The 105,458-nt window shown below is 69.0% G+C and carries 98 protein-coding genes and 1 pseudogene (1 of these 99 cut by a window edge); 52 read left to right on the top strand and 47 right to left on the bottom strand.

Annotation, left to right across the window (positions count from 1 at the left end):
• The coding region (locus C9E82_RS25260) for a phosphate acyltransferase (RefSeq protein ID WP_276312144.1) at positions 1–151 on the top strand (151 nt) is incomplete at its 5' end.
• A gap of 28 nt (positions 152–179) precedes the next feature.
• Here C9E82_RS25260 and C9E82_RS11535 read toward each other — a convergent pair.
• From C9E82_RS11535 to C9E82_RS11515, 5 genes are all read right to left on the bottom strand, one after another.
• Complete coding sequence (locus C9E82_RS11535) at positions 180–815, bottom strand: ferredoxin reductase domain-containing protein (protein ID WP_119901125.1); 636 nt, start codon at positions 813–815, stop codon at positions 180–182.
• Entirely contained in the window at positions 728–1,222 is a 495-nt protein-coding gene (locus tag C9E82_RS11530; protein ID WP_119901124.1) for a PepSY-associated TM helix domain-containing protein, read from the bottom strand. Before C9E82_RS11530 ends, C9E82_RS11535 begins: the two co-directional genes overlap by 88 nt.
• A gap of 6 nt (positions 1,223–1,228) precedes the next feature.
• Positions 1,229–1,762: a DUF2271 domain-containing protein gene (locus C9E82_RS11525; protein WP_119901123.1), complete on the bottom strand. Its 534-nt coding sequence runs from the start codon at positions 1,760–1,762 to the stop codon at positions 1,229–1,231.
• Between the two features lie 73 nt (positions 1,763–1,835).
• On the bottom strand, positions 1,836–2,402 hold the full coding sequence (locus C9E82_RS11520; RefSeq protein WP_119901122.1) for an EF-hand domain-containing protein: 567 nt from the start codon (positions 2,400–2,402) through the stop codon (positions 1,836–1,838).
• Between the two features lie 76 nt (positions 2,403–2,478).
• Positions 2,479–4,410, bottom strand: coding sequence for a TonB-dependent receptor domain-containing protein (locus C9E82_RS11515; protein ID WP_240643714.1), 1,932 nt, complete (start codon positions 4,408–4,410; stop codon positions 2,479–2,481).
• Positions 4,411–4,846: 436 nt separating this feature from the next.
• Here C9E82_RS11515 and C9E82_RS11510 point away from each other — a divergent pair, with 436 nt between their 5' ends.
• The gene (locus C9E82_RS11510) at positions 4,847–6,292 is read left to right on the top strand and encodes a YncE family protein (RefSeq protein WP_122449276.1); all 1,446 of its coding nucleotides are present in this window, start codon (positions 4,847–4,849) and stop codon (positions 6,290–6,292) included.
• A gap of 65 nt (positions 6,293–6,357) precedes the next feature.
• Here the strand turns inward: C9E82_RS11510 and C9E82_RS11505 are convergent, their stop codons facing one another.
• Positions 6,358–7,836 carry an NCS1 family nucleobase:cation symporter-1 gene (locus tag C9E82_RS11505; RefSeq protein ID WP_119899625.1) on the bottom strand — a complete coding sequence of 493 codons (1,479 nt, stop codon included), beginning with the start codon at positions 7,834–7,836 and terminating at the stop codon, positions 6,358–6,360.
• A gap of 149 nt (positions 7,837–7,985) precedes the next feature.
• Between C9E82_RS11505 and C9E82_RS11500 the strand changes: the two genes are divergently transcribed.
• A complete protein-coding gene (locus C9E82_RS11500; protein ID WP_119899623.1) occupies positions 7,986–8,651 on the top strand; it encodes a GntR family transcriptional regulator in 666 nt (221 codons plus the stop codon).
• Between the two features lie 57 nt (positions 8,652–8,708).
• Positions 8,709–10,337 carry an acyl-CoA dehydrogenase family protein gene (locus C9E82_RS11495; RefSeq protein ID WP_119899620.1) on the top strand — a complete coding sequence of 543 codons (1,629 nt, stop codon included), beginning with the start codon at positions 8,709–8,711 and terminating at the stop codon, positions 10,335–10,337.
• A gap of 20 nt (positions 10,338–10,357) precedes the next feature.
• Here the strand turns inward: C9E82_RS11495 and C9E82_RS11490 are convergent, their stop codons facing one another.
• Positions 10,358–11,176, bottom strand: coding sequence for a helix-turn-helix transcriptional regulator (locus C9E82_RS11490; RefSeq protein WP_240643616.1), 819 nt, complete (start codon positions 11,174–11,176; stop codon positions 10,358–10,360).
• Positions 11,177–11,309: 133 nt separating this feature from the next.
• Between C9E82_RS11490 and C9E82_RS11485 the strand changes: the two genes are divergently transcribed.
• Genes C9E82_RS11485 through eutH form a run of 3 tightly spaced genes read left to right on the top strand, consistent with a single transcriptional unit; the run spans position 11,310 to position 14,653 of the window.
• Entirely contained in the window at positions 11,310–12,077 is a 768-nt protein-coding gene (locus C9E82_RS11485; protein WP_119899618.1) for an SDR family NAD(P)-dependent oxidoreductase, read from the top strand.
• A gap of 27 nt (positions 12,078–12,104) precedes the next feature.
• Complete coding sequence (locus C9E82_RS11480; protein ID WP_119899616.1) at positions 12,105–13,376, top strand: D-arabinono-1,4-lactone oxidase; 1,272 nt, start codon at positions 12,105–12,107, stop codon at positions 13,374–13,376.
• Positions 13,377–13,435: 59 nt separating this feature from the next.
• Positions 13,436–14,653, top strand: coding sequence for an ethanolamine utilization protein EutH (eutH, locus tag C9E82_RS11475; protein ID WP_119899614.1), 1,218 nt, complete (start codon positions 13,436–13,438; stop codon positions 14,651–14,653).
• Positions 14,654–14,660: 7 nt separating this feature from the next.
• Here the strand turns inward: eutH and C9E82_RS11470 are convergent, their stop codons facing one another.
• Complete coding sequence (locus C9E82_RS11470; RefSeq protein WP_119899612.1) at positions 14,661–15,557, bottom strand: LysR family transcriptional regulator; 897 nt, start codon at positions 15,555–15,557, stop codon at positions 14,661–14,663.
• Between the two features lie 178 nt (positions 15,558–15,735).
• Between C9E82_RS11470 and C9E82_RS11465 the strand changes: the two genes are divergently transcribed.
• Positions 15,736–16,458, top strand: coding sequence for an isochorismatase family protein (locus C9E82_RS11465; RefSeq protein WP_119899610.1), 723 nt, complete (start codon positions 15,736–15,738; stop codon positions 16,456–16,458).
• 53 nt (positions 16,459–16,511) lie between these two features.
• On the opposite strand, the gene C9E82_RS11460 is transcribed toward C9E82_RS11465, so the two are convergent.
• Entirely contained in the window at positions 16,512–17,408 is an 897-nt protein-coding gene (locus C9E82_RS11460; RefSeq protein WP_240643615.1) for a LysR family transcriptional regulator, read from the bottom strand.
• 153 nt (positions 17,409–17,561) lie between these two features.
• Here C9E82_RS11460 and C9E82_RS11455 point away from each other — a divergent pair, with 153 nt between their 5' ends.
• From C9E82_RS11455 to C9E82_RS11435, 5 genes are read left to right on the top strand one after another with little or no spacing between them, the layout of a single operon-like run.
• Positions 17,562–18,626 carry an ABC transporter substrate-binding protein gene (locus C9E82_RS11455; RefSeq protein WP_119899627.1) on the top strand — a complete coding sequence of 355 codons (1,065 nt, stop codon included), beginning with the start codon at positions 17,562–17,564 and terminating at the stop codon, positions 18,624–18,626.
• 36 nt (positions 18,627–18,662) lie between these two features.
• Positions 18,663–19,574: an ABC transporter permease gene (locus tag C9E82_RS11450; protein WP_119899605.1), complete on the top strand. Its 912-nt coding sequence runs from the start codon at positions 18,663–18,665 to the stop codon at positions 19,572–19,574.
• Positions 19,574–20,389 carry an ABC transporter permease gene (locus C9E82_RS11445; RefSeq protein ID WP_119899603.1) on the top strand — a complete coding sequence of 272 codons (816 nt, stop codon included), beginning with the start codon at positions 19,574–19,576 and terminating at the stop codon, positions 20,387–20,389. Before C9E82_RS11450 ends, C9E82_RS11445 begins: the two co-directional genes overlap by 1 nt.
• Before the next feature lie 11 nt (positions 20,390–20,400).
• A complete protein-coding gene (locus C9E82_RS11440) occupies positions 20,401–21,471 on the top strand; it encodes an ABC transporter ATP-binding protein (RefSeq protein WP_119899601.1) in 1,071 nt (356 codons plus the stop codon).
• Between the two features lie 18 nt (positions 21,472–21,489).
• Positions 21,490–22,491, top strand: coding sequence for a dipeptidase (locus tag C9E82_RS11435; protein WP_119899598.1), 1,002 nt, complete (start codon positions 21,490–21,492; stop codon positions 22,489–22,491).
• Positions 22,492–22,558: 67 nt separating this feature from the next.
• Here the strand turns inward: C9E82_RS11435 and C9E82_RS11430 are convergent, their stop codons facing one another.
• From C9E82_RS11430 to C9E82_RS11415, 4 genes are all read right to left on the bottom strand, one after another.
• Positions 22,559–23,566, bottom strand: coding sequence for an ABC transporter substrate-binding protein (locus C9E82_RS11430; RefSeq protein ID WP_119899596.1), 1,008 nt, complete (start codon positions 23,564–23,566; stop codon positions 22,559–22,561).
• 24 nt (positions 23,567–23,590) lie between these two features.
• Positions 23,591–24,376 carry an ABC transporter permease gene (locus C9E82_RS11425; protein WP_119899594.1) on the bottom strand — a complete coding sequence of 262 codons (786 nt, stop codon included), beginning with the start codon at positions 24,374–24,376 and terminating at the stop codon, positions 23,591–23,593.
• A complete protein-coding gene (locus C9E82_RS11420; RefSeq protein ID WP_119899592.1) occupies positions 24,376–25,182 on the bottom strand; it encodes an ABC transporter ATP-binding protein in 807 nt (268 codons plus the stop codon). The genes C9E82_RS11425 and C9E82_RS11420 overlap by 1 nt, the downstream gene beginning before the upstream one ends.
• A gap of 148 nt (positions 25,183–25,330) precedes the next feature.
• Positions 25,331–26,017: an arylesterase gene (locus tag C9E82_RS11415; protein ID WP_119899589.1), complete on the bottom strand. Its 687-nt coding sequence runs from the start codon at positions 26,015–26,017 to the stop codon at positions 25,331–25,333.
• 13 nt (positions 26,018–26,030) lie between these two features.
• On the opposite strand from C9E82_RS11415, the gene C9E82_RS11410 reads away from it, so the two are divergent.
• Both C9E82_RS11410 and C9E82_RS11405 read left to right on the top strand, forming a co-directional pair.
• The gene (locus C9E82_RS11410; protein WP_119899587.1) at positions 26,031–26,729 is read left to right on the top strand and encodes an ABC transporter ATP-binding protein; all 699 of its coding nucleotides are present in this window, start codon (positions 26,031–26,033) and stop codon (positions 26,727–26,729) included.
• The gene (locus tag C9E82_RS11405; protein ID WP_122449275.1) at positions 26,726–29,260 is read left to right on the top strand and encodes an ABC transporter permease; all 2,535 of its coding nucleotides are present in this window, start codon (positions 26,726–26,728) and stop codon (positions 29,258–29,260) included. The genes C9E82_RS11410 and C9E82_RS11405 overlap by 4 nt, the downstream gene beginning before the upstream one ends.
• 19 nt (positions 29,261–29,279) lie before the next feature.
• Here the strand turns inward: C9E82_RS11405 and C9E82_RS11400 are convergent, their stop codons facing one another.
• Complete coding sequence (locus C9E82_RS11400; protein ID WP_119901199.1) at positions 29,280–30,863, bottom strand: ABC-F family ATP-binding cassette domain-containing protein; 1,584 nt, start codon at positions 30,861–30,863, stop codon at positions 29,280–29,282.
• 193 nt (positions 30,864–31,056) lie between these two features.
• On the opposite strand from C9E82_RS11400, the pseudogene C9E82_RS11395 reads away from it, so the two are divergent.
• Positions 31,057–32,253 (top strand): annotated as a pseudogene (locus C9E82_RS11395) (winged helix-turn-helix domain-containing protein).
• A gap of 98 nt (positions 32,254–32,351) precedes the next feature.
• Here the strand turns inward: C9E82_RS11395 and phnE (C9E82_RS11390) are convergent.
• From phnE (C9E82_RS11390) to phnF, 12 genes are all read right to left on the bottom strand, one after another.
• Complete coding sequence (gene phnE, locus C9E82_RS11390; protein WP_119901050.1) at positions 32,352–33,158, bottom strand: phosphonate ABC transporter, permease protein PhnE; 807 nt, start codon at positions 33,156–33,158, stop codon at positions 32,352–32,354.
• Positions 33,158–34,063: a phosphonate ABC transporter, permease protein PhnE gene (gene phnE, locus C9E82_RS11385; protein ID WP_119901051.1), complete on the bottom strand. Its 906-nt coding sequence runs from the start codon at positions 34,061–34,063 to the stop codon at positions 33,158–33,160. The genes phnE (C9E82_RS11390) and phnE (C9E82_RS11385) overlap by 1 nt, the downstream gene beginning before the upstream one ends.
• Positions 34,064–34,150: 87 nt before the next feature.
• Positions 34,151–35,053: a phosphate/phosphite/phosphonate ABC transporter substrate-binding protein gene (phnD, locus tag C9E82_RS11380; protein WP_119901052.1), complete on the bottom strand. Its 903-nt coding sequence runs from the start codon at positions 35,051–35,053 to the stop codon at positions 34,151–34,153.
• A gap of 16 nt (positions 35,054–35,069) precedes the next feature.
• Positions 35,070–35,864, bottom strand: coding sequence for a phosphonate ABC transporter ATP-binding protein (gene phnC / locus C9E82_RS11375; protein WP_240643707.1), 795 nt, complete (start codon positions 35,862–35,864; stop codon positions 35,070–35,072).
• An 80-nt stretch (positions 35,865–35,944) separates the two neighbouring features.
• Positions 35,945–37,144, bottom strand: a complete 1,200-nt coding sequence (locus C9E82_RS11370; RefSeq protein ID WP_119901054.1) for an alpha-D-ribose 1-methylphosphonate 5-triphosphate diphosphatase — start codon at positions 37,142–37,144, stop codon at positions 35,945–35,947.
• On the bottom strand, positions 37,131–37,913 hold the full coding sequence (locus C9E82_RS11365; RefSeq protein ID WP_244936018.1) for an ATP-binding cassette domain-containing protein: 783 nt from the start codon (positions 37,911–37,913) through the stop codon (positions 37,131–37,133). Before C9E82_RS11365 ends, C9E82_RS11370 begins: the two co-directional genes overlap by 14 nt.
• A 9-nt stretch (positions 37,914–37,922) precedes the next feature.
• Positions 37,923–38,750 carry an ATP-binding cassette domain-containing protein gene (locus C9E82_RS11360; protein WP_122449274.1) on the bottom strand — a complete coding sequence of 276 codons (828 nt, stop codon included), beginning with the start codon at positions 38,748–38,750 and terminating at the stop codon, positions 37,923–37,925.
• Positions 38,747–39,661 (bottom strand): alpha-D-ribose 1-methylphosphonate 5-phosphate C-P-lyase PhnJ, encoded by a 915-nt coding sequence (locus tag C9E82_RS11355; RefSeq protein WP_119901240.1) that lies wholly within the window; start codon positions 39,659–39,661, stop codon positions 38,747–38,749. Before C9E82_RS11355 ends, C9E82_RS11360 begins: the two co-directional genes overlap by 4 nt.
• A complete protein-coding gene (locus C9E82_RS11350; RefSeq protein WP_122449273.1) occupies positions 39,658–40,809 on the bottom strand; it encodes a carbon-phosphorus lyase complex subunit PhnI in 1,152 nt (383 codons plus the stop codon). The genes C9E82_RS11355 and C9E82_RS11350 overlap by 4 nt, the downstream gene beginning before the upstream one ends.
• Positions 40,809–41,339 (bottom strand): phosphonate C-P lyase system protein PhnH, encoded by a 531-nt coding sequence (phnH, locus tag C9E82_RS11345; protein ID WP_122449272.1) that lies wholly within the window; start codon positions 41,337–41,339, stop codon positions 40,809–40,811. The genes C9E82_RS11350 and phnH overlap by 1 nt, the downstream gene beginning before the upstream one ends.
• Positions 41,339–41,791, bottom strand: coding sequence for a phosphonate C-P lyase system protein PhnG (gene phnG / locus C9E82_RS11340; protein ID WP_119898757.1), 453 nt, complete (start codon positions 41,789–41,791; stop codon positions 41,339–41,341). Before phnG ends, phnH begins: the two co-directional genes overlap by 1 nt.
• 43 nt (positions 41,792–41,834) lie before the next feature.
• Positions 41,835–42,593 (bottom strand): phosphonate metabolism transcriptional regulator PhnF, encoded by a 759-nt coding sequence (gene phnF, locus C9E82_RS11335; RefSeq protein WP_244936017.1) that lies wholly within the window; start codon positions 42,591–42,593, stop codon positions 41,835–41,837.
• A gap of 273 nt (positions 42,594–42,866) precedes the next feature.
• Between phnF and C9E82_RS11330 the strand changes: the two genes are divergently transcribed.
• The 14 genes from C9E82_RS11330 (at position 42,867) to C9E82_RS11270 (ending at position 57,005) form a co-directional block, all read left to right on the top strand.
• Entirely contained in the window at positions 42,867–43,454 is a 588-nt protein-coding gene (locus tag C9E82_RS11330) for a thioredoxin family protein (protein ID WP_119898755.1), read from the top strand.
• Between the two features lie 46 nt (positions 43,455–43,500).
• Complete coding sequence (locus C9E82_RS11325) at positions 43,501–45,117, top strand: FAD-binding protein (protein ID WP_119898754.1); 1,617 nt, start codon at positions 43,501–43,503, stop codon at positions 45,115–45,117.
• Positions 45,114–45,443, top strand: coding sequence for a 4Fe-4S dicluster domain-containing protein (locus C9E82_RS11320; RefSeq protein WP_119898753.1), 330 nt, complete (start codon positions 45,114–45,116; stop codon positions 45,441–45,443). The genes C9E82_RS11325 and C9E82_RS11320 overlap by 4 nt, the downstream gene beginning before the upstream one ends.
• A gap of 17 nt (positions 45,444–45,460) precedes the next feature.
• A complete protein-coding gene (locus C9E82_RS11315) occupies positions 45,461–46,297 on the top strand; it encodes an ABC transporter ATP-binding protein (RefSeq protein WP_119898752.1) in 837 nt (278 codons plus the stop codon).
• Between the two features lie 12 nt (positions 46,298–46,309).
• Complete coding sequence (locus C9E82_RS11310; protein ID WP_119898751.1) at positions 46,310–47,167, top strand: ABC transporter permease; 858 nt, start codon at positions 46,310–46,312, stop codon at positions 47,165–47,167.
• 72 nt (positions 47,168–47,239) lie between these two features.
• Positions 47,240–48,268: an aliphatic sulfonate ABC transporter substrate-binding protein gene (locus tag C9E82_RS11305; protein ID WP_119898750.1), complete on the top strand. Its 1,029-nt coding sequence runs from the start codon at positions 47,240–47,242 to the stop codon at positions 48,266–48,268.
• A gap of 79 nt (positions 48,269–48,347) precedes the next feature.
• On the top strand, positions 48,348–49,808 hold the full coding sequence (locus C9E82_RS11300) for an MFS transporter (RefSeq protein WP_119898749.1): 1,461 nt from the start codon (positions 48,348–48,350) through the stop codon (positions 49,806–49,808).
• Between the two features lie 207 nt (positions 49,809–50,015).
• Positions 50,016–51,524, top strand: a complete 1,509-nt coding sequence (locus C9E82_RS11295) for an ABC transporter substrate-binding protein (protein ID WP_119898748.1) — start codon at positions 50,016–50,018, stop codon at positions 51,522–51,524.
• 66 nt (positions 51,525–51,590) lie between these two features.
• The gene (locus C9E82_RS11290) at positions 51,591–52,532 is read left to right on the top strand and encodes an ABC transporter permease (RefSeq protein WP_119898747.1); all 942 of its coding nucleotides are present in this window, start codon (positions 51,591–51,593) and stop codon (positions 52,530–52,532) included.
• A complete protein-coding gene (locus C9E82_RS24495) occupies positions 52,532–53,395 on the top strand; it encodes an ABC transporter permease (RefSeq protein ID WP_183154067.1) in 864 nt (287 codons plus the stop codon). Before C9E82_RS11290 ends, C9E82_RS24495 begins: the two co-directional genes overlap by 1 nt.
• Complete coding sequence (locus tag C9E82_RS24490; protein ID WP_183154066.1) at positions 53,396–54,520, top strand: amidohydrolase family protein; 1,125 nt, start codon at positions 53,396–53,398, stop codon at positions 54,518–54,520.
• Between the two features lie 4 nt (positions 54,521–54,524).
• Positions 54,525–55,550 (top strand): ABC transporter ATP-binding protein, encoded by a 1,026-nt coding sequence (locus C9E82_RS11280; RefSeq protein WP_205962186.1) that lies wholly within the window; start codon positions 54,525–54,527, stop codon positions 55,548–55,550.
• Entirely contained in the window at positions 55,547–56,509 is a 963-nt protein-coding gene (locus C9E82_RS11275; protein WP_119898746.1) for an ABC transporter ATP-binding protein, read from the top strand. The genes C9E82_RS11280 and C9E82_RS11275 overlap by 4 nt, the downstream gene beginning before the upstream one ends.
• Positions 56,499–57,005 (top strand): RidA family protein, encoded by a 507-nt coding sequence (locus tag C9E82_RS11270; protein ID WP_119898745.1) that lies wholly within the window; start codon positions 56,499–56,501, stop codon positions 57,003–57,005. Before C9E82_RS11275 ends, C9E82_RS11270 begins: the two co-directional genes overlap by 11 nt.
• Here the strand turns inward: C9E82_RS11270 and C9E82_RS11265 are convergent.
• On the bottom strand, positions 56,993–57,820 hold the full coding sequence (locus C9E82_RS11265; protein WP_119898744.1) for an IclR family transcriptional regulator: 828 nt from the start codon (positions 57,818–57,820) through the stop codon (positions 56,993–56,995). The genes C9E82_RS11270 and C9E82_RS11265 overlap by 13 nt on opposite strands.
• A 70-nt stretch (positions 57,821–57,890) precedes the next feature.
• Between C9E82_RS11265 and C9E82_RS11260 the strand changes: the two genes are divergently transcribed.
• The 4 genes from C9E82_RS11260 (at position 57,891) to proX (ending at position 62,628) form a co-directional block, all read left to right on the top strand.
• Positions 57,891–59,117 carry an aminotransferase class V-fold PLP-dependent enzyme gene (locus C9E82_RS11260; RefSeq protein ID WP_119898743.1) on the top strand — a complete coding sequence of 409 codons (1,227 nt, stop codon included), beginning with the start codon at positions 57,891–57,893 and terminating at the stop codon, positions 59,115–59,117.
• A 237-nt stretch (positions 59,118–59,354) separates the two neighbouring features.
• Complete coding sequence (locus tag C9E82_RS11255) at positions 59,355–60,602, top strand: quaternary amine ABC transporter ATP-binding protein (RefSeq protein WP_119898742.1); 1,248 nt, start codon at positions 59,355–59,357, stop codon at positions 60,600–60,602.
• A complete protein-coding gene (locus tag C9E82_RS11250; RefSeq protein ID WP_119898741.1) occupies positions 60,586–61,518 on the top strand; it encodes an ABC transporter permease in 933 nt (310 codons plus the stop codon). Before C9E82_RS11255 ends, C9E82_RS11250 begins: the two co-directional genes overlap by 17 nt.
• Before the next feature lie 69 nt (positions 61,519–61,587).
• On the top strand, positions 61,588–62,628 hold the full coding sequence (gene proX, locus C9E82_RS11245) for a glycine betaine/L-proline ABC transporter substrate-binding protein ProX (RefSeq protein ID WP_205962185.1): 1,041 nt from the start codon (positions 61,588–61,590) through the stop codon (positions 62,626–62,628).
• 68 nt (positions 62,629–62,696) lie between these two features.
• On the opposite strand, the gene C9E82_RS11240 is transcribed toward proX, so the two are convergent.
• Complete coding sequence (locus tag C9E82_RS11240) at positions 62,697–62,921, bottom strand: hypothetical protein (RefSeq protein ID WP_119898761.1); 225 nt, start codon at positions 62,919–62,921, stop codon at positions 62,697–62,699.
• A 134-nt stretch (positions 62,922–63,055) separates the two neighbouring features.
• Here C9E82_RS11240 and C9E82_RS11235 point away from each other — a divergent pair, with 134 nt between their 5' ends.
• The 4 genes from C9E82_RS11235 to C9E82_RS11220 are packed head-to-tail and all read left to right on the top strand — an operon-like array spanning position 63,056 to position 67,610.
• Entirely contained in the window at positions 63,056–63,508 is a 453-nt protein-coding gene (locus C9E82_RS11235) for a c-type cytochrome (protein WP_119898740.1), read from the top strand.
• Between the two features lie 10 nt (positions 63,509–63,518).
• Complete coding sequence (locus C9E82_RS11230; RefSeq protein WP_119898739.1) at positions 63,519–64,889, top strand: cbb3-type cytochrome c oxidase subunit I; 1,371 nt, start codon at positions 63,519–63,521, stop codon at positions 64,887–64,889.
• 5 nt (positions 64,890–64,894) lie between these two features.
• Complete coding sequence (locus C9E82_RS11225; protein WP_119898738.1) at positions 64,895–65,692, top strand: CbbQ/NirQ/NorQ/GpvN family protein; 798 nt, start codon at positions 64,895–64,897, stop codon at positions 65,690–65,692.
• Between the two features lie 4 nt (positions 65,693–65,696).
• Positions 65,697–67,610: a nitric oxide reductase activation protein NorD gene (locus C9E82_RS11220; protein WP_119898737.1), complete on the top strand. Its 1,914-nt coding sequence runs from the start codon at positions 65,697–65,699 to the stop codon at positions 67,608–67,610.
• Positions 67,611–67,624: 14 nt separating this feature from the next.
• On the opposite strand, the gene C9E82_RS11215 is transcribed toward C9E82_RS11220, so the two are convergent.
• From C9E82_RS11215 to C9E82_RS11190, 6 genes are all read right to left on the bottom strand, one after another.
• Positions 67,625–68,341, bottom strand: a complete 717-nt coding sequence (locus C9E82_RS11215) for a Crp/Fnr family transcriptional regulator (RefSeq protein WP_119898736.1) — start codon at positions 68,339–68,341, stop codon at positions 67,625–67,627.
• A gap of 67 nt (positions 68,342–68,408) precedes the next feature.
• On the bottom strand, positions 68,409–68,855 hold the full coding sequence (locus C9E82_RS11210) for a pseudoazurin (RefSeq protein ID WP_119898760.1): 447 nt from the start codon (positions 68,853–68,855) through the stop codon (positions 68,409–68,411).
• A gap of 101 nt (positions 68,856–68,956) precedes the next feature.
• Positions 68,957–69,649, bottom strand: coding sequence for a Crp/Fnr family transcriptional regulator (locus tag C9E82_RS11205; protein WP_119898735.1), 693 nt, complete (start codon positions 69,647–69,649; stop codon positions 68,957–68,959).
• A gap of 99 nt (positions 69,650–69,748) precedes the next feature.
• Entirely contained in the window at positions 69,749–70,048 is a 300-nt protein-coding gene (locus tag C9E82_RS11200; RefSeq protein ID WP_119898734.1) for a metal-sulfur cluster assembly factor, read from the bottom strand.
• Positions 70,045–70,575, bottom strand: coding sequence for a DUF2249 domain-containing protein (locus C9E82_RS11195; protein WP_244936016.1), 531 nt, complete (start codon positions 70,573–70,575; stop codon positions 70,045–70,047). Before C9E82_RS11195 ends, C9E82_RS11200 begins: the two co-directional genes overlap by 4 nt.
• Positions 70,572–71,897, bottom strand: coding sequence for a hypothetical protein (locus C9E82_RS11190; RefSeq protein ID WP_119900902.1), 1,326 nt, complete (start codon positions 71,895–71,897; stop codon positions 70,572–70,574). The genes C9E82_RS11195 and C9E82_RS11190 overlap by 4 nt, the downstream gene beginning before the upstream one ends.
• 210 nt (positions 71,898–72,107) lie before the next feature.
• On the opposite strand from C9E82_RS11190, the gene C9E82_RS11185 reads away from it, so the two are divergent.
• The 7 genes from C9E82_RS11185 to C9E82_RS11155 are packed head-to-tail and all read left to right on the top strand — an operon-like array spanning position 72,108 to position 80,806.
• The gene (locus tag C9E82_RS11185) at positions 72,108–74,306 is read left to right on the top strand and encodes a NosR/NirI family protein (protein WP_119900903.1); all 2,199 of its coding nucleotides are present in this window, start codon (positions 72,108–72,110) and stop codon (positions 74,304–74,306) included.
• A gap of 17 nt (positions 74,307–74,323) precedes the next feature.
• A complete protein-coding gene (gene nosZ / locus C9E82_RS11180) occupies positions 74,324–76,282 on the top strand; it encodes a TAT-dependent nitrous-oxide reductase (RefSeq protein WP_119900904.1) in 1,959 nt (652 codons plus the stop codon).
• 2 nt (positions 76,283–76,284) lie between these two features.
• Entirely contained in the window at positions 76,285–77,613 is a 1,329-nt protein-coding gene (locus C9E82_RS11175) for a nitrous oxide reductase family maturation protein NosD (protein WP_119900905.1), read from the top strand.
• Positions 77,579–78,478, top strand: coding sequence for an ABC transporter ATP-binding protein (locus tag C9E82_RS11170; RefSeq protein WP_119900906.1), 900 nt, complete (start codon positions 77,579–77,581; stop codon positions 78,476–78,478). The genes C9E82_RS11175 and C9E82_RS11170 overlap by 35 nt, the downstream gene beginning before the upstream one ends.
• Positions 78,475–79,299 carry an ABC transporter permease gene (locus C9E82_RS11165; RefSeq protein ID WP_122449271.1) on the top strand — a complete coding sequence of 275 codons (825 nt, stop codon included), beginning with the start codon at positions 78,475–78,477 and terminating at the stop codon, positions 79,297–79,299. Before C9E82_RS11170 ends, C9E82_RS11165 begins: the two co-directional genes overlap by 4 nt.
• The gene (locus tag C9E82_RS11160) at positions 79,299–79,898 is read left to right on the top strand and encodes a nitrous oxide reductase accessory protein NosL (RefSeq protein WP_119900045.1); all 600 of its coding nucleotides are present in this window, start codon (positions 79,299–79,301) and stop codon (positions 79,896–79,898) included. The genes C9E82_RS11165 and C9E82_RS11160 overlap by 1 nt, the downstream gene beginning before the upstream one ends.
• Positions 79,895–80,806: an FAD:protein FMN transferase gene (locus C9E82_RS11155; RefSeq protein WP_183154065.1), complete on the top strand. Its 912-nt coding sequence runs from the start codon at positions 79,895–79,897 to the stop codon at positions 80,804–80,806. Before C9E82_RS11160 ends, C9E82_RS11155 begins: the two co-directional genes overlap by 4 nt.
• A gap of 8 nt (positions 80,807–80,814) precedes the next feature.
• On the opposite strand, the gene glpK is transcribed toward C9E82_RS11155, so the two are convergent.
• The 8 genes from glpK to glpD form a co-directional block, all read right to left on the bottom strand.
• Positions 80,815–82,293: a glycerol kinase GlpK gene (gene glpK / locus C9E82_RS11150; protein ID WP_119900016.1), complete on the bottom strand. Its 1,479-nt coding sequence runs from the start codon at positions 82,291–82,293 to the stop codon at positions 80,815–80,817.
• Between the two features lie 109 nt (positions 82,294–82,402).
• On the bottom strand, positions 82,403–84,112 hold the full coding sequence (locus tag C9E82_RS11145; protein WP_119900018.1) for an ABC transporter substrate-binding protein: 1,710 nt from the start codon (positions 84,110–84,112) through the stop codon (positions 82,403–82,405).
• 39 nt (positions 84,113–84,151) lie between these two features.
• Positions 84,152–84,424 (bottom strand): DUF2160 domain-containing protein, encoded by a 273-nt coding sequence (locus tag C9E82_RS11140; protein WP_119900049.1) that lies wholly within the window; start codon positions 84,422–84,424, stop codon positions 84,152–84,154.
• Positions 84,425–84,443: 19 nt separating this feature from the next.
• Complete coding sequence (locus C9E82_RS11135) at positions 84,444–85,220, bottom strand: carbohydrate ABC transporter permease (RefSeq protein ID WP_221035981.1); 777 nt, start codon at positions 85,218–85,220, stop codon at positions 84,444–84,446.
• Between the two features lie 80 nt (positions 85,221–85,300).
• Positions 85,301–86,173: a carbohydrate ABC transporter permease gene (locus C9E82_RS11130; protein ID WP_119900022.1), complete on the bottom strand. Its 873-nt coding sequence runs from the start codon at positions 86,171–86,173 to the stop codon at positions 85,301–85,303.
• Positions 86,173–87,264, bottom strand: a complete 1,092-nt coding sequence (locus C9E82_RS11125; RefSeq protein ID WP_119900024.1) for an ABC transporter ATP-binding protein — start codon at positions 87,262–87,264, stop codon at positions 86,173–86,175. Before C9E82_RS11125 ends, C9E82_RS11130 begins: the two co-directional genes overlap by 1 nt.
• 12 nt (positions 87,265–87,276) lie before the next feature.
• On the bottom strand, positions 87,277–88,365 hold the full coding sequence (locus tag C9E82_RS11120; RefSeq protein WP_119900026.1) for an ABC transporter ATP-binding protein: 1,089 nt from the start codon (positions 88,363–88,365) through the stop codon (positions 87,277–87,279).
• A 12-nt stretch (positions 88,366–88,377) separates the two neighbouring features.
• A complete protein-coding gene (gene glpD, locus C9E82_RS11115) occupies positions 88,378–89,961 on the bottom strand; it encodes a glycerol-3-phosphate dehydrogenase (protein WP_119900028.1) in 1,584 nt (527 codons plus the stop codon).
• 330 nt (positions 89,962–90,291) lie between these two features.
• On the opposite strand from glpD, the gene C9E82_RS11110 reads away from it, so the two are divergent.
• Positions 90,292–91,053 (top strand): DeoR/GlpR family DNA-binding transcription regulator, encoded by a 762-nt coding sequence (locus C9E82_RS11110; protein ID WP_119900030.1) that lies wholly within the window; start codon positions 90,292–90,294, stop codon positions 91,051–91,053.
• Between the two features lie 26 nt (positions 91,054–91,079).
• Here the strand turns inward: C9E82_RS11110 and C9E82_RS11105 are convergent, their stop codons facing one another.
• On the bottom strand, positions 91,080–92,093 hold the full coding sequence (locus tag C9E82_RS11105) for a bile acid:sodium symporter family protein (RefSeq protein WP_119900032.1): 1,014 nt from the start codon (positions 92,091–92,093) through the stop codon (positions 91,080–91,082).
• Between the two features lie 183 nt (positions 92,094–92,276).
• Between C9E82_RS11105 and C9E82_RS11100 the strand changes: the two genes are divergently transcribed.
• Complete coding sequence (locus C9E82_RS11100; RefSeq protein ID WP_119900034.1) at positions 92,277–93,536, top strand: NAD(P)/FAD-dependent oxidoreductase; 1,260 nt, start codon at positions 92,277–92,279, stop codon at positions 93,534–93,536.
• Between the two features lie 15 nt (positions 93,537–93,551).
• On the opposite strand, the gene chrA is transcribed toward C9E82_RS11100, so the two are convergent.
• Positions 93,552–94,751 carry a chromate efflux transporter gene (gene chrA, locus C9E82_RS11095; RefSeq protein WP_119900036.1) on the bottom strand — a complete coding sequence of 400 codons (1,200 nt, stop codon included), beginning with the start codon at positions 94,749–94,751 and terminating at the stop codon, positions 93,552–93,554.
• A gap of 124 nt (positions 94,752–94,875) precedes the next feature.
• On the opposite strand from chrA, the gene C9E82_RS11090 reads away from it, so the two are divergent.
• Positions 94,876–96,189: a ferredoxin reductase family protein gene (locus C9E82_RS11090; protein WP_119900039.1), complete on the top strand. Its 1,314-nt coding sequence runs from the start codon at positions 94,876–94,878 to the stop codon at positions 96,187–96,189.
• A gap of 117 nt (positions 96,190–96,306) precedes the next feature.
• Here C9E82_RS11090 and C9E82_RS11085 read toward each other — a convergent pair whose 3' ends face one another.
• The 3 genes from C9E82_RS11085 to C9E82_RS11075 all read right to left on the bottom strand — a co-directional run bounded on the left by C9E82_RS11085 (position 96,307) and on the right by C9E82_RS11075 (position 101,108).
• Positions 96,307–98,106, bottom strand: a complete 1,800-nt coding sequence (locus C9E82_RS11085; protein ID WP_119900041.1) for an NAD(P)-binding domain-containing protein — start codon at positions 98,104–98,106, stop codon at positions 96,307–96,309.
• Between the two features lie 148 nt (positions 98,107–98,254).
• Positions 98,255–99,997: a sigma-54-dependent Fis family transcriptional regulator gene (locus C9E82_RS11080; protein ID WP_119900043.1), complete on the bottom strand. Its 1,743-nt coding sequence runs from the start codon at positions 99,995–99,997 to the stop codon at positions 98,255–98,257.
• A gap of 82 nt (positions 99,998–100,079) precedes the next feature.
• Complete coding sequence (locus C9E82_RS11075) at positions 100,080–101,108, bottom strand: LacI family DNA-binding transcriptional regulator (RefSeq protein WP_122449269.1); 1,029 nt, start codon at positions 101,106–101,108, stop codon at positions 100,080–100,082.
• Between the two features lie 95 nt (positions 101,109–101,203).
• On the opposite strand from C9E82_RS11075, the gene C9E82_RS11070 reads away from it, so the two are divergent.
• The 4 genes in view from C9E82_RS11070 to C9E82_RS11055 are tightly spaced (each overlapping or abutting the next) and all read left to right on the top strand, a layout consistent with a single transcriptional unit that may run on beyond the window.
• The gene (locus C9E82_RS11070; protein WP_119900710.1) at positions 101,204–102,256 is read left to right on the top strand and encodes a sugar phosphate isomerase/epimerase family protein; all 1,053 of its coding nucleotides are present in this window, start codon (positions 101,204–101,206) and stop codon (positions 102,254–102,256) included.
• The gene (locus C9E82_RS11065; protein ID WP_119900711.1) at positions 102,253–103,347 is read left to right on the top strand and encodes a Gfo/Idh/MocA family protein; all 1,095 of its coding nucleotides are present in this window, start codon (positions 102,253–102,255) and stop codon (positions 103,345–103,347) included. Before C9E82_RS11070 ends, C9E82_RS11065 begins: the two co-directional genes overlap by 4 nt.
• Positions 103,344–104,831, top strand: coding sequence for a sugar ABC transporter ATP-binding protein (locus C9E82_RS11060; RefSeq protein ID WP_119900712.1), 1,488 nt, complete (start codon positions 103,344–103,346; stop codon positions 104,829–104,831). The genes C9E82_RS11065 and C9E82_RS11060 overlap by 4 nt, the downstream gene beginning before the upstream one ends.
• On the top strand, positions 104,828–105,458 hold the 5' portion of the coding sequence (locus C9E82_RS11055) for an ABC transporter permease (protein ID WP_119900713.1). It continues 338 nt past the right edge of the window; only the first 631 of its 969 coding nucleotides appear in the window; it begins with the start codon at positions 104,828–104,830; its stop codon lies beyond the right edge, outside the window. Before C9E82_RS11060 ends, C9E82_RS11055 begins: the two co-directional genes overlap by 4 nt.

The raw sequence follows: 105,458 nt of genomic DNA, 5'->3' as shown, positions 1-105,458 counted from the left end.
GATCCTGCAGGGCCTGGCCCGGCCCGCCAACGACCTGTCCCGCGGCTGCTCGACCGAGGACATCGTCGCCGCGGCAGCCATCACCGCGCTCCAGGCAAGAACAGCAGAGGAAAACGAGACGGTTGCGGCGGCGATCGGGAAAGGCGCCTAGCAGACGAACCCACCCGCAAAAACGCCGCCTAATAGAGGTCCCGCAGCCAGCGACCCGACAACGCCAGAGCCTGAAACCAGACATCGCCCAGGATGTCGGCAAGCGCGCGCTCTGCGTCCCGGCCCATCCCCTCGCGCCGGCCGCAGATGTAAAACCCGGCGCCCTGGGCGTCCCAGTCCGCAAGCGTCGCGGCGTTCAGGCGCAGCAGCTCATGCACGTATCGCGGCCCGTCCCCATCCCTGGAAAAGGCGCGATCCAGCCGCCGCAGGACGCCGCTGCGCAGCCAGTCCTGCAATTCGGCGTCAAGGATCGCGTCATGGCCCCGGCTGCGTTCGCCGAACAGCAGCCAGACCGGGCCGGGCGCCTTGGCCGAGGCGCGCTGGCGGATATGGGCGACCAGCCCCGAGAGGCCCGAGCCCGCGCCGATCAGCACCATCGGGCGGCGGTCGTCGCTGCTGTGGAAGCCGGGGTTTTCGCGGATCCGCATCCGCAGCAGGCCGCCCGTTTGCAGCTGCCGGGTCAGCCAGTCCGATCCCGGACCCGGCTGGCCCGCGCCGTCGGTCGTCCGCCGCACGATCAGCTCGGCCTGTCCGTCCGCCGGCAGCGAGGCCAGCGAATATTCGCGCCGCAGACGGGTGCCGTCGGGCAGCGGGATCTCGACCACCGCGATGTCGCCTGCGCGCCAATGCGGCAGATGTTGCAGCGGCGGGGCAGGGGGATATGAATCTCCTCGGAGTCGGTCTCGGTCGCGCGCCCGGCGATGTTCAGCGCCAGTTCCTGCCGCGTCCAGCGCGATATTTCGTCGGGCAGGGGGTCTTCGGTCTGGTCGGGCCAGTCCTGCAGCAGCCTTTGCAGGTCCTGCGGCAGCTGGGCGCCGACCTCGGTGGTGACAGGGGTCGAGGGGATCAGCGCCGGATGGTTCAGCGTGATGCCGGTGGCCGCGCACATCAGCAGGCCCGTCAGGCTGAGCGCGGCCGAAACCCAGTGCCACAAGCGGAACTGGCGCATCAGGAAGGCGCGCGTTCCGCCCGGAAGATGCCGCATCGGGCTGTCTGCGGTGGCGCGTGACATGGCCTCTCAGCGCGTGACGGCGACGGCAAGCCGCTCGATTTCCTTGCTGCCCTGGATCTCGGCGTCGTTTTCACCCGCGCCCCAGGAGAACCCGGCGCGCAGCAATTCGCGCTCGCCATTCTCGCGCGAGACCTCGACGGCCAGGACATAGTCGCCCGGCGCCAGCCCGGCCAGGATGCCCGAATCGCCGGGGATGACGACGTCATGCGTGCCGGGACCGCGGGTCGGCCCGCTGACGCCATCGGCGGGAAAGCTCATGTTCTCGCCCGCCTCGCGCCACCAGCGGCGCAGGTCGCGCAGGAAACCGACGCCCAGGTTGTCGCGCAGCCGCGTGTCATACCAGACCGCGACCGTCCCCTGCATCTCGCGGGTGGCGGCGTCCTCGATCCAGGCGGCCAGATAGGGGCGGTAATAGGAGGCGACCTGTACTTCCGGCAAGGTGATCTGCATGTGCAGATCGGCCGCCCCGGCAGGCACGGCTGCGGCCAGCGTCGCGGCGCCGACCAGGCGGGCAGAGGTCTTGGCGATCGTCTTCGGCATCGGGTCTTCCTGTCAAATCCGGCGGAACGGGCGGCGGGGCCGGCCCGTGCGAGAGCCATCCGGGGCGCGGCGCTCAGTCCGCGCTGCGCTCGGCGTCGTCGCTGCCGTCATTGTCGCGGCGGCGGCGTTCGCGCGGCGGATCCTCGGCCGAGACGACGCCGTCGCCATTCGTGTCCATCCCGGCGAAGGTGCGCTCGGCGCTGGCCAGGTCCTCCTCGGGGGACAGCAAGCCGTTGCGGTCGCGGTCCAGCAGCGCGAAACGGACGCCGGCCTGCGTCAGCCCGCGTTCGAAGAACTTGTCGGGTTCGCGGTCCTGCTCGGCATATTGCTGGCGCAGGCGGCCCTCGAACTCGGCGACATATTCGGCCTCGTTGAGGGCGCCGTCGCCATCCTTGTCGGCGCCTTCGAAGCGTTCGGTGCGCACGGCAAGGAATTCCTCTTGCGTGACCTGGCCGTCGCCGTCGCGGTCATAGCTGGCGATGAAGGCCGCCTGGCTGTGGCCGCCGGCGACGCCGGGCGCCGGGGGCGGGGTGTCGCCCTCCCCGGCCGTTTGCGCCAGGGCGGCGCCCGCCATGCCGGTCAGCATGGCAAGGGGCAGGGCGAATGGGATCTTGCGAAACATCTGGGTGGTTCGTGGCATGGTCTTTTCCCGATCTGGTTCTGCGCGGCGGATGCCGAAGGAGGTGGCGGGCACCCGGCCGGGTGCCCGGCCCGGTTCAGAAGGTCTTCGCCAGGGCGAACTTGATGTTCCGGCCCGGCGCGTTACGCGTCGCCAGCCGCCGCTTGTATTCCTTGTCGAACAGGTTCTCGACGGCGAACCGCAACTCGGTTCCTTCCAGGATGCCCGTCGCCGGACGATAGGTCGCGCGCAGGTTATGCACGGTGGTGCCGGGGATCGCCGCGTCGACATCGCCTCTGTCATAGCGTTTGCTTGCGACCATTTCCCAGCTCAGATCAAGCTCTCGGTCCCAGCGCTTGCCAAGCACCAGCCGCGCGCTGTCCGCCGGGGTCTGGGCGTAATAGTCGCGCCATACGCCGTCGACGGTGGCCGATGTGTAATCCACGATATTGGCGCTGATTTCCCCGTAGAAGCCCGTCGCATGGCTATAGGCGCCTTCGAGTTCAAGCCCTTTCATGTCCGCCGTGCTGACGTCCGGCTCGGACGTGATGTCCCAGACATGGGTTTTGTAGAGATTGGCCTTGAGGCTGATCGCGTCATCGGCGGCGAAGACATCCGCCTGGCGATGCGACGCGCCGATTTCCCATGTGCGGGCCTTTTCGGTCGTGGTCATGTAGTTGATGATATTGCCGCCGGATTCGTAGTCCTGTCGGTCGAAATCGTCCATGATGGGCAGCGATTCGGTATAGGCGCCGCTTGCAAAGACAGCGAAACCGTTCTGCCATTCGTAGCGGGCCGAGATCCCACCCATCAGGGCGTCGTTGTCGTATTCCCCCTCGAATCTCGGATTTGTCCCCTTGTAGGTTATGTTCTGCGTCTCGTAGCGAAGCGCGGGGGTCAGGGTGAAGCCGTTGCCGAAATCCATCTCGTCGATGGCGAACAGCGCGATGCGGTTGTCCTTGCCGCCGGGGGCGGCATAGGCGTCCAGACGGTCCTTGAAGATAAGCTCGGCACCGGCACGCAACTCGTTGCCGACGCTGCCGATGCTGAAATGCGCGGTGTTCTTCACCGTCAGCTTGGTGGTCTCATAGCGATGGTCGGCATCGATCAGCGGGAAGCCGGGGCCGATGGCGGCGTTGTAGATCTTCTGATCGGCGTAGCTGAGATTGACCGAAAGATCGACCAGGTCGTTGCCCGCCGGGTTCCAGCCATAGGCCAGCACCAGGGTGCGCGACCGGATGTCGCGGTCCACGTTGCCGAAGGGCAGGCCGGCGACGGCGTCGTAGGGCACGTCCCGTTCCGCGATCGTGCTGTCGGTATAGGACAGGCTGACATATTGGTCACGATCCTGGCCGAAGCTGTATTTGGCCTTCAGACCGTAAGAGGGCTCCTTGAAGCCCACGTCCCCGGTGTTGTTGCCCGCGCCGTCGTCCTGTTCGCCTTGGCGCCGCCAGACATAGTTGGCCATCACCTCGAAATCCTCGCTCGGCTGCCAGGCAAGAATGGTCGAGGAGGTGATGGAATCGCCATTGGTGCCGAAAGACAGGCCCTGGCGCAGCCTATAGCCGATCTCGCCGCCGGTGAAGTCCGAGGCGTCCTTGGTTTCCAGCCGCAAGATGCCGCCGACCACGCCCGAGCCGTATTCGAAGCTGCCGACCGTGCCGCGCAGGACCGAGACGGACTTGAAGAGTTCGGGATCGGTGAAAAGCTGCGTACCAAGGCGGTAAAGCTCTTCCGAGCCCTGGGTTGCGCCGTCGACCTGGATCAGCACCTTCTGGTTGCTGCCATAGGTGTTGCCCGCGCCGAAGCCGCGGATGTTGATGCCGCTGCCCGAGGGGGTCGAGCCGTTGATCAGCGTCACCCCCGGCACGGAATCGATCAGTTCCGCGATGGTGCCGGCCTGGCGGTCGTCGATTTCTTCCTGGTCGATCTCGGTCACGGCCGTCGCGGTGTCGGTCCGGACGTCGCGCTTGCTTTCGATGGTGATGGTGTCCAGCAGCAGCGGATTGCCGTCCTGCGCCAGAGCCATGTGGGGGAACATAAAGGCGCAACTGCCCAACAGGACAGCGCGCAAGGGATTGCGTCCGGTCATAACCGCCTCGCTAGCATTGAACGGTGGATAATGCCGCTGGCTGCGAAGGCTGGCGTCTGATGCGCGTTGGACAGGGCGGGAGGGCCGGGAAGGCCGGGCCAGCCCTGATCTGCGCGATCCAGTTAAACCCCTGACAGAAATTGTCAAGTTAAACGGCGGGCCGGTCCCGATTATCCATACGAAGCTGTTCAGGTGGGGATTTCCTGCCACAATCGCGCGATGGTTGCGGACGCGGCAGGCCGCGACACCCAGGCGCGCGACGCGGATTCCGGTTGACAAATTCCGCCGGACCATCGCTTTTCCCGACAGGCCGAGCCCGCCCCGCCCCTTGCCAGGTCGGCACCGGATCATCCATCCATGAGGAGATATTGCGATGACGTGGAGTTCTGGCTCTGCCGCGCCCCGGCGCGGTCATGTGGCATTGGGCGCGGCCCTGGCGCTGGCCATGCTGTCCCTGCCGATGGGCGCCCTGGCCGAGGCGCGTTTCGACGCCCCGGCGGAATTCACCGGCCGATTCCGCGTTGGCCCGGAGATGCCGGGCAAACCGGTCCATTCCGGCGACGGGGTCCGCGTGCAGGGCATGGGCCTGGTGCCGGGGCAGAGCGTGACGCTGCAGAAGGGGCTGGCGGTCCTGAACCCCGGCGGCCCGGCCACGGTCGATGACGAGGGCAACCTGTCGCTGGGATTCACCCTGCCCGAGGATGCCGAGACCGGCCTGCACAAGCTGGTCGTGATCGCCGAGAACCCCTCGACCGCCACGGTGATCGACGTGAAGGTCTCGCCCCGGATCCCGCTGTCGGGTGAGGATCTGTTCAGCCGGCACGGCGTCAAGGGTGCCGCGGGTCTCTATCAGTCGGCCTACAGCGCCGCCAGCGACGCGCTGTTCGTCGCCGCCTCGTCCTTCCGCCCGCGCGGCTCGACCCTGCAGAAGCTGGATCCCGAGACGCTGGAGGTGCTGGCCGAGATCACCCCGCCCGAGCTGCCCGAGGATCTGCGCCAGTCCCCGCCCCCCGGCGCGCCGCAACCCGAAGGCCCCGAGCCGGTCGCGGTCTTCGGCATCGCCGTCGACGACAGGCAGGGCACGGTCTGGGCGACGAACACCTTCCACAATACCGTCGCGGTCTATCGCCAGGGCGACCTGTCGCTGGTCCGGCAGTTCCCCCCCGGCGAGGTCTATCATTCCCGCGACGTGGTGGTGGATGGCGAACGCGGGCGCGCCTATGTCTCGGCCTCGGCGACGAACGGGATCCATGTCTTCGACACCGCCGCGCTGGAAAAACGCGCGGTGATCGAGATCGACTCGGCGCAGCGCGGCGGGGATTTCTCGGTCATGAGCCTTGCGCTGGATCCCGAGGGCGGGCGGCTGTTCGTGGTCAGCCGGACCAGCAACGAGCTGGCGGTGATCGACCTGGACAGCAACGAGGTGGCGCGGGTGCTGCCGGTCCCCGGCGCGAAGAATGCCAGCGGCGTGGCCTACGACGCGGAAACCGGGCGGGCCTTCGTCGCCTCGCAGGACAGCGACAACCTGGTCATCCTGGACCTGGACAGCGGCGAGGTGCTGCATGACGTGGCCGTCGGCGCGGGCGCGCTGAACGTCGCCTTCGAGCCGGTCGAGCGCCTGGCCTATGTCTCGAACCGCGGGGCGGGGACGGTCACGGTCGTGTCGCCGGAGGGCGAGATCGTCGCCAACCTGGCGAATGGCAGCTATCCCAACCATGTCCATGCCGATGGCCGCGGCAATCTCTATGCCGTGAACAAGTCGCTGGCAGAGGACGATGCGGCGGGCGATCACGTCACGCTGATCCGCAAGGCCCCCTGATCCGGCTGCAAAAAAGGCGGCCCCCGAGGGAGCGGGGGCCGCCGGCCGGATCGATGCCGGGGCGTCTAGTGGAAGTCCGACACGCCGTTCGACCCGGTTTCGACTTCCTCGAAGCGGCGCATCAGCGCAACATGCAGGACGCCGCCCAGCAACGCGCCGATCATCCAGCCGAAGCCCGACATGGCTTCCAGCGCCGGGATCCAGACCGTGCTGACGGAAAACAACGCCGCGATGCCGAAGGCCATGATCGCCGTCTTGTTCCAGCCCTTGACATAGTGATAGTTGCCGCCCGCCTGGGACGAGAACAGGTCCTGCAGGTTGATCCGCCGCTTGCGCAGGATGTAATAGTCGGCCACCAGGATGCCATAGAGCGGCGCCAGCGCGGCCCCCAGCGTGTCCACGAAGGAGGCGATGCCGATCTTCGAGATGACCGACACCCACAGCGCCCCGATGAAGAAGGCGATGGTCGCCGTCAGGTAGCCGCCGGTCCGGGCGCTGATCCGCGAGGGATAGAGATTGGCCAGGTCATAGGCCGCCGGGATGAAGTTCGCCACCAGGTTGATGCTGATCGTCGCCGCGAAGAAGGTGAAGGCGGCGATCACCGTCAGCCAGATATTGTCCACCCGCTCGACGATGTCGGCCGGGTTCACCAGCCTTTCGCCGAACAGCACCACCGTGCCCGCCGTGATCATCAGCGCGATGAACGAGAAGATGGCGATCGACACCGGCAGGCCCCAGAAGTTGCCGATCATCATCTGGCGTTCCGATTTCACGAAGCGCGAGAAGTCGCCGAAATTGATCACCACCGCGGCGAAATAGGCGATCATCGTGCCGGTGATGGCGAAGAAGGCGGCGACCGGCCCGCGGGTGCTGGCCTCGTCATTGCCCTGGAAGATGTTGCCAAGCTCGGTCAGCAACCCGCTTCCGGCCTTCCACCAGATGGCGATCATCAGCACGATCATCACCAGATAGACGAAGGGACCGGCCCAGTTCAGGAACCGGCCGACCCATTCGATGCCCATCGAGAAGACGACAAGCTGCAGCGCGCAGACGATGAAATAGGACAGCCACTCGACCCCGGACATGCCCAGGAACCCGGTCCCGCCCGCATCCAGCCCGAAGACCGCCCGCAGCAGCAGCGCCACCGCCGTCGAGGCGAAATAGGTCTGCACCCCGTACCAGAAGATCGCGACCACGCCGCGCACCAGGGCGGGGAACTTGGCCCCCTGCACCCCCATCGACACCCGCGCCATCACCGCATAGGGGATGCCGTAGCGGACCGAGGGCTTGCCGGTCAGGTTCACCAGGATCATCACGATGAACCCCGCCAGGACGATGGCGGTGAAGGTCCACCAGCCGTTCAGCCCGTGGCTGATGAACAGCGACGCCGCCAGCGTATAGCCGAACAGGCTCTGGATGTCGTTGTTCCAGACGTTGAAGATCTCGAATGCGCCCCATTTCCGTTCCCTGTGCGGGATCGGCGCAAGGTCGGCATTGTAGAGCCGGTGGTCCTTCGACCGGATTTCCAGATGGTCATGAGTCATTTTTCTACCCCCTGCGACCGGCATGGCGGTATCTGCCATCTGCACGGCACATCTAAAATTTTAGAAACTATTTTTACAAACATACAATAATGAATCTATTGAAACAGCTTTCGAAAAATGGCGATAATCGCCGGCAGGGAGGGTCCAGGATGCGGGCGGAAGACGGAAATGGCGCGGATCTGCTGGCCGATCAGGCCTATGGGCGGCTGGTCGCCCTGCTGCGCGACGGCACCCTGCGGGCAGGGGAATTCGTGACCATGCCGGGCCTGACCGGGGCGACCGGCCTGTCCATCGCGGCCATGCGCGAGGCCGTGAAACGCGCCGATTCGCGCGGCTTGCTGCGGATCCTGCCCAAGCGCGGCGTGCTGGTGATGGACGCTGGCCCCGAGACGACGCGCGATTGCCTGGACATGCGCATGGCCCTGGATTGCGAGGGCGCGCGGCGGCTGATCGCGCGCGGCGTGCCGGATCTGGCAGAGCTGCGCGACGCGCATGAGGCGACGCTGGCCGCCGCCCGCGGGGCGCGCGCGCCCGACCTGACCCGGCGCGCGCAGCGGGTCGACCTGTCGCTGCATGATGCGCTGGCGGCGGGGCTGGCGGACAACCGGATGCTGGCCGAAGCCTATGCCACGAACCGCGACCGGATCGCCATCATCCAGAACACGCGCCCCTTCCTTGCCGACAGGATCGTCTCGGCCATGGAGGAGCATCTGGTCATCCTGGGCGCGCTGGAACGGGGCGATGCGCAGGCGGCCGTGGCCGCGATCCGGGAACATTATCGCCAGACCTTGCGCTGGTGGGGGGTCGAGGTCTAGCGGGCGCGGCGGCGGATCGGCTAGACTGCGGCGCAGGGCAGCGAGGAGGGCGCCGGCATGGCGCGGCTTGAAGCGACGGCCGGACTGGAAACGCACCAGGTCCTGAACCAGCCCGAGATGCCGGGCGACCGCGACCTGTGGCGCGACGACCCGGTGCTGCGCGGCGCGCTGGCGGAAAGCGGCGCGGCGCTGGAGGAACTGGCCCGCTATGGCGAGACCCTGGGCCGGGCCGAACTGCGCGCGGCGGCGCGGGCGGCGAACCGCAACCCGCCCGAATTGCGGCTGTTCGACAGCGGCGGGCGGCGGCTGGACGAGGTCGGCTTCCATCCCGACTATCACCGCTTCATGCGCCTTTCCGCCGCAGCGGGCTATCACGCCATCGCCTGGGAAGGCGGCGCGGCGGGCCATCTGGGCCATGCCGCGATGGTCTATCTGGCCAGTCAGGTCGAGCCGGGCCATTGCTGCCCGCTGACCATGACCCATGCGGCCGTGCCGGTGATCGCCGCGGCGGATCTGCCCGGCGACTGGCGGGGGCGGATGCTGTCGCGGCGCTACGATCCCTCGGTCCGGCCGATGGAGGCCAAGACCGGCGTGACGCTGGGGATGGCGATGACCGAGAAGCAGGGCGGCTCGGACGTGCGCGCCAATAGCACGCGGGCGGAACGCGACGGCGTGGCCTGGCGGCTGACCGGGCACAAGTGGTTCTGCTCGGCGCCGATGTCGGACGGGTTCCTGACGCTGGCCCAGGCCGAAGGCGGGCTGACCTGCTTCCTGGTGCCGCGCTGGCTGGAAGATGGGCGCAACGCCATCCGCCTCCAGCGGCTGAAGGACAAGCTGGGCAACCGCTCGAACGCCTCGGCCGAGATCGAGTATCACCGCGCGCTGGCGTGGCAGCTGGGCGGGGAAGGCGACGGCGTGCGCACCATCGTCGAGATGGTGCATCACACGCGGCTGGACACCGCCATGGCGCCCGCCGGGCTGATGCGGGCGGCGCTGCGCGAGGCGCATCACTGGGTGTCGCGCCGCAGCGCCTTCCAGAAGCGGCTGATCGACCAGCCGCTGATGCGCGCGGTGCTGGCCGACCTGGTGCTGGACTGGCAGGGCAGCCTGACCCTGGGCCTTGCGGTCGCGCGGTCCTTCGACGCCAGCGGCGACGCCGACCGCGCCTTCGCCCGCATCGGCGTCGCGCTGGCGAAGTACCTGGCCAACAAGCTGTGCCCGACGGTCGTCGCCGAGGCGATGGAGGTGCTGGGCGGCATGGGCTATGTCGAGGATACGCCGCTGCCGCTGCTCTATCGCGAGGCGCCGCTGAACGGCATCTGGGAAGGCTCGGGCAACGTGATCTGCCTGGACGCGCTGCGCACGCTGGCGCGCGAACCGCTGGCCCGCGAGGCGCTGGCGGCGCGGCTGGAGGCGGGGACGGGGCTGGACCGGCATTACGACGCGGCGCTGGCGGGTTGGCGCGCGCGCTGGGGGCGCGGCGTGACCGAGGCCGAGGCGCGCTGGTTCGTCGAACAGGCCGCGCTGCTGCTCAGCGCCGCCGCCCTGCTGGAGGCGGGGGACGAGGCGCTGGCCGGGGCCTTCATCCGCACCCGCCTTGGCACCGAGCGCGGCCGGACCGGCGGCACGATCCCGGCCGACCTGGCCGAGGCGATCTTGGCGAAGGGTTTCCCCTTCCACGACTGACCGCCCGCCGCGGCTTCCGGCTATTCCACCAGATGGTCGATGAAGATCTGGAACAGCTCGCTCTGGCTGGAGATCCCCAGCCGCCGGTAGATGTTGGAGCGGTGGATCTTCACCGTGCCCTCGGCGATCCCCAGGTTCTGGGCGATGGAAAGGCTGCTGTGACCGCGCAGGATCAGCTTGGTGACCGCGTGCTGCGCCGGGGTCAGCAGCGCGCCGAAGGCCTGCTGGAAGACCAGTTCCGTGTCGGGCCGCGGCGTCGCGGGATTTGCGTCGGTCCCGTGGATGTGATGCTGCCATTGCTGGCGCAGGCTGGCGCCGACGATCGGCGTCAGCGCGGCCAGGGCGGCGAATTCCGCCGCATCGAAGGGCTGCCCGCCCCGGTTGCGCATCAGCGAATAGGTCGCCGCGAAGCCGTCGTGCAGGGGGATGGTGAAGCCGACCTCCTCGACCAGCGTGCCGGCCTGGTCCGAGATGCAGGGATGCACCTCGCGCGACCAGGCGAAATCCGAATCGTAGAACCCGTCCGGGGCCAGGTCGCGCATCCGCCACAGCCCCTCGGAGCAGCCCGAGACGCAGGCCGAATAGAACGGGTCCAGCAGATAGGCGCCGCGCAGATAGGTGCGCAGCGCGCGCCGGTCCACGGTCGCGGAATAGCCGTCATGGATCAGCACGGGGCTCTGGTCGGGGTTGAAGGCGAAGGCGCAGCTCATGTCGAAGCCGGCCGCCTGCCGCGTCAGCGCGTCCAGCGCGGGGCCATAGCCGGACCTGCCCGCCGCCGCGATCAGCGCGGCGATGGCCCGGGCCGTCCCGTCCGCGATCACCGGCCCGCCCCCGCGCATATAACTTTCGTCATATGGCAATCCATCCGCCGCGCCCTAGGCTTTCCTTGATCCGGTCTTGGGAGCGACCGGGTGCGATGCCCCATAGACGCAGAAACAAGCCGGGCCGGCAAGCCCGGCCAGGGAGGATGACGTGAACGGAAGACTGACAGGCAAGGTGGCCCTGATCACCGGCGGCGCCGGGGGTTGCGGGCTGGCCGCGTCCCGGCTGTTCGCCGCCGAGGGCGCGAAGGTCGGGATCCTGGACCTGCCCCGCAGCGAGGGCGAGGCGGTGGCGCAATCCCTGCGCGACCAGGGCCAGCAGGCGATCTTCGTGCCGGCGGACGTGTCCGATGCGGCGCAGGTCCAGGCGGCGGTCGAGGCGGTCGAGGATGCCTTCGGCCCGATCACCGTGCTGATGAACCATGCGGGCATCCTGGCCGCGCTGCCCTTCCTGGAAACCAGCGAGGAGGAATGGGACCGCATCATGGCGGTGAACGTGAAAAGCATGTTCCTGGTCACGAAGGCCGTGCTGCCCGGCATGATCGCGGCGGGCGGGGGCAGCGTGATCTGCACCTCATCGATCTCGGCCGTGGTCGGCACGCCGATGGAGGTGCTCTACTGCACCAGCAAGGGCGCCTGCCACATGTTCGCCCGCGCGCTGGCGGTGGAATTCCGCGACCGCAACATCCGCTCGAATGCGATCTGCCCCGGCTTCATCGCCACGGCGCACGGGCTGCGCGAGATCGACATGCTGACCCGCCACGGCGTCGATGTCTCCGAGGCCGCCATCGCCGCCGCGCAGGGGCGCCTGTGCAGGCCCGAGGAGGTGGCCAGCGCCGCGCTTTTCCTTGCCAGCGACGATGCAAGCTTCGTCAACGGCGCGCATCTGTTCGCCGACAACGCCTATACGGCGATCTGAACCGAAGACCGACAGGGGGAATACGGCATGACCACTTCGTCCCACAACATGCATGTCAACGATTTCGGCATCGACCACGCGCATTGGCGCAACTGGGTCGGCAACCAGTCCTGCGTCCGGGCCGCGCGCGGCGCGCCGCGAAGCGAGGACGAGCTTTGCGCGATGATCCGGGATGCGACGGCCAGGGGGCTGAACGTCCGGGTCGCGGGATCGGGCCACAGCTTCACGCCCGTGGCCCTGACCAGCGGGCTGCACCTGACGCTGTCGAACATGAAGGGCGTCAAGGGCGTCGACCATCAGAGGCGCCGGGTGACGGCCGCGGCCGGAACCACGATCAACGAGCTGGTCAGGGTGCTGAAGGCCGAGGGCCTGTCGATGCTGAACCAGGGCGACATCGACAGCCAGGCCGTCGCCGGGGCGCTGACCACCGGAACGCACGGGACCGGCGCGCGCCTGCCGGTGCTGGCCGATGCCATCGTCGGCATGAAGCTGATCCAGCCCGACGGAGAGATCCTGACCGTGGACGAAACTACCCCCGAGCTGCTGCTGGCGGGGCGGGTGTCGCTGGGGACGCTCGGCGTCATCTCGGAAATGACGCTGCAACTGACCGACAGCTATCGCCTGCGCGAGCGGATCTGGCGCGAGGATTTCGAATCGGCGATGGAGATGCATGACGAGCTGGCCGAAAAGCACCGTCATTTCAGCTTCTTCTGGTGCCCCTACGAGGAAAGCCGGCATTGCTATTGCCTGCCCGACACCTCGGCCACCTCGACATCCGGCCGCACCACCGATGTCTGCGAGATGAAGGTCATGGACATCACCGAGGACGAGCCCTTCGAGGCCGAATTCGAGAAGGTCGCCTACAGCTCGGACGTCTATCCCATCGAATATGTCCCGAACTTCCACGAACTGGAATATGCGGTGCCGCGCGAACATGGCAAGGACGCCGTCCGCGCCGTCCGCAAGCTGATGCTGGAGCGGTTCCCCGAGGCGATCTATCCCATCGAATACCGCTTCACCGCCGGCGACGAGGCCTGGCTGAGCCCGTTTCATCGTCAGGACAGCGTGACGGTTTCCGTCTCGGGCGAGCCGGGCAAGGATTACTGGGATTACCTGCGCGCGGTCGACGCGATCCTGCGCGGATATGGCGCGCGTCCGCATTGGGGCAAGCTGCATTTCCTGACCGGCGAGGACGTGACCGCCATCTATCCCCGCGCCGGCGATTTCCGCGAATTGCGTCGCAAGCTGGATCCGCAGGGGGTCTATCTCAACGACCATCTGTCGCAGCTTCTGCGCTGAACCGAAGCCGGTGGCGGGACGCAGAAGCCCGTGCCCCGGCCCGCAACAGGGAGGCCCTCATGGCCCATATCGGCACCTTCGTCATCTATGTCATCATGGCTTCGGCGGTGATCGGCGCGATCGCCTCGATCATCGACAGTGAAAGCCCGCTTGGCCGGGAATTCAACGCCGGCCTTCACGCCATCGGTCATATCTTCATCCCCGTGGCCGGGATCATGGCGGCGATCCCCTATCTCTCGGCCTTCATCAGCGCCGGGGTCACGCCGGTCTTCCAGGTCGTGAATGCCGACCCCGCCATGGCTGCGACCTCGATCATCGCGGTGGACATGGGCGGCTATCAGCTGGCCCACACGCTGGCGCTGTCGAACGAGGGCTGGATCATGGCCTCGATCACCGGCTTCATGGCCGGGGCGACGATCATCTTCACCATCCCCGTCGGCCTGGCCATGCTGGACAGAAGCGATCACCAATACATGGCCGTCGGCATCATGTGCGGCGTGCTGTCGATCCCGGTCGGCGTGCTGGTGTCCTGCCTTCTGCTGATGGCGATGCAGGTCGGCATCCGTCCCGACATCGACGCCAGCGGGCAGCCGACCCATCTTCTGGCGATGGGCATGGCCGAGGTGCTGCGCAACCTCGCCCCGCTGGTCGTCTTCTGCGCGGCGCTGGCCGCCGGGCTGAAGCTGTTCCCGGCGCTGATGATCCGGCTGTTTTTGGGCTTCGGGCGGATCATGTATGCGGCGATCACGCTGGTGCTGGTCTTCTCGATCGTCGAATATTTCACCGGGCTGTTCACCGCGGTCTTCGGCCATTGGGGCTTCGCCCCGATTATCGCCGATGCCGAGGACCAGTTCCGCGCGCTGGAGATCGCCGGCTATATCGGCATCATGCTGTGCGGGGCCTTCCCGATGGTCTGGATGATGAACCGCTTCCTGCAGGCGCCGATGCGCTGGATCGGGGACCGGCTGGGCCTGTCGCCGGCGGGGACGGCCGGGCTGTTGGCGGCCTCGGCCAATGTGCTGGCGATGTTCCGGCTGATCGGCGACATGCCGCCGCGCGACAAGGTGCTGGTCATCTCCTTCGCGGTCTGCGCGGCCTTCATGTTCGGCGACCACCTGGCCTTCTCGGCGAATTTCCAGCCGACGATCATCCTGCCCTTGCTGCTGGGCAAGCTGGCCGGCGGGATCGCGGGTTTCGCGCTGGCGGTCTGGGTGCTGGCCTCGCGCGGCAGCGGAGAGGTCGTCGCCGGCGCCGGTCCCGAGCGGCCGGAAGCCTAGGCGCAGGTCAGGCGGGGCCGCGGTTCCTGGCGGTCTCGATGAAGTTCAGCACGGCGCGGGCGCGGTTGCTGCGCTTCCAGACCAGCACGGTGCGGCTGTGGAGATCCGGGTGGATGATCGGCCGCGCCTCGACATTGCGGCCCAAAAAGCCGATCAGGCTTTCGGGATAGACGGTGATGCCCAGCCCCGACGCCACCAGCCCGATCAGCGCCAATGTGGTGCTGGCCTCCAGCGCCGGTTCAAGCGAGATGCCAAGCCGGCCGAACTGGTCCTCCAGCCGGAAGCGGTATTCGCCCCATTCCGCCATGTTGCCGAGGATCAGCGGCTCGTTCGCGATATCCGCCGGCTGGACCGTGGGCTGGTGCAGCAGGCGGTGCCGCTGCGGCGTCACGACATGCAGCGGGTCCAGCGCCAGGGTGAGGCTGTGACAATCGCGGTTGTCATAGGGCCCGATCAGGAACCCCACGTCGATTTCGTCATTCGCGATCGCGATCTTCTGCATCTGGGTGCGCATGAAGCGCAATTCCAGCGTGATGCCCGGATAGCGGTCGCGGAACCGGGCCACCGTCCGCGGCATGAGGTCCGTCGCGGCAAAGGCCATGTAGCCCACCCGGATCCGCCCGGTATGACCCAGCGCCACGCGCCGCGCCTCGTCGATCGAGCGCGAGCAATCCAGCAGGATCCGTGAGACGCTGCGATAGAAGTCCTGCCCGGCCGGGGTCAGGGCGACTTCGCGCGTGGTGCGTTCGAACAGCGGATAGCCCAGTTCGGCCTCCAGCTTCTGGATGCGGCGGCTCAGCGCCGACTGGTCCAGCGCCAGCCGGTCGGCGGCGCGGCGGAAGCTGAGTTCTTGCGCGACGGTGACGAAGGACCGCAGCAGCGCGGTTTCGGGAAGCTGGTGCATGGGTGGCGGCGCGGTTTTCGATTGATGCACAGCATGCATCTATAATTGCCGAACTGTCAATTCCAGTCCGGCTCTCTCAGGGGCATTCTCTGGGCTGTGGCCGGGACGCGGTCATGGCGACAGCCTCCGACTTTAGCAAATGCGGGCCGATCCGGGCCCGGACCCAGAGGAAAGACGAATGAGCGACATCGATAACCGCGAACTGGACCGGATGCTGCAAGCTGCATTCGATGCATCAACCCGGCTGTATCAGGAACGCGGCTTCCAGCGCCGCGTGGGTTTTGGCAAGCGCCCGGCGCTGGTCAGCGTCGATCTGGCCAATGCCTGGACCCGGCCCGGCAACCCCTTCACCTGCGACCAGCAGAAGATGGACGACGAGATCATCCCCGGCATGCAGAAGCTGCTGGCCGCCTTTCGTGCCGCCCACCTGCCCGTGATCCATGTCACCACCGCCTATGAGATCACCGACCGCAATGCCGAATTCACCGATATGGGGCTGTGGCACAACAAGATCCCGGTTGATGTCGTCGACCTGAAGAACAAGGAGCTGTGGGCCATCGACAGCCGCATTGCGCCGGTCAAGGGGGAATACACGCTGCTGAAGAAGCGCGCCTCGTCCTTCCACGGCACCGAGCTTGCCGGCATCCTGCGGGCGAACGGGGTGGACACGATCCTGGTGACCGGCGTGACCGCCTGCGCCTGCGTGCGCCAGACGATCTGCGACGGCATTGCCGACGGGTTCCGGCCGATCGCGGTGCGCGACTGCATTGGCGACCGGGTGCCGGGGGCGGTGGCCTGGAACCTGTTCGACATCGACGCCAAGTTCGGCGACGTCAAGTCGGTCGAGGAATGCGTGGCCTATGTCGAGGGGCTGGCCGCCGCGCGGGTCGCCGCGGAATGAACCGGTGGCCGCCACATGCCTGCCCCCGCGGGCGGATGGCGGCCCCCGCCGCCCTAGGCCGGCGGGGGCAGCGACCGGCGCAGGAAGCGCAGGAAGGTGTTCAGCAGGCCCGAGCGGTTGCTGCGGTCCCAGACGGCGGTGATCGGCAGCTTCACCGGCAGGTCGCTCAGCGGCCGGACCTCGACGCCCTCGCGCGGCAGGTTGCCGATGCAGCTGGAATAGATGGCGACGCCGACCCCGGCGGCGACAAGGCCGAAGATGCCGTCGCTGTTGGTCGCCTCCAGCGCGATGTCGGGGAAGAAGCCGCGCGCGCGGCATTCGGCGAACACCTCCTTGCGGAACACGACCCAGCTGTCGCCGGTCCCGAAGACGAATTTCTCGTCCCTCAGCTGCGCCAGCGTCAGCGATTCCAGCGCCGCCAGCGGATGGCCCGAGGGCAGCAGCACGACATATTCGTTCTCGTCGAAGGTCAGGCTGCTGGTCGCCTTGTGCCGGAACTGCCCATAGAGAAAGCCGACATCGATGGTCTGCTGCAGGATCGCCACATGCTGATGCACGGTCGGCATGAAGATCAGGTCCAGCCGGATGTCGGGATGCGCCTGCGTGAAGTCGCGCAGGAAATCCGGCAGCCGCCCGTTGATGGCGAAATCGGTATAGGCCACCCGCAATTCGCCGCGGATGCCGCGCGCGGCATTGCGGGTCCGGGCGACGGCCCGGTCGATCTGCCCCGCGATGCCCGAGATTTCGGCCAGAAGCACCTTTCCCGCCTCGGTCAGCTCGACCCGCCGCGTCGTGCGCAGCAGCAGGGGCGCGCCGATCTCTGCCTCCAGCTGCTGGATCGTCTTCGTCAGCGCGGGCTGGGCGATGTGCAGGCTGTCGGCGGCGCGGCCGAAATGCAGCTCTTTGCCCAGTGCCGCGAAAGCGCGCAGATGCCGCAGGTCAAGGCTCATTCCGAAGGCCATTATTGATAACTGATGAATATCAATAAAGCCTCAATTGATATTTCACAAACGGAATTTCCAGCTTCATCGTCAGACCTCGAAGGTGCCGCCAAGACGCACCGTTCCAACCCCACCGACGACATGCTTCAGGGAGCCATGAAGATGCAGAAAGAACCCATGATGCCGCACGCCCCGTCCCGCCGCCGGGTGATGCAGATGCTGATGGCGGGCGCGACCCTTCCGGTGCTGCTGCCGCGGCAGGCCCATGCGGCGGGCGGGACCGTGGTGGTCTCGAACTGGGGCGGCGACTGGAACGAGCGCACCATGCGCTATGTCGAGAAGCCGCTGCTGGAGGACAAGGGCTTCCGGGTCATCCGCGACCTGGCGATGGAGCCCGAGCGCAAGGCCAAGCTGCTGGGCGAGAAGCGCATCCGCCGGGCCTCGGCCGATGTGATCCACCTGAACAGCTCCGACGCCTTCGAGATGCGCCAGCAGGAGGTCGTCGACGATCTGGACCTGTCCCGCATCCCGAACCACGCCGATCTGGTCGACGAACTGCGCTCGCCCTATTTCGTGCCCTGGCTCTATAGCGGGGTGGTCATCATCTATAACCGGGACAAGGTCGCCGAGCCGCCGAAATCCTATGCCGAGCTGTGGGACCCGAAATGGGCGGGCCGGGTCGGGCTGACCAACCAGCTGTATTTCAACTACATGCTGATGGCCGGGCTGATCTCGACCGGCGGCATGACGGATGCCGAGGACGGCAAGCCCCTGCTGGAGAAGCTGGTGGCCGAGAACCGGCCCCGGCTCTATGCCGCGCATCAGCAATTGCAGGCCGGCCTGGCGAATGGCGAGGTGGACATCGCCGTGAACTACAAGGCGCGGGGGCTGCAATGGGCCAATGACGGGTTGCCCCTGGCGATCCAGTATCCCGACGAGGGCGCCATCGCCGTGACCTTCGGCGCCTGCCTGACCACCTATGGCGAGCACAAGGATGCGGGCTACAGCTATCTGGACGCGATGATCGACCCGACGGCGATGGCCGGCCTTGCCGAAGCCAGCTTCTATGCGCCCGCCAACACGAAGGCCACGCTGACGGACGAGCTGCGCGCCCTGATCGACTTCACCCCCGAGGAGCGCGCGAAGATGCGTTTCCTGGACTATGGCTATGTCGCCGCGCATTCGGCCGCCTGGCTTGAATGGTGGAACAAGTCCTTTGCCAGCTGATGCCGCGACCCGGCCCATTCCTGACGGGAGACACCCATGAGCATGTCGGACACGGTCGCGCAGATGGCGCCGCCGGACAGGCCTGACCGCAGGCCGCCGCGCCGGATCGGCGCGCCCTTCCTGACCACCCCCGCCCTGGTCTTCGTGACGATCGGGCTGCTGGCGCCGCTGGCGCTGATGCTGCGCAACAGCTTCAACCGCTTCGATCCGGCCGAGCTGATGATCAGCGCCTTCACCGCCGAGAACTACGTTAAGTTCTTCACCGACGCCTTCTATCAGGAGGTGCTGCTGCGCACGCTTGGCATCTCGGCGCTGGCGACGGCGATCTGCCTGGTGGCGGGGGTGCCGGTCGCCTATTTCCTGGCCCGGCACGTCTCGGCCTTCGCCAAGCGGATGCTGCTGATCGTGATCCTGGTGCCGCTGTTGATCGGCAATGCGGTCAGGACCTCGGCCTGGATGCTGATCCTGAACGACAGGGGCGTGCTGGCCTCGGTCCTGGGCGTCTTCGGATACGAGGGGCCGCTGGGGCTGATGTATACCGCGACGGCGGTGACGATCGGCCTGGTCTCGGTCCTGTTGCCCTTCATGATCATCACCCTGAACAGCGTCTTCGAGGCCATCGACGCGAACCTGGAGGATGCGGCGGGCAGCCTGGGCGCGACCCATCTGACGGTGATGCGCCGGGTCGTGCTGCCGCTGGCGCTGCCGGGGATACTGGCGGGGACGGTGCTGTGCTTCATCCTGTCGATGAACGCCTATGCGACGCCGGTGCTGCTGGGCGGCCCGACCTTCCACATGATGGCGCCGACCGTCTACCAGCAGGTCGCCAAGGCGATGAACTGGCCCTTCGGCTCGGCCCTGGCCTTCATCCTGATGAGCGTCACCCTGATCCTGACGGTGGGGGTCTCGGCGCTGGTCCAGCGGAAATACCGGCGGTGGAGCGAGTGATGGGCAACGCACAGGCCAAGACCATCCGCATCGGATACACGGCGATCAGCGTCCTGGTGATCGGCTTCGTCGTCCTGCCGCTGATCTTCATCGTCTGGATGAGCTTCTTTTCCAACCGCATCCTGTCGCTGCCGCCCGAGGGCTATACGCTGGACTGGTATCGCCGCGCCTGGCAGATGGCGGATTTCCGCAATGGCTTCTTCCTCAGCCTGCGCACCAGCCTGATCGCGACCGCCATCGCGCTGATCCTGGGCCTGCCCGCCAGCTTCGCGCTGGCCAGGGCGCGCTTTCCCGGCCGCGAGACGATCAACACCATCCTGATGTCGCCGATGATCGTGCCGGGGATCGTCGGGGGAAGCTCGCTCTTCGTCTTCTTCCTGGAGGTCGAGTTCCTGACCGGCTGGCGCATCGCGGGATCCAGCCCCGGCCTGATCGCCGCCCACAGCCTGATCGCGCTGCCCTGGATGATCCGGCTGGTGACGACATCGCTGATCGGCATGAACCCGTCGGTCGAGGAAGCCGCGCGCAGCCTCGGCGCAGGACCGCTGACGGTCTTCTTCCGGGTCACGCTGCCGGTCATCAAGCCCGGCGTGATCGCGGGATCGCTGTTCGCCTTCGTCAATTCCTTCATCGATCTGGAAAAGTCGCTGTTCCTGGTCGGCCCCGACCGCACGACGCTGCAGATCGCGCTGATCAACTATCTGGAATGGAACTTCGATTCGACCATCGGCGCGGTCGCCACGGTCCAGATCGCCCTCATCACCCTGCTGCTGCTGGTCACCGACCGCTACGCCAAGCTCAGCCGCGCCTTCTGAAAGGAGAAGCCATGTCCGAAGTCGTTCTTCAGGATGTCGCCAAGCATTACGGCGATGCCGTCGCCGTGCGGAACATGACGCTGCGCATCGCCGACGGGGAACTGGTCGCCCTGCTTGGGCCGTCGGGTTGCGGCAAGACGACGACATTGCGCATGATCGCGGGCTTCGTCGATGCGACCAGCGGCCGGATCTCGGTCGGCGGGCGCGATGTCACCGGCCTGCCGCCGAACCGGCGGAACATGGGCATGGTATTTCAAAACTATGCGCTGTTTCCGCATATGACCGTGGCCCAGAACGTCGCCTTCGGGCTGGAGATGCGCAAGGTCTCCAGGGCGGATGCGGGGAAACGGGTACGCGAGGCGCTGGCCCGCGTGCGCCTGGGACAATATGGCGACCGGCTGCCCAAGCAGCTTTCGGGCGGCCAGCAGCAGCGCGTGGCGCTGGCCCGCGCGCTGGTGATCGAGCCCGACGTGCTGCTGCTGGACGAGCCGCTGTCGAACCTCGACGCCGCGCTGCGCCACGAGATGAAGATCGAGATCCGCCAGTTGCAGCAATCGCTTGGCCTGACCACCGTCTTCGTCACCCATGACCAGGACGAGGCGATGAGCACCGCCGACCGCATGGTGCTGATGTATCAGGGCGGGGTCGAGCAGATCGGCCCGCCGGCCGAGGTCTTCGGCCGCCCGCGCACCGCCTTCGCCGCCGGCTTCCTGGGCATCCCCAACCTTTTGGCCGGGCGCATGACCCCGGACCGGGCGGGCTTCGCCTTCGAGGCCGGGCCGACCGTCCGCCTGCAGGGCCAGCCGCCGATCGCCGGCCGCGCCTTCCTGGCCCTGCGCCCCGAGGAGATCTCGCTGTCCACCGAGCCGCCGGCGACCGGGCGCAACGCGCTGGCCGGCAGGGTCGAGATCATGACCTATCACGGCTCGGCCGTGGAATATCAGCTCCGCACCGATGCCGGGCCGATGCTCAGCGCGCGGCTGCGCGCGCCGGGCCTGGGCGGGCAGCCGGTGCTGCCGGGCGGAACCGCGGTCTGGGCGCATTGGGCGCCCGAGGCGGGCGTGCTGGTCAACGAACACTGAACCGATGGAGAGACATCAATGAACGAATATACGCCCTCTCTGGGCGCAGGGCTTCTGCATGACCGGCTGACCGTGGTGGATGGCCTGATCGTCTCGGATTTCGGGCCCGAGATCTTCCGCGAGATGCGCAAGGGCGGCATCACCGCCGCCAACTGCACCTGCTGCATCTGGGAGAACTTCACCGAAACCATGCGCAACATCATGCGCTGGAAGGCGTGGTTCCGCGACCATTCCGACCTGATCCTGCAGGTCCGCACCACCGCCGACATCCGCCGCGCCAAGGCCGAGGGCAAGACCGGCATCATCCTGGGCTGGCAGAACGTCTCGGGGATGGAGGACCAGATCGGCTATCTGTCGCTGTTCAAGGAGCTGGGCGTCGGCATCATCCAGATGGCCTACAACACCCAGAACCTGGTCGCGACCGGCTGCTACGAAGGCCATGACGGCGGGCTGTCGGAATTCGGCCATGAGGTCGTGGCCGAGATGAACCGGCTGGGCATCCTGTGCGACCTGTCGCATGTCGGATCGAACAGCAGCCGCGACATCATCCTGGCCTCGCGCCAGCCCGTCGCCTATTCGCATTGCCTGCCCGCCGGGCTGAAGGCCCATCCGCGCAACAAGAGCGACGAGGAGCTGCGCTTCATCATCGATCACGGCGGCTTCGTCGGCGTGACCATGTTCACCCCGTTCCTGGCCCGCGGCACCGATGCGACGGTCGACGACTATGTCGAGGCGATCGACTATGTCATCAACATCTGCGGCGAGGACCGGGTCGGCTATGGCACGGATTTCACCCAGGGCCATGACCAGCGGTTCTTCGACTGGATCACCCATGACAAGGGCTATGCCCGCCGCCTGACGCGCTTCGGGACGATCCGCAATCCGGCCGGCATGGACACGATCGCCGATACCGGCGGCCTGACCGCCGCCATGGAGCGGCGCGGCTGGCCCGCCGCCCGGATCGAGAAGGTGATGGGCGAGAACTGGGTGGCGCTGCTGCGCGAGGTCTGGGGGGCATAGCGGCGGCGCGTCCCGCCCCCCGATCGCCGGGGGCGGGACCGAAGCCCGTGCGATCCGCCGCCGTGGCCTATTCGGCGGGTTGCGGCGCGGCCGCCTGGACGAATTCGTTGGTATAGGTCGCGGCCAGGTCGATCTCCGCCCCGGCGATCTCGGGCGAATTGAAGCTCATCACCTCCAGCACCGCCTCGGCGGCGGCATCGTCCATCAACCCGGTCTCGGAAATCATCTCCAGGCTGTTCTTCAGCGATTCGACATAGATCGCGGTGTCGCCGATCAGCTCGGGCGGCATCTGCCCGGCGATCTCCTCGGGGGTGCTGCTGTGGATATAGTGCAGCGTGTCCACGATCGCGGCGGCCAGCGCCTGGGCCTGTTCCGGGTTCGCGTCGATCCATTCCTGCCGCGTATAGAGCGCGCCGCCGGCGTAATCCGCGCCGAACAGGCTGCGCGCGTCGGCCTCCTTGCGGGTATCGACCAGCAGTTTCAGGTCCTCGTGGCGGTTCTTCAGCTGCGAGATCGCCGGGTCCAGCGTCACCACCGCGTCGATGCGCCCCTGTTCCAGCGCGGCGACCGCCGTCGCACCGACGCCGACGCCCACCACCGAGGCCGCGTTCGGGTCCAGCCCCTCGCGCGAGAGCAGGTATTTCAGGAAGAAATCGGTCGAGGACCCCGGCGCGGTGACGCCCACGTTCTTGCCCGCCAGGTCGGCGACCGAATCGATCTGGTCGTTCTTGCCGGGCGCGACGACCAGCGCGATGCCGGGCAGGCGGTCCATGATGACGAAAGAGGCAAGCTGCTGGTTCTTGGCGGCCAGGCTGATCGTGTGCTCGTAATAGCCCGACACGACATCCGCGCTGCCCCCCACCACCGCCTTCAGCGCGGCCGAGCCGCCCTTGAAGTCGATCAGCTCCACGTCCAGGCCGTGCTTTTCGTAATTGCCCAGCTGCTCGGCCAGCACGGTCGGCAGGTAGCAGATGCAGCTGGACCCGCCGATGGCGATGCGGACCGTGTCGGCTGCGGCGCTGCCCGCCGCCGTCGCCGCCAGGACCGCGGCGAGGATCGTGCCGGTAAGTTTCATGTCGTTCCCTCCCTTGGATGAATGTCAGTGATGGTGATCGCTGTCGGGTTGCCAGATCAGCAGCCGGCGCTCGGCCAGGGTGACCAGCCAGTCGATGATCAGCACGAAGGCCGACAGCACGAACATGCCCGCGAAGACCCCGGCGATGTCGAACATGCCCTCGGCCTGCGCGATCAGATAGCCCAGCCCGGCCGAGGCGCCCAGATATTCGCCGACCACCGCGCCCACGACCGCGAAGCCGATCGAGATATGCAGCGACGAGAACACCCAGCTGAGCGCCGAGGGCAGATAGACATGCCGCAGCAGCTGGCGTTCGGACATGCCCAGCATCCGGGCGTTCTGCAGCACGGTGCGGTTCACCTCCTTCACGCCCTGGTAGACGTTGAAGAAGACGATGAAGAAGACCAGCGTGAACCCCAGCGCGACCTTGGACCAGATCCCCAGCCCGAACCACAGCGTGAAGATCGGCGCCAGCACCACGCGGGGCAGGGCGTTCGCGGCCTTGATATAGGGGTCGAACACCGCCGCCAGCCTGGGGCGCCGCGCCAGCCAGAACCCCAGGATCAGCGCCGCCACGGTGCCGATCACGAAGGCCAGCGCGGCCTCGATCAGCGTGATCCACAGGTGATACCAGATCTGGCCCGAGGAAAACCACGCGATGATCCGGTTCAGCACGTCCATCGGCGTCGAGAAGAAGAACTGGATCCGCGACGGGTCCCCGAACAGCGAGGTCCGGGTCAGCACCCACCAGAAGGCGATCGCGAAGACCGCGACGAGGATCTGCAGCATCAGAAGGACGGGTCTGGGCATCAGGCTTTCTCCGCCGTGCTATGGGCATAGGCTTTCAGCACCTGGTCCTTCAGCAGGTGCCAGATGTCGCGGTGCAGGTTCTGGAATTCCGGCTCCAGCTTGATTTCCGACACGTCGCGCGGGCGTGGCAGCGGGATCGGGAAATCGCCGATGATGCGGGCGTCGGGGCCGGTCGACAGGATCACCACCCGGTCCGACAGCGAGATCGCCTCTTCCAGGTCGTGGGTGACGAACATCACCGCCTTGCGGTCCTGCTGCCACAGGTCCAGCAGCAGATCGCCCATGATCAGCCGGGTCTGCGCATCCAGCGGGCCGAAGGGCTCGTCCATCAGCAGGATCGCCGGATCGCGGATCAGCACCTGCGCCATGGCCACGCGCTTGCGCTGGCCGCCCGACAGCATGTGCGGATAACGGTCGCCGAAGCCGCGCAGGCCGACGCGCTCCAGCCATTCCTCGGCGCGGGCCAGCGCCTGCCGCCGGGGCGTGCCCGAGATTTCAAGCGAGATGGCGACATTGTCGCGCGAGGTCTTCCACGGCATCAGCGCATCGGCCTGGAACAGATAGCCGGCGCTGCGGTTCAGGCCCTCCAGCGGCCGGCCCTCGATCTCGACCACGCCGGCCGAGGGACGCAAGAGCCCCGCCGCCGCGTTCAGCAGCGTCGACTTGCCCGATCCGGTCGGGCCGACGATGGCCACGAATTCGCCCTTGGCGACGCGCAGGTCCGCCCCGGCGACCGCGCGAAACGGCTGCTTGCCGCTGACGGCAAAGCTGATGTCCACAGTCCTGAGATGAACGGCCGACTCCATGCAGCTCTCCCTTCCCGTTCTCGCATGGGATTTCCGGGCCGATCCCCGACCTGCGCGCGCGAAATCCGCCGGGACCTTAGCTTGCCCGAAGAACGGGCCGCAAGACCGGCCGGCCGCCGGGTGCGCCCCGGCCGCCCGCCGATGGGCGTCATTCCGCCGCGGTGTCGATCAGTTCCAGCACCCTGGGGCCCAGCCCCTCGACGATGCGCGCCACGCCCTCGGCATTGGGATGCAGCCCGTCCTCCTGCAGAAAGTCGCGCATCGCCGCACCGTCCGCAGTCCCCTCGACCAGCGGGGCAAGGAAGCTCTCGGCCAGGGCCACGCCATGCGTCTCGGCCAGCTCGGGATAGATCGCGTCGAAGGCGGCGCGGTAGTCGGGGCCGTAATTGCCCGGCGCCTCCATTGCGATCAGCAGCACGGGAACCTCTTGCGCGGCGGCCTCGGTCAGGATCGCGTCCAGGTTGTCGCGGCTGACCGATGGGTCGACGCCGCGCAACAGGTCGTTGCCGCCAAGCGTGACCAGCATCGCATCGGCCCCGTCGGCCAGCGCCCAGCCGACCCGCGACCGCCCGCCCGCCGTCGTGTCGCCCGATACGCCGGCATTCACCACCTGAACCTCGCGGCCCTGGGCCGCCAGCCAGCGTTCCAGCTGCGCGGTGAAGCCGTCCTCGGGCGGCAGGCCATAGCCCTGCGTCAAACTGTCGCCAAGCGCGACCAGCCGCAGCGGCTCGGCCCAGCCGGGGCTTGCGGCAAGCAGCAGCACCGCCGCCAGGGCCGCCGCTTTGCGGTTGCAGAAACGCCGCACGGCCCCATATTGCCTGCGAAGGCGGGGCATAAGGGCGGTATGGATGACGGAACCTGTGATTGCGCTGCGCGACGCGCGGCTTTCGCTGACGGGCGCGGCGGGGCCGGTCGAGATCCTGCGCGGCATCACCCTGCAGGTGGCGCGCGGCGAGACATTGGGGCTGGTCGGGCCGTCGGGTTCGGGCAAGTCGTCTCTCCTGATGCTCATGGGCGGGCTCGAACGCGCCACCGGCGGCGAGGTGATCGCGCAGGGCCGTGACCTGACCGCCCTGAACGAAGACCAGCTCGCCCGGTTCCGCCGGGACAATATGGGGGTGGTGTTCCAGTCCTTCCACCTGATTCCGACGATGACCGCGCTGGAAAACGTCGCACTTCCCCTGGAATTGAACGGCGCGACCGACGCCTTTGAACGGGCGTCCGAGGAACTGGCCGCCGTGGGCCTTTCGACCCGCAAGGGCCATTACCCGGCGCAGCTGTCGGGGGGCGAGCAGCAGCGCGTGGCGCTGGCCCGCGCCGCCGTGGCGCGCCCGGCGATCCTGCTGGCCGATGAGCCGACCGGCAATCTGGACGGCGCGAACGGCGCGGCGATCATGGACCTGCTGTTCGGGCTGCGCGACCGGCACGGGGCGACGCTGGTCCTTGTGACCCACGCGCCGGAACTGGCGGCGCGCTGCGACCGGGTGGTGCTTCTGGCCGATGGCCGGATCGCCGACGAAGGCGCGCAGCGGAACGCCGCCGAATGAGCGCGGCGCTGGCCTTTCGCATCGCCCGGCGCGAATTGCGCGGGGGCTTCGCGGGGTTCCGGGTCTTCCTCGCCTGCCTGATCCTCGGCGTCGCGGCGATCGCGGCGGTGGGGCTGGTGCGCGAATCCGTCCGGCAGGGCCTGTCCGATCAGGGCGCGGTCATGCTGGGCGGCGATGCGCGGATGCAGTTCACCTATCGCTTCGCCACCGACGAGGAACGCGCCTTCATGGACCGTGTCGCGACGCGGGTGTCCGAGGTGGTGGACTTCCGCTCCATGGCCGTGACGGGCGAGGGCGCGGGCGCGGATCGCGCGCTGACCCAGGTCAAGGCGGTGGACGACGGCTGGCCGCTGCTGGGCGCGGTGGGGCTCGATCCGCCCATGCCGATGGCGACGCTTCTGGCCGGATCGGACGGGCTGCCGGGCGCCGCGATGGATGCGGTGCTGGTCGAACGGCTGGGCATCGCCCCCGGCGACGAGTTCCGGCTGGGGACGCAATCCTTCCGGCTGATGGCGGTGCTGACCCATGAGCCCGACGCGGCGGCGGGCGGCTTCGGCCTTGGGCCGCGCACGCTGGTGGCCAGCGGGGCGCTGGCGGATTCGGGCCTGATCGGGCCGGGCACGCTTTACGACACGCAATATCGCATGATCCTGCCGCCGGGCGCCGATCTGGACGCCCTGCGTGCCGAGGCGATGGCCGCGTTCCGCGACACCGGGCTGCGCTGGCGCGACAGCCGCCGCGCCGCGCCGGGGGCCGAGAATTTCATCGACCGGATCGGCGCCTTCCTGATCCTGGTGGGCCTGGCCGGGCTGGCGGTGGGCGGCGTGGGTGTGTCCGCCGCGGTGCGCAGCTATCTGGCGGGCAAGACGGCGACCATCGCCACGCTGCGCAGCCTGGGGGCGGAACAGCGGCTGATCTTCATGGTCTATCTGGTCCAGATCGGCGCCATGGCGCTGCTGGGCGTCCTTGCCGGGCTGGCGCTTGGCACGGGCGCGGTGCTGGCGCTGGCCCCGATGCTGGAGCGTCTGCTGCCCGTGCCCGCCGTCTTCGCGCCCTGGCCCGCGCCGCTGGCAGAGGCCGCGTTCTACGGGCTGGTGACGGCGCTGCTGTTCACGCTGTGGCCGCTGGCGCGCACGGCGCAGGTCCGGGCGGCGGCGCTCTATCGTGCGGCGGTGGGCGTCGCGGGGGCCGCGCCCCGGCCGGTCTGGTGGCTGGTCAGCGCCGCGCTGGCGGTGCTGCTGGTGGGCGGGGCGGCGTGGTTTTCCGGCGCGCCGGAACTGGCGCTTGGCACCGCCGTGGGCGTGATCGGCGCGCTGGCGCTGCTGGCGGGGGCGGCCTGGCTGGTGCGCCTGCTGGCGCGGGCCCTTGCGCGCAGCCGGATCATGCGCGGCCGCCCGGCGCTGCGGCTTGCCTTCGCGGCGGTCGGCGGGCCGGGCTCGGAAACCGCATCGGTCATGCTGTCGCTTGGCCTGGGGCTGGCGGTGCTGGCCAGCGTCGGCCAGATCGAGGCCAACCTGCGCGCCGCCATCGACCGCGACCTGCCCGCCCGCGCGCCGGCCTATTTCTTCCTCGACATCCAGAACGACCAGCTGGACGCGTTCAACGCCACGCTCGCCGCCGATCCGGGGGTCGAGCGGGTCGAGACCGCGCCGATGCTGCGCGGCATCCTGACCCGGATCAACGGCCGCCCGGCCACCGAGGTCGCGGGCGATCACTGGGTCCTGCGCGGCGACCGGGGCGTGACCTATTCCGACGCCCCGCCCGAGGGCACGACCATCACGGCGGGGGAATGGTGGCCGGCCGGTTACGACGGCCCGCCGCTGATCTCCTTCGGCGCGGAAGAGGCGGCGGAACTGGGCCTGCAACTGGGCGACCGGATCACCGTCAACATCCTGGGCCGCGACATCGAGGGCGAGATCACCAGCTTGCGCGAGGTCGATTTCTCGACCGGTGGCCTGGGCTTCGTCATGGCGATGAGCCCCTCGGCGCTGGCGGGCGCGCCGCATACCCATATCGCCACCGTCTATGCCGGGGCCGAGGCCGAGGGCCGCATCCTGCGCGCCGTCGCCGGCGACATGCCCAACGTGACCGCGATCCGGGTCCGCGACGCGGTGGACCAGGCGACTGCCGTGCTGGGCGCCATCGCCTCGGCCGCAGCCTGGGCCGCCGGCGCGACGCTGCTGACCGGCCTTGTCGTGCTGATCGGCACCGCCGCCGCCGGAGAGCGCGAGCGGATCTTCGAGGCGACGGTGCTGCGCACCCTGGGCGCTACGCGGGGCTGGGTGCTGGCCTCGTTCGCGCTGCGATCGGTGCTGATGGGGGCGGCGGCGGGGGCTGTCGCGATCCTTGCCGGCGCGGTGGCGGGCTGGGCGGTCGTCACCTTCGTGATGGAGACGGATTTCGCCTTCGAGCCGCTGTCGGCCATCGCCATCGTCTCGGGCGGGGTCGCGGCGGTGCTGGCGGCGGGCATCCTGTTCGCGCTGCGCCCGCTGGCCACCCGCCCGGCCCGCATCCTGCGCCAGCAGGACTGACCGCCGCCCCCGCAGACCGTCATCGGCCCAGCTCCAGCCACCTGTCCGGCGTCAGGCTTTCCAGGAACGCCCGGTCATGGCTGACGACCAGCAGGGCGCCGTCATAGGCCGCAAGCGCGGCCTCCAGCGCCTCGATCGCATCCAGGTCCAGGTGGTTGGTCGGCTCGTCCAGGATCAGCAGCGCGGGCGGCTCGGGGCGGCCCAGGACGCAGGCCAGCGCCGCCCGCAGCCTCTGCCCGCCGCTCAGCGCACCCGCCAGCTGCAGCGCATCCCCGGCGCGGAAGCGAAACCGGGCCAGCGCCGCCCGGCACAGGTTTTCATCCGCATCCGGGTTCATGCGCCGGAAATTCTGGCGCAGCGTCAGGGCGGGATCCAGCAGGGCGGCATGCTGGTCCAGGAAGGCATGGGGCACATGCAGCTCGACCCGGCCGGAAAGCGGTGTCAGCGCGCCTGTGACCAGCGACAGCAAGGTGGTCTTGCCGCTGCCGTTCGGGCCGGTGATCGCGATGCGTTCGGGGCCGGTCACGGTCAGGTCCATGTCGCGGATCGCCGGCCGCGCCGGATCGTGGCCGCCCGTCACCGCCTGCAGGCGCAGGACCAGCTTCTGCGCGGGAAGACCGGTCGAGCCGATCTCCATGCGCAAGGGATCCAGCACCTCGATCCGGTCGCGGGCCGAGGACAGCGCATCCTGCGCCTGCCGGTTGCGCGCGTCGCGCAGCCGGGCATTGGCGCCGCCCGAGGCCTCGGCCCGGCCCTTCGCCGCGTCCAGCAGGATCTTCGGCTGGTCGGCTTTCCCGCGCGAGCGGCGCCCCGCGCCGTCCTTGCGGGCCTTGCGCTCGGCCGCCTGCCTTTCGCGCCGCAGGATCTCGGCCTGCTGCTTCTCCGCCTCGGCCAGATCGTGCCGCGCGGCCTGCAATTCCTGGGCCTTGCGGGCGCGATAGCTGCTGTAATTGCCGCCATGGCGCGCGGCGCCCAATGTCGTCAGCTCGACGATGGCATCCATTTCCTCCAGCAATTCGCGGTCATGGCTGACCACGATCGCGCCCGCGCGCCATCCCCGGATCAGGTCGATCACCGCCTGCCTGCCCTGGCGGTCCAGGTTGTTCGTCGGCTCGTCCAGCAGCAGGAAATCCGGCCGGGCGAAGATCAGCGCGGCAAGGCCGGCGCGGGTGCGCTGGCCCCCCGACAGCTCCGCAAGCCGCGCGCGGGGGTCAACGTCCAGCCCGCAGCGCAGCAGCGCGGCCTCGATCCGCGCCGGCAGCGTCCAGTCCGCCCCGGCCAGTTCCGCGGCCTCGGCCAGCCCGGCCTCGGCCCTTTCGAGCAGCTCCAGCGCCTCGGCCGCGCCAAACAGCTCCGCGATGCCCAGATCGGCGGCAAGGCCGGTCTCCTGCCGCATCAGCCCCGTGGTGCCAGAGACGCGAACGCTGCCCGAGGCCGGGGCGATCTGGCCCGCGATCAGGCGCAGCAGGGTGGTCTTGCCGGTGCCGTTTCGTCCGACAAGCCCGGTGCGTTCCGGTCCGAAGACCAGGTCCAGGTCGGTGAAAAGCGGGCTGCGGTCAGGCGTGGACCAGCAAAGGCGGGAAAGCGTGATGGAGGCGGACATGGGACAGGACTTCTCGTTGCGCGACCGGATGGGCGAGGGCGGCGAGAATGATGTCCATGTCCGAGGAACTCCGGTTGGTCCGTTGCAGGAAACGACATCTAGGCAATGCGCGCCGGATTTCAAGCCGGCGGATTTCGGCAGGCCCGGCGGGGCGCGCTTGATCGCGCGGCGCAAACCGGCAATCGATAGGGGCATGATGCGCCCGCTGCTTGCAAATCGCGACGCCCGCCGCCTGTTTCTGGACCGGCACCTGCTGCTGCGGCCCGGATCGGGGCCGGGCAAGGGCGCCGATCTGGCCGGGCTGCTGGCGGGGCTGGGCTTCGTGCAGGTGGACAGCGTCAACACGCTGGCCCGCTCGCATGACCTGATCCTGTGGTCGCGCCGGGGCCGGTACCGGCCGAAGGCGCTGCAGGACATGGTGGCCCGGCACCGCACCGCCTTCGAGCACTGGACCCATGACGCCGCCGTCGTGCCGATGACCTGCTATCCGATGTGGCGGCTGAAATTCGCCGGCGACGAGGCGCGGATGCGGCAGCGCTGGCCGAAATGGCGGCGCGAGGGCTGGGATGCCGAGCTGGACACGGTGCTGCGGCGGATCGCGGATCACGGCCCCGTTTCCTCGCAGGATGTCGGCGAGGGCGAGGAACGGGGCTCGACGGGCTGGTGGGACTGGCATCCCTCGAAGACGGCGCTGGAATATCTGTGGCGGTCCGGGCGCCTGGCGATCTGCCGGCGCGAGGGGTTCCGCAAGGTCTATGACCTCAGCGAGCGGGTCATCCCGGCCCAGCATCTTGCCGCGCGCATCGACGAGGCCGAGATCATCGACTGGGCGATGACGGCGGCGCTGGACCGGCTGGGCTTCGCCACCAGCGGCGAGCTGGCGGCCTTCTTCGAGATCGTCACCCGCGACGAGGCGAAGCGGTGGTGCGCCGAGGCCCTGGCCGCCGGGCGGATCGTCGAGATCGACGTGGAGATGGCCGATGGCACGCGGCGGCGCAGCTTTTCCGATCCGGCGCTGCTGGACCTGGTGCCCGCGCTGCCGGCGCCATCCGCGCGGGTGCGGGTGCTGTCGCCTTTCGACCCGGCGCTGCGCGACAGGGCGCGGGCCGAGCGGCTGTTCGGCTTCCGCTATCGGATCGAGATCTTCGTGCCGGCGCCCAGGCGCCGCTATGGCTATTAGGTCTTTCCGGTGATGCAGGGGGACCGGCTGATCGGGCGGGTGGATGCCAAGCGCGAGGCCGGAGTGCTGGCCGTCAGGGCGTTCTGGCCCGAGCCGGGCCTGCGCATGGGCGCGGCGCGGCTGGCGGCGCTGCGGGCGGAATTCGAGCGGCTGGCGCAGCTGGCCGGTGTGGACGAGATCCGCCATGCGCCGGACTGGCTGCGGGCGTGACCTTCGCGCCGGGCGGATGGGGGTATTTGGGCAACGAAGAAGCGGATCGGCGGGTTTTCCTGCGTGGGGCGGGGCGGGCGGAACGGCGGGATCGGGGGTCAGGGGCGGATCAGCCGCATCCGGATCCAGGCCGACAGCCCGTCGATCAGGTAGACCATCGCCACGATCAGGATGATGATCGACCAGGCCTCGTCCCAGCGATAGGCGCCGATCCGGTCGGAGAGCAGGAAGCCGATCCCGCCGGCGCCGACGATCCCCAGGATGGTGCCCGAGCGGACATTGGATTCGAAATTGTAGAGCGTGATCGACATCAGCACCGGCATGACCTGCGGCAGCAGCCCGATGCGGATCCCCTGCGGGACCGAGCCGCCGGCGGCGCGCACGCCCTCGACCGGGCGGGCCGAGCTGTTCTCGATCGCCTCGGCATAGAGCTTGGCCAGCACGCCGATCTCGCCCACCGCGATCGCCAGCACGCCGGCCAGCGGCCCCAGCCCGAAGGCGCGGATGAAGATCAGCGCCAGGATCAGCGTCTCGAAGGCGCGGATCACGTCGAAGCCGCGCCGCAGGCCGAAGCGCAGCCAGCCCATGCGGTTGATCGTCCGCGCGCCCAGGAAGGACAGCGGAAAGGCCACCAGCGCGCCAAGCAGCGTGCCCAGGAAGGCCATGGCCAGGGTCTCGCCCAGCCCTTGCAGGATTTCCCTGATCTGGACCCATTCGGTCCACAGATGCGGCGGGAACATGAAGGACAGCACGTTCCCCAGCCGGCCCAGCCCCTGCCAGATGCGCTGCGGCGAAAAGCCGAAATCGTAGAGGCACCAGCCGAACAGCGCCAGAAAGCCGATCCAGAACAGGCGGTTGCGCAGTCGGCCGGGGCGGGGCGGAAGGGTGTGATCCGTGCGGGACATCAGGTGCCCTCCAGTCCGATGACGCGGTGGCGCAACCGTTCCGAACCCCAGTCGATCAGGAAGACGGTCGCGAGGATGATGAGAAACAGCGCCGACAGGTCGGTATATTCCTGCAGGCTGACGGCGGTGCGCAATTCCTGCCCCAGCCCGCCCGCGCCGACATAGCCGATGATCGAGGAGGAGCGGACGTTGATCTCGAAGCGCAGCAGCGTATAGCTGAGCGTGTTCGGCAGCACCTGCGGCACGACGCCGTAGCGCATCTGCTCGAACCAGGAACCGCCGGCGGCGCGCACGCCCTCGACCGGGCGCATGTCCACGTTCTCGTTGGCTTCCGAATAGAGCTTGCCAAGCGATCCGGTGCAGTGCAGCGCGATGGCCAGCACCCCCGCCATCGGCCCGACCCCGAAGCAGAAGACGAAGATCAGCGCCCAGACCAGTTCCGGCACGGTGCGGGCGATTTCGAGGAAGCGGCGGGTGATCCAGACCAACGCGGGCGCAGGCGACAGGTTGCGCGCGGCCGGGAAGGACAGCAGGAACCCCGCCGCCACGCCGAGCGAGGTCGCCATGAAGGCGATCAGCAGGGTCTCGACCAGCAGGTCCAGCCAGACCCGCCAGCGCCAGAACCAGTCCGCCAGGTCGGCGCCAAGGCTGCGCCAGCCAAGTTCCGGGATGGTCTTGGCGACGTAATCGCCCAGACGGGGCAGGCCGGCCAGCAGGATCCAGCGATCCTCGCGCGAGCCGTCGGGCAGGGTCACCTGCGTCACGCGGAAGAAATTCGCCATGTCGGCCGTGATCCAGAAGATCGCGGCCAGAATCGCGGCGGCCAGCCAGAAGGTCAGGCGCGCGCGCCGGCGGTGATGCCGGTAATCCGCCTGGAAGGCCGCGAATGGGTCGGTTGCGGTCATGGGTCCTGGCCGGGCGGCGCCCGCCTTTCATGGCGTGATGGGGAAGGGGGCGGCATCGGTTGCCGCCCCGCCGGATCGATTGCCGGATCAGCTGCGGCGCTGCGATTTCAGCCAGTCGCGCATCTCGACGATCCACTGATAGCGGTCGTGATCCACCTCGACAAAGCCCTTGGCGGTGGACAGCTCGGCCCCGTTGATCGACTGGAAGGCTTCTGGGGCGTCCTCGGGCGCGCGCAGATAGGCCTGTTTCACCGCCTCGACCAGTTCGTCGGGAAGGTTGCTGCGGACGGTGACCGGGCCGTTGGTGATCTCGGGCGATTGCCAGATCCAGCAGATCTCGCCCTCGCCGATCATGCCCTTGGCGACCATGCGCTGCGGGATGCCGTTCACCTCGTTGTTGATATAGGTCGCGGCGGCGTCGAACTGGCCGTTGACGACGCCCTGCACCCCGGCCTCGTGGCTGCCCGAGAAGGGGGTGGCGCGGAAGAAGCTGGCCGGGTCGTAGCCCTGCTGGACCAGGTTGTAGTTCGGCACCGCATAGCCCGAGGTCGAGTCGGGATCGGCGAAGGCCAGCACCTTGCCTTCCAGGTCGTCGAGGCTGTCATGGCCCGCGTCGCAGCGCACCGCGATGACCGAGTAATAGCCGGTCGATCCGTCCTGTTCCTGCGAGGCGAGGATCGGGCGCACGCCGCCCTCGGTCTCGGTCCAGGCGGCGGCATAGGCGGATGATCCCAGGCTGGCGAATTCGATCTGGCCGGCCGCCAGCGCCTGCACGATGCCGTCATAGCTGCCGGCGGTATAGATCTCGACCTCGACGCCAAGCGTTTCGGCCAGATAGTCGCGCCAGGGTTCCCAGCGCGCCATGCGGTCGGATTCGTTCTCGGCCGAGGTCACGCCGATGCGCAGGATGCGGTAATCCTCTTTCCAGTCCTGGGCCATGGCGGGCAGGGCCGCCGTCGTCGTCAGAAGGGCAGCAGCGAAAATCTTCATGGGATGCTCCGGTGGTTCAGGCCGGCTCCAGCCGGCGCAGGGAAGTCGAGGTGACGGCCTCGTCGATCTCGGCCAGGCCGTCGGTTCCGTAGAGATCGCGCACCACGTCCGGCGTCAGTTGCCGGGCGGTGCCGTCGAACATCACCCGGCCCGCCCGCATGGCGACGATGCGGTCGCAATAGGCGCGGGCGGTGTCCAGCGTGTGCAGGTTGACAAGGACGGTCAGCCCGTCCTCGCGGTTGATCCGGCGCAGCGCGTCCATGACGCGGGTGGCATTGCCGGGATCGAGGCTGGCGATGGGTTCGTCGGCCAGCATGACGCGCGGGCGCTGGACCAGCGCGCGGGCGATGGCGACGCGCTGCTGCTGGCCGCCCGACAGGTTGCCGGCCCGTTCCAGCGCCTTGTGCGCCAGGCCAAGCCGGTCCAGCGCGTGGAAGGCCAGGGTGCGCTCGGCATCCGAGAAACGCATCGCCATCGAGGAGAGCAGCCCGTGATCGGCGATCCGCCCGACCAGCACATTGGTCAGCACGTCCAGCCGCTCGACCAGGTTGAACTGCTGGAAGATCATCGCGCAGTCGCGCCGCCATTCCCGCAGGGCGCGCCCGCGCAGCCCGGTGACGTCGCGGGCGCCGAAGCGGATCCGGCCCTCGGTCGGTTCGACCAGCCGGTTGATCAGCCGCAGCAGCGTCGACTTGCCCGCCCCGGATGGGCCGATCACGCCGACGAACTGGCCTTCGGGAATGTCCAGCGACACGCGGTCCACCGCACGCGTATCGCCGAAGGCGCGGCTGAGGCCGGCAAGGGAAAGCATGTTCGGTTCCATGCCGCCAGATTGCAGGGATTCTGCGACGCCCGCATATCGTCCGAATGAATTTTTGACGACTGCCGGGGTCATGACGCGGCCTCCAGGTCCCGCGCGCGCGCTGCCGCCAGCGGCTGGTCCAGGCTGCCGTCGGAATAGATCACCCGGCCGCCGCGCAGCGTGGCCAGCACATGGCCGATGCCCTCGTCGCTGGCCACCACCAGATCGGCGCGCTTGCCGGGCTCGATGCCGCCGCGATCGGCCAGCCCCAGCGCCCGCGCCGCATTGGCCCCCGCCAGCCGCGCCGCCCCGGCCAGCCCGTCGGGATCGGTCCTGGCCAGTTCCAGCACCGCGGGCAGCATGGCCGAGGGGTGGTAGTCCGAGGCGAGGATGTCCAGAAGCCCCCTGCCATGCGCCGCGCGGGCGGACAGATTGCCGGAATAGCTTTGCCCGCGCAGCGCGTTCGGCGCGCCCATCGCGGTGGCAAGGCCGTGCGCGCGGGCCTTCCGTGCGGCTTCCTCGGTCACCGGGAATTCGCTGATCGAGACGCCCAGCCCCGCCATCACCTCGACCTTCTCGGGCGTGTCGTCGTCATGGCTGGCCAGCGCCACGCCCCGCGCGTGGCAGGTCGCGGAAATCGCCGCCAGCGTCGCCGCCAGTTCCTCGGCCGGGCGGGTGCGTTCGGCGATGCGCCGGGCGACGGCATCAGTGGCCTCGTCCTCGGACAGGCCCCTTTCGCGCATGGTGCGCTGGATCACCCGCTCGATGTCGCGATACTGGCCCTGGCCGGGCGTGTGGTCGGTCAGCGAGATCAGCGAGACATGGCCCTCGGCGATCAGCGCCTCGATCACCTGCAGCGCCTTGGGGAAGGTGATCTCGAAGCGCGCATGGACGCGGTGGTCGACCAGCAGGTCGTCGCGCAGCGCGTTCAGCGCCCGGATCACCGCGCTGGTATGGTCGTAGCTGCGCAGATGGCCATAGGTCGAGGAGGGGCTGAAGGACAGCGCCGCATAGGCGGTGGTGAAGCCCGCGCCGGCCAGCTTGCGGTCCAGGTCGCGCAGCCCCAGTTCGATCGGCATCCGCACCATCGGGCGCGGCTCGATCTCGCGTTCGATCATGTCGCCATGCATGTCGATGAAGCCGGGCAGCAGCAGCCGCCCCTCGCCCCGGATCGCCGCGCCGGGCACCGGGCCCTCGGCCAGTTCGGCGATGCGCCCGGCCTCGATGCGGACCGATCCGCCCTTCAGCACCCGGTCGGGCAGCACCACCCGGAAGTCACTGAGCCACATCTCTGGTCTCCCTGCTGTCAAGGTTCAGTTCCGCGTCGATCAGCCCGGCCACGTCGCCGGGATGGTGAAAGACGCCGATCATCGCGACGCCCTGCGCCTTCAGCGCCGCCAGCCGCCGCAGCAGCGCCGCCCGCGCGCCCGCGTCCAGCGAGGCGGTGGGTTCGTCCAGCAGCAGCAATCGCTGCGGCAGGATCAGCGCGCGGGCCAGGTTGACCTTCTGCTGTTCGCCGCCCGAGAAGGTCGAGGGATAGGCGGCCCACAATTCGCGCTTCACGCCGAATTCGGCCAGGGCCGCGCGGGCGGTTTCCAGCGCCTCGGGCGCGGCGGCGCCGGCCAGCCGCAGCGGTTCGGCCACCAGATCCTCGGCGGCGACGCGGGGCCGGGCGATCAGGAACTGGGTGACGAAGCCGATCTCGCGCCGCCGCAGCAGCGCCACGTCGACATCGGCGGCGCGGGCCAGGTCGATCCGCCCCTCGGCGGTGTTCAGCCAGACATGGCCCGCCTGCGGCAGATAGCTGCGATAGAGCGTGCGCAGCAGCGTCGATTTCCCGGCGCCGTTGGGGCCGGTCAGCAGCAGGAACTGCCCCGGCATCAGGGTGAAGCCGATGCCCGCGAAGGCGTCCAGCCGCTGGCCCAGGTGGTGCATCTGGAAATGCTTGGCCAGGCCTTCGACCTCGATCACGGGCAGGGCCGGCGCGGGGGCGCCCGAGGCGGCGCAGGGCGGCGCGGCGCGGGGTGGGGCGGCGGGAAGCGGTGTCTGCAGGGTCATCATCAGCCTTTACAGTTTCGCATGGACAAGGGCCTGGGTGTAGGGGTGCTGGGGATCCTGGAAGATCTGGTCGGCCAGCCCCTCCTCGACCACGCGCCCGCGGCGCATGACCATGACCCGGTCGGCCATGGTGCGGATGACGCCCAGGTCGTGGCTGACCAGCACCATGGTGATCGCGCGGTCGCGCTGCAGCCGCTTCAGCGTGTCCAGAACCAGCGCCTGGACCGAGACGTCCAGCCCCGTCGTCGGCTCGTCCAGCAGCAGCAGCGCCGGCTCCAGCGCGATGGCCTTGGCCAGCTGCACCCGCTGCTGCATCCCGCCCGACAGCTCGATCGGCCGGGCATCGATCCGCTCCAGCGGGAATTCCGAGGCGTCCAGCGCCTCGCGCGCCCGCCCCCCCAGCACGGCAAAGCGCCGCTCGCCCGCGATCAGCAACCGCTCGGCCACGTTGCCGGACGAGGAATGGCCCATCAGCAGGCCCAGATGCGGGTTCTGGTAGACGATGCCGACATGGCGCGCGCACAGCATCCGCCGCCGGTAGCGGTCCAGGTCGAACAGGTTGCCGGCGGCGCCCGGAATGGCCAGGCGATAGTCGCCGCTGTCCGGGCTGTCCTCCAGGTTCATCATCCTGAGCAGCGTCGACTTGCCCGAGCCGCTTTCGCCGACGATGCCCAGGACCTCGCCGGGATAGACGGTGGCGGACACGTCCTGAAGCGCCACGACATCGCCGAAGCGGCGGCTGATGCCGGTCATGGCCAGGATCGGCGGCGTGGTCATCAGGCGCGGCAGGTCGCGCGGGGGTTGCTGCGGGGCGGGGCGGGGGGAAGGCAGGCTCATGTCACCGCTCCGTTCCGGTACCAGGTTTCGCCGATCTCCACCGCCTCGCCTTCGCTGCGGCGGATCGCCTTGATGCCGAAATGGCTGTCGGACAATTCGTGCCGCGCGCTGCCGTCGGGCTGCGGGATCTCGTTCATGAAGAAGCCGGCGACGCCCGAGCGGTGGCAGACCAGGCTGGCGTGATCCTCGACGCGGAAGGGGATGTCGTCGAAGGCCAGCGGCTGGACGCGGGTGAAGGGGGGCACGGCGAAGATGCGCTTCTCGCGTCCCGCCGACAGCAGCGTCAGGTGCCGCGCCATGTCCAGCTTGGGCAGGTCCCAGCGCGGGATCGGCGAGGGCGTCATCACATGGCGACCATTGACCAGCGCCGGGTAGGACGCCCCCTGCATGATCCGCCCCGAGCGCACGACCTGCTCATAGAGCACCAGCCACAGCCGCCCGTAATCGGCATCCGCATGCATCTGGCGGGCCAGCGACATGTTCGGCTGGACCGGCCGCAGCGGTTCGGGATTGGGGACCTGCAGCACGAGGATCTGGTCCTCGCGCAGCTTTTCCTCGGGGATGCGGTGGCGCGATTGCAGGATCGTGGCCTCCTGCGTGTCCCATGTGCCGCGGGCGCCGGCGACCTTCTGGACGAATTGCCGGATCGAGACCGCGTTCACGCTGTCGTCGGCGCCCTGGTCGATCACCTTCACGACCGAGCCGGGATTGACCAGCGTCAGCGTCACCTGCAATCCGCCCGTGCCCCAGCCGCGTGCCATCGGCACCTCGCGGCTGGCATAGGGGATCTGGCAGCCGGGCACGGCGACGGCCTTCAGCATGGCGCGGCGCATCTCGCGCTTGGCCGAGGGGTCGAGGAAGCCGTAGCTCATCGCCTGCCAGGGCCGGGTCAGTTCGCCGAGTGCGGTCATTCCGTGGTCTCCTTGGCCGGGTGGGCGGGGGCGTGCGGCGCGCCGGGGGCGCTTCGCCCCCCGGACCCCCCGAGGGTATTTTCGCAACGAAGAAGGGGATCGGCGGGGGGCTGGGTCTTGCGGGCATTGGCGTCGCGCATCGCGTCCAGCGCCGACTGGAAGGTGACGTAATGGGGCAGCTTGAAATGGATGCAGAAGCCCGAGGCCTCGACGGGTTCGGTGTGGTAGAGGAAGAATTCCTCCTCGGTGGGCGTGCCCTTGGCGGCGCCGGGCGCGTTCAGGTCCAGGGTCGCGGCGGCGATCACCTTGACCTCGTTCCAGCCGAGCGTGGCGGCGAAGCCCAGCCGGATCCGCGTCCCGCCTTCCTTGGCGGCGACCTCGGCCTGCGAGACCTTCACCCGGCCGGCCGAGAAGACCGTGCCGCGCGGGTGGGGGACGCGGAGCTCGGCCTCGGCCAGCCTCAGTTCGTTCACCGTGGGATGGGCGTTGCCATGGCCGCGCATGGCGGAATAACCCAGCGCCAGCACGCCGCCGCTGTCGGCGCGGGCGAGGCCCTGCAGCCGGTGGGCGCGCGGGGCGGGGAACAGCAGCGGTTCGCGGGTCAGGTCGGGGATCGCCTCGGGGGCGACCTCCTCGGGCGCGGGATCGGCGACCAGCCCCTGCGCCTTCTGCCATGCGGCCAGCGAGGGATGGTGCGGCGGCGCGGGCCGGTCGGCCTTTTGGACCGGGGCGGGGGTCAGGGGCCGGCCTTCCAGCACCTCGGTCGCAAGGATGCGGTGCGAATAGTCCAGCGTCGGGCCGAGGATCTGGCCGCCGGGGATGTCCTTGAAGGCGGCCGAGATGCGGCGATGGGTGAAGAGCCGGTCCTGCGTCACCGGCCGGGCGATGGCCAGCCGCGGCTGGGTGGTGCGCCATGCGCGCAGCAGCAGCACCGCTTCGTAGAGATCGCCGCCGGTCTGCGCCAGCGCCAGCGCCGCCAGTTCGGGCTCGTAGAGCGACGCCTCGCCCATCACCCGGTCCACCAGCCAGGGCAGGGCATCGGCCACCGCCGCCACCCGGTCGCGGTCGATGGGACCCAGGCCTTCGCGATAGAGCCGTTCGGACTGGGCGATGGCGCGTTCGCCCCCGCGCGTTGCGACATAGGCCATCACAGCACCTCGATGCGGGTCGAGCGCGGCAGGCCGATCGCCTGCGCGCCCTCGACAAGGAACAGCTCGAACCCCAGCGGATAGGCGGCGCGCGCCTCGCGCAGCGACCACAGGGCGGGGTTCAGGGCGGGGGCGATGCGGATGCTGCCGTCGATGCCGGGGCCGGTCAGGCGCAGGGCCGGGCCGCCGCTCAGCCCGGTGGCGATCAGCAGCGTCGCGCCGTTCTCGGGGTGGAGCGCCGATCCGACGGGTGCGCTGCCCGCCGCCGCCAGCGGGTTGCCGCTGAGGAACAGGTAATCCGCCACCGCGGCTTCGGCCAGGCGCGCGCCGGTGCCGGCAAGGGCCGGGGCCAGCGCCGGATCGTCGGTGAAGACGGCGCATTCCAGGTCGACCAGCGCCAGCGCCGCGGGCAGCAGGCCGGGCCGGGGCAGGCCGTGCACCTGGCCGGGGCGGGACAGCGCCCGCAGCAGCGCCTCGAAGGTGGCGTTGTCGCGGGTCTCGGCGGGGTCGGGAAGCGGGGCTGCGTGCATCAGAAGGTCTCCATCTCGACCCGCGTGGCCTCGACGGCGCGCAGGATGTCGCGGTCGGCGGCGGCGATCCGGGCGGCCTCGGCGTGCAGGAAGCGGGCGATGGCCTCGGGCTGCACCCCTTCGGCGGCGGCGGCATCGACCACCGCCATGGCCATCGCGCGTTCCAGGTCGCGGCCGGTCACCATGCCGTAACCCTCGATGCCCGAGGGCAGGCGCAGATGCGCCTCGGCGACCAGGACCTCGCCCAGATGGAAATCGGTGCCCTGCACCGTGTCGCGCATCGGCAGCATGACAAGGCCGGTGCCGCTTTTCAGGACCTCGGGGGCGGGCAGCAGGGGCAGCAGCATCTCGGCCAGCGCCTTCAGCCGTGTCGCCTCGGCCCCCGCCAGCGTTTCCAGCAGGCGCGCGTGATCCATCCCCCCGGACGGGTCCGGGTCATTCTCGTCAGACATCCTGTCCTCATTCCTTCTGTGGCCGGCCTGTCCCGGCGCGCTCCTATCCCGTGCCCGGCGGCGAGGGGTCGGTATCCAGCGTGAACTGCACCCGTTCGGCCGACCAGACGCCCTGCGAATGGCCGATGGGGCGGCCTTCCACGTCCACGTCGGTCTTCTGCACGACCAGCACCGGCAGCGCCGGATGCTGGGCCAGCAGCCGCGCCTCGTCCGGGCTGGCGCGGCGGGCGAGGATCGAGGTGGAGCGGCGGAAGTAATCGGCGATGCCATGGGTGCGATAGATGTCGGTCACCTTCTCGCCCTGGCGTCTGCGGCTGCCGAAATCGGCAAAGCGATCCGCCGAATGCCAGGACAGGCCGATATTGATCGGCACGTCGTCGGCCAGTCCGCGGGTCAGCACCCGATGCACCGGCGCGCCCTCGGGCAGGTCCAGCGCACGGGCGATCGCGGCGGGGGCGGGCACCAGCCCGGCCTCGATCAGGTCGCCCCCCGGCGCCACGCCCTGGTCGCGCAGGTTCTGGCGGAAGCGGGTGCGCCGGCCGATCTGGTAATCGATCAGCGGTGCCGTCTCGACGAAGGTGCCGCGCCCCTGTTCGACGCGCAGCTTGCCCTCGACCGCCAGCGCCTCGATGGCGCGGCGCACGGAATGGCGGCCGATGCCGAAATGCCGGCACAGCTCTGGCTCGGTCGGCAGGCGCTGGCCGGGGGCGTATTCGCCCCGCATGATGCCTTCGGCCAGGCGGTCCCGGATCATCTGCCAGTTGGTCTGCATGTTGCCCGTCCAGTCATTCGGATGAATCACCCATAGCCGGCCGGTATGACATTCGGGTGAAGGGCCGGCCGGAAAACTGCCGCGATCCGGCGGTTTCACATGATCTGCACGAAACCGTCGCATGGCCGGGTGGCCTTCGATGGTGGCGAGCGGCGCGCCATCCCGATCCGTTCTCTTTTGCTGCAGGCCACGAGAACCGCTTTTCACCCGCAGCCGGAAAATCGAACACAAATCTCTATAAGATTGGTCGTATATATCGACGGCCGTCCGGCGACGGAACAACCAGATCTTGCGGAGACACAGATGCCCAAAACCGAATCGAATCCCATCGCGCTGGGAACGCCTGCCGCCGACTTCCTGCTGCCGGATGCGGATGGCAGGCTGCACCGGCTGGCGGACAGCCAGGAAAGCCCCGCGCTGCTGGTCGCGTTCCTGTCCAACCGCTGCCCCTTCGTCGTCCTGATCCGCGAGGCCTTGGCCGATTTCGCGCGCGAATACGGCCCCAGGGGGCTTGCCATCGTCGGCATCAATGCGAACGATCCCGTCGCGCATCCCGAGGAAACCCTGGCCCGGATCGGCCAGGAAGCCGCGCAGCAGGGTTATGACTTCCCCTATCTGAAGGATGCCGACCAGGCCGTCGCCAAGGCCTATGGCGCCGCCTGCACGCCGGATTTCTTCCTGTTCGACGGCCAGCGCCGGCTGGCCTATCACGGCCAGTTCGACGATGCGCGCCCCGGAAACGGCAAGCCCGTGACCGGCGCGGATCTGCGCGCGGCGGTCGAGAAGGTGCTGGCCGGGGCCCAGGTCGAGGGGCGGCAGGTGCCCTCGATCGGGTGCAACATCAAGTGGACGCCGGGCAACGAGCCAGAATGGTTCTCGTCGGCGGCCTGACCGCCGCGCGCCACCTTCCCAGCATTCGCAAGCCCCAGGCAGGACCATGACAGACGACAGAAGGCGGGCAGGCCCGCAGGCCGAGACCGACGTGCTGGTCCTCGGAGGAGGACCGGCAGGCGGCTGGGCGGCGCTGGCCGCGGCCGGGGCGGGGGCGCGGGTGGTGCTGGCCGACAAGGGCTATCACGGGACATCGGGGGCGACCGCGCCCTCGAATACCGGGACCTGGTGCGTGCCGCCGGGCGAGGCGCGGGCCGAGGCGGTCGAGCGGCGCTGGCAGCGCACCCATGGGCTGGCGGACCGGCGCTGGATGCACCGCACCGTCGACCGGGCCTATGCCAACCTGCTGCAGCTGGTCGAATGGGGCTATGCCTTTCCGCGCGACGACCAGGGCAACCTGTATGTCGCGAACCTGCGCGGCCCGGACTACATGCATTTCCTGCGCCGCAAGGTGAAGGCGGCGGGGGTCACGATCCTGGACCATCATCCGGCGCTGGAACTGCTGAGCGACGGCGACGCGGTGACCGGCGCGGCGGGCCTGTCGCGCCGCAGCGGCGAGGACTGGCGCATCCATGCGGGCGCGGTGGTCCTGGCCACCGGCGGCTGCGCCTTCTTCGAGCGGCTGATGGGCGGCGGCGGGCTGACCGGCGACGGCTATCTGATGGCCGCCGAGGCCGGGGCGGCGCTGTCGGGGATGGAATTCACCGGCAAATACACGCTTGCGCCGCATGACAGCTCGCTGAACAAGGGGCTGCCCTATCGGTGGGCCTCGTTCCACCGCCAGGACGGCACGCCGATCCTGGACAGCAAGGGGCGGCCGCTGACGAACGGCATCGGCGGCACCGATCACGAACTGGCCCGCGCGCTGCTGGACGGCCCGGTCTTCGCCCGGCTGGACCTGGCGGAACCGGCGATGCAGGACTGGCTGCGCCGGGGCCAGCCGAACTGCTTCCTGCCCTATGACCGGCGCGGGATCGACCCGTTCACCCAGCTGTTCCGCGTCGACCTGACGGCCGAGGGCACGGTGCGCGGCACCGGGGGCATCCGGCTGGCCGGCGACGATTGCGCGACCGAGGTGCCCGGACTTTACGCCGCGGGCGATGCCGCCTCGCGCGAGAACGTGACCGGCGCAAGCTCGGGCGGCGGGGCGGTCAATGCCTCCTGGGCGATGGCCAGCGGCTGGTTCGCGGGGGCAGGCGCGGCGCGCCATGCCCGGTTGCGCGGGATGCGGCGCGCGGCAGGCCAGGCGCTGGGTCAGGCCGGGCTGCGCCCCGCCGCCGCCGCGCGGCCGGTGGACCATGCCGCGCTGGTCGAGGCCCTGCGGGCCGAGACGATCCCGCTGGACCGCAACTTCTTCCGCACCGGCGACGGGCTGGCGGCGGGCCGCGAGCGGCTGGAAGGCGTCTGGGCCGAGATCCGCGACCACCTGTCCGCCGAGGGCGCCGAGCGGCTGCGCGCGCGAGAGATCGCCTCGGTCGCGGCCTCGGCGCGCTGGTCGCTGGCGGCGGCCGAGATGCGGCGCGAAAGCCGGGGCGTGCATCGCCGCGCCGACCTGCCCGAGACCGATGCCGCATGGACCCGGCGGATCACCGTGTCGGGGCTGGACCGGGTCGAGGCGCGTCCCGATTTCCCCGCCACGCAAGCACAGGAGCGCGCGTCATGATCGAGATCGTCTCGGAATCGCGCTGCATCCGCTGCGACATCTGCGTCCGGGTCTGCCCGGCCAATGTCTTCGATAAGGACGACGAGGGCCTGCCCGTGATCGCCCGCCAGCAGGATTGCCAGACCTGCTATCTGTGCGAGATCTATTGCCCGACCGACGCGCGTTTTGTCGCCGAGCGCGCCTCGGGTCCCGTCCCCGTCACCGAAGCCCAGATCGAGGCCGCCGGCCTGTTCGGCAGCTATGCGCGCGCGCTTGGCTGGTCGCGCGGGCGGGCGGGCGGCTCGGACCGGGATCCCACCATGCATATCCGCGTCGCCCAGGTGTGACGGAAAGGCAGGAAAGAATGGACCGCATCACGATTTCCGACGTCCGCAAGACGTTCCAGCTTCACTCGGGCCAGTCGATCGTCGTCGAGGGCAAGCCCACCGATCGCGTGCCGGTGCTGGCGGGCGTCGACCTGACCATCCGGCGGGGCGAATTCGTCACGCTGGTCGGCCCGTCGGGCAGCGGCAAGTCGGTGCTGCTCGACATCATCGGCGGGCTGACCCAGGCCACCTCGGGGCGGACCTGGATCGACCGGACGCTGGTGACGCAGCCCGACGCCAAGGTGGGCTACGTGTTCCAGCAATACGCCCTGTTTCCCTGGCGCAACGCGCTGGAGAACGTGGAATACGCGCTGGAGGTGCGCGGCGTCCCGCGGCTTGAACGCCGCGAACGCGCCCGGCATTTCCTGACGCTGTTCGGGCTGAAGGGCTTCGAGGACCGCTATCCCTCGCAGCTGTCGGGGGGCATGCAGCAGCGCGTCGCCATCGCCCGCGCGCTGTCCACCGATCCCGAGGTGCTGCTGATGGACGAGCCCTTCGCGGCGCTGGACGCCCAGACCCGCGACCTGCTGCAAAGCGAGCTGCTGCGGATCTGGGAACAGATCAACACCACGGTGGTCTTCGTCACCCATGCCATCGACGAGGCGATCTATCTGGCCGACCGGGTGGTGGTGATGACCGCGCGGCCGGGGCTGGTCAAGGAGATCGTCGAGATCGACCTGCCGCGCCCGCGCGACCTGGATCTGCGCAACAGCCCGGAATTCAACCACTACCGCCAGCAGGTCTGGGAGGCGCTGCGCGACGAGGTGACGCGCGCGCAGCAGGATTGGGCGCTGTCGGCAAGCTATGCGAACTGAGGAGGCGGGAACATGGCATATCTGACCGATAAATCGCAGCGCGAAAGCCGCGCGTTCGAATTCTGGCGCCGGCGCACGCCGCTGTCGCTGCTGACGGCGGGGCAGACCGGCACCTTCATCATCGGCCTGCCGCTGATGCTGCTTCTGCTGGCGCTGTGGGAAATCGCCCCGCGCGCCGGGCTGCTGAACCCGATCTTCTTTCCGCCGCTGTCGGTGGTGCTGTCCACGCTGGCCGCGATGACCACCAGCGGCGAGCTGTCGCGCCATGTCGGCATCAGCCTGAACCGGGCGGCGACGGGATTCGTCCTTGCGGTCGCGGTGGGCGTGCCGCTGGGGCTGGCGATGGGCCGCTATGCGCTGTTCGAGAAGATCACCGACCTGCTGGTGCAGACGCTGCGCAACACCTCGCAATTCGCGCTGCTGCCGGTGTTCATCCTGCTCTTGGGCATCGGCGAGGCCTCCAAGATCGCGATCACCTTCTATGCGGCGGTGTTCTTTCTGCTCATCAACACCATCGTCGGCGTGAAATCGGTCGATCCGCTGCTGCTGAAGGCGGCGCGCTCGATGGGCACTTCGGACTGGAACCTGTTTCGCAAGGTGATCCTGCCTTCGGCGGTGCCCTCGATCGTGGCGGGCGCGCGGCTGGGGGTGAAGGCCTCGCTGATGTCGGTGATCGCGGCCGAGATGCTGGCGGCGCAGTCGGGCATCGGCTTCCTGATCCAGCATTCCTCGCTGATGCTGGAAACCGACCGGATGTATGCCGGGATCCTGGTCCTGACCGCCATCGGCCTTGCGCTGAACTATGTGCTGGTCGCCATCGACAGCCGCGCGGCGCGCTGGCGCGACAGCCCGGCCGGCGGGGGCGCCTGACGCCGCCCCGCTTTTCCCCGTTCCAATCCCTCGCGACCGCCCTGCGCGCCGCGCCTTTCGGAGACCGACCCGATGACCTTCTTCCCGACCCTTTCCCGGCGCCATGCGCTTGGCGCGCTGCTGGCCGCCTCTGCCCTGCTGAGCGCGCCGCTGCCCGCCGCCGCGCAGGACAAGCCCGAGGTGATCCGCATCGGATCGACCGCGCCGGGCCACCTGAAATTCATCCTGTTCCGCGACAAGGGCCTGCTGGCCGAGGAATTCGCCGAGGACGGCATCCGGGTCGAGCTTTCGACCTTCGACGGCGGTTCGGCGGTGACGGTGGCGCTGGGATCGGGGGCGATCGACCTGACCTATATCGGCAACAACCCCTCGCTGCGGCTTGCGGCCAGCGGGGCGGATGTGAAGGCCGTCGGCCTGTCCAGCTGGGTGCCGGGCAACGAGACGCTGGTGCTGGTGCGCGCCGACAGCGACATCCGGACGCTGGCCGACCTGAAGGGCCGCAAGGTCGCCTATCTGGCGGGCACCGTCCGCCATTCCACGCTGGCCAAGGCGCTGGAGGCCAAGGGCGTCGCGATCTCGGACGTCGAGAGCATGAACCTGGGGATCGATTCATCCGGCCCGGCGCTGGAGCGCGGCGATATCGATGCCCTTGTCGAAAGCGGCGGCACGGCGCAGAAGCTGGTGGACCAGGGGCTGGCGCGCGTCATCTTCGATGCGGCGGTTTCGGGCAAGCCGGAATGGTCGGTGCCCCATGTCATCAGCGTGAACGGCGAATTCGCCCGCAACTATCCCGACATCGTGACCCGGATCCTGGCCGTGGACATCGCCACCGCCCGCTGGGTCGACGACAATCCCGACGAGACCATCAGCAGCTTCGTCGCGGGCACGGGCAATGCCGAAGCCTCGGTCCGCGCGACATATGCGGATGGAAAATTCTTCCAGAACCCCGAATTCACCGATACCGCCATCGCCGCCCTGCAGGCCGAGGAGGCCTTCATGGCCGAGGCCGGGCTGCTGCGTGGCAAGGTGGATTACGACAGCTGGATCGACCGCAGCTTCCACGACGCGGCGCTGAGCCGGTTGGACCAGCCGATCAACTGACGGTACAATCGCCGGACGCGCGCGCAGGATCCTGCGCACGCCCCGGACCTGCGACCGAAGGATTCGACGGACGAGCCGAATGACGGATATCCCCCCGCCGCCGCAGCCAGGGCCGGCCGCGAGCCCGCCCGGACGGCTGATTTCCCTGCTTGTCGCGGCGGTCTTCTTCGTCCAGCTGCTGGACAGCACCATCATCGCCACCTCGCTGCCGCTGATCGCGGCGGATTTCGGCACCGATGCGGTCGCGATGGGCTCGGCCTTCACGGTCTACCTGCTGTGCATGGCGGCCTTCATCCCCGCCGCCGGCTCGCTGTCGGAACGGTTCGGCGCCCGCAACCTGCTGGTCTGGGCGGTGGCGGGCTTTGCGCTGTCCTCGCTGGCGGCGGGGCTGGCGCAGTCCTTTCCCGGCTTCATCGCGGCGCGCGCGGCGCAGGGCGCATCGGCGGCGCTGATGGCGCCGGTCGGGCGGATCCTGGTCCTGCAGCACACGCCCCGGTCGGGGATCGTGCAGGCCGTGGCCACGATCACCTGGCCCGCGTTGTTCGCGCCGGTGCTGGGGCCGGTGGTCGGCGGCTGGATCAGCACGCATCTGGGCTGGCAGTGGAACTTCTTCATCAACCTGCCGCTGTGCCTGGTCGCCATCCTGCTGTTCCTGCGGCTTGCCCCGAACCGCCCTTCGGGCAGCGTGTCGCGCTTCGACCTGCGCGGCTTCCTGCTGACCTCGGGGGCGATCGTGCTGCTGCTGTCGGGCTTCGAGGCCTTCATCGCCGGCTTTGGCGCGCTGCCGGCGGCGGTCCTGCTGGGGCTTGGCCTGCTGGCGGGGATCGCCGCGCTTGCGCATCTGCGCCGCAGCCCGGCGCCGCTGTTCGACTTGGGCGTGCTGGCCGTTCCCGCCTTCCGCCTGACCACGCTGGGGCCGGGAACGCTGTGCCGGATCTCGATCAATGCCAGCCCGTTCCTGCTGCCATTGCTGTTCCAGCTTGGCTTCGGGCTATCGGCGGTCGAGGCCGGGTCGCTGCTGCTGGTCTATTTCCTTGGCAACCTGGCAATGAAAAGCGTGACCACGCCGGTGCTGCGGCGCTTCGGCTATCGCCGGGTGCTGGTCTGGAACGGGCTGGCCGCGGGACTGGCGGTGGCGGGTTTCGCGGCGGTTCCGGCGGATGCCGGGCGGGCCGGGCTGTGGGTCCTGCTGTTCCTTGCCGGGCTGGTGCGCTCGATGCAGTTCACCGCCCTTGCGACGCTGTCGGTCGCCGAGATCGAGGATCACCAGCGCCCCGCCGCCATGACGCTGAGCGCGATGAGCCAGCAGGTGGCGATGGTTCTGGCGGTGGCCTGTTCGGTCGCGGTGATCCGGCTGTCGCAGCAGGTCTCGGGCCATTTCCCCGAGGCCGGGATCGGCGACCTGCGGATCGCGCTGCTGGTCCTGGGCGCGACCGGGGCGCTGGCCGCGCTGCGCTTCCTTGCGCTGCACCCCGATGCCGGGGGCGAGGCCTCCGGAAATGTCGGCAGGCGCCGGCGCCGCGCGGAGACCACCGCCTGACGCAAGGCGGCAAGGCGCCCGGCCGCAATCCGCAGAACGTTTCGACCTGATCGCCCGGCAAGCCCGAGGGCCACGCAGCCCTGTCGGGAAGGGCCCGCATATCTCGATATGACATAATAATAGAAGATAGTTGACTCTTATGAAGGGCGCCCTTTTACTCGTTGTTGCGGACTATACAACATTATAAGAGAATACAGGGAGCCTCAGATGACATTCCGTGCCACCTGCCGGGCCAGCGCCGCCGTGATCGCACTCTGCGCCGGCGGGCCGCTTGCCGCACAAGGGACCGTCGACGTCGCCATCATCGGCGATCCCGACACCTTCGACCCGATGCTGTCGACCAAGGATGTCGTCAGCATCGTCACCCAGCATGTCGTGGAGACGCTGTATACCTTCGACGAGGGCTGGGCCGTCGTGCCGCTGCTGGCCGCCGACATGCCGGCGATCAGCGAGGACGGCACCACCTATACCATCCCGCTGCGCGAGGGCGTCGGCTTCCATGACGGCTCGACCATGGACAGCGCCGATGTCGTGGCCTCGCTGGAACGCTGGAAGGACGTCGCCAGCCGCGGCATCGCCATTGCCGACAATATCGTGCGGATCGAGGCGACCGGGCCCCATGAGGTCGCGATCACGCTGGACGAGCCCTATGCGCCGCTTCTGTCGCTGCTGGCCTTCTCGAATTCGGCGGCGGCGATCTATCCCGAGGAGATCATCGCCCCCGAGATCGACCAGGTGGTCGGCACCGGCCCCTACAGGTTGCAGGCGCATGAGCCCGACCAGTATGTCCAGCTTGTCCGCTTCGAGGATTATGCGAAGCCCGGCACCGAGGCGGGCGAGCGCAACCAGACCCCCGACGAGATCCGCTTCGTGCCGGTGCCCGACACCAATACGCGGATCGAGGGGCTGCTGTCGGGCCAGTTCGACTATGCCGACAGCCTGTCCACCGAGGCTTACGACCGCATCGCGGCCTCGGACGTGGCCGAGCCGGTGCTGCTGGAGGCCTTCGGCTGGCCGGTATTCGCGGTCAATCACAAGAAGGGGCTGATGACGGACCCCAACATCCGCCGCGCCGTGCAGGCCGCGCTGCCCTATGACGACATGCTGTTCGCGGCCTTCGGGGATGAGAAGTTCTTCCAGACCGACGGCGCGCTCTATCCCGAGGGCTGGGCCTGGCACAGCGATGCGGGGACCGAGCTTTACAACCTGAACGACCCCGAAAAGGCGGCCGAATACCTGGAACAGGCCGGCTATGACGGCCAGCCGCTGCGCATCCTGACCTCGCGGCAATACGAGTTCCATTACCAGATGGCCGAGGTCGCGCGGATGGCGCTGGAAATGGCCGGGTTCAGCGTGCAGCTGGACGTGGTGGACTGGGCGACGCTGGCGCAGAACCGCGACAATCCCGACCTGTGGGACATCCACATCACCCATTCGCCCTTCCTGCCGGAACCCGCCCTGACCTCGTCGCTGTTCTCCACCGCCCGCGAGGGCTGGGACGACCCGGCAAAGAACGAGATCCTGGACCGTTTCACCGCCGAGACCGACCCCGAGGCGCGCCAGGCCATCTATGCCGAATTGCAGCAGCGCGTCTTCGAGGATGTCGGCATGATCAAGATCGGCAATTTCAACGCGCTGCAGGGCAAGGCGCGGGGGCTGGAGGGCGTCCATCCCTCGCCCTGGCCGGCCTTCTGGAACGCCCACCGGGCCGAGTGATCCCCAAGACGGACCCGGCCGCCCCGCGGCGGCCGGGACGGATGTCGCAACGCATCGAGCAGGCCCATGCGCAGCTATCTTCTTCGCCGTCTCGTCGGCATGATCGTCGTCATCTTCCTGGTCCTGACCATCGCCTTCGTGCTGGTCCGGCTGGCGCCAGGCGATCCGGCCTCGCTGATGCTGGGACCGGATGCCAGCCCCGACGAGGTCGCGGCGCTGCGCGGCCGGCTGGGGCTGGACCGGCCGATCCTGGTCCAATACGCGACCTTCCTGGGCAATGCCCTGCAGGGCGACCTGGGGCGTTCGCTGTTCTTCAACCAGCCGGTGCTGACGGTCCTGGCGAACCGCGCGGAACCGACGATCTTCCTGGCGCTGTTCTCGCTGATGGTGGCGCTGGTCATCGCCACGCCGGTCGGCATCTGGGCCGCCTATCGGCGCGGATCCTTCCTGGACCAGGCGTCGATCACCTCGGCGATGCTGGCGGCCTCGGTGCCCAGTTTCCTGACCGGGCTGATCTTCCAGCGCTACCTGGCGACCGACCTGGGCTGGTTCCCCGCCTCGGGCTATGGCGGCGCGGGGGCGGATTTTGCCGAGCGGATGCGGCACCTGGTGCTGCCCTCGATCACCCTGGGCATCACCAATTCGGCGCTGATCCTGCGCTTCACCCGCGCCTCGATGCTGGACATCCTGGGCGAGGATTACGTTCGCACCGCCCGCGCCAAGGGCATGACCGAGCGGCGCGTGGTGCTGCGCCACGCGCTGAAGAATGCCGGGATCCCGATCATCACGGTGATCGGCCTGACCTTCGCGCTGCTGGTCTCGGGCGCGGTGGTGACCGAACGGGTCTTCAACCTGCCGGGCATGGGCAACCTGGTGGTCAACGCGGTGCTGCGCCGCGACTATCCGGTGATCCAGGGCACGCTGATCGTGGTCGCGGGCCTTTACGTGCTGGTGAACCTTGCGACCGATCTTCTCTATCTGGTCGTCGACAAGAGGGTGAGATACTGATGTCCGGCCCCGCTTCCGCCGCCGTCGCGGCCCCCGGTTTCCGCAAGCTGCTGTTCCAGCGCCCCTCCAGCGTCGTCGCGCTGGCGGTGTTCCTGGCGATCATCGCGGCCTGTTTCCTGCTGCCCGCCCTGGGCGTGACCGAGATCGGCGGGATGTCGGTCCGCAACCGGCTGATCGCGCCGGGGGGCGACCACCTGCTGGGCACCGACGCCTTCGGGCGCGACCTTCTGGGCCGGCTGCTGGTCGCCGGGCAGGTGTCCCTGGGCATCGGGCTGGGGGTGGCGCTGCTGTCCTCGGCCGCGGGCATCCTGATCGGGCTGGTCGCGGGCTTCTTCCGGCGGCTGGACACGCCGCTGTCGCGGCTGATCGACGCGCTGATGGCCTTTCCCGACATCCTGCTGGCCCTGTCGCTGGTGGCGATCTTCGGCGGCTCGATGACGAACGTGATCCTTGCGCTGTCGATCGTCTATACGCCGCGCATCGCCCGGATCGTGCGCGCCTCGACGCTGGTCATCCGCGAGCTGCCCTATGTCGAGGCCGCCCGCGCGCTTGGCACGCGCACGCCGACGATCATGGTCACGCATGTGCTGCGCAACATCCTGTCGCCGATCCTGGTCCAGGCCACCTTCATCTTCGCCTATGCCATGCTGGCCGAGGCGGGCCTGTCCTTCCTGGGCGTCGGCGTCGATCCCCGGACCCCCACCTGGGGCATCATGGTGAACGAGGGGCGGCAATATATCGACAACGCCTTCTTCCTGATCCTCTTTCCCGGCCTCGCCATCGCGATCTCGGTCCTGTCCTTGCAGATCGTCGGGGACGGGCTGCGCGACGCGCTGGACCCGAAACTTGCCAAGGAGACCTGAATGCCGCTGACACTGACGAATTTCAAACCCGTCGGCTTCGACGGCGCCCCGGACCGGATCTTCGTCGATGCGGCCGGCCGGGTGGCGGCCGGGCCGGTCGAGGGCGCCGAGCTGCTGGACCTGAAGGGGGCGTGGCTGTCGCCCGGCTGGTGCGACCTGCATGTGCATGTCTGGCATGGCGGCACCGACATCTCGATCCGCGCCTGGGAAGCCGGCCGGCCCACCGGCGTCACCGCCATGGCCGATGCCGGATCGGCCGGAGAGGCCAGCTTTCACGGGCTGCGCGAATATGTCATCGAACCCGCCAGCGAGACGATCCGGGCCTTCCTGAACATCGGCTCGATCGGCCTTGTCGCCTGCAACCGGGTGCCGGAACTGACCGACTGGCGCTCGATCGACATCGACCGCACGCTGGCCGTGATCGAGGCGAACCGCGACGTGATCTGCGGCATCAAGGTCCGCGCCTCGGGCGTGATCGTGGGCAGCTGGGGCATCACGCCCGCCAAGATCGCCAAGCGCGTGGCCGAGATGGTCGACCTGCCGCTGATGGTCCATGTGGGCGAGCCGCCCCCGCTGATCGACGAGGTGTTCGACATCCTGACGCCCGGCGACATCGTCACCCATTGCTTCAACGGCAAGCCGGCGGGCTCGATCCGCGATACCGAGGCGCTGTTCCGCCAGGCCAGCGAACTGGCCGGGCGCGGCATCCTGATGGATATCGGCCATGGCGGCGCCTCGTTCAATTTCCAGACCGCGCGCGCCTCGATCGCCGACGGGCTGCGGCCCTTCTCGATCTCGACCGACCTGCACCGGAACTCGATGGACAGCCCGGTCCAGGACATGGCGACCACCATGTCCAAGCTGCTGGCCGTGGGCCTGCCCTTCGAGGATTGCGTCCGCGCCGCGACCACCGCGCCGCGTTCGGTCCTGGGCCTGTCGGGCGGGGACGGGCTGGCGCCGGGAATGCGCGCGGATTTCACCGCCTTCGATCTGCAGGACGCGGCCATCGAGGTCATGGACAGCCAGGCCAACCGGATGGTGCTGGCGCAGGTGTTCGAGCCGCGCCTGACGGTGCTGGGCGACGATGCCCGGCCCGCCGCGCGCCGCCTGCCGCCGGGGAGGTGACGCCATGACGGGGCATCGGGAGGCAATGCGGACGCCCGGCGACACCATCCTGTCGGTCGAGGGTCTCAGCGTCGGTTTCGGCCGCGGCACGGCCAGGGTCGCGGCCCTGCGCGACGTCAGCTTCACGCTCGGCCGGGGGCGGACGCTGGCGCTGGTCGGCGAAAGCGGCTCGGGCAAGTCGGTCACGTCGCTGGCGCTGATGGGGCTGCTGCCGCCCTCGGGGCGGATCCTGTCGGGACGGCTGGATTTCCGCACCCCCGACGGGAGGGTCACGGATCTGGCGCGGCTGGACGGCGCCGGGTTCCGGGCGCTGCGCGGCCCCGGCATCTCGATGATCTTCCAGGAGCCGATGTCCTCGCTGAACCCGCTGTTCACCATCGGCGACCAGATCGGCGAGATGCTGCTGCTGCACCAGGATCTGCGCGCGGCCGAACGGCGCCGGCGGGTGATCGAGATGCTGGAGCTGGTCGAGATCCCCGGCGCGGCGGCCCGCGTCGACGCCTATCCGCACGAGCTGTCCGGCGGGATGCGCCAGCGGGTGATGATCGCCATGGGGCTGATCTGCCGCCCGGCGCTGCTGATCGCGGACGAGCCGACGACGGCGCTGGACGTGACCATCCAGGCGCAGATCCTGGACCTGATGCGGCGGCTTCAGAAGGAGTTGGGCATGTCGATCCTGTTCATCACCCATGACATGGGCGTGGTCGCCGAGATGGCCGACGATGTGGCGGTCATGTATGCCGGCGCCGTGGTCGAGCAGGCCGGCGTGCTGGACCTGTTCGACCGCACGCGCCACCCCTATACGCGGGGCCTGCTGGCCTCGATCCCGCGCGAGGGGCTGGGGCCGGACGACCGGCTGGTGCCGATCCCCGGCTCGGTTCCGCCGCTGAGCGCGCTGCCGCCGGGCTGCGCCTTCGCGCCGCGCTGTCCCCATGCCCGCCCGGCCTGCCGCGAACCCGTATCGCTGGAACCCAAGGCGCCCGGCCACCTGTCGGCCTGCATCTTCGACTTCGCCGGAGAGGCCGCATGACCGGGCCCCTTTTGCAGGTGCGCAACCTGACCAAGCGTTTTCATACCCCCGCGGGCACGGTCCACGCGGTCGAGGATGTCAGCTTCGACATCCCGCGCGGCTCGATCATGGGGCTGGTGGGCGAAAGCGGCTCCGGCAAGACCACGCTCGGCCGCGCGCTGTTGCGCCTGATCCAGCCGACCAGCGGCCAGATCCGCTTCGACGGCACCGACATTGCCGCGCTTGGCGCCGAGGAGATGCGGCAGATGCGGCGGCGCATGCAGATCATCTTTCAGGACCCGATGTCGTCGCTGAACCCGCGGCTGAAGGTCGGCGACCTGATCGCCGAGGGGCTGCGCGCCTTCGGCATCGGCAGCCGCACGGATCGCCGCGACCGGGTGGCCGCGCTGCTGGAAGAGGTCGGCCTCAGCGCCGATCACATGAACCGCTGGCCGCATGCCTTTTCCGGCGGCCAGCGCCAGCGCATCGGCATCGCCCGCGCCCTGGCGCTGGAGCCGGAATTCATCGTCGCCGATGAAAGCGTCTCGGCGCTGGACGTGTCGATCCAGGCGCAGGTGCTGAACCTGCTGCTGGAACTGCGCGACCGGCGCAACCTGACGATGCTGTTCATCGCCCATGACCTGTCGGTGGTGAACTATCTCTGCGACCGGGTGGCGGTCCTGTATCTGGGTCGGATGATGGAGATCGGGCCGACCGACAGGGTGCATCGCGCCTCGGCCCATCCCTATACGCGGGCGCTGACCTCGGCCATTCCGCAGCCCGATCCGCGCGCCGCGCGCAACCGGCAGCTGCTGCAGGGCGACATTCCCAGCCCGCTGGCCCCGCCCTCGGGCTGCGTCTTCCGCACCCGCTGCCCCCATGCCGCGCCCGGATGCGAGGCCGGCGCGCCTCAGGCCCGGACGATTTCCGCCCATCACCAAAGCTATTGCAAGCGAACCGAGGAACTTTATGGACACTGAGCCTTTGGCGATCACCCCCGAAACCCGCCTGGCCGCCCTGGGCATCGACCTGCCCGCGGCCGCGCCGTCCCCGATCGGATCGTTCCGCAATGTCCGCCGGGCGGGCAACATGATCTATGTGTCGGGGCAGGGGCCGGTGCGCGCGGACGGCACGCTGATCCGCGGCAAGGTCGGCAGCGAGATCAGCGCCGAGGAGGCGCGCGAACATGCGCGGCTGGTGGCGCTGAACATCCTGACCGCGCTGCGCGACAGCCTTGGCTCTCTGGACCGCGTGGCGGGGGTGGTGAAGCTTCTGGGCATGGTCAATGCCGAACCCGATTTCGAGCGCCACCCCTATGTCATCGACGGCGCCTCGAACCTGCTGGCCCAGGTCTTCGGCGAGGCGGGGGCGCATGCGCGCTCGGCCTTCGGGGTGGGGTCGCTGCCCAACCGCATCTCGGTCGAGATCGAGGCGATCTTCGAGATGGCCGGCCCAGCTGCGGATCAGTCCCGGTGATGCAGCCCCAGCGCCCTTTCCACCGTCCGCGCCGCCGCGCGCACTTCGCGCGAGACGAGGTCGAACTTGTCGGCGACGCGATGCTTCGGCATGACCACCGACAGGGTCAGCTGGCAGGCGCCGTCCTGTCCGCGGATCGGGGCGGCGATGCAGGCGACCTGGTCCTCGGAGGTGTCGATCTGCACCGACAGCCCTTCCAGGAAATCGGCGCGCGACATCTCGGCCAGCCGGGCCGGGTCGGTCTCGGCCAGGCCGGTATTCGAGGGGCGCGCGCAATCGCGAAACACCGCCAGCCGCATCTCGTCGGGCAGATGCCCGACCAGCAGCCGCCCCGAGGCGGTCCAGTTCAGCGGCACCCGCGTGCCCACGTCCGAGGTCACGCGGAACGGCCCGGTCGAGCCCTCGGCCATCGCCACGACCTGCATCATGCCCTCGTCGCGGGCGCAGATCTGCACCATCTCGCCGACCCGCTCGTTCAGCGCGAACATGGCGCGCTCGGCCTCGCTGAAGGCGCTCATCCGGGCGCGATAGGCCAGGCCATAGCGCATCAGCCGCGGCCCCAGCCAGACGCGGCCGTCGCCGCTGCGCGACAGCATGCTGCGGTCGCTCAGCTCGTCGATCAGCTTGTAGACCGTCGAGGGCGGCGCGCCCGTCACCTTGGCCAGCTCGTAGGCGGTCATCGGCTGGTGCCGTTCGGTCAGGATGTCCAGGATCTGCAGCGTTCGGTCGATGCCGCTGGTGCGCGACCGCCGCGCGGCCGCCCCGGTTTCCGCCAATGCCGTCCCGACGACGTCCCCGATCGCTTCTTCGCTCATCGCGCCTTCCACCGTTTTGGTGGAGATTACGCAGTTATGGAACCAAGCACAAGAACTGAAGGGCTTCCCCATGAATAGAAACACTGAATATCCGATCGACTGGTCATGGCATGATGCGCAGGGCTTCGGCCGGCTGGTCAATGTCTCGGGCACGATGACCTCCCTGGGCGGCTCGATCGCCACGGAACGCGTCGCGCGGGCGACCGCTGCCGCGATGCCGCGCTTCGCCCGCATTCACGAGATGCAGGCCCGCGCCTCCGAGGTGATCGCCCGGCTGACCGGGGCCGAGGCGGGGTTCCTGACGGCCTCGGCCAGCGCCGGGATCACCCTGGCGGTGGCGGGCTGCATCACCGGCATGGACCCAGCCCGCGCCGAGGCCCTGCCCATGGATCCCGGCCCGCGCCGGCATGTGGCGGTGCAGATGGGGCATCTGTGCGAATACGGCGCGCCGGTGTCGCAGGCCATCGCGCTGGCGGGGGCCGGGGTGCGGATCGTCGGGCAGTCCACGCTGGCCAAGGATTACCAGCTAGAGGCCGCGCTGGACGAAACCTGCGCCGCCGCGCTGTATGTGGTGTCCCATCACGTCGTCGATTACGGGATGATCCCGCTGGAGACCTTCATCGAGATCGCCCATGCCCGCGGCGTTCCGGTGATCGTCGATGCGGCGTCGGAATACGACCTGACCGGGCTTCTGGCGCGCGGCGCGGACATCGCCATCTATTCGGGCCACAAGTTCCTGGGCGGGCCGACCTCGGGCATCGTCGCGGGGGCGCGGGACTTGGTCCGCGCGGCCTATCTGCAGAATATCGGCATCGGCCGGGGCATGAAGATCGGCAAGGAAAGCATCGCGGGCGCCATCGCGGCGATGGAGCAATGGATGGAGCGCGACCACGAGGCCGTCCGAGCCGAGGAAACCCGCGCCTTGCAGATGTGGCAGGCGGCGATCGCGGACCTGCCGGGCATCACCCCGATCCGCATCCCCGACCCGACCGGCAATCCGCTGGAACGGTTGCAGGTCTGGATCGATCCCGGCGTCGCGGGCGCCTCGGCCGCGCAATTCGCCGAAGCCTTCGGGCGCAACGATCCGCCGTTGGTCATCCGCGGCCACGAGGTCGAGAAGGGCTATCTGCAGCTGGATCCCTGCAACCTGATGCAGGGCCAGGCGGAACTGGTGCGCGACGCCCTGGTCAAGGTGCTGTCCGACGGTGCGGCGGCGGCGGCGCGCATCGATCCGCGCGCGGCACTGGCTGCCGCGCGCAATGGCGGCACGCAGGCCTATCTGGACTGGCCGGGCTGACCGGCGGCCGAAGGGCAGGCGCGGCGGGTCGGATCCGCCGCCCGATGCTATTGTTTTCCGGCGGCTTTGACTCTAGCCTCGGGGGATAGGCAGGTTTCGGGGCGCCTATCCTGGAGCGTCCCGCCCTCGGGGATCGCGACGGTTTCCGTTCGGGGCGCGCCGGTATCGGCGCGGGGCCTTCATTCACGCGCGGCCGGCATCCGCCGGCTTGCTATCCGGGTCTGAAGACGGAGCCTCATGCAGACGAAGCTGTCGGTCAGTCACCTGTTCAAGATTTTCGGGGGCAATATCTCGGCGACATTGCAATTGCTGCGCGAGGGCAAGAGCAAGCAGGAGATCCTTGCCGCCACCGGGGCGACGGTCGGCGTGCAGGACGCCTCGTTCCAGGTGGAAGAGGGCGAGATCTTCGTGGTCATGGGCCTGTCCGGCTCGGGGAAATCGACGCTGGTGCGGATGCTGAACGGGCTGATCACGCCCTCGGCCGGCCAGATCCTGATCGATGGCGAGGATGTCGCGCAGGCCGACAAGGCCGCGCTGCGGCGGATCCGGCGGCAGAAGATCTCGATGATCTTCCAGCATTTCGCGCTGTTTCCGCATTGGACGGTCGCCGACAATGTTGCCTATGGGCTGAAGGTGCGCGGCGTGCCCCCGGCGCAGCGCCGCGCCCGCGCGCTGGAGGTGCTGGAACAGGTCGGGCTGGCGCCCTGGGCGGACAGCCTGCCCTCGGACCTGTCGGGGGGGATGCAGCAGCGCGTCGGCCTGGCGCGCGGGCTGGCGGCCGAACCCGACATCCTGCTGATGGACGAGCCCTTCGGCGCCCTGGACCCGCTGATCCGGCGCGAGATGCAGATGGAGCTGCTGAACCTGCAGAAGACGCTGAAGAAGACCATCGTCTTCATCACCCACGACCTGAACGAGGCGCTGCTGCTGGGCGGCCGCATCGCCATCATGAAGGACGGCCGCATCGTCCAGACCGGCACCGCGCAGGAAATCGTCACCGCGCCCGCCGACGACTATGTCGCCGCCTTCGTCGCCGATATCGACCGCGGGCGGGTGTTCACCGCCGACGATGTCTGCAGCGCGCCGGTGACGATCCCGCTGCAGGGCACCAGCGTGCGTGACGCGCTGCGCATCATGGAACAGGGCGGCGCCCATGCGCTTTACGTCATGGAGGGCGAGCGCGTGGCGGGCGTCGTCACCTATCGCGACCTCGCCGCCTCGGAGCTGGAGGGCGGTGCGGCGCCCACCACCCTGCAACAGGCGATGATCACCGAATTCCCCACGGCCAGCGCCGGGACCAGCCTGCATGACCTCTATGGTCCGGCCGGGGCGGGGCTGCCGATCGCGGTGACGGACGATCGCGACCGGCTGCTGGCCGTGGTCCAGCCGGGCGACGTGCTGGCCCACCTGTCCGGCGATGCCGCCCCCGCCGATGCCGCCGCCCCCGCGCCCATCACGGAGGAGACCGATGATCAGCCCCGCTGACCTTGCAACCCTGCCCTTCGACGATTGGGTCAATGCCTTCGTGCGCGGCTGGCTGGTGCCGAACTTCCGCCCGACCTTCCGCGCCGCGCAGGTGCCGATCAGCACGGTGCTGGGCTGGCTGGACACGTTCTTCCGCTTCGTCCCGATGATCGTGATGACCGCCGCCTTCGCCGCCGCCGCCTGGAAGACGGCCGGGCGCGGCATGGCGATCTTCACCCTGCTGGGCTTTGCCTTCATCGACATGATCGGGCTGTGGAACGACACCATGACGACGCTGGCGATGATCGTCACCTCGGTCCTGTTCTGCGCGGTGATGGGCATTCCCGCCGGGATCCTGGCGGCCCGCTCGGACACGGTCTGGCGGATCATGCGGCCGGTCCTGGACATCATGCAGACGATCCCGTCCTTCGTCTACCTGGTGCCCATCGTCATGCTGTTCGGCGTCGGCATGGCGCCGGGGATCATCGCGACCATCGTCTTCGCGCTGCCCCCGGTCGTGCGGCTGACCAACCTGGGCATCCGCAACGTGCGCGGCGACCTGATCGAGGCGGCCGAGGCCTTCGGCTCGACCGGCTGGCAGATGCTGTGGGACCTGCAGCTGCCGCTGGCGCTGCGCACGATCATGGCCGGGCTGAACCAGACGCTGATGCTGGCGCTGTCGATGGTGGTCATCGCCGCGCTGATCGGCGCGGGCGGGCTGGGGCTGGTGGTGAATACCGGGCTGGGGCGGCTGGATGTCGGCGGCGCGACCGCGGGCGGCGTGGGCATCGTCATCCTGGCCATCGTCCTGGACCGGATCACCCAGGGCCTGGCCGAGCGCACCAATGTCGGCAAGCTGTCGCTGGGCCAGGCGCTTGCGAACCTCTTTCGGCTGCGCGGCAGCTCTGCCGCCGCCGAAACCAAGAAGGCAGGTTGAACCTGTCCGTCTCACCGGGCGGGCCTTCCGGCCCGTCCATCCGGAATTCAGCACATGGAGGAGACCAGGATGATGTTCCGTCTCGGAAGAACCCTTACCGCCCTTGGCACGATCGCCATGATCTCGGGCGCCGTGATGGCGGGCGCCCCGGCCGCGATGGCGCAGGACCAGCCCGGCGCGGGCAAGACCGTCACCATGGCCCAGCCGACCTGGGATACCGGCTGGTTCCACACCGAAATCTATCGCCAGCTGCTGGCCGAACTGGGCTATGACATGGCTCCCACCATGACGCTGGACAATCCGGCCTTCTACGAATCCGTCGCCTACGGTGACGTGACAATGTGGGTGGACGGCTGGTTCCCGCTGCACAACACCTATCGCCCGGCCTTCGAATCCGGGGCCGAGATCGTCGGCGCGGTGGCGCGCGGCGGCGCGCTGGAGGGCTATCTGGTCGACAAGGCCACGGCCGAGCGGCTGGAGATCACCTCGCTGGCCGATTTCCAGCGCGACGACGTGAAAGAGGCCTTCGACCGCGACGGCGACGGCAAGGCAGATCTGGTGGCCTGTCCGCCCGGCTGGGGCTGCGAGGTCAATATCGAGCATCACCTGGACGCCTACGAGCTGCGCGACCATGTGAACCCGATCAAGGCGGGCTATGCGGCCTCGATGGCGGATGCGGTCGCGGCCTATCAGGGCGGCGATTCGATCTTCTTCTATACCTGGACGCCGAACTGGACGGTGAACGAGCTGGTCCCCGGCGAGGACGTGGTCTGGATCGAGGTGCCCGAGGTCGACCTGCCCGGCGACCTGATGGAACTGGCCGATGCCGCCACCCGCGAAGGGGTCGAGGGCTGCGTGAACGATCCCTGCCGGCTGGGCTTCCCGGCCAATGACATCGTGCCGGTGGTCAACAGCGAGTTCCTGAACGACAATCCGGCCGTGCGCGCGCTGCTGGAAGCGGCCGAGATCCCGCTGACCGACATCTTCGCCCAGAACGCCGCCATGAATGCCGGCGATACCGATATCGAGGCGCAGGCCGCGGCATGGATCGCCGACAATCGCGAGGCCGTGGACGGCTGGCTGGAACAGGCGCGGGCGGCGGCCGAATAGGCCCCGAACCGATCCGCGACAAGGCAGGGGCGGCGGGAAACCGTCGCCCCTTGCCGTGCAGGGACAGCCTATGATGCCGCCTCGTCCAGCAGGCCGCGCACCCAGCGCGCGGCGGCCCAGGTGGCGGGCAGGCCAAGCGGCAGGGCGGCGATCAGCGCCGGGACCGGCGCGATGGCGGGGCCTCCGGCATAGCGCACCAGCAGCCCCAGCAGGAACAGGTTGATCGCCACCGCCGCCGCCACGAAGACATAGAGCAGCAGCGCAAGCTTCCAGACCGGCCAACCCTGCCGCATCGCCCATTCCCTTCCCATCCGATGCCGCAGCATGGCGCGCCGAAAATCCGCCATCCTTGACTTTCGTTAAGGCGGCGGCGGGGCTTCGGGGCCAGACCCTTGGGGACAGCCACTTGCCACAAGGGTCATCCGCCATGCGCGAAGTTCTGACCAAGAGCAGGGCCCGGAACATCTTCTACGGCGGGTCCCTGTTCTTCATCCTCGTCTTCGTTGCCCTGTTCGCACATGGGCACTGGTATATCGTGAACGTCTCGACCGACCGCGCGGGCCTGACCGACAGCGTCGCGCGCGGCAAGCATGTCTGGGAAGCCAAGGCCTGCGTGAACTGTCATTCGATCCTGGGCGAGGGCGCCTATTTCGCCCCCGAGCTGGGCAATGTCATGGTCCGCTGGGGCGTGCAGGACGATCCCGACACCGCCTTCGAGGTGCTGAAGGGCTGGATGGAGGCGCAGCCCACCGGCATCGAGGGCCGCCGCCAGATGCCGCAATTCCACCTGGAGGACGCGGACATGCGCGCCCTGTCGGATTTCCTGATCTGGACAAGCCGCATCAACACGCAGGGCTGGCCGCCCAATGACGCCGGCTGAGGAGAGAACCATGAAATACGCATCTCAACGCGTCGCGCTGGCCTATATCTACGTGGCGCTGGGACTGTTCGCCGTGCAGGTCTCGATGGGGCTGGTCCTGGGCTATATCTATGTCCAGCCGAATTTCCTGTCCGAGATCCTGCCCTTCAGCGTCGCGCGGATGCTGCACACCAATTCGCTGATCGTCTGGCTGCTGACCGGCTTCTTCGGTGCCGCCTATTTCCTGATCCCCGAAGAGGCCGAGCGCGAGATCCATTCGGTGCCGCTGGCCTATGTGCAATTGGCGATCCTGGTGGTCGGCACGCTTGGCGTCGTGGTCACCTATCTGTTCAACCTGTTCGAGGGCAATTTCCTGCTGGGCCGGCAGGGCCGCGAATTCCTGGAACAGCCCACCTGGGTCAAGATCGGCATCGTCGTGGCGGCGCTGATCTTCCTGTGGAACGTCTCGATGACGGTGCTGAAGGGGCGCAAGACCACGATCTCGACCGTGCTGCTGATCGGGCTGTGGGGGCTGGCGCTGCTGTTCCTGTTCGCCTTCTACAACCCGCCGAACCTGGCGCTGGACAAGCAATACTGGTGGAACGTCGTCCATCTGTGGGTCGAGGGCGTGTGGGAACTGATCATGGCCTCGATCCTGGGCTATCTGATGCTGAAGCTGACCGGCGTCGACCGCGAGGTGGTCGAGAAATGGCTCTATGTCATCGTCGCCACGGCGCTGTTTTCCGGCATCCTGGGCACCGGGCACCACTATTACTGGATCGGCCTGCCGGCCTATTGGCAATGGATCGGCTCGATCTTCTCGACCTTCGAGGTGGTGCCGTTCTTCGCCATGATGGCCTTCGCCTTCGTGATGGTCTGGAAGGGGCGGCGCAACCATCCGAACAAGGCGGCGCTGCTGTGGTCGCTTGGCTGCGCGGTGCTGGCCTTCTTCGGCGCCGGGGTCTGGGGCTTCCTGCACACGCTGCACGGGGTGAACTATTACACCCACGGCACGCAGGTCACGGCGGCGCATGGGCACCTGGCCTTCTACGGCGCCTATGTCTGCCTGAACCTGGCGTTGTTCACCTATGCCCTGCCGATCCTGAAGGGGCGCGATCCCTATAACCAGGTGCTGAACATGGCGGCCTTCTGGCTGATGTCCTCGGGGATGGTCTTCATGACCTTCGTGCTGACCTTCGCGGGCACCATCCAGACCCATCTGCAGCGCGTCATGGGCATGTATTACATGGAGGTGCAGGACGAGATCGTGCTGTTCTACTGGATGCGCCTCGGCTCGGGCGTGGCGGTGGTGCTGGGGGCGCTGCTCTTCATCTATGCCGCGCTGGTCCCGCGCCGAGAGGTGATCGCCCCCGGCCCGGCGATCCGCGCGCCGGCGGAGTGACGGCCATGGACGGACAAGCCTTCGGCCATGACGCCCCATTCTACCTGCCGCAGGGCGACGAATGCGACATCTTCGCCGCCGCTCATGCCAGCCACCTGCCGCTGTTGCTGAAAGGCCCGACCGGCTGCGGCAAGACCCGCTTCGTGGCCCATATGGCGGCCCGCATCGGCCGGCCGCTTCATACGGTGGCCTGCCATGACGACCTGTCCGCCGCCGACCTGATCGGCCGCTATCTGCTGAAGGGCGGCGAAACCGTCTGGGTCGACGGGCCGCTGACCCGCGCCGTGCGCGAGGGCGCGATCTGCTATCTGGACGAGGTGGTCGAGGCCCGCAAGGACGTTGCCGTCGTGCTGCACCCCCTGACCGACGACCGCCGCATCCTGCCCATCGACCGCACCGGAGAAGAGCTTCATGCCGGCCCCGGCTTCATGCTGGTCGCCAGCTACAACCCCGGCTATCAGAACATCCTGAAGACGCTGAAGCCCTCGACCCGGCAGCGGTTCCTGTCGGTCGACCTGGGCTTCCCCGCCCCGGCGCATGAGGTGCCGGTGGTGATGCGCGAAAGCGGGATCGACGAAAGCCGCGCGACGCTGCTGGTGCGGATCGCGGGCAAGCTGCGGGCGCTGAAGGGACAGGACCTGGAGGAAGGGGTCTCGACCCGGCTGGTGGTCTATGCGGCGGTGCTGATCGCGGGCGGCATGGGCTTCGACCGGGCGGTGCGCATCGCCATGATCGAGCCCCTGACCGACGATCCCGAGATCCGCGCGGGCCTGCTGGACCTGGTCGCGGCGCTGGCGGGCTAGCACCATGGCCGAGCTTGCCCCATGGGAGCCCGAGGAAACCGTCGGCAAGATCTGGCACGGGCTGGCCAGCCGCTTCGACCCGCCCGCCCGCTTTCCCGAGGCCGGGGTGGCCTTCGACGCGATGCGCCCGCGCATCGGGCTGATGTTTCGCGGGCTTGGCGGCGATCCGGCGGTAGAGTTGAAACCCGTCGCCGATCAGGAAAGCCGCCACCGGCTGTCCTTCCTGCGCCGCCTGGCCACGCCCGCCGAACGCATCGCCCGCGCCGCTTTCGACGGCGAGGCGCTGCGCCTGCCCGCGCAACTGGCCGTCTTTCCCGATCCCGCGCTGAACGGGGACCTCTATCTGTGGCTGGCGGCCACGGCGGCCCATGCCCCCGACCGGCACCCGGAGGCCGATCCCTTCCGCGCCGACCTGGCCGATATCGCGGCGGGCCGGGCGATGATCCGCGCCACGCTGGCCGCCGCGCCGGGGCTGGCGTCGCTGTGGCGGCGGCTTGCCTCGGCCCATCTGGCGCTGCGCCGGCGGCCCCGCCTGCCGGGCACCGAGGCGCAGGTCGAGGCGCTGATCCGCCACCTGCTGGGCGATCCCGGTGCCGCCGATCCGGCGCTGGTCCGCGCGCTGGACCATATCCCCGACCATTGGCGCGCGCCGCGCGGCTATCGCGCCGCGCTGCCGGTGCCGCTGTGGCCGGATCTGCGCGGGCCGGCTGCGTCCTTCGCCACGGAAGTCGCGAACATCGCAACCGACGGCACCCCCGAGGAAGGCACCGATGCCGCGATGCGGCGGGCGCGGCGGATGCGGGCCGATCAGGTCGAGCGCAAGGACAGCCTGATCCTCTACAAGTTCGAGGCGATGCTGTCCTGGGCCGAGGCGCTGAACGTCAATCGCCGGGTCGAGGACGACGACACCGAGAATGCCCGCAAGGCCGCCGAAGACCACGAGGAGATCGCGCTTGGCCAGATCTCGAAGGCGCCGGCGACGAAGCTAAAGCTGCATCTGGACCTTGCCCCCGAGGACGTGGACCGCGAACGGATCGCGGGCGCCTTCACCTATCCCGAATGGGACTCGCGCCGCCGCACATGGCTGCCCGATCATTGCCGGGTGCTGGCCGCCCCGGTCGCGGCCCCGCCCGGCGCGCCCGGCCTCGATCCCGCCGCCCGCCGACGCATCCGCGCCGTGCGCCGCCAGTTCGAGGCTTTGCGCCCGGCCCGCGTGATCCGCCACGCCCAGCCCGACGGCGACGAGCTGGACCTCGATGCCACGCTGCGCGCGCTGACCGATCTGCGCGCCATGGGCCAGGGCAGCCACCGGATCTGGCGGCAGGCGCGGCACGAACAGCGCGACCTGGCGGTCTCGATCCTGCTGGACGTGTCGCGGTCCACCGAATCCGCCGTCACCGGCCGCCCGGTGATCGAGATCGCCCGCGAGGCGCTGACCGCGCTGGCCTGGGGCCTGCATGCCTGCGGCGACCGCTTCGCCATCGACGGCTTTTCCTCGCTGCGCCGCGACCGGGTCTGGATCCATGGCTGCAAGCGCTTCGACGAGCCGATGGGCGCCGCCGTCGAGGGCCGCATCCACGCGCTGCGCCCCGGCTTCTATACCCGGCTTGGCGCGGCGATGCGCCATGCCTCGGCCGGGCTGGCGGAACAGGCGCGGGCGCGGCGGCTGCTGCTGGTCATCACCGACGGCAAGCCCAATGACCTGGACCATTACGAGGGCCGCCACGGGATCGAGGACAGCGCCATGGCCGTGCGCGAGGCGCGGCGGGCGGGCCATGCGGTCCATGGCATCACCATCGACCAAGGCGGCCAGGTCTGGTTCCCGCGCATCTTCGGGCAGGGCGGATTTTCGGTGATCCGCGACCCGGACCGGCTGACCGCCGCGCTGCCCGACATCTATCGCCACCTGGTGGCGTGATGCGGCCTTTCGGCTTACGGCGTGCGCGCCCAGGCATCCGCCGGATCGGCATGGGCCAGCCGGCGCAGCGCCCCGACCGAGGCGATGGTCGCGCTGGCCTGCTGCACGCGCACGCCATGGTCGCGCAGCCGGGCGAAGGCGCGGCTGAGGCTTTCGGGCTTCATGCCCAGCCGCCCGGCGATCAGCACCTTGTCATAGGGCAGGGTGACGGTGGCGCTTTCGGCCCCCGGCGGGCACAGGTCCAGCAGGAATTCGGCCACGCGCTGCGACCCCGACCGGGCCTTCAGCTGCTCGATCTGCTCGACCAGGCCCTGCAGATGCAGCAGGGTCGCCGACAGGATCGAGATCGCCGCCTCGGGCCGGTCGGCCAGATGGGCAAGGATCGCCGCGCCGGGCAGGGCGATCAGCGTGGCCTCGGTCACCGCCTCGGCCGAGACCGGATAGGCGGCGCGGCGCAGGGCGATGGGTTCGCCGAAGCTCTGCCCGCGGGTCATCACGCCGACCACCGCCTCGGTGCCGTTGGGCGTCAGGCGGTAAAGCTTCACCCAGCCCTCAGCCACGATATGGATCGCCGAGGCGGCATCGCCCTGGCGGAAGACCGCGTCGCCGCGCATATGGCGGCTGATGCGGGCGCGGTCCAGCAGCGCGGCGCGCAGGTCCTCGGGCATGGTGGCCAGCAGGCGCGACCGGCAGGCGATGCTGCGCTGCAGCGGGTTGAGGGCTGCGGACATCGGGATGGGCCTTTCGGGAAGAGGAGAGGGGGACGGCGCCGGGAACGGCCGCCGCCCCGATCGCGCCTCAGTTCACCTGGGCGATCGCCTCGTCCAGCCGCTCGCGCGCCTTCTTCGGCAGCTTCACGGTCTGGGCGGTTTCCAGATCGAACGGACCTTCGCCCACCTGGATCAGCGCCACCATGCCCATGCCCAGATGCGGCGTGCATTTCACGCCATAGAGCCCGGCCTCGGTCACGGTCAGGTCGAAGGCGTCGTTGATCCGGCTTTTGAAGACCTCGACGCCCTCGGGCAGGATTTCCTTGATCGACTCGACATTGTGGCTCTTGTCGGTGGGCAGGAAGCGGATCACGTCGCCCGGCTCGGCGCGGATGAAGGCGGGTTCGAAGACCATGGGGCCGGCCTCGCCGCGGTTCAGCATCTGCACCTCATGCTCGGCGGCCAGCGCGGGCAGGGCGGCAAGGCCGGTCAGGGCGGCCATGGCGGTGGCGAGGAAGAAGTTTCGGGGGGTCATCATGCGCTCCTTTTGACGGGGCCATCGGGGCCCCGGTGGCGCCTGTCTATCCCGTCGCGGCGCCCGGCAATTTGCGCGATGTCAAACAGCCGCCGCGAATTTCACGATTCGGGATCGGCAATTTGTCGCAGCCCCGGCGCATCGATCAGGGTCAGCCGCTGGCGGCCGCCGCGGACCAGCCCCCGGCCCTCCCATCCCGACATGATCCGCGAGACGGTATGCAGCGTGGTGCCGGTCATCTCGGCGATGTCCTGGCGCGAGATCGGGAAATCGATGCGCACCCCTTCGCCCTCGGGCCGCCCGGCCTGCTGGGCAAGGCGCAGCACGGCATGGGCGACGCGGCGCTCGACCTCTTCGGTGGACATCTCGCGCAGGCGGGTATGGGCCTCGTCCAGGCGCTGGCCGATGGTCTGCATCGCGTTGATGGCCAGGCGGGGATTGGTCTCGACCAGCGCGTCCCAGTCGGACATGGGCCAGCCGATCACCAGGCTGTCCACCGCCGCGCGGGCGGTGCCGGGATAGTCGGGGCGGTTCAGCGCGCGGGCGAAGCCGAACAGATCGCCCGGATGGACCACGCGCACCATGACCTGCTGGCCGTCCGCCGTGACCTGCGTGACCTTCAGCCGCCCTTCCAGCAGCAGATAGAAGCTGGAGGCCTTGCCGCCCTGTTCGAAGACCGAGGCGCCGCGCGGGATGCGCCGCGTCGTCGCGCGGGCCGTCAGCCGGGACAGCACGGGCCCGTCCAGCTGCCGGAACAGCGGCAGTTTCTGCAGCAGGGTGATGTCGACCGCCACGCGGAAGCCTCTTGATGTTGCCGCCCCCTTGATGCCCGCGAATGCCGGGGTTTGGAAGGGCCAAGCGGCCGCGCATCGGCAACCGCCCGCCGCCCCGGCCTAGAGCCCGATGCCCGCGCCGATCCGCGCCGGGGTCCAGGGCGGGTCCCAGGTCAGGCGGACCTCGGCCCGCGCGATTCCCGGCAGCCCGGCCAACGCGGCCTCGGCGCCCGCGCGCAGCAATTCGGCCATGGGGCAGCCGCGGATCGTCGTGGTCATGGTCACGCGGAGCAGATCGCCCTCCAGCTCGACGGCATAGATCATGCCCATCGCCACCAGGTCGTGGCCGGTCTCGGGGTCGATGACCGTGGCCAGCGCCGCCCGGACCTCGGCCAGCCTGTCCGGTGCGGCGCCGGTCATTCCGTATCCCCGCATCGCACCAGCAGCCGGTAGCTGGCGCCGTCAGAGGTGTGGTTGCCGGCCCATTCATGGCCCCGCTGGGTCAGTTCGGGAAACAGCAGCAGCGGCTCGCGGTCCAGCAGCGCGAACAGCACCTGGCCCGGCGCCATCCCCGCCAGCGCATCGAGGATGCGCAGCATCGGCTGGGGCGGGGTCAGGCCGGTCAGGTCCAGCGACTGCAGCGGATCGGGCCAGAACATCGCTTCGGGGGCGCTGCCGGGGGCCAGGCCGGGCTCGGGCGGGGCAAGCGGCGCGGGGGTGAACAGCACCTCCCAGTCGCCATCCGGTCGCTGCGCGGGCGCGGCGGCAAATCCCATGCGCGCCATCACGCTGAACAGCGGCGTGGGCCGGAAGGGCGCGATCAGGCGCAGCGCGGTGCCGGGCGGCAGGGCCTTGACGGCGGCCATGATGGCGGCGAAGGGCTCCTCGCCCGCCGCCAGCATCGGGCGGACATCCAGTTCCCGGATCGGATCGGTGGTCATGTTCATGGCTGGGCCTTCGTCTGAGGGGGAAGGAAAAGCGGCGGCAGGGGGCCGGGATGCCGGCCGGGGGCCAGCCGTGCCAGCCTGCGAATCTGCCAGAGCAGGCGCAGAAGGCCAAGCGCGGCGATCAGCAGGCAGGCGATGGCGGCGCGGAACGCGGCGGGCTGACCCGCCAGCAGCGCCAGCGTTCCCAGCGCCGCCCCCGCCAACCACAGAAGCAGCCAGCGCCGCGCCGCCGGCTCATCGACCAGGTCCTGCACCAGCGGCAGGGGGCCGCGGCCGATGCGCGGGGCGAAGATCTGGATCCAGGTCAGGAAGCTGACGATCTTGACCATCTGCGCCAGCGTCAGCGTGGACAGCCAGCCGATCAGCGCGGCGAAGACCGCCGCCTCGGCCAGCGCGCCGCCCTGTCGGATGGCGAAGGGCGCCAGCCCGGCCGCCAGCGCCAGAAAGCACAGCGAGGGCCGGCTCATGCGCATGTTCACCTCGGGCCGCGGGCGGTTGCGGCTGCGCCACAGGCGCGACAGATCGGCCAGATACAGAAGCGCCACGGCAGCGGCGGCGGCCATCGCGGCCAGGGCGGGGGATGCCGCGCCCCCAGCCGCGCCTCGTGCCATGCCCAGGGCCAGCGCTGCGATCATCAGCAGGGCCAGCAGCGCGGTGGCGGGGCGCAGCGGCCCGGTGGGATCGGGTGCCAGCAGGAACATCGCGAACAGCCGATAGCTGACGCCCATGGCGGCCAGCCCCAGCCAGCCCGCCGCGCCGAGGGTGACATGGAAGGGCAGCAGGTCGGCGGGCAGGGTGAAACCACCGGCCCCGGCCAGCATCCGCGCCATGCCCGCGCCGCCAAGCCAGGCCAGCCCCAGCGCCACCAGCGCCAGGATCACCATGCGTCCGGTCGCATCCCGCCAGCCCCGCGCCGCGACCAGCGGGCCGGCGGCCAGCGTCATGACCAGCAGGAAGGCCAGCCCCAGCGGAAGCGGCGCGACAGCCAGCAGCGTCAGGCCGGGCGGCCAGCCCTCCAGCCCCAGGAAGCCCAGGGCCAGCAGACCCGCCCCCGGCCCGGTCAGCAGCAGCGCGGCCAGCGACAGTCCGGGCCACAGCAGCGGTCGCGCCAGAAGGACCGGCAGGAACTGGATCAGCGCGCCGATCATGGCCTGGCTCAGCCAGCCGATCGCCGCCAGGTGCAGCAGCGCCAGCCCGACGCCCCGCCGCCATTCGCCGGGCGCGGGCGCGGCGACCAATGCCAGCGCCAGCGCCAGCACAAGGCACAGCAGCGCACTGGCGAACCAGCTCAGCGTCCAGCGGGCAAGGTGCTTTCCGGGCATGGGATGCTCTCGTCGGTTTTCCCGAACATGTGGGCCGCGCCGCCTGCGGTCTTTGCGCCGGGACAAATTCCGCCGCCGGCGGATCGCGGAAAAGAAAACGCGCTTGTTTGTCGGGCCGCAAAGATCGCGCGGGGCGCGTCGGCCTAGACCGGGGCCATGACACGCCCTGGCCATCCCCGTCCGATCAGGACCCGCGCCGCCGCCCGGCCGATGCTTTGCTGGCTGCTGGCCGTCCTCGTGCTGCTGAGCGCCGCGTTGGCCACGCCGGTCGCGGCGCAGACGGTGCTGGAGACGCTGCTGCCCTCCGAGACGGCCGCGGATCTGGTCCCCGGCGCCGACGCCTTCGGCCCGATCCGCGAGGACCTGGCGGTGGCCCCGGTGCTGAAGGGCGCCGAGACCGTCGCCTGGGCCTTCGTGACCTCGGATTTCGTCGGCACGACCGGCTATTCCGGCAAGCCGATCCATACGCTGGTGGCGGTGGACAAGGATGCGCGGGTGGTCGGGGTGCGGCTGGTCAAGCATTCCGAGCCGATCGTGCTGATCGGCATCCCCGAGGCCCGGATGAAGGCGGTGGTCGAGGGTTACGCGGGCCTCGACCTGGTGGCCGAGGCGCGTTCGGGCGGGACCGGGCATGACGTGGACATCATCTCGGGCGCGACGGTGACGGTGATGGTGATCGACGATTCGATCATCCGTTCCGGCCTGCGGGTGGCCCGCGCGCTTGGCCTTGGCGGGCTGCGCCCCGAGATCGCCGATACCGGCCCGCAATTCGAGATCGACCCCGAGGCCGAAGCGCATGCCGACTGGATGGGAATGGAGGGCGACGGCACGCTGCGCCGCCTGTCGCTGGACGTGGGCCAGATCAACGCCGCCTTCGCCGCCCATCCCGACGCCCGCGCCGCCGCGCGCGCCCTGCGCCAGCCGCCCGAGACCACCTTCATCGAGATGCAGGCCGCGCTGGTCTCGGTGCCCGCCATCGGCCGGGCGCTGATGCACGCCGCCGATCACGCCAACCTGCAGGGCTGGCTGGCCGAGGGCGAACATGCGGTCGCGCTGATGGGGCGCGGGCTCTACAGCTTCAAGGGCTCGGGCTATGTGCGCGGCGGCATCTTCGACCGGATCGTGCTGATCCAGGACGATGTCTCGGTGCGGTTCCGCGACCGCGACCACCGCCGCCTGGGCGGGATCGGCGCCGATGGCGCGCCCGAATTCACCGAGATGGACCTGTTCCGCATCCCCGCCGATGCCGGTTTCGACCCGGCCAGGCCGTTCCGCATCCAGCTGCTGGTGCAGCGCGAGGTCGGGCCGATCGAGAAGGTCTTCCAGACCTTCGACCTGGGCTATCGGCTGCCGCCGCAATATCTGCGCGCCGTGGCCCCCGCCGCCCCGCCGGCCGAGGCCGTCGCCATCGCCGAGCGCGACGAAAGCGCCGCGCAATCGGAACTGTGGCGGCGGATCTGGGCCGATTCCACGCCGAAGATCGCCGGGCTGGCGGCGATGCTGGCGGTGCTGACCGGGGTGTTCTTCTTCCAGCATTTCGCGGTCAGGAACGAGCGCGCCTTCTATGCCTTCCGCATGGGCTTCCTGACGGTCACGCTGGTTTTCTTGGGCTGGTATGCGAATGCGCAGCTGTCGGTGGTGAACCTGATGGCGCTGTTCGGAAGCCTTGTGACCGGCTTCAGCTGGCAGGCCTTCCTGCTGGACCCGCTGACCTTCATCCTGTGGTTCGCCGTGGCCGCCGCGCTGCTGTTCTGGGGCCGGGGCGCCTATTGCGGCTGGCTGTGCCCCTTCGGCGCGCTGCAGGAACTGACCAACCAGATCGCCCGCAAGCTGCGGGTGCCGCAATGGACCCTGCCATGGGGCCTGCACGAGCGGTTGTGGCCGGTCAAGTACATGATCTTCCTGGGCCTCTTCGGCGTCTCGCTGATGAGCATCGAGAGGGCCGAGCATCTGGCCGAGGTCGAGCCCTTCAAGACCGCGATCATCCTGAACTTCGTCCGCGCCTGGCCCTTCGTGGCCTATGCGGCGGCGCTGCTGATCGCCGGGCTGTTCGTCGAACGGTTCTATTGCCGCTATCTGTGCCCGCTTGGCGCGGCCCTGGCGATCCCGGCGCGGATGCGGATGTTCGACTGGCTGAAGCGCTATCACGAATGCGGCAATCCCTGCCAGACCTGCGCGCACCAATGCCCGGTGCAGTCGATCCACCCGACCGGCGAGATCAACGCGAACGAATGCATCAACTGCCTGCATTGCCAGGTGCTGTATCAATCCGAGACCACCTGTCCGGTCGTCATCAGACAACTGAAACGGCGCGAAAAGGCCGCCGCAAGCCCGGCGCCAAAATTGGGCCCGAAACTGGGTCCGGTGCCCGCCGGCCATCCCAATGCCGCGCCGCGCATGAAGCATTAACCAAGAGGAGTTCGGTCATGGAATCGAAGCAGAACAAGGGTCTCAGCCGTCGCGCCATGCTGGGCGCCACGGCAAGCGGCGCGGTCGCGGCCAGCGCGCTTGGCGGCAGGCTGGCGCTTGGCCCGGCGGCGCTGGGTCTGGGCGCGGCCGGTGTCGCGACCGCGGCCGCCACCGGCGCGGCCCGTGCGGCGGGGGCCGACGGCGCCGTCGCGCCCGGCCAGCTGGACGACTATTACGGCTTCTGGTCCTCGGGCCAGACCGGAGAGCTGCGCATCCTCGGCATCCCCTCGATGCGAGAGCTGCTGCGGGTGCCGGTCTTCAACCGCTGCTCGGCCACCGGCTGGGGCCACACCAATGAATCGATCCGCATCCACGAACGGACGATGACCGAGCGGACGCGGAAGCATCTTGCCGCCAATGGCAGGCGCATCCACGACAATGGCGATCTGCACCACGTCCACATGTCCTTCACCGAAGGGAAATATGACGGCCGCTATCTGTTCATGAACGACAAGGCCAATACCCGCGCGGCGCGGGTGCGGGCCGACGTGATGAAATGCGACGCCATCCTGGAAATCCCCAATGCCAAGAGCATCCACGGCTTGCGCCCGCAGAAATGGCCGCGCAGCAACTATGTGTTCTGCAACGGCGAGGACGAGGCGCCGCTGATCAACGACGGCACGACCATGGACGACGTGTCGACCTATGTGAACATCTTCACCGCCATCGACGCCGATGAATGGCAGGTCGCCTGGCAGGTGATGGTCTCGGGCAACCTGGACAATTGCGATGCCGATTACGAGGGCAAATGGGCCTTCTCGACCAGCTACAACTCGGAAATGGGCATGACCCTGGCCGAGATGACCGAGGCCGAGATGGACCATGTCGTCGTCTTCAACATCGCCGAGATCGAAAAGGCGATCGAGGCCGGGAATTATCAGGAGGTCAACGGCGTCAAGGTTCTGGACGGCCGGAAAGAGGCGAACAGCCAGCTGACCCGCTACATCCCCATCGCCAACAACCCGCATGGCTGCAACATGGCGCCCGACCGGCGCCACCTGTGCGTCGCGGGCAAGCTGTCGCCGACCGTCACCGTGCTGGACGTGACGAAATTCGACGCGATCTTCGATGAGGACGCCGATCCGCGCAGCGCCGTGGTGGCCGAGCCCGAGCTGGGCCTGGGCCCCCTGCACACCGCCTTCGACGGGCGCGGCAATGCCTATACCTCGCTGTTTCTGGACAGCCAGGTGGTCAAGTGGAACATCGAGGACGCGATCCGCGCCTATGCCGGCGAGAATGTCGATCCGATCAAGGACAAGATCGACGTGCATTACCAGCCCGGCCACCTGAAGACGGTGATGGGCGAGACGCTGGACGCCACCAACGACTGGCTGGTCTGCCTGTGCAAGTTCTCGAAGGACCGCTTCCTGAATGTCGGGCCGCTGAAGCCGGAGAACGACCAGCTGATCGACATCTCGGGCGACAAGATGGTGCTGGTCCATGACGGCCCGACCTTCGCCGAGCCGCATGACGCCATCGCCGTCCACCCCTCGATCCTGTCGGGCATCAAGTCGGTCTGGGACCGCGACGACCCGATGTGGGCCGAGACCCGCGCGCAGGCCGAGGCGGACGGCGTCGACATCGACAACTGGACCGAAGAGGTGATCCGCGACGGCAACAAGGTGCGGGTCTACATGTCCAGCGTGGCGCCCAGCTTCTCGATCGAGAGCTTCACCGTGCAGGAGGGCGACGAGGTCACGGTGATCGTCACCAACCTGGACGAGATCGACGACCTGACCCACGGCTTCACCATGGGCAATCACGGCGTCGCGATGGAGGTCGGGCCGCAGCAGACCGCCTCGATCACCTTCGTCGCGGCCAATCCCGGCGTCTACTGGTATTACTGCCAGTGGTTCTGCCACGCGCTGCACATGGAGATGCGCGGCCGGATGTTCGTCGAACCGAAGGCGGCCTGACCATGCGCCTGCCCGCCCTGCTTCTTGGCCTGCTGTTCGCCCTGCCGCTTGCGGCCGAACAGCATGTGGTCGCGCCGCGGCAGGGCGGGCTTGCGGCGGCGGTCGCCGGCGCCGCGCCCGGCGACGTGCTGGTCCTTGCCGACGGGACCCATCCGGGGCCCGTCACCATCGACCGCCCGCTGACCATCATGGGCGGCCAGGCGGCGGTGGTGGACGGGATGGGGCAGGGCACGGTCATCACCATCGACGCGCCGGACGTGGTTCTGGAAGGTTTTTCCATCACCGGATCCGGCCATGACAACAACGACCTGGATGCCGGGGTCAAGATCCTGAAGGGCGCCGACCGCGCGCGGATCCGGGGGCTGGTCCTGACCGGCAACATGCACGGCATCGACATCCATGGCGGCCGCGACGCGCAGGTGATCGGCAACCGGATCACCGGCACCCGCCATCCGCGCATGAACGAGCGCGGCAACGGCATCTATGTCTGGAACAGCCCCGGCACATTGCTTCAGGGAAACTGGATCCGCTACGGGCGCGACGGGATCTTCTCCAATGCCAGCGCCGACAGCTTCTACCGCGACAACGTGATGCGCGACCTGCGTTTCGCGGTGCATTTCATGTATACCCGCAACACCGAGGTTTCCGGCAATGTCAGCATCGGCAACCATCTGGGCTTCGCCATCATGTTCTCGGACCGCGGCCGGATCCTGGACAATCTCAGCCTGGGCGACCGCGAACACGGCTTGATGCTGAACTATGCCAACAATGCCGACGTGACCGGCAACCTGGTGCGCGGCGGCGCGAAGAAATGCCTGTTCATCTACAACGCGCACAAGAACCTGATCTGGAAGAACCGCTTCCAGGGCTGCGGCATCGGCATCCATTTCACCGCCGGGTCGGAACGCAACGTGCTGACCGGAAACGCCTTCATCGGCAACCGGGAACAGGTGAAGAATGTCGGCACGCGGCATATGGAATGGAGCCACGAGGGCATCGGCAACTACTGGTCCGACCATCCCGCCTTCGATCTGAACGGCGACGGCATCGCCGACAGCACCTATCGCCCGAACGACCTGATGGACCAGATCCTGTGGTCGCAGCCCGCCGCCGCCCTGCTGACCGGCGCGCCCGCCGTGCAGCTGGTGCGCTGGAGCCAGCAGAACTTCCCGGCGACGCTGCCCGGCGGCGTGCGCGATTCCGCGCCGCTGATGCGCCCGCTGACCATCCCCGTCCCGCCCGAAATCCAGACCTGGGAAACCGTGGTCGCCGGGCGCTGGACCAAAGGAACCCATGATGACCTCGACCCTGCAGATATCGCATCTCACTAAGCGCTTCGGGGGCGTAGAGGCATTGGCCGACGTCTCGCTGTCGCTGGCGCCCGGCATGCGGGTGGCGCTGCTGGGCCATAACGGTGCGGGCAAGTCGACGCTGATGAAGATCGTGCTTGGCCTGATCCCCTTCGATGGCGGCAAGGTCACGGTCTGCGGCGCCGCGCCCGGATCGGCCGCGGCCCGCGCGCAGGTCGCCTATCTGCCCGAGAACGTGGCCTTCCATCCGGCCCTGACCGGCGCCGAGCAGATCCGCCACTATCTGGCCCTGCGCGGCCAGGACCCGGCCGGCGCCGGGGACCTGCTGGCCCGCGTCGGGCTGGGGCAGGCGGCGGGGCGGCGGATCGGCACCTATTCCAAGGGGATGCGCCAGCGCGTCGGGCTGGCCCAGACGCTGATCGGCAAGCCGCGCCTGCTGGTGCTGGACGAGCCGACCTCGGGCCTCGACCCGGTCTCGCGCCGCGATTTCTATGCGCTGCTGGACGGGCTGGCGGCCGAGGGGGTCGCGATCCTGCTGTCCTCGCATGTGCTGACCGAGGTCGAGGCGCGCAACGACCTGATCCTGATCCTGTCGGGCGGGCGGCTGGTGGCAGAGGGCAGCCTGACGGACCTGCGCCAGCAGGCCGCGCTGCCGGTGGCGCTCAGGGTGACGCCCGCCGGGGATGAGGCCGCCGCGCTGGCCGAGGCGCTGCCCGAGGCCCGCGCCGGGCGCGACGGCATCCTGCACCTGACCTGCCGGCAGGACCAGAAGCTGCCGCTGCTGTCGCGGATCGCCGGGCTTGGGGCGCGGGTCGCCGACCTGGACCTGGTGCCGCCCAGCCTGGAGGACATCTACAGCCATTTCAGCCGGAGGGACGGTCAATGATCGCCCGCATCCTCGCCACCGCCGCAAGCGAATTCCGCATCGCCTTCCGCAACCGCTGGGTCGCCATCGCCTCTTCGCTGATGGTGCTGTTCGCGCTGGTCCTGGCCGCCGCCGGGGCCGCGCCGACCGGCGATATCGGCGCCGACCGGCTGTCGGTCACGGTGGCCTCGCTGACCTCGCTGGCGGTCTACCTGGTGCCGCTCTTGGCCCTGCTGATGAGCTTCGACGCCATCGCCGGCGAGGTCGAGCGCGGCACGCTGCCCCTCTTGCTGACCTATCCCGTCTCGCGGCTGCAGATCCTGCTGGGCAAGCTCTTGGCGCATCTGGCGATCCTGGCCCTGGCGGTGGCGCTTGGCTATGGCGCGGCCGGGGCGGCGGCGTTCTGGACCGATCCGGCCTCGGTCGCGGGGCTGCCCGCGCTGTGGCGGCTGGTCTGGTCCTCGGTCCTTTTGGGCGCGACCTTCCTGGGCGCGGGCTATGCGCTGTCGTCGCTGGCGCGCCGGCCCTCGGGTGCGGCGGGGCTGGCGATCGGGCTGTGGCTGGGGGTGGTGGTGCTTTACGACCTGGGCCTCTTGGCGCTGATCGTCGCCGATGACGGCGGCCGCTTCACCACCGATTTCCTGCCCGCCGCGCTTCTGGCCAACCCGGCCGATGCGTTCCGGCTGTTCAATCTGTCCGCCGCCGAGGCCGGGGCGGCGTCGGGCGGGGTGGGGGGCGCGGCTGCATCGGTGCCGCTGTGGCAATCGGCGGGCTCGATCCTGTCATGGCCGCTGGCGGCGATGGCGCTGGCCTGGGCGGCATTTCGCAAGGTGACACCATGATGATCCGACATCCGAAACCCGCGATCCTGCTGGCCCTGCTGCTGGCCCTTGCCGCCTGCCGGCAGGAGGTCGCGCAGGACATCGGCCCCCGCGACATGTCGGCCGAGACGCTTGGCCATTACTGCCAGATGAACCTGCTGGAACATCCCGGACCCAAGGCGCAGGTCCATCTGCAGGGGATGGAGGGGATGCCGCTGTTCTTCAGCCAGGTCCGCGACGCCATCGCCTATCTCCGCGCGCCCGAGCAGATGGCGCCGGTCCTTGCCGTCTATGTCAACGACATGGGCCGCCCCGGCGCCACATGGGAGGCGCCGGGCGAGGGCAACTGGCTGGCGGCGCAGGACGCCTTCTATGTGCTGGGCTCGGCGCGCGAGGGCGGCATGGGCGCCCCCGAGACGGTGCCCTTCGGCAGCCGCGACGCGGCGCTGGCCTTTGCCGCCGCGGAAGGCGGGCAGGTGCTGGTGCTGGACGAGATCGCCGACGAGATGGTGCTGGCCCCGGTCGAGATGGGCCACGGCCATGACCACGGCGCCGACGAGGATGCCGATTTCGAACGACGCCTGCGCGCCCTTGCGCGCCCCGCCGGAGCCGAGCCATGATCACCCGCCGCCGCTTCATCGCGATTTCCGCCGTCCTTGCCGCCTTGCCCGGCGCCGTCGCTGCGCGGCCGGTCCCGCAGCTTCGCACCGGGCAGGCGATGGGGGCGCAGGCCTCGCTGCGGATCGACCATCCCCGGGCCGGGGCCATCGCCGCCCGCGCCTTCGCCGAGATCGACCGGCTGGAGGATATCCTCAGCCTCTATCGCCCGGACAGCGCGCTGTCGCGGCTGAACCGGGACGGCCGGCTGCCCGCGCCGCCCTTCGAGCTGCTGGACTGCCTGGCGCTGGCCGGCGCCGTTCATCGCGGCAGCGGCGGGCGCTTCGATCCGACGGTGCAGCCGCTCTGGGCGCTGTGGGCGGAAGCCGCCGCCGAAGGCCGCCGGCCCGGGGCCGAGGAGATCGCGGCCGCCCGCCGGCGCGTCGGCTGGCAAGGCGTCAGGCTGGACGCACAGCGCATCGCCCTGCGCCCCGGCATGGCGCTGACGCTGAACGGGATCGGGCAGGGCTATGTCGCCGACCGCGTGGCGGATCTGCTGGCGGCCGAGGGGCTGACCGACATCCTGATCGACACCGGAGAGCTGCGCGCGCTTGGCGCCCGGCCCGGCGGGCGCGACTGGCCGGTGACATTGCAAGCGGGCGGCGCGGTCGGGTTGCGGGATCGCGCGCTGGCAAGCTCGGCCCCGCTTGGCACCTGTTTCGACGCGGCGGGCAGGGACGGGCATATCCTCGATCCCGCGACCGGCAATCCGGTCCGCCCGGTCTGGCGCGGCGTCACGGTTTCGGCGCCCTCGGCGGCGCTGGCCGATGCCCTGGCCACCGCCGGCTGCCTTCTGCCCGACCGCCGCGCGCTGGAGGACCTGATCGCGGCCTTCCCCGGCGCCCGGCTGGAGGCGGCGCACCCCGCCTGACCGCGCAATCAGACGGCCATCGTGGCCCGGACGGCGCGGCCCCAGCGGTCGTATCGGGCGTTGCGCGTGGCCGCGTCCATCGCCGGCCGGAACCGGCGCTCCAGCGCCCAGCTTTCGGAAAATTCCGCAGGCCCCGGACAGATGCCTGCCTTCATGCCCGCCAGCCAGGCCGCCCCCAGCGCCGTGGTCTCCAGCACCTGCGGCCGGTCCACCGGCGCGCCGATGATGTCCGAGAGGAACTGCATCGCCCAGTCGGACGCGCTCATCCCGCCATCGACGCGCAGCACGCCCTCGGCCGCGCCCTGCCAGTCGGCATGCATCGCCTCCAGCAGGTCGCGGGTCTGGAAGCCGACGCTTTCCAGCGCGGCGCGGGCCAGCTCGGCCGGGCCGGAATTGCGCGTCAGCCCATAGATTGCGCCCCGGCATTCGGCATTCCAGTGGGGCGCGCCCAGTCCCGTGAAGGCCGGCACCAGCACCAAGTCCTGCGAGGGATCGGCGGTTTCGGCCAGGGCCTGGGTCTCGCCCGCCTTGCGGATGATCTTCAGCCCGTCGCGCAGCCATTGCACCACCGCCCCGGCGATGAAGATGCTGCCCTCCAGCGCATAGGTGGGCTTGCCCTCCAGCTGATAGGCGATGGTGCCCAAGAGGCGCGAGCGGCTTTCGACCAGCGTGTCGCCGGTGTTCAGCAGCGCGAAGCAGCCGGTGCCATAGGTCGATTTCATCATGCCGGGGCTGAAGCAGGCCTGGCCGACGGTCGCGGCCTGCTGGTCGCCCGCCACGCCCAGGATCGGGACCGGCCGCCCGAACAGGTCGGCGCGGGTGGTGCCGAATTCGGCGGCGCAGTCGCGCACCTCGGGCAGCATCGCCATGGGCACGTCCAGCAGGTCGCAGATCGTGCGGCTCCAGCGGCCCTTGCGGATGTCGTAAAGCAAGGTGCGGGCGGCATTGGTGGCGTCGGTCGCATGGACCTGCCCGCCGGTCAGCTTCCAGATCAGCCAGCTGTCCACGGTGCCGAAGGCCAGCTCGCCGGCCTCGGCCCGCGCCCGCGCGCCCTCGACATGATCCAGGATCCATTTCAGCTTGGTCCCCGAGAAATAGGGGTCCAGCAGCAGCCCGGTCCGCGCCGTCACCATCGGCTCATGCCCGGCCTCCTTCAGCGCCGCGCAGATGTCGGCGGTGCGGCGGTCCTGCCAGACGATGGCGTTGTGGATCGGCTGGCCGGTCCTGCGGTCCCAGACCAGCGTGGTCTCGCGCTGGTTGGTGATGCCGATCGCGTCGATGCGCGGGTTTCCGGCCTTCTCGATCGCGGCGCGGGCGGCGCCCGCGGTGGTCGCCCACAGGTCGTCGGGATCGTGTTCGACCCAGCCCGAGGCCGGGTAATGCTGGGGAAATTCCTCTTGCGCGATGGCGGTGATGCGCAGATGCGCGTCGAACAGGATCGCGCGCGACGAGGTCGTGCCCTGGTCGATGGCAAGGATATGCGGCATTCCGGCGGCCCCCGTGTCCGGTCGTGTCCCGTTGTCTCGTTGCCTCCCCCGGCAGCCCGGCCAAGGGAAAATCGGGGGCGCGGCGGATGCGCGCCCCCGCGATGCCGGCCTATTCCTGCCAGCGCTGGATCAGTTCCTCATAGGCCACCGTCACCGGCTCGGGCTTTTCGTTTTCCAGCTTCGGCTTGGGCGCGCCGGGCTGGGCCAGCCAGTGCTCGGGGTCCTGCGGCTCGTTCAGGACCGGGCCCAGGTCGCCCTGCACGCCGGAACGCTGCAGCCGGTCGAGGATCGATTCCTGCTGTTCGCACAGGGCGTCCAGCGCCTCTTGCGCGGTCTTCGCGCCCGAGGACGCGTCGCCGATATTCTGCCACCACAGCTGCGCCAGGCGCGGATAGTCGGGCACGTTCAGCCCGGTATCGGACCAGCGGGTGCGGTCGGGCGAGCGGTAGAATTCCACCAGACCGCCCAGGTTCGGCGCGCGTTCGGTGAAGCTTTCATGCCGGACGGAACTGTCGCGCACGAAGGTCAGGCCGACATGGGATTTCTTGGTGTCGACGGTCTTCGAGACGATGAACTGCGCATAGAGCCACGCGGCCTGCGCCCGGTCCACCGGGGTCGAGGTCATCAGCGTGGCCGAGCCGACATCCTGATAGCCGACCTTCATGCCCTCTTCCCAATAGGCGCCATAGGGCGAGGGGGCCATGCGCCATTTCGGCGTGCCGTCCTCGTTCATGACCGGCAGGCCTTCCTTGACCATGTCGGCGGTGAAGGCGGTATACCAGAACATCTGCTGGGCGATATTGCCCTGGGCGGGCACCGGGCCGGCCTCGGAGAAGGTCATGCCGGCGGCGGCGGGGGGCGTGTAGTTCTTCAGCCAGTCGATGTATTTCTCGATGGCATAGACGGCGGCCGGGCCGTTCGTGTCGCCGCCGCGCGCCACGCAGGAGCCGACCGGCTGGTAGTCGTCGTTGACCCGGATGCCCCATTCGTCGACCGGAAAGCCGTTCGGCTCGCCCACGTCGCCCGCGCCGGCCATCGACAGCCAGGCATCGGTGAAGCGCCAGCCCAGGCTGGGGTCCTTCTTGCCATAGTCCATGTTGCCATAGACCTGCACGCCGTCGATGGTCTTGCCGGTGAAGAATTCGGCGATGTCTTCATAGGCCGACCAGTTGACCGGGACGCCCAGGTCGTAGCCGTATTCTTCCTTGAACTCGGCCATGATCTCGGGATCGGTGAACCAGTCGTGCCGGAACCAGTAGAGATTGGCGAATTGCTGCACCGGCAGCTGATACAGCTTGCCGTCCGGCGCCGTGGTCGAGGCGAGGCCGATGAAATCCTCCAGATCCAGGCCGGGATTGGTGACATCGGCGCCTTCGCCCGCCATCCAGTCGGTCATGTTGCGGACCTGCTGATAGCGCCAATGCGTGCCGATCAGGTCGGCATCGTTGATATACATGTCATAGACGTTCTCGCCGGTCTGCATCTGGGTCTGCAGCTTCTCCACCACGTCGCCCTCGCCGATCAGGTCATGGGTGACGCGGATGCCGGTGATCGCGGTGAAGGCCGGGGCCAGGACCTTGCTTTCGTATTCATGGGTGGTGATGGTTTCCGACACGATGCGGATGTCCATGCCCTGGAACGGTTCGGCCGCGTCGATGAACCATTGCATCTCGGCTTCCTGCTCCTCGCGGGTCAGCACCGACAGGTCGCCGATCTCGGCGTCCAGGAACGCGCGGGCGGCGTCCATGTCGGCCCGGACCGGCGCGCCGGTCACGATCAGCGCCAGCGCAAGGGCCGTGGTTGAGTATCTGAGTTTCATTTCTGTCCTCCCTGAATGAAACGTCTTGCGGTTGCCCGGTCAGACCCAGCGGAACACCGCCGCGGCATAGACGAGGCAAAGGATCAGCGCGCCCCAGAGGGGGGCACCGAAGGCGGCAAGCCAGGCCAGGCTGATGAAGGCCGAGCCCAGAAGGCTGATGAACAGGCGGTCGCCGCGCGTGGTCTCGATCCGCAACACGCCGCGGCGCGGGCTTTCGGGAAAGCGGATCGCAAGGATCGTCATCACCACCAGAAGCCCGGCGATCGTCAGGAAGAAGACCGCGGTGGGCATGGTCCAGGCCATCCATGACAGGTTCATAGCGGCGCCCCCCTCAGACGCGGCCCAGGGCGAAGCCCTTGGCGATGTAGTTGCGGACGAAATAGATCACCAGCGCGCCGGGGATGATCGTCAGCACGCCCGCGGCGGCCAGCACCCCCCAGTCCATCCCCGAGGCCGAGACCGTGCGCGTCATCGTCGCCGCGATGGGCTTGGCATTCACCGAGGTCAGCGTGCGCGACAGAAGCAGTTCGACCCAGCTGAACATGAAGCAGAAGAAGGCCGCCACCCCGATCCCCGAGGCGATCAGCGGCATGAAGATCTTCACGAAGAAGCGCGGGAAGGAATAGCCGTCGATATAGGCGGTCTCGTCGATTTCCTTGGGCACGCCGCGCATGAAGCCTTCCAGGATCCAGACCGCCAGCGGCACGTTGAACAGGCAATGCGCCAGCGCCACGGCGATATGGGTGTCGAACAGCCCGACGCTGGAATAAAGCTGGAAGAAGGGCAGCGCGAAGACCGCCGGCGGCGCCATGCGGTTGGTCAGCAGCCAGAAGAACAGGTGCTTGTCGCCAAGGAAGGTATAGCGCGAGAAGGCATAGGCGGCGGGCAGCGCCACGGTGATCGAGATCGCGGTGTTCATGACCACGTAGATCAGCGAGTTCACATAGCCCATGTACCAGCTGGGATCGGTCAGGATGGTGACGTAATTGGCGAAGGTCAGGTTGCGCGGCCACAGCGTGAAGGTCGAGGTGATCTCGGTATTGGTCTTCAGGCTCATGTTGACCAGCCAGTAGATCGGCAGCATCAGAAACAGCAGATACAGCGCCATCACCACGGCGCTGCCCTTGACGCGGGGCAGGGCGCGGCGGCGGGGCGCGGCGGCGGTGGGGGCGAATGCGGTATCGGTCATCAGATGCCCTCGCGTTTGTCGAGATTGGTCATCACGGTGTAGAACACCCAGGAAATCAGCAGGATCACCAGGAAATACATGATCGAGAAGGCCGCGGCGGGGCCAAGGTCGAACTGCCCGATGGCCATCTTCACCAGGTCGATGGACAGGAAGGTCGTGGCATTGCCCGGCCCGCCGCCCGTCACCACGAAGGGCTCGGTATAGATCATGAAACTGTCCATGAAGCGCAGCAGGATCGCGATCAGCAGCACGCCCTGCATCTTGGGCAGCTCGATATAGCGGAACACCTTCCAGCGGCTGGCCTGGTCGATCTTGGCGGCCTGGTAATAGGCGTCGGGGATCGATTGCAGCCCGGCATAGGCCAGCAGCGCGACCAGCGAGGTCCAGTGCCACACGTCCATCACGATCACCGTGACCCAGGCGTCGAAGGCATTTGCGGTATAGTTGTAGCTGATGCCCAGCTTCGCCAGCGTGTGCCCCAGCAGGCCGATGTCCACCCGCCCGAAGATCTGCCAGATCGTGCCGACCACGTTCCACGGGATCAGCAGCGGCAGCGCCATCAGCACCAGGCACAGCGAGGCCCAGAAGCCGCGCTTGGGCATGTTCAGCGCGACGAAGATGCCAAGCGGCACCTCGATCGCCAGGATGATCGCCGAGAACAGGATCTGCCGCATCAGCGCGTCGTGGATGCGCGGCGAGGCCAGCACCTGCTGGAACCATTCCAGCCCGGCCCAGAAGAACACGTTGTTGCCGAAGGTGTCCTGCACCGAGTAGTTCACCACGGTCATCAGCGGGATCACCGCCGAGAAGGCCACCAGCACCAGCACCGGCAGCACCAGGAACCAGGCCTTGTGATTGACTGTCTTTTCCATCAGGCGGCCTCCCCCAGCCGTCCGGCGGGCGCCACGCGCCAGTCGTCCGAATAGACGTTGATCTTGTCGGGCCGGAAGGCCACGCGGGTCATGTCCGGCCCGATCCCGGCGCCTTCCTCGGCGATGATGTTGATCTCGCGGCCGAAGAACTCGGCCCGGACGATCTTGTGGCGGCCGACATCCTCGACCCGGCGCAGCCTGACCGGCAGCCCCTCGGCCGAGGTCAGCCGCGCGAATTCCGGCCGGATGCCGATCTGCGCCCGCCCGCCGACCGGGCCGTAGCCGGCGCCAAGCGGCACCGCGCAGCCCTCGACATGGGCCACGTTCCCCTCGATCCGCGCGTCCAACAGGTTCATGCCGGGCGAGCCGATGAAATAGCCGACGAAGGTATGGGCCGGGGTCTCGAACAGTTCCTGCGGGGTGCCCATCTGCACGACGCGGCCGTCATACATCACCACCACCTTGTCGGCGAAGGTCAGCGCCTCGGTCTGGTCGTGGGTGACATAGATCATCGTGTGGCTCAGCTCGCGATGCAGCGTCTTCAGCTGGGTGCGCAGCTCCCATTTCATGTGCGGGTCGATCACGGTCAGCGGCTCGTCGAAGAGGATCGCGTTCACGTCCTCGCGCACCATGCCGCGGCCCAGGCTGATCTTCTGCTTGGCATCGGCGGTCAGCCCGCGCGCCTTGCGGTCCAGCACGGCCTCCATGCCGATCATCCGGCCGATCGCCTCGACTCGCGCGCGGATATAGGCGGCATCCATGCGCCGGTTGCGCAGCGGGAAGGCCAGGTTGTCGCGCACGCTCATCGTGTCATAGACGACCGGAAACTGGAAAACCTGCGCGATATTGCGTTCCGCGGTGGGCGCGTCGGTCACGTCGCGGTCGCCGAACAGCACCCGGCCCTGGCTGGGCCGCAGCAGCCCCGAGATGATGTTCAGCAGCGTGGTCTTGCCGCAGCCCGAAGAGCCCAGCAGCGCATAGGCGCCGCCGTCCTCCCAGACATGGTCCATCTGCTTCAGCGCAAAATCCTCGGGCCCCTTCGGATGGGGCAGATAGGAATGCGCCAGGTTCGACAGGGTGATCCGTGCCATTTCCCCTCCCTTTCAGGCGGCGACGGCATAGGGGGCGGGTGCCACCAATGCGCCGTTTTCGCCGAAGACGTAAACGAAGGCCGGGTCCAGCCAGACCGGCATCCTTGTGTCCGGCTCGATCTGGTGCACGCCATGGACCAGCCCGACCCAGCGGTCGGTGCCGTGATGCAGATGTACGAAGGTCTCGGATCCGGTGATCTCGGTCACTGCCAGCCGGCAGTCAAATTCCAGCACCGCGCCGGGACGCGGCGCGATCTCGACATGGTTGGCGCGGAAGCCGGCCAGATAGCGGCCGTCGGCGATCCCGGCCAGGCTGCCGGTGGCGGGCGCGGTCTGGCCCTCGCCGAACATCAGCCGCGGCCCGGCCTTGGTGACGGGCAGGAAATTCATCGGCGGATCGGAAAACACCCGCGCGGTGATCGCGTCCCGTGGCTGGCGATAGACCTGCGGCGTCGGCCCGAACTGCGTCACCCGGCCTTCCCACAGCGTCGCGGTGTTGCCGCCCAGCAGAAGCGCCTCCTCGGGTTCGGTCGTGGCATAGACGAAGATCGCCCCGGAGGCCTCGAAGATCTTCGGGATCTCGGCCCGCAACTCCTCGCGCAGCTTGTAGTCCAGGTTGGCCAGCGGCTCGTCCAGCAGCACCAGCCCGGCGCCCTTGACCAGCGCGCGGGCCAGCGCGCAGCGCTGCTGCTGGCCGCCCGACAGCTCCAGCGGCTTGCGGGCCAGCATCGGGGTCAGCTTCATCATCTCGGCGGTCTCGCGCACGGCGCGGTCGATCTCGGCCCGCGACTTGCGCTGCAGCCGCAGCGGCGAGGCGATGTTGTCATAGACCGAGATCGAGGGGTAGTTGATGAACTGCTGATAGACCATCGCCACCTGCCGGTCCTGGACCCGCATCCCGGTCACGTCGGCGCCATGCCACAGGATGCGGCCCTCGGTCGGCACGTCCAGCCCGGCCATCAGCCGCATCAGGCTGGTCTTGCCGGCCAGCGTCGGGCCCAGCAGGACGTTCATCGTGCCCTTTTCCAACGTCAGCGTGGTCGGCGCGATATGCGTCTGCGCGCCGACCCTCTTCTCGACGCCGATCAGTTCCAGTGCCATCCGGCCTCCTCCCTATTGTGCCGCGCAGCCGGGGCGGTTCCGCGTTGCCGCAGCCTCGGCCATGAAGGCCGCCAGCGCCGCGACCTGTTCGTCCGACATCCGCAGCCCCAGCTTCGAGCGCCGCCAGATCACGTCCTCGGCGCTCAGCGCATATTCCTTGTCCATCAGCCAGTTCAGCTCCGCCTCGGTCAGCGTCGCGCCGAAGTCGCGGCCCAGGTCGGCGGCGCTGCGGGCGCCGTTCAGGATCGCCCGCGCCTCGGTGCCATAGGCGCGCACCAGCCGCGCGGCCCATGGCCGGTCCAGGAACGGGTAATCGGCGATCAGCCCGTCGGTCAGCGCCGCGACGCCATCGACCGGGAAATCGCCGCCGGGCAGCGGCACCCGCGCCGTCCAGTCGCCCGAGGCTTGCGCGAAGAACGGCGCCAGTTTCGCCAGCGCGCTTTCGGCCAGCCGGCGATAGGTGGTGATCTTGCCGCCGAACACGTTCAGCAGCGGCGCATCCCCGGCGCCGCCATCCAGCGACAGCACATAGTCGCGCGTCGCCGCGGTCGCCGACTTGGCGCCGTCGTTATACAGCGGCCGGACGCCCGAATAGGTCCAGACGATGTCGTCCCGCGTCACCGGCCGGGCGAAATATTGCGAGGCGAAGGCGCAGAGGTAATCCTGCTCGGCCTCGGTGCAGCGGGCCTCGGCGGGGCTGCCCTGGTGGTCCTGGTCGGTGGTGCCGATCAGGGTGAAGTCCTGCTCGTAGGGAATGGCGAAGACGATGCGCCCGTCCTGGCCCTGGAAGAAATAGCAGCGGTCATGGTCGAACAGGCGGCGGGTGACGATATGGCTGCCCCGGACCAGCCGCACCCCTTCGGTCGAGGCGATGCCGGCGACGTCGCGGATCACCTCCTCGACCCAGGGGCCGCCGGCATTGACCAGGGCGCGGGCCCGGAAGGTTTCCTTGCGGTCATCGGCATGGGTGACGCCGATGGTCCAGGCGCCCCCCTCGCGCCGGGCCGAGGTGACCCGCGCCCGCGTCATGATCCGCGCGCCGCGCGCCTCGGCATCGCGGGCGTTCAGAACGACCAGCCGCGAATCCTGGACCCAGCAGTCGGAATATTCGAAGGCGCGGCGGTATTTCGGCTGCAGGGGCCGCCCGGCCGGATCGCTGGCCAGGTCCAGCGCGCGCGTGGCCGGCAGGATCCTGCGGCCGCCCAGATGGTCATAGAGGAACAGCCCCAGCCGGATCAGCCAGGCCGGGCGGCGCCCCTTCAGCCAGGGCATGAACAGGCCCAGCAGCCGCGAGGCGTGGGTTTCGCCCTCGAAGCGCATGTCGCGGTGATAGGGCAGCACGAAGCGCATCGGCCAGCTGATATGCGGCATCGCCGCCAGCAGAGTCTCGCGCTCGACCAGCGCCTCGCGCACCAGCCGCAGCTCGAAATATTCCAGGTAGCGCAGCCCGCCATGGAACAGCTTGGTCGAGGCCGACGAGGTCGCCTGCGCCAGGTCGCCCATCTCGGCCAGCGCCACGGTCAGGCCGCGGCCCGCGGCGTCGCGGGCGATGCCGCAGCCGTTGATGCCGCCGCCGATGACGAACAGGTCGAACATGTCCTGATCCGCTGCGCCTTGCGTCACGATGGTCCCCCTCCAGATGATGACAGGACACAACATTGATGCGCGATTCGTCAATGATGATTTTCGTTTGTTTTCGTTTTTCCGCTAATAGATTGTTTTCACGCGGCAAGCCTGGTCGGGATGTCCCGGATAACGAGCGATATTCCGGCCAGCCCAGCCGTCCGCCACCGCCGAATCTGTCTGCGGCAGACGCGGAAATGTTCGCTTTCTCCTCATGTGCGAAAGCTCTTTCGCTTGTACCGGCATCTACCGCATACTGCGCCGAAAGGAACCACAGACAGGCATTAGCGAAAGGAGACGCGCATGGCCCTCAGCTTTCGGCAGAGCGAGATCCTCGACTTGGCCCGCAGCGAGGGGCGCGTGGTGGTCGAGGCGCTGGCCGAGCGGTTCAACGTCACCGTGCAGACCATCCGCCGCGACCTGTCGGAACTGGCCGATGCGGGGATGCTGGACCGCGTGCATGGCGGCGCGGTGATCCGCTCGGGCATGTCGAATATCGGATACGAGCAGCGCCGCCGCCTGAACGAGGATGCCAAGGCGGCCATCGCGCGGGCCTGCGCCCAGGCGATCCCGAACAATTCCTCGCTGTTTCTGAACCTCGGCACCTCGACCGAGGCGGTGGCGCGGGAATTGCTGAACCACCGCAACATCACCGTGGTCACCAACAACATGAATGTCGCCAACATCCTTGTCGGCAACGAAAGCTGCGAGATCATGGTGGCGGGGGGGTTGCTGCGCCGCTCGGATGGCGGGCTGGTGGGCGACCTGGCGGCGCAGATCATCGAGCAGTTCAAGGTGGATTACGCCATCATCGGCACCTCGGCGCTGGACGAGGACGGCGACCTTCTGGATTTCGACCTGCAAGAGGTCCGCGTCAGCAAGGCGATCATCCGCCAGTCCCGGCGCTGCTTCCTTGTCACCGACGCCTCGAAACTGTCGCGCAGCGCGCCGGCCCGCATCGCCTCGCTGCGAGAGATCGACATGCTGTTCATCGACCAGCCCCTGCCGCAGGCCCTGGCCAGCAAATGCGCGGAATGGGACACCAAGGTCGTGGTCGCCGGCTGAGCGCCGCGGCCGCGACGCATCGGCGGTCAGGCCCGCCGTTCTTCCTTGCCCGCCCGCCCGCTCGGCGCGGGTGTGGCCGCCACCCGCGCCGACAGGTTGCCCGCGATGCCCGAGCAGACCAGCAGCTGGACCATGTGATAGATCATCACCGGCAGGATGATCGCGCTGACCTGCGCCGCCGGGAACAGCGCCATCGCGATCGGCAGCCCGCTGGCGAGGCTCTTGGTCGCGCCGCAGAACAGCAGGGTGGCGCGGTCCTCGGGCGGCAGGCCGGCGGCGCGGCCGGCAAGCCGCGTTGTCACGATGACAAGGAACAGGAACAGCAGCACCACCCCAAGCGTGACCAGCAGGCTTGCGGGCGGGATGCTGGACCAGACGCCCGCCACCGTGCCCGCGCTGAAGGCGGCGAAGACGATCAGCAGGATCGAGCCGCGGTCGACGATGGTGGTCATGAGCTTGCGGCGGTTCAGCGTGGCCCCGATCCAGCGCCGCAGCAGCTGGCCGGCGACGAAGGGCAGCAGGATCTGCAAGCCGATCTTCTCGACCGCCTCGAAGGTCACGCCGGCGCCCTCCAGGTGGATCAGCTGGGCCACCAGCAGCGGCGTCAGCACGACGCCGACGATATTGGACAGCGACGCCGCGCAGATCGCCGCCGCGACATTGCCGCCCGAGATCGAGGTGAAGGCGATCGAGCTTTGCACGGTTGAGGGCAGCACCGCCAGGAACAGCAGCCCCAGCGACATCTCGGGGCCAAGCGCGCGTCCGAAGATCGCGATCAGCGCGAAGCCCATGACCGGGAAGACGGCATAGGTGGTCGCGAAGGTCAGGCCCTGCAGCTTCCAGTTCAGCAACCCGGCCCGGACGGCGCGCGGATCCAGCTTGCCGCCATAGAGGAAGAACAGCACCGCGACCGCCCAATAGGTCAGGTATCCCAGGATCTCGGCGCCGATGCCACGGGCCGGCAGGGCCACGCCCAGGACGGCGGTCAGCATCAGCAGGATCATGTAGGCGTCGATGCCGATCCGTTTGAAGAGGTTCATGTGCCGGGCTTCCCTGCTGGCTGCCGCCTTGCGACCTTCCTGCCCCCGCAAGCGGCGCCGGGCGAAGGACCTCGCGCCTGATATTGCCTCTGCCCTTGCGGATCAACCCGTGCTGGCCCGCGCGGCGGGAACGGATCGGCGCCGCGGCGGTTGAATGCGGGGGGCGCGGAAAGGGACAAGCGGATGAAGCACAGGGTCGTCGTCGTCGGAGCCGGTTTCGCGGGCCTGCAGCTGGTGCAGGACCTCGATGGCGCGGGCTGCGAGATCACGCTGATCGACCAGCGCAACCACCACCTGTTCCAGCCGCTGCTCTACCAGGTGGCGACGACGCTGCTGGCCACCTCGGAAATCGCCTGGCCGATCCGGCGCATCCTGCGCAGGCGGCGGGACGTGACGACGCTCTTGGCCACCGTCACCGGCATCGACCGGGCCGCGCGCGAGGTGGTGCTGGGCGATGGCGGCCGGGTGCCCTTCGATACGCTGGTCGTGGCGACCGGCGCGCGGCACGCCTATTTCGGCCATGACGGCTGGGAGGCCGACGCCCCCGGCCTGAAGACGCTGGAGGACGCGACCACGATCCGCCGCCGCCTGCTGCTGGCCTTCGAGCGGGCCGAGCTTGCCCGCGACCCGGCCGAGCGCGCCGCGCAGCTGACCTTCGCGGTGATCGGCGCCGGCCCCACCGGGGTCGAGCTGGCGGGCATCATCGCCGAACTGGCGCATCGGATCCTGCCCGGCGAGTTCCGGCGCATCGACACCCGCAAGGCGCGGATTCTGCTGATCGAGGCCGGACCGCGCATCCTGCCGGCCTTCATCCCGTCCCTGTCCGCCTATGCCGCGCGGGCGCTGGAACGGCGCGGGGTCGAGGTGCGGACGGGCGTTCCGGTCACGGATGTCGGCCGCGAGGGGATCGTCCTGGGCGAACAGCCCTTGCCCGCGCGCACGGTGATCTGGGCGGCGGGGGTGCAGGCCTCGCCCGCCGCGGGTTGGCTGGGCGCCAAGGCGGACCGCGCCGGGCGGGTGATCGTCGGCGACCAGCTGGCCCTGCCCGACGATCCGCAGATCTTCGTGCTGGGCGATACCGCCCATGTGGAAAACGACGGCCAGCCGGTGCCCGGCGTCGCGCCGGCCGCCAAGCAGCAGGGCAAGCATGCCGCACGCCAGATCCGCGCGCGACTGCAGGGCAAGCCCCCGCCCGGGCCGTTCCGCTATCGCCACATGGGCAATCTGGCGACGATCGGGCGCAATGCGGCGGTGATCGATTTCGGCCGGTTCCAGATGAAGGGCCGCCTGGCCTGGTGGGTCTGGGGGCTGGCCCATATCTATTTCCTGATCGGCGCCCGCTCTCGGCTGATGGTCTCGCTCAGCTGGTTGTGGAGCTTCCTGTCGGGCCAGAACTCGGCCCGGCTGATCACCCAGAAGGAAACGCTGCGCGAACGGCCGTGAGCCGGTGCCTCGTCGTCACAAGGACAGCCCGATGCCCCCCAGCGCGGCCATCGCCACCACCATCCAGGGCTGGAGCCGCCACAGCATCAGCGCAATGAGACAGGCCAGCGCCAGCGCGAATTCCCGCATGTCGTGGATCGCGCCGGTAAAGACCGGGTCATAGAGCGCGGCGCCCAGGATGCCCACCACCGCGGCATTGGCGCCCTGCATCAGCGATTGCGCCCGCGCCATGCTGCGGAACCTGCCCCAGAAGGGCAGGGCCGCGACCAGCAGCAGGAAGCCGGGCGCGAAGATCGCCAGCAGGGCGACGATCGCGCCCGCCACGCCATGCGGCGCCGGTCCCTGCACCGCGCCCAGATAGGCGGCGAAGGTGAACAGCGGCCCCGGCACCGCCTGGGCCGCGCCATAGCCTGCCAGGAAGGCCTCGGGCGGGACGCGGCCGGTGCGGACGGTCTCGGCCTCCAGCAGCGGCAGCACCACATGCCCGCCGCCGAAGACCAGCGATCCGGCGCGATAGAAGGCGTCGACCAGCGACAGCAGCGGCGAGTCCCCGGCCAGCAGCGGCAGCAGAACCAGCAGCGACAGGAACAGCGCCAGCGCCGCCAGCGCCGCCCGGCGCGTGACCGGCAGCGCGACATGGCTGCCGGCCGGCCCGCTTGCGCCCTGGCCCAGCCACAGGCCCGCCAGCCCGCCCGCCGCGATGGCGCCGACCATGCCGAAGGTGCCCGGCAGGAAGGCCAGCACCGCCACCGCGCCCAGGGCGATGGTGGCGCGCGCGCGGTCCGGGCACAGGCTGCGCGCCATGCCCCAGACTGCCTGGGCCACGATCGCCACCGCGACGATCTTCAGCCCGTTCAGCGCCCCCTGGGCCAGGGGCCCGCCAAGCGCCGGGGCCGCCAGCGCGAACAGCAGCAGGATCAGCGCCGAGGGCAGGGTGAAGGCCAGGAAGGCCGCGAAGGCCCCCCGCCACCCCGCGCGCATCATCCCCAGCGCGAACCCCACCTGGCTGGAGGCCGGGCCGGGCAGGAACTGGCACAGCGCCACCAGATCGGCATAGGCCCGGTCGTCCAGCCAGCGCCGCCGCGTCACCAGCTCGTCCCGGAAATAGCCCAGATGCGCGATCGGGCCGCCGAAGGAGGTCAGGCCCAGCTTCAGGAAGGCGGCGAAGACCTCGGCCGCGCTGCCCTGTCGTTCTTGCGTTTCCTCGATCCTCATCCGGTCGCGTTTCCCTGCCCCGTCATGGTTGCGCCCCCCTTGTCCGGGATTTTCGCGACAACGGGAAGACGGCCCGGAACCGCCGTCGCCCCGAAAGGTTGGGAAGGATGGAGGGGGTGACACCATGACGATGCGGGCAAGCCTGTGGGTGCTGGCGGCTTTTGCGGCGATGGCCTTGCCCTTCGTCGTGCTGCTGAGCGGCGAGCGCGCGCCCGGCACCGGCTGGCTGCGGGATTTCTCGAAGGGGCTGGGCTTCGGCGCGCTGGCGGCGGCGGGGCTGCAATTCGCCCTGACCGCGCGTTTCCGGCGCCTGGCCCATCCCTTCGGCATCGATGTCGTCTATCTGTTCCACCGCTATCTGGCGCTGGGGGCCGTGCTGCTGATGCTGGGCCATTTCGGCATCTTCTACATCTGGTATCACGACGACCTGGGCCAACTGAACCCGCTGACCGCCAGGTGGGAGCTGACCATGGGCCGCCTGGCGCTGCTGGCCTTCGCGCTTCTGGTCGTCACCTCGGAATTTCGCAAGCAGCTGCGGATCGAATACGGGCTGTGGCGGACGGCCCATGCGTCGCTGGCGGTCGTCGCCTTCGCCGCCGCGATCCTGCATGTGCTGGGGGTGGGGCATTTCACCGGCACCACCGACAAGCGGCTGCTGATGCTGGGGGTGACGGCGGGCTGGTTGCTGCTGCTGGCCTGGGTCCGGCTGGGCAAGCCCTGGTACCAGACCCACAATCCCTGGCGTGTGACCCACAATATCGCCGAACGGGGCGGCGTGCATACGCTGGTGCTGGAACCGCTTGGCCAGGGCCTGCGGCGGCGCCGGCCGGGACAGTTCGCCTGGCTGACGCTCGGCCATTCTCCCTACGGGTTGCGCGAGCATCCCTTCACCCTGTCCGACGCCCCCGAGGGCGGCCCCAGCATCGCCATGTCGATCAAGCCCCTGGGCGATTTCACCGATAAGGCCGTCACCACCCCGGTCGGCGCCACCGCCTGGCTGGATGGCCCCTATGGCGCCTTTTCCATCGACATGGAGCCGGGCGCGCCGGGCTTCGTGATGATCGCGGGCGGGATCGGCATCACGCCGGTCATCTCGAACCTGCGGGCGATGGCGGCGCGGGGCGACATGCGCCCGGTGGTGCTGTTCTACGCCAATCCCGACTGGGAAGGCGTCACCTTCCGCGAGGAGCTGGAGGCGCTGCAGGAAAGGATGCGGCTGAAGATCGTCCATGTGATCGAGGAGCCGCCCGACGATTGGGAAGGCGAGACCGGCCACCTGACGAAAAAGATCCTGGCGCGGCATCTGGGCGAGGCGACGCGGGACTGGCCACATATGCTGTGCGGCCCCGTGCCGCTGACCGATGCCGCCAAACAGGCGCTGCGCGAGCTGGGCGTGCCGCTGTGGCGGATCGATTCCGAAATCTTCGACATGGTGTGACCCGATGCGACCGATCCTTGCCCCCCTTGTCGCCGCCGCAGTGATCGGCTGGGCCGTGGTCCTGGCGCTGGTTTTCGCAGGCGCCGTGAACTGACGGCGCCTGCCGGGGCTTTCGCATCAGCCCAGGTGATGGACCTCTTGCAACTGATAGACGGGGGTGTCGATCCCCTCCATCCGCGCCTTCAGCTGCAGCGCCAGATACAGCGAATAATGCCGCGACTGGTGCAGGTTGCCGCCATGGAACCACAGCGCCTCCTGCTGGGTGGGCTTCCACATGTTGCGCTGCTCGCCCTCCCAGGGGCCGGGATCCTTGGTGGTGTCCGAACCCAGACCCCAGACCTTGCCGACCTTGTCGGCCACGTCCTGCCCGATCAGGTCGGCCGCCCAGCCGTTCATCGAGCCGTATCCGGTGGCATAGACGATCAGGTCGGCGGGCAGCAGCTGCCCGCTGTCCAGCCTGACGCCATCCTCGGTGATCTCGGCGACCTCGCCATGGGCCAGCTTGACCTCGCCGTCGATGATCAGCTGGCTGGCCCCCACGTCGATGTAATAGCCCGAGCCGCGCCGCAGGTATTTCATGAACAGGCCCGAGCCGTCGTCGCCCCAGTCCAGCCTGAACCCGGCACGTTCCAGCCCGTCATAGAACTCCTTGTCGCGCTCCTTCATCTGATCGTAAAGCGGGATCTGCCACTGATGCATGATCCGGTAGGGCAGCGAGGCGAAGATCAGGTCGGCCTTTTCGGTGGTCACGCCGTTCTGGACAGCCTGTTCGGAATAGAGCCCGCCCAGCCCGATCTCCATCAGCGTGTCCGAGCGCACGATATGCGTGCTGGAACGCTGCACCATGGTCACGTCGGCATCGTGTTCCCACAGCGCCGCCGCGATGTCATGGGCCGAGTTGTTCGCGCCGATGATGACCACCTTCTTGCCCGCATAGGCATCCGGGCCGGGATGGGCCGACGAATGATGCTGCTCGCCCCTGAAGCTGTCGGCGCCGGGGAATTCCGGGATGCGCGGCTTGCCCGACATGCCGGTGGCCAGCACCAGCTGCCTGGGCTTCAGCACCACCTCCTGGCCGTCGCGATCCACCACCACGGTCCATTCCTTCGCGGCCTCGTCATAGCTGGCGCGCTTGCAGCTGCTGCGCGTCCAGTAGTTCAGCTCCATCACCTTGGTATACATTTCCAGCCAGTCGCCGACCTTGTCCTTGGGCGTGAAGACCGGCCAGTTGTCGGGAAACTTGATATAGGGCAGGTGGTCGTACCAGACCGGATCGTGCAGGCACAGGGACTTGTAGCGCTTGCGCCACTGGTCGCCCGGACGCTCGTGCCGGTCGAGGATGATCGTCGGCACGCCAAGCTGGCGCAGCCGCGCGCCAAGCGCGATGCCGCCCTGGCCGCCGCCGACGATCACCGTATAGGGCTGGCGGTCATAGCCCAGCTCGCGCGCCTCGGCCTCGCGTTCCTCCAGCCAGGTCGTGCGGTTCTTGCCCGCGCCGTGCTTCGCGCCAAGGGGGCGGGCGAAGCCCTTCGCTTCCTCGTGGCCCTTCAGCTCCTGCATGGTGGTCAGCAGCGTCCAGATCCTGCCGTCGCGAAGGCGCAGCAGGCCATAGCCGCGCGCCACGGCGGTCTCGAAGCGGATCCAGGCGGTGGTGACGCCGTCCTCCTCGGTCGGCAGTTCCCTTTCGTCCAGCTGCCAGCCGGTCGGGCGCGTGCCGGCAAGCTGGCTGCGCAACATGTCGGCCACCTGGTCGCGGCCTTCCATCGTGCGCAGGTTCCAGGTGAAGGCCACCAGGTCGCGCCAATAGCAATCGGTCACGAACATCTGCGCGGCGGCGTCGATGTCGCCGGCCTCCAGCGCCGCGCCGAACTGGTCCAGCAGCGCCTGCACCCGGCCTGACAAGGTTGAATCGAGCATCTTCTTCCTCCCGTAAGTGGTTCTCCTCGGGGATCAGGTTGCGGGAGGGATGCGGGCGCGGGACAGGATTTTCCGGCCGATGCCGCGATGCGGCGTGGATTTCCGGCCGGCGCGGTTGCAGGCGCAACGCCGTGCAACGGGGGTGCCGCTATTGCGGCGGGGTCAGGCCGAGGCGTTGGACCCGCCGCATCACGGTCGAGCGGTTGACGCCCAGCCTGCGCGCCGCCCGCGCCATGTTCCAGCCGCAGGCATCCAGCACCGATTCGAGATCCTCGGCCGGGTCCGGGACCGTTTCGGCCAGGACCGGCTCGGGCAGGTCCGAGACGTCGATGGCGCCGCCTTCCGCCAGGCTGACCGCGACCTCCAGCGTGCTGGCCAGCTCGCGCAGGTTGCCCGGCCAGTTGCGCGATTTCAGCTCGGCCCGCGCGGCGGGGGTCAGGCGCAGCCCGTCGGGATTGCGCGCCCGCAGCAGGCGGTCCAGAAGCCAGTCGAAATCCTGGCGCAGCCGCAGCGGCGGCAGGGGCAGGCTGGCGCCCGCGATGCGGAAGAACAGATCGCCCCGGAACGCGCCCTGCCGGGTCATCGCCGCCAGGTCCCCCCGCGCCGAGGCGATCACCCGCAGCTTGGCATCCCCCAGCAGCCGCAGCAGCGCCGCCTGGCCCGCCGCTGACAGGTCGTCCACGCCCTGCAGGAACAGCGTGCCGGGACCCGTGGCCTGCGGGCGCAGCGCCTCGATGGCATCGGCATCGCAGCCCGCGCAGTCCAGCAGCAGGAAGGGCCGCGCGCCGGGGCCGCACATGTGGATCGCGCGGGCCAGCCGCTGCTTGCCGGTGCCGGTCTCGCCGGTCAGCAGCAGGGGGATCTGCGTTCCCGCCAGCCGTGCCGCGCGGGCCAGCAGCGCCTGCATCGCCGGGTCAGAGCCGGCAAGGCTGGACAGCCCGCCCGGCATCGGAACGCCAGGCGCGCGCGCCACGCGCGGGCTTTGCGGGGCGATGGCATGGCCGAACAGCGCCCGCCCGTCATGCAGCCGGATCACCCGTTCCTCGGTCGGTCGGCCGCGCATCAGCTCGGGCAGGTCGTCGACCGAGACCTCCATCAGCTGGTCCAGCCGCTGGCCCAGCAGGCTGCGACCGCCGCCCAGGACCAACTGCGCGGCATGGGTCATGCCGATGATCCGGCCGGCGCCGTCGAGCGCGATGGCGGCCTCGGGATCGACCTCCAGGAATTCCGGGCTGGCCGAGAAGCGCAGCACCCAGTCGCGCCGGGTCATCGCCATCAGGTTGGCCATCTCGACCCGCCGGGCCGAGGCGCGGACCAGGTTCATCGCCAGTTCCTGGCTGGCCTTGGGCTGGGGCGAGCGCAGAAGCGACAGGTCCAGCACCGCCGAAAGCGTGCCCGAAGTGTCGAAGATCGGCGCGGCGGTGCAGGACAGCGGCGTGTGATAGAGGTCGAAATGGTCGCTCTGGTGGATGGTGACGGCCTGGCCGGTGACGATGCAGGACCCGATGCCGCAGGTCCCCGCCAACTGTTCGGACCAGTCCGAGCCCAGATACAGGCCGGCCGCGCGCAAGTCGTCCTCGAACCGCCGGTCGCCGAAGAAATCGACCGTCACCCCCTTCGCATCGGCCAGCAGCAGCACATAGTTCTGCCCCGCCACCTGCCGAAACAGCGCATCAAGGCCCGAGCGCGCGATGGCGATCAGGCGCTCGGACTGTTCGCGATGGGCGCGCAGTTCCGATTCGGTGACGATATGGGCGGGCGAGGGGCGCGACGGGTCCAGCCCCCAGGATTCGACGCAGCGCCGCCAGCTGTCGGACACGACCCCGTCGCGGCCCGTCGCCTGGCCGCGCAGCACCCGGTCGATCTCGCGCACATGATCCGTATCCCGCATCCGCGCCTCCTCCCCTGTGCCATGACACAGCAGGACCGGGGCGGCTGTCCATCCCTCCGATGGTCGATGTTCTCAGGCCGGTTCAGGCCGGGGGCGGGGCGGTCGTCTCTCGGGCCATCAGGGCCGGGGCCAGCAGGGTGACGGGGGCGATCTGCTGGCCGGCGATGCAGTCCAGGATGGTCCGCGCCGCCTTGCGCCCGATCTCTCGCTTGGGCTGGCGGATGGTGGTCAGCGCCGGGGCCAGGTGCGAGACCAGCTCGATATCGTCGAAGCCCATGATCGAGACGTCGCGGGGCACCGACCAGCCCGCCCGCTGCAGGCTGGACATGAAGGCGCAGGCCATCTCGTCGGAGAAGGCGAAGACGGCGGTGGGGCGCAGGGCGGGGTCCAGCGCCTGCCAGTCCCGTGCCGCCCGCTGCCCGGCCTGAAGCGTGAAATCGCCCGCGAAGACGGTCAGCCGCGCGCCTTCCGCGGCCTCGCGCGCGCCCTGCATTCGGGCCTTGTGCAGCACGTTCTGCTCGGGGCCGCCGATCAGGCCGATATGGTCGTGGCCCAGGCTGCGCAGGTGCCGGATCGCCAGCCGCGCGCCTTCGGCATTGTCCAGCATGACGCGGGGCAGGGGGCTGGCCTCGATCCATTCGCAGGCGGTGATGATCGGCGGCAGGCCGGGCCGCGCGTCGGGCTCGCCAAGCGGGACCAGCCCGTCCAGCAGGATGATCCCGTCCGCCCGCGACGGGTCCAGGAAGCGTTGCAGCGTGGTGTGGCGCCCGCTGTCCTCCAGCGTGTCGGCGACCAGCAGGTCATAGCCCGCCGCCGCCAGTTCGCGCCCCATGCCGTCCAGGATCTTGGCGAAGAACGGGTTGCCCAGGTTGGGCACCAGCGCCACCACGCAGCCGGTGCGCTGCTTGCGCAGGTTCCGCGCGGCGTGGTTCATGCGATAGCCGGTCCGCGCCACCGCCTCCATCACCGCGCTTCGGGTCGCCTCGGCCACCACGCCGGGATTGGACAGCACCCGGCTGACGGTCGAGGCCGAGACCCCCGCCAACCGCGCCACATCCGACAATCTGGCCCGCCCGGTCGAGGGGGCGGGCGGGGTGCTGCGCCTGTCCATCGCCGAAGGTTACGCGCCGTTCGCGCCCCGGTGCAAGAAAATGTTTGCAATCGATTGCAGACCAGTGCAGCCTGACCGCCAGGGAGAGAGTCATCATGCAGACCATCAAGGGTCCCGCGCTGTTTCTGGCGCAGTTCATCGGCGAGGGCGCGCCCTTCGACAGCTGGGACGGGATCACCCGTTGGGCGGCCGATTGCGGCTATCTGGGCGTGCAGGTGCCGACCAGTGACCCGCGGATCCTGGACCTGGCGCTGGCCGGCGAATCGCAGGACTACCGGGACGAGTTCCTGGGCATCGCGCGGCAGAACGGCGTCCAGGTGACGGAACTGTCAACCCATCTGCAGGGTCAGCTTGTCGCGGTGCATCCGGCCTATGACGCGGGGTTCGATGCCTTCGCGCCCAAGGCGCTGCGCGGCCGGCCGAAGGCGCGGCAGGACTGGGCCACGGATCAGGTGGCCCGCGCCATCCGGGTCAGCCGGCTGATGGGGCTGGACCGGATGGCGACCTTTTCCGGCGCGCTGGCCTGGCCCTACCTTTACCCGTGGCCGCAGCGCGCGCCGGGGCTGGTCGAGGCGGCCTTCGACACCCTGGCCGCCCGCTGGCGCCCGCTTCTGGACCTGGCCGAGGAAAACGGCATCGACATCTGCTACGAGATCCATCCGGGCGAGGATCTGCATGACGGCGTGACATTCGAGATGTTCCTTGACCGGGTGGACGGTCATGCGCGGGCGAACATGCTGTATGATCCGTCGCATTACCTGCTGCAGCAGCTGGATTATTTGCAGAACATCGACATCTATCGCGACCGGATCCGCATGTTCCACGTCAAGGATGCCGAGTTCCGTCCGACCGGGCGGCAGGGCGTCTATGGCGGCTATCAGGGCTGGGCCGATCGCGCCGGGCGCTTCCGCAGCCTCGGCGACGGGCAGGTCGATTTCGGGGCAGTGTTCTCGAAGCTGACGCAATACGGCTTCGATGGCTGGGCGGTGGTCGAATGGGAATGCGCCCTGAAACACCCCGAGGACGGCGCCCGCGAAGGGGCGCGCTTCGTGCGCGACCACATCATTCGGGTCACGCCCCATGCCTTCGACGACTTCGCCGCAAGCCGCCCCGACCGCGCGGCCATCGACAGGGCGCTGGGGCTATGAAACCGATCCGCCTGGGCATGGTCGGCGGCGGCAGCGGCGCCTTCATCGGCGCCATCCACCGGATCGCGGCGCGGATGGACGGGCATTTCGCGCTGGTCGCGGGGGCGCTGTCCTCGGACCCGGCCCGCGCCGCCGCCAGCGCGGCGGATCTGGGCATCCGCAGCTATGGCGATTTCGAGGAAATGGCGCGCACCGAGCCCGCGCGCGCGGACGGGATCCAGGCGGTGGCGATCGTCACCCCCAACCACCTGCACGCCGCCCCTGCCGTGGCCTTCCTGCGCGCCGGCATCCATGTCATCTGCGACAAGCCGCTGGCCGCGACGCCGCAGCAGGCCCGCCAGATCGCCGAGGCCGCGCAGGCCAGCGGGGCGCGCTTCTTCCTGACGCATAACTATTGCGCGCTGCCGATGCTGCGCGAGGCGCGCGCGCTGGTGGCCGAGGGCGCGCTGGGGGATATCCGGCTGGTGCAGGCCGAATATCTGCAGGGCTGGCTGGCCGGGGAAAGCGACAGCAAGCAGGCCGAATGGCGCACCGATCCCGCCCGCGCCGGGGCCGGCGCCATCGGCGATATCGGCACCCATGCCTGGCAATTGGCGGAATTCGTGACCGGCCAGGTGCCGCAATCGCTGTCGGCGGATCTGTCCAGCATGGTTCCCGGCCGCGCGGTCGATGACGATGCGCGGATCGCGCTGCGCTACGGCTCGGGCGCGAAGGGCGGCATCTGGGTCAGCCAGGTCGCGGTGGGGCAGGAGAACGGCCTGTCGCTGCGCGTCTTCGGCACGAAGGCCGCGCTGGAATGGCGGCTGCCCGAGCCCGAGCGGCTGATCCTCAGCCCGAAGGATGGCCCCGCGCGGATCCTGACCCGCGCGCAGGACCGCAGCGCCTCGTTCCGCACGCCGCCCGGCCATCCCGAGGGCTATCTGGAAGGTTTCGCCAATCTCTACAGCGACATCGCCGCGATCATCCGGGGCGACGCGACGCCTCTGGAGCGGGTGCCGGGACTGGAGGCCGGGCTGTCGGGCATGGCGTTCATCGCCGCCGCGCAGGCCTCCTCTGCCCGTGACGGCGCCTGGGTCGAGGTGTCGCCATGACCGTTCTGGCGCTGCGCGATGTCTCGAAAAGCTTCGGGCCGGTCAAGGTCCTGCACAATGTCGACCTGGCGCTGGAGCCGGGCGAGGTCCACGCCCTGATCGGCGAGAACGGCGCCGGCAAATCGACGATCATGAAGATCCTCGGCGGTTTCCTGGACCCGACCTCGGGCCAGATCCTGCTGGACGGCCAGCCCATCCGCTTCGCCAGCGGCCCCGAGGCCGAGGCGCGGGGCATCGTCGTCATCCACCAGGAATTCAACCTGGCCCCCGATCTTTCGGTCGCCGCCAATGTCTTTCTGGGCCGCGAGACGGGCCGCTGGCGGCTGGACCATGCCGCGATGCGCAAGGCGACCGCCGCGCTGCTGGAGCGGCTGGACACGCGGATCGACCCGGAGGCCCGGATCCGCGACCTGTCAGTGCCCGACCGGCAGATGGTCGAGATCGCCAAGGCCCTGTCGCGCAATGCCCGCGTGCTGATCATGGACGAACCCAGCGCCGTGCTGACCCATCGCGAGGTCGCCACGCTTTACGAACAGATCGACCGGCTGCGGGCCGAGGGGGTGGCGATCCTCTATTGCTCGCACCGGCTGGACGAGGTGGCGCATCTGGCCGACCGGATCACCGTCCTGCGCGACGGCCGGGTGGTGCGCCAGGCCCTGCGGGGCGAACTGACCGAGGACGGCATGGCCAATGCCATGGTCGGGCGCGAGCTTGAGGATTTCTATCCGCCGAAGGGCCAGCCCGGTTCTGAACCGGCGCTGGAAGTGGCGGGGCTGACCGTTCCCGGCCGGGTGCGCGACGTCAGCTTCACCCTGCGCCGGGGCGAGGTGCTGGGCATCGCCGGGCTGGTGGGCTCGGGCCGGACCGAACTGGCCGAGGGTCTGGTGGGGCTGCGCAGCGCGACGGGCGCGATCCGGGTCGAGGGTCGCGAGGTGATCATCCGCCGCTTGCGCGACGCCTTCGATGCCGGCCTGGCCTATCTGACCGAGGACCGCAAGGAAGCCGGGCTGCTGCTGGACAAGGGCCTGCGCCAGAACCTGACCCTGGCCACGCTGAAGCGCTTCGGCAGCTGGCGGCTGGACGTGCGGGCCGAGGAAGCGGCGCTGGACCGCGCCACGCGGGATTTCGACATCCGCGCCCCGCGCCGCGACATGATCGCGGGCAAGCTGTCGGGCGGCAACCAGCAGAAGCTGCTGCTGGCCAAGACCATGCTGCCCGACCCGCGGATCATCATCATCGACGAGCCCACGCGCGGCATCGACGTGGGCACCAAGCGCCAGATCTATGCCTTCATCCGCGCGCTGGCCGCCGAGGGGCGCAGCGTCATCGTCATCAGCAGCGAGATGAACGAGGTGATCGGCCTCTCGGACCGCGTGCTGGTGATGCGCGAGGGGCGGCTGGCCGGAGAGGTTGCAGGAGACAGCATGACCGAAGACAGAATCGTGCGCCTTGCCATGGGCGTCGGCAGCGGAGAGGCCGCATGAAGATCGACCTTCACACCCTTGGCCCGCTGGTCGCGCTGATCGCGCTGGTGATCCTTGGCGCGGTGCTGAACAGCGCCTTCCTGGCGCCGGCGAACATCACCAACGTGCTGGCGCGCTCGGCCTTCATCGGCATGATCGCGGTCGGCATGACCTTCGTCATCACCGCGGGCGGCCTGGACCTGTCGGTCGGCTCGATGGCGGCCTTCCTGGCGGGGGTGGCGATCATCGCCATGAACGCCGCCCTGCCGGGCATGGGCGAGAACTGGGGCACGATCCTGATCGGCATGGGCGTGGCGCTGCTGGGCGGGCTGATCGCCGGATACCTGAACGGCGCGCTGATCACCAAGGCCCGGATCGAGCCATTCATCGTCACCCTGGGCACGATGGGCATCTTCCGCTCGCTGGTCACATGGCTGGCCGATGGCGGCACGCTCAGCCTGGATTTCGGGCTGCGCACGCTTTACAGGCCGGTCTATTACGGCGGCATCGGCTGGATCACCTGGCCGATCATCACTTTCGCCGTGGTCGCCATCGCCGGCGAATGGATCATGCGCCATTCGCGCTTCGGCCGCCATGTCGAGGCCATCGGCTCGAACGACCGGGTGGCGCGCTATTCCGCCATCGATG

It is taken from the genome of Paracoccus sigandri (assembly GCF_003709565.1).
GTDB lineage: Bacteria > Pseudomonadota > Alphaproteobacteria > Rhodobacterales > Rhodobacteraceae > Paracoccus > Paracoccus siganidrum.
This window is presented reverse-complemented; position numbering and strand designations above follow the sequence as displayed.

What these genes read in the sequence shown, in the direction of transcription:
- C9E82_RS11530 (WP_119901124.1), bottom strand. Translation starts at nt 1,222, where the DNA reads ATGTCACGCGCCACCGCAGACAGCCCGATGCGGCATCTTCCGGGCGGA.
- C9E82_RS11525 (WP_119901123.1), bottom strand. Translation starts at nt 1,762, where the DNA reads ATGCCGAAGACGATCGCCAAGACCTCTGCCCGCCTGGTCGGCGCCGCG.
- C9E82_RS11520 (WP_119901122.1), bottom strand. Translation starts at nt 2,402, where the DNA reads ATGCCACGAACCACCCAGATGTTTCGCAAGATCCCATTCGCCCTGCCC.
- C9E82_RS11515 (WP_240643714.1), bottom strand. Translation starts at nt 4,410, where the DNA reads ATGGCTCTGGCGCAGGACGGCAATCCGCTGCTGCTGGACACCATCACC.
- C9E82_RS11510 (WP_122449276.1), top strand. Translation starts at nt 4,847, where the DNA reads ATGACGTGGAGTTCTGGCTCTGCCGCGCCCCGGCGCGGTCATGTGGCA.
- C9E82_RS11505 (WP_119899625.1), bottom strand. Translation starts at nt 7,836, where the DNA reads ATGACTCATGACCATCTGGAAATCCGGTCGAAGGACCACCGGCTCTAC.
- C9E82_RS11500 (WP_119899623.1), top strand. Translation starts at nt 7,986, where the DNA reads ATGCGGGCGGAAGACGGAAATGGCGCGGATCTGCTGGCCGATCAGGCC.
- C9E82_RS11495 (WP_119899620.1), top strand. Translation starts at nt 8,709, where the DNA reads ATGGCGCGGCTTGAAGCGACGGCCGGACTGGAAACGCACCAGGTCCTG.
- C9E82_RS11490 (WP_240643616.1), bottom strand. Translation starts at nt 11,176, where the DNA reads ATGCGCGGGGGCGGGCCGGTGATCGCGGACGGGACGGCCCGGGCCATC.
- C9E82_RS11480 (WP_119899616.1), top strand. Translation starts at nt 12,105, where the DNA reads ATGACCACTTCGTCCCACAACATGCATGTCAACGATTTCGGCATCGAC.
- eutH (WP_119899614.1), top strand. Translation starts at nt 13,436, where the DNA reads ATGGCCCATATCGGCACCTTCGTCATCTATGTCATCATGGCTTCGGCG.
- C9E82_RS11470 (WP_119899612.1), bottom strand. Translation starts at nt 15,557, where the DNA reads ATGCACCAGCTTCCCGAAACCGCGCTGCTGCGGTCCTTCGTCACCGTC.
- C9E82_RS11465 (WP_119899610.1), top strand. Translation starts at nt 15,736, where the DNA reads ATGAGCGACATCGATAACCGCGAACTGGACCGGATGCTGCAAGCTGCA.
- C9E82_RS11460 (WP_240643615.1), bottom strand. Translation starts at nt 17,408, where the DNA reads ATGAGCCTTGACCTGCGGCATCTGCGCGCTTTCGCGGCACTGGGCAAA.
- C9E82_RS11455 (WP_119899627.1), top strand. Translation starts at nt 17,562, where the DNA reads ATGCAGAAAGAACCCATGATGCCGCACGCCCCGTCCCGCCGCCGGGTG.
- C9E82_RS11450 (WP_119899605.1), top strand. Translation starts at nt 18,663, where the DNA reads ATGAGCATGTCGGACACGGTCGCGCAGATGGCGCCGCCGGACAGGCCT.
- C9E82_RS11445 (WP_119899603.1), top strand. Translation starts at nt 19,574, where the DNA reads ATGGGCAACGCACAGGCCAAGACCATCCGCATCGGATACACGGCGATC.
- C9E82_RS11440 (WP_119899601.1), top strand. Translation starts at nt 20,401, where the DNA reads ATGTCCGAAGTCGTTCTTCAGGATGTCGCCAAGCATTACGGCGATGCC.
- C9E82_RS11435 (WP_119899598.1), top strand. Translation starts at nt 21,490, where the DNA reads ATGAACGAATATACGCCCTCTCTGGGCGCAGGGCTTCTGCATGACCGG.
- C9E82_RS11430 (WP_119899596.1), bottom strand. Translation starts at nt 23,566, where the DNA reads ATGAAACTTACCGGCACGATCCTCGCCGCGGTCCTGGCGGCGACGGCG.
- C9E82_RS11425 (WP_119899594.1), bottom strand. Translation starts at nt 24,376, where the DNA reads ATGCCCAGACCCGTCCTTCTGATGCTGCAGATCCTCGTCGCGGTCTTC.
- C9E82_RS11420 (WP_119899592.1), bottom strand. Translation starts at nt 25,182, where the DNA reads ATGGAGTCGGCCGTTCATCTCAGGACTGTGGACATCAGCTTTGCCGTC.
- C9E82_RS11415 (WP_119899589.1), bottom strand. Translation starts at nt 26,017, where the DNA reads ATGCCCCGCCTTCGCAGGCAATATGGGGCCGTGCGGCGTTTCTGCAAC.
- C9E82_RS11410 (WP_119899587.1), top strand. Translation starts at nt 26,031, where the DNA reads ATGACGGAACCTGTGATTGCGCTGCGCGACGCGCGGCTTTCGCTGACG.
- C9E82_RS11405 (WP_122449275.1), top strand. Translation starts at nt 26,726, where the DNA reads ATGAGCGCGGCGCTGGCCTTTCGCATCGCCCGGCGCGAATTGCGCGGG.
- C9E82_RS11400 (WP_119901199.1), bottom strand. Translation starts at nt 30,863, where the DNA reads ATGTCCGCCTCCATCACGCTTTCCCGCCTTTGCTGGTCCACGCCTGAC.
- phnE (WP_119901050.1), bottom strand. Translation starts at nt 33,158, where the DNA reads ATGTCCCGCACGGATCACACCCTTCCGCCCCGCCCCGGCCGACTGCGC.
- phnE (WP_119901051.1), bottom strand. Translation starts at nt 34,063, where the DNA reads ATGACCGCAACCGACCCATTCGCGGCCTTCCAGGCGGATTACCGGCAT.
- phnD (WP_119901052.1), bottom strand. Translation starts at nt 35,053, where the DNA reads ATGAAGATTTTCGCTGCTGCCCTTCTGACGACGACGGCGGCCCTGCCC.
- phnC (WP_240643707.1), bottom strand. Translation starts at nt 35,864, where the DNA reads ATGCTTTCCCTTGCCGGCCTCAGCCGCGCCTTCGGCGATACGCGTGCG.
- C9E82_RS11370 (WP_119901054.1), bottom strand. Translation starts at nt 37,144, where the DNA reads ATGTGGCTCAGTGACTTCCGGGTGGTGCTGCCCGACCGGGTGCTGAAG.
- C9E82_RS11365 (WP_244936018.1), bottom strand. Translation starts at nt 37,913, where the DNA reads ATGACCCTGCAGACACCGCTTCCCGCCGCCCCACCCCGCGCCGCGCCG.
- C9E82_RS11360 (WP_122449274.1), bottom strand. Translation starts at nt 38,750, where the DNA reads ATGAGCCTGCCTTCCCCCCGCCCCGCCCCGCAGCAACCCCCGCGCGAC.
- C9E82_RS11355 (WP_119901240.1), bottom strand. Translation starts at nt 39,661, where the DNA reads ATGACCGCACTCGGCGAACTGACCCGGCCCTGGCAGGCGATGAGCTAC.
- C9E82_RS11350 (WP_122449273.1), bottom strand. Translation starts at nt 40,809, where the DNA reads ATGGCCTATGTCGCAACGCGCGGGGGCGAACGCGCCATCGCCCAGTCC.
- phnH (WP_122449272.1), bottom strand. Translation starts at nt 41,339, where the DNA reads ATGCACGCAGCCCCGCTTCCCGACCCCGCCGAGACCCGCGACAACGCC.
- phnG (WP_119898757.1), bottom strand. Translation starts at nt 41,791, where the DNA reads ATGTCTGACGAGAATGACCCGGACCCGTCCGGGGGGATGGATCACGCG.
- C9E82_RS11330 (WP_119898755.1), top strand. Translation starts at nt 42,867, where the DNA reads ATGCCCAAAACCGAATCGAATCCCATCGCGCTGGGAACGCCTGCCGCC.
- C9E82_RS11325 (WP_119898754.1), top strand. Translation starts at nt 43,501, where the DNA reads ATGACAGACGACAGAAGGCGGGCAGGCCCGCAGGCCGAGACCGACGTG.
- C9E82_RS11320 (WP_119898753.1), top strand. Translation starts at nt 45,114, where the DNA reads ATGATCGAGATCGTCTCGGAATCGCGCTGCATCCGCTGCGACATCTGC.
- C9E82_RS11315 (WP_119898752.1), top strand. Translation starts at nt 45,461, where the DNA reads ATGGACCGCATCACGATTTCCGACGTCCGCAAGACGTTCCAGCTTCAC.
- C9E82_RS11310 (WP_119898751.1), top strand. Translation starts at nt 46,310, where the DNA reads ATGGCATATCTGACCGATAAATCGCAGCGCGAAAGCCGCGCGTTCGAA.
- C9E82_RS11305 (WP_119898750.1), top strand. Translation starts at nt 47,240, where the DNA reads ATGACCTTCTTCCCGACCCTTTCCCGGCGCCATGCGCTTGGCGCGCTG.
- C9E82_RS11300 (WP_119898749.1), top strand. Translation starts at nt 48,348, where the DNA reads ATGACGGATATCCCCCCGCCGCCGCAGCCAGGGCCGGCCGCGAGCCCG.
- C9E82_RS11295 (WP_119898748.1), top strand. Translation starts at nt 50,016, where the DNA reads ATGACATTCCGTGCCACCTGCCGGGCCAGCGCCGCCGTGATCGCACTC.
- C9E82_RS11290 (WP_119898747.1), top strand. Translation starts at nt 51,591, where the DNA reads ATGCGCAGCTATCTTCTTCGCCGTCTCGTCGGCATGATCGTCGTCATC.
- C9E82_RS24495 (WP_183154067.1), top strand. Translation starts at nt 52,532, where the DNA reads ATGTCCGGCCCCGCTTCCGCCGCCGTCGCGGCCCCCGGTTTCCGCAAG.
- C9E82_RS24490 (WP_183154066.1), top strand. Translation starts at nt 53,396, where the DNA reads ATGCCGCTGACACTGACGAATTTCAAACCCGTCGGCTTCGACGGCGCC.
- C9E82_RS11280 (WP_205962186.1), top strand. Translation starts at nt 54,525, where the DNA reads ATGACGGGGCATCGGGAGGCAATGCGGACGCCCGGCGACACCATCCTG.
- C9E82_RS11275 (WP_119898746.1), top strand. Translation starts at nt 55,547, where the DNA reads ATGACCGGGCCCCTTTTGCAGGTGCGCAACCTGACCAAGCGTTTTCAT.
- C9E82_RS11270 (WP_119898745.1), top strand. Translation starts at nt 56,499, where the DNA reads ATGGACACTGAGCCTTTGGCGATCACCCCCGAAACCCGCCTGGCCGCC.
- C9E82_RS11265 (WP_119898744.1), bottom strand. Translation starts at nt 57,820, where the DNA reads ATGAGCGAAGAAGCGATCGGGGACGTCGTCGGGACGGCATTGGCGGAA.
- C9E82_RS11260 (WP_119898743.1), top strand. Translation starts at nt 57,891, where the DNA reads ATGAATAGAAACACTGAATATCCGATCGACTGGTCATGGCATGATGCG.
- C9E82_RS11255 (WP_119898742.1), top strand. Translation starts at nt 59,355, where the DNA reads ATGCAGACGAAGCTGTCGGTCAGTCACCTGTTCAAGATTTTCGGGGGC.
- C9E82_RS11250 (WP_119898741.1), top strand. Translation starts at nt 60,586, where the DNA reads ATGATCAGCCCCGCTGACCTTGCAACCCTGCCCTTCGACGATTGGGTC.
- proX (WP_205962185.1), top strand. Translation starts at nt 61,588, where the DNA reads ATGATGTTCCGTCTCGGAAGAACCCTTACCGCCCTTGGCACGATCGCC.
- C9E82_RS11240 (WP_119898761.1), bottom strand. Translation starts at nt 62,921, where the DNA reads ATGCGGCAGGGTTGGCCGGTCTGGAAGCTTGCGCTGCTGCTCTATGTC.
- C9E82_RS11235 (WP_119898740.1), top strand. Translation starts at nt 63,056, where the DNA reads ATGCGCGAAGTTCTGACCAAGAGCAGGGCCCGGAACATCTTCTACGGC.
- C9E82_RS11230 (WP_119898739.1), top strand. Translation starts at nt 63,519, where the DNA reads ATGAAATACGCATCTCAACGCGTCGCGCTGGCCTATATCTACGTGGCG.
- C9E82_RS11225 (WP_119898738.1), top strand. Translation starts at nt 64,895, where the DNA reads ATGGACGGACAAGCCTTCGGCCATGACGCCCCATTCTACCTGCCGCAG.
- C9E82_RS11220 (WP_119898737.1), top strand. Translation starts at nt 65,697, where the DNA reads ATGGCCGAGCTTGCCCCATGGGAGCCCGAGGAAACCGTCGGCAAGATC.
- C9E82_RS11215 (WP_119898736.1), bottom strand. Translation starts at nt 68,341, where the DNA reads ATGTCCGCAGCCCTCAACCCGCTGCAGCGCAGCATCGCCTGCCGGTCG.
- C9E82_RS11210 (WP_119898760.1), bottom strand. Translation starts at nt 68,855, where the DNA reads ATGACCCCCCGAAACTTCTTCCTCGCCACCGCCATGGCCGCCCTGACC.
- C9E82_RS11200 (WP_119898734.1), bottom strand. Translation starts at nt 70,048, where the DNA reads ATGACCGGCGCCGCACCGGACAGGCTGGCCGAGGTCCGGGCGGCGCTG.
- C9E82_RS11195 (WP_244936016.1), bottom strand. Translation starts at nt 70,575, where the DNA reads ATGAACATGACCACCGATCCGATCCGGGAACTGGATGTCCGCCCGATG.
- C9E82_RS11190 (WP_119900902.1), bottom strand. Translation starts at nt 71,897, where the DNA reads ATGCCCGGAAAGCACCTTGCCCGCTGGACGCTGAGCTGGTTCGCCAGT.
- C9E82_RS11185 (WP_119900903.1), top strand. Translation starts at nt 72,108, where the DNA reads ATGCTTTGCTGGCTGCTGGCCGTCCTCGTGCTGCTGAGCGCCGCGTTG.
- nosZ (WP_119900904.1), top strand. Translation starts at nt 74,324, where the DNA reads ATGGAATCGAAGCAGAACAAGGGTCTCAGCCGTCGCGCCATGCTGGGC.
- C9E82_RS11175 (WP_119900905.1), top strand. Translation starts at nt 76,285, where the DNA reads ATGCGCCTGCCCGCCCTGCTTCTTGGCCTGCTGTTCGCCCTGCCGCTT.
- C9E82_RS11170 (WP_119900906.1), top strand. Translation starts at nt 77,579, where the DNA reads ATGACCTCGACCCTGCAGATATCGCATCTCACTAAGCGCTTCGGGGGC.
- C9E82_RS11165 (WP_122449271.1), top strand. Translation starts at nt 78,475, where the DNA reads ATGATCGCCCGCATCCTCGCCACCGCCGCAAGCGAATTCCGCATCGCC.
- C9E82_RS11160 (WP_119900045.1), top strand. Translation starts at nt 79,299, where the DNA reads ATGATCCGACATCCGAAACCCGCGATCCTGCTGGCCCTGCTGCTGGCC.
- C9E82_RS11155 (WP_183154065.1), top strand. Translation starts at nt 79,895, where the DNA reads ATGATCACCCGCCGCCGCTTCATCGCGATTTCCGCCGTCCTTGCCGCC.
- glpK (WP_119900016.1), bottom strand. Translation starts at nt 82,293, where the DNA reads ATGCCGCATATCCTTGCCATCGACCAGGGCACGACCTCGTCGCGCGCG.
- C9E82_RS11145 (WP_119900018.1), bottom strand. Translation starts at nt 84,112, where the DNA reads ATGAAACTCAGATACTCAACCACGGCCCTTGCGCTGGCGCTGATCGTG.
- C9E82_RS11135 (WP_221035981.1), bottom strand. Translation starts at nt 85,220, where the DNA reads ATGGCGCTGTATCTGCTGTTTCTGATGCTGCCGATCTACTGGCTGGTC.
- C9E82_RS11130 (WP_119900022.1), bottom strand. Translation starts at nt 86,173, where the DNA reads ATGGAAAAGACAGTCAATCACAAGGCCTGGTTCCTGGTGCTGCCGGTG.
- C9E82_RS11125 (WP_119900024.1), bottom strand. Translation starts at nt 87,264, where the DNA reads ATGGCACGGATCACCCTGTCGAACCTGGCGCATTCCTATCTGCCCCAT.
- C9E82_RS11120 (WP_119900026.1), bottom strand. Translation starts at nt 88,365, where the DNA reads ATGGCACTGGAACTGATCGGCGTCGAGAAGAGGGTCGGCGCGCAGACG.
- glpD (WP_119900028.1), bottom strand. Translation starts at nt 89,961, where the DNA reads ATGTTCGACCTGTTCGTCATCGGCGGCGGCATCAACGGCTGCGGCATC.
- C9E82_RS11110 (WP_119900030.1), top strand. Translation starts at nt 90,292, where the DNA reads ATGGCCCTCAGCTTTCGGCAGAGCGAGATCCTCGACTTGGCCCGCAGC.
- C9E82_RS11105 (WP_119900032.1), bottom strand. Translation starts at nt 92,093, where the DNA reads ATGAACCTCTTCAAACGGATCGGCATCGACGCCTACATGATCCTGCTG.
- C9E82_RS11100 (WP_119900034.1), top strand. Translation starts at nt 92,277, where the DNA reads ATGAAGCACAGGGTCGTCGTCGTCGGAGCCGGTTTCGCGGGCCTGCAG.
- chrA (WP_119900036.1), bottom strand. Translation starts at nt 94,751, where the DNA reads ATGAGGATCGAGGAAACGCAAGAACGACAGGGCAGCGCGGCCGAGGTC.
- C9E82_RS11090 (WP_119900039.1), top strand. Translation starts at nt 94,876, where the DNA reads ATGACGATGCGGGCAAGCCTGTGGGTGCTGGCGGCTTTTGCGGCGATG.
- C9E82_RS11085 (WP_119900041.1), bottom strand. Translation starts at nt 98,106, where the DNA reads ATGCTCGATTCAACCTTGTCAGGCCGGGTGCAGGCGCTGCTGGACCAG.
- C9E82_RS11080 (WP_119900043.1), bottom strand. Translation starts at nt 99,997, where the DNA reads ATGCGGGATACGGATCATGTGCGCGAGATCGACCGGGTGCTGCGCGGC.
- C9E82_RS11075 (WP_122449269.1), bottom strand. Translation starts at nt 101,108, where the DNA reads ATGGACAGGCGCAGCACCCCGCCCGCCCCCTCGACCGGGCGGGCCAGA.
- C9E82_RS11070 (WP_119900710.1), top strand. Translation starts at nt 101,204, where the DNA reads ATGCAGACCATCAAGGGTCCCGCGCTGTTTCTGGCGCAGTTCATCGGC.
- C9E82_RS11065 (WP_119900711.1), top strand. Translation starts at nt 102,253, where the DNA reads ATGAAACCGATCCGCCTGGGCATGGTCGGCGGCGGCAGCGGCGCCTTC.
- C9E82_RS11060 (WP_119900712.1), top strand. Translation starts at nt 103,344, where the DNA reads ATGACCGTTCTGGCGCTGCGCGATGTCTCGAAAAGCTTCGGGCCGGTC.